Consider the following 115343-nt stretch of genomic DNA (forward strand, 5'->3'; position numbering starts at 1 on the left):
CGACGAAGCCGTTGCCGGTCGCCGGGGTGAAGCCGGTGACCCAGCTGCCGTCCGCCTTCCGGTTGGCGATGTAGCCGCCCGTCGGGTCGGCGGCGATGTTGAAGTTGTTCTGCCACCACTGGGAGCGGGTGGCGAACTCGGCGGCCGTGTTCTTCTCCCCTGCCGCCGCGGCCAGTTGGGAGATGGCGAAGTCGGCGCCGGACATCTCCAGGGTCTCGGCGGCACCACCCCAGGCGTTGGACACGGACGGCATGTAGTGCTGTTCCAGGTACTTGTCGAGGGAGGGGCGCTGGCCCACCGAGAGGACCGGCTTGCCCGCCGACGAGAGGTCCTGCTCGGTCGGTACGGTCGCCGCCTTGACCAGCGAGTCGAGGGCGCCGTCCAGGTCGAAGTCCGTGCCGCCGAAGGCCCGGATGCCGGCGAGCGCGGCCGGTGAAGGGTCACCGTTCATGACGTGGGTGCCGCTCGCTCCGTGCAGCCAGCGGTCCCAGATCCCGCCGTTCTGCCGGGCGAGTTCGAGCAGCGACTGCGCGATGTCGGAGCCGGTGTCCGGGCTGAGGAGGGTCAGCAGCTGGACCTGGGAGCGGTAGACGTCCCAGCCGGAGAAGGTGCCGTACTGGGCCTTGTGGCCCTTGCTCACGGCATGGACCTTCTCGTCGCTGCCTCTGTATCTGCGGTCGGCGTCGCTGATGACGTTCGGGTGCAGGAGGGCGTGGTAGAGCGCGGTGTAGAAGGTGGTGCGGTCGGCGTCGGTGCCGCCGCCGACCTTGATCGCGTCGAGCTCGTCGCGCCAGGCCCGGTGGGCGGCGTCCTGGACGTCCGCGAAGGTCCGGGTCGGCGGGTTCTCGGCCGCGAGGTTGGCCTTGGCGCCCGCCTGACTGACGTACGAGATGCCGACCTTGACGTTCACGGGGCCGGCGCCGGGCTCGAACTCCACATAGCCGCCCGCGCCCTTGCCCGCGACCGGACGCCCGCCGGTGGCGAATCCGCCGGTGCCGCCGCTCGCCTCGGTGGACCCCTGGTTCAGCTTGTCGTCCTGCCAGGTGCCGGTTGCCTTGAAGTCGCGGTCGAAGCTGGCGGTGAAGTAGAGGGTGTAGTAGGCGCGTTGACCCTCCGGGTCGAGGTATCCGCAGAAGTTCCCGGAGGTCACGGAGCCGGAGACGGTGCGGGTCGCCGGGTCGATGCGCACGTCCGAAGTCGTCGACCCCACCTCGGAGTTGGCGGTACGGATCAGCAGCGAGGCGGGCTTGTCGGCGGGGTAGGTGAAGCGGCCCGAGCCCGTGCGGGTGGTCGCCGTGAGGTCGGCGGTGACGCCGGAGGCGAGGCCCACCTTGTAGTGGCCGGGCTCCGCGCTCTCGTCGGCGTGCGCGAAGTCGGCGGCGTACACCGCGTCCTTGGTGTCGCTCGCGGGCGAGGAGGTGACCTCACCCGCGTACGGGAAGAAGGGAATGTCGCCACTGCCGCCCGCGCAGCCCGTGCCGGACATGTGGGTGAGGCTGAAGCCGCGGATGCGGGTGGCGTCGTACTGGTAACCGCCGGGCGCGGCCGTGCTGGTGGCGCTTCCCCGGGTGTTCTCGGGGCTCCAGGAGAGCATGCCGAACGGCGCGACGGCGCCGGGGAAGACATTGCCGCCGTTCTTCGTGCCGATGAGCGGGTCGACGTACGCGGTGGGGTCCCGGACGAGGTCCGGTGGTGCGGCGGTCGCGGCGAGAGCCGGGGTGGCACCGCTGGCCGTCAGGGCGATGGCGAGCAGGACGGATGACGGACGGAAACGCATGACGCGGCCCCTCCTCCTTCGGACGGGTCGCGCACCACAGGTCGCACAAGCCGCAGGGACAGTAACGTGCGCCACGGGTACCACGGAAGACCGCGTACGGGGCCGCAGACTCGCCCGGCGGGCACCCCGATGGCCCAGCACGCGGGCTGCCGGGAACCAACTGGCTTGACATCGTTGTCCGTTGAGGCGATAGAGTCATGCACAGACCATTCGACAACGTTGTCGCCCACCATGGTCGTCACAAGCCACGCACCAACCCGGGCCGGATTTCCCCCGACCGGCCCGGGCTCGCGGACCGGGTGAGTTCGTACCACCCACCCGGTCCGCCCTGAGCCGATCAACCGACCCGACAGGGAAGTGCGGTTGACGGATCGTCACCTGCGCCCTGGACGACGTATCCGAACGTCGCGCTCTCGCCCGGATCGAGTTCCCCGTTCCAGTTGGCGTTGTGCACCATCACCGCCTGGCCCTCGTATGTCGCGTTGCCGTTCCAGAGGCTGGCGACCGACTGCCCGCTCGGGAGGGTCCAGTCGACCATCCAGCCGAGCATCGGGACGTCGCCGGTGTTGGTGACGGTCACCTCGGCCTGGTAGCCGCCGGACCAGCTGTTCGTCGTACGACGGGTGGCCGCGCACGCGCCGGGCGGGGGCTCGGTCGGGTTGCCCGGGTCGTGGATGCCCGTCACCTCGCCGTTGCCGCCGTCGAAGACGATGTCGGAGCAGGAGTAGAAGGTCTCCGCGCTGTCCGAGCGCTGCCAGACCACGTAGACGATGTGGCGGCCCGACTTGCCCGCCGGAAGTGTCCCGGACCAGGAGTAGTTGGCCTCGACCGTGCCCGGACTGCCGTTGAGCGGCGGGTGGTCGACCGTGAGGAAGGGCGAGTCCTCCATGTCGTCCCAAGTCAGCGTCCGCGTCGGGTCGAAGCCGTCCTTGGTGATGTAGACGTAGAACCAACCCGGGTGCGCGGCCCACGCGTTGTACGAGAAGTCGACCGTCGCGCCCGAGGTCAGATGCGTGAGCGGCCAGTCGTCGCGCGGCTGGTTGAAGCCCGTGAAGTTGGTGTTGCCGCCGCTGCACAGCTCGCCGTCCGGGACGAAGCCGCGGGTGCGGCCTGCGCCGTCCGAGCGGAGCACGGAGAACCAGTTGTAGAACGGCGTGGTGCCGCTCACCTGCTGTGCCGCCTTGCAGGCCGGGTTAACGGGTTTGATCTCGCCGGTGTCGGTCAGCCCGTCCTGCCAGCACAGGAAGGTGCGGCTGGCCGGCTTCATGGGGGTGCCGTGGGCTTCGGCCTCGCCGCCCGCCGTGACGACCAGGCCGAGGGCCGGGACGGTGGCGAGGAGGGCGAGCAGGACCAGGAGGAGTGCTCTGTGGCGGGTGGACAGCGGTAATCGCGTCACGCGTGCGGGCATGAGCATGACAAGAGCCCCTTTGCTCAGTGTCGTATCGGGGTCCGGATGAGGTGGGAGCGACTCCGCGGCGGGTTCCGGTCCACCGAGTGGGAGCGCTCCCACCCCATTCGGAAGTTAGCGCGCACGGGAACCTCTGTAAACGCCTCGCACACAAGGGCCGCACCCCCACACAGGCGGGCGCGGCCGTCACCGCACCTCCGCTACGGGCGGCCGCGCGCCGACGACTCCCGAGCGGTGACCTGAGCGGCGTCCGAAGGGAACGAAGCGACACGGTCGAGCCCCGGGGACGGGAGTTGGGCGACCGGATCCGATCCGGCCGACACCAGCGCCGGACGGCCCGCGGGCGGCAGCACGATCGCGAACTCCGTGTGCCCCGGCTCGCTCCGGACCTCGATCAGGCCTCCGTGTGCCGCCGTGATGGCCTCGACGATGGCGAGCCCGAGCCCGGAGCCGCCGTCGGCCGGTCCGCTGCGGGCGCGGGAGACGTCGCCCCGGGTGAAGCGCTCGAAGACGTTGGGGAGCAGATGCGGCGGGATGCCGGGGCCGTCGTCGCGTACGCGGATGGTGCAGCACGCCTCGGTGGCCTCCACCGAGGCGATGACGGTGGTGCCGGCAGGTGTGTGCACACGGGCGTTGGCCAGCAGGTTGGCCAACACCTGGTGCAGGCGCGCCTCGTCCCCGAGGACCAGGGCCGGGGAGTCCAGGAGCAGCGCCAGCTGCCAGTGGTGGCTGTCCCCGGCCGCCCGCGCGTCCCAGACCGCCTCCGCGACGAGAGCGGCGAGGTCCACCTCGGCGGACTCCAGGGGCCGCCCCTCGTCGAGCCGGGCGAGCAGCAGCAGGTCCTCGACGAGGCCGGTCATCCGCGCCGACTCGGCGGAGACCCGGCGCCAGGCCAGGGTGGGTTCGATCCACTCGGTGCCGCGGTTCATCAGTTCCGCGTATCCGGCGATCGACGCGAGCGGCGTACGGAGTTCATGGCTGGCGTCGGCCAGGAAGCGGCGCATGCGTTCCTCGCTGCGCTGGCGTTCGCTGAGCGAGGACTCGACGTGGTCGATCATGCGGTTGAGGGCGGCGCCGACCTGGCCGGCCTCGCTGCCGGGGTCGGTGTCGCGTTCGGGTACCCGGATCAGGCCGATGACCTCACCGTGTCCGAGCGGCGAGCGGGAGACCTCCACCGCGGTGGCGGCGACCCGTCCCAGGGGGCGCAGCTGGCGCCGGATGACGACGGCGCAGACGCAGCCCGCGACGGCGAGACCCGCGACGGCCACGACGGCCTCGACCATCACCAGACCGCTGATCATGTCCTGTACGTCCTCCATCGGGAGGCCGGTGAGCACGGGATTCCCGTCGGCCTGGAGGGCGGTGACCCGGTAGGTGCCGAGGCCCGGGACGGTCCGGGTGTGCAGCGAGCCGTCGGCCGTGATGCCGTCGAGGGCGTCGCGCTGGGCGTCGGTGAGGGCCCGCTGGGTGCCGTCGCTGGTCACCACCTCGGCGGCGACGACGTTCCCTGCACTGTCGAGCCGGGCGCCGACCGTACCGACGGACTGCCCCTGCTCCCCGAGGAAGGCGAGGCCGTCGCCGACGTCCGGTCCGACCTGGACCCCGCCCTGGCTGCGCTCGGCGGCGTCGGTGACCCGCTGGTCGAGGTGGTCGAGCAGGCTGTCGCGCTGGGCGAAGACCGTGGTGAGCGCCATGGCCACGTACACGGCGACGAGCGTGGCGCCGATGAACACCAGCAGCCGCGTGCGCAGGGACCTCCCACGCAGGCGGGCCCAGAGCGAGCGGCGCCGCGACCGGGAGCTCATCTCCCGTCCTCCGGCGGCCTGATGGCGTACCCGACCCCGCGCACGGTGTGGATCATGGGCGCCCGGCCCTTGTCGAGCTTCCGGCGCAGGCTCGAGATGTACACCTCGATCAGGTTTCCGCCGCCGTCGAAGGAGCTGCTCCACACGTGGTCGAGGATCTGGGCCTTGCTCAGCACCTGGCGCGGGTGGCTCAGCAACAGGCTGAGCAGGTCGAACTCCTTGGCGGTGAGCTGGACCGGCGTACCGTCGCGGTGCACCTCACGGGTGTCCTCGCTCAGCATCAGGTCGCCGAGGACACGCGCTGACCCTTCGGACCGGTCCTCCTCGGCACCGGAGCGCCTCAGCAGTCCGCGCAGCCGCAGTACGACCTCCTCCAGCGAGAAGGGCTTCGTCACATAGTCGTCGGCGCCCGCCTCAAGGCCGTCGAGGCGGTGCTCAAGGGCGTCCCGCGCGGTCAGCATGAGCACGGGCAGTTTCGGCCGCTCGTACCGCAGCCGCCGCAGGACCTGGAGTCCGTCCAGGTCGGGCAGCATCCCGTCGAGGACGACGGCATGCGGGGCGCAGCCGCGCGCGACGCGCAGCGCGCTCTCCCCGTCGGCCGCCGGATAGGGCCGCCAGCCCGCCTCCGTGACGGCCACGGAGAGCAGTTCCGTGAGGCTGGGTTCGTCGTCGACGATCAGCACGCGCACACGGTCGCTTCGGGTGCCAGACATGTGACGATCCTGTCCCGGTTCACTGGGGGAACCCTGTGTTCCGGCTGAGATGCGCCCATGTCCCGAAGGCGCGGTCTGGGCGGAATGGCGAAGGACCGCACCCCCGTTTCCGGGGATGCGGCCCTCAACTGCCTTACCTGGCCGCTTACTTGCGGATCAGGCTGCTTACTTGCGGATCAGGCTGCGCAGCACGTACTGCAGGATGCCGCCGTTGCGGTAGTAGTCGGCCTCGCCGGGGGTGTCGATGCGGACGACCGCGTCGAACTCCACACCGGTGTCGGTGGTGACCTTGACCGTACGGGGGGTGGTGCCGTCGTTCAGCTCGGTGATGCCGGCGAAGGAGAAGGCCTCCTCGCCGGTCAGGCCGAGGGACTCGGCGGACTGGCCCGCCGGGTACTGCAGCGGGATGACGCCCATGCCGATGAGGTTCGAGCGGTGGATGCGCTCGTAGGACTCGGCGATGACGGCCTTGACGCCGAGCAGCGCGGTGCCCTTGGCTGCCCAGTCGCGGGACGAGCCGGAGCCGTACTCCTTGCCGGCCAGGATGACCAGCGGGGTGCCCTGCGCGATGTAGTTGCGCGAGGCGTCGTAGATGAAGGAGACCGGAGCACCCTCGACGGTGAAGTCGCGGGTGTAGCCGCCCTCGGTGCCCGGCGCGACCTGGTTGCGCAGGCGGATGTTGGCGAAGGTGCCGCGGATCATGACCTCGTGGTTGCCACGGCGCGAGCCGTAGGAGTTGAAGTCACGCCGCTCGATGCCGTGCTCGGTGAGGTACTTGCCCGCCGGGGTGTCGGCCTTGATCGCGCCGGCCGGGGAGATGTGGTCGGTGGTGACCGAGTCGCCCAGCTTGGCGAGCACGCGGGCACCGGTGATGTCGGTGACCGGGGACGGCTCGTGCGCCATGCCCTCGAAGTACGGGGGCTTGCGCACGTAGGTGGACTGCGGGTCCCACTCGAAGGTGTTGCCGGTCGGGATCGGCAGCGCCTGCCACTGGGCGTCGCCCGCGAAGACGTCGGCGTAGGACTTGTTGAACATGTCCTCGCCGATGGCGTTCGCCACGACGTCGTTGACCTCGGCCTCGGTGGGCCAGATGTCTTCCAGGTAGACCGGCTTGCCGTCCTGGTCCGTGCCGAGGGCGTCCTTGGTGATGTCCACCTTCATGGAGCCCGCGAGCGCGTACGCGACGACCAGCGGCGGGGAGGCCAGGTAGTTCATCTTGACGTCGGGGTTGATCCGGCCCTCGAAGTTGCGGTTGCCGGAGAGCACCGAAGTCACGGCCAGGTCGTGCTCGTTGACCGCCTTGGAGACCTCCTCGGGCAGCGGGCCCGAGTTGCCGATGCAGGTGGTGCAGCCGTAGCCGACGAGGTTGAAGCCGACCTTGTCGAGGTAGGGGGTGAGCCCCGCCTTGTCGAAGTAGTCGGTGACGACCTTGGAACCCGGGGCGAGGGTGGTCTTGACCCACGGCTTGCGGGTCAGGCCCTTCTCCACGGCCTTCTTCGCGACGAGCGCGGCGGCGACCATGACGTACGGGTTCGAGGTGTTGGTGCAGGAGGTGATCGCGGCGACGGTGACGGCGCCGTGGTCGATCTCGTAGGTCGAACCGTCGGGGGCCGTGACCGTGGTCGGGCGGGTCGGTACGCCGTTGGCGCTGGCCGGGGCGTCGGAGGCCGGGAAGGACTCCTTGCCCGCCTCGTCGTCGTCCTCGACGTAGTTGCGCACGTCCTGCGCGAACTGCTGCGAGGCGTTGGCGAGGACGATCCGGTCCTGCGGGCGCTTGGGTCCGGCGATCGACGGGACGACCGTGGAGAGGTCCAGCTCCAGCTTCTCGGAGAAGTCGGGCTCGGCGGCCGGGTCGAGCCAGAGGCCCTGCTCCTTGGCGTACGCCTCGACGAGCGCGACCTGCTGGGCGTCGCGGCCGGTCAGGCGCAGGTACTTCAGGGTCTCGTCGTCGATCGGGAAGATCGCGGCGGTGGAGCCGAACTCCGGCGACATGTTGCCGATGGTGGCGCGGTTCGCGAGGGAGGTGGCGGCGACACCCTCTCCGTAGAACTCGACGAACTTGCCGACGACGCCGTGCTTGCGCAGCATCTCGGTGATCGTGAGCACCAGGTCGGTGGCGGTGGTGCCGGCCGGGAGCTCACCGGTGAGCTTGAAGCCGACGACGCGCGGGATGAGCATCGAGACGGGCTGACCGAGCATCGCGGCCTCGGCCTCGATACCGCCGACGCCCCAGCCGAGCACGCCCAGGCCGTTGACCATCGTGGTGTGCGAGTCGGTGCCGACCAGCGTGTCGGGGTACGCCTGGCCGCCTCGGACCATGACCGTGCGCGCCAGGTGCTCGATGTTGACCTGGTGCACGATGCCGGTGCCCGGCGGGACGACCTTGAACTCGTCGAAGGCGGTCTGGCCCCAGCGCAGGAACTGGTAGCGCTCCTTGTTGCGGCCGTACTCCAGCTCAACGTTCTGCGCGAAGGCTTCGTTCGTGCCGAACTTGTCGGCGATCACGGAGTGGTCGATGACCAGCTCGGCCGGCGCGAGGGGGTTGATCTTCGCCGGGTCACCGCCGAGCTCCTTGACGGCCTCACGCATGGTGGCGAGGTCCACGACGCAGGGCACGCCGGTGAAGTCCTGCATGATCACGCGGGCGGGCGTGAACTGGATCTCCTGGCTGGGCTGCGCCTGGGAGTCCCAGTTGCCGATGGACCGGATGTGGTCGGCGGTGATGTTCGCGCCGTCCTCGGTGCGGAGGAGGTTCTCCAGCAGCACCTTCAGGCTGTACGGAAGGCGAGCCGAGCCTTCCACCTTGTCCAGCCGGAAGATCTCGTACGACTCGTCGCCCACCTGCAGCGTGCTGCGGGCGTCGAAGCTGTTCGCCGACACGACAGTCTCCTTCATGCATATATGTGCGCTTGCTACCGCATCCTGCCGCCACGGCTTCTCGACGATCCGCTAAGGTAAGGCTAAGTTAGGTATGCCTTACTGGAGTGGCGGCTTTCGGTGCGCCTCGGCAGATATCTCGATGTCGAGATAACTCTAGTACATGGGCGCGGGCTGGTCATGCCCGGCCTCCTTCGGGGTACCCGGTGTCGGCCGGGAACCACCCGGCGTAATCGCCACAAGAGGGGGCACCCATGCCACTCACGTTCCGCAAGAGTTTCCGCATCTTTCCCGGGGTACGGCTGAACATCAACCGCCGCTCAATGTCCATCACCACCGGAGAGGGCCGCGGGCCCCGGCACACCCGCAGCACCACAGGGCGCCGGACCACCTCGCAGAACCTGCCGGGTCCCTTCGGATGGCGGCGCACCAAGCAGAGCCGGCGGGACAGCTGACCCCGAACTCCCCCGCCCCCGGCCCGTGATGAGGGCGACACTCGGATGGGCGCGCTCCGTTTCGCTTTATCTCACAGGAGATATACGGTCGCGCCATGGCAGACGACTACCTCGTACGCATCGGCAAGCTCATCCGTGACGCCCGGCAGCACCGGGGCTGGACACAGTCGCAACTCGCGGAGGCTCTCGGCACCAGCCAGAGTGCCGTCAATCGCATCGAACGCGGCAACCAAAACATCAGCCTTGAGATGATCGCCCGAATCGGTGAAGCCCTGGACAGTGAGATCGTCTCTCTGGGCTATGCGGGTCCGATGCATCTGCGGGTGGTCGGCGGGCGTCGTCTGTCAGGTTCGATCGACGTCAAGACCAGCAAGAACGCGTGCGTGGCGCTGCTGTGCGCGACGCTGCTCAACAAGGGGCGCACGGTGCTGCGCCGGGTCGCCCGTATCGAAGAGGTGTACCGCCTTCTGGAGGTACTCGGTTCGATCGGCGTCCGCACCCGGTGGATCAACGACGGGGTCGACCTGGAGATCGTGCCCCCGGCCGAGCTGGACATGGAGTCGATCGACGCCGAGGCCGCCGTCCGCACGCGGTCCATCATCATGTTCCTCGGGCCGCTGCTGCACCGCATGGACAGCTTCAAGCTGCCGTACGCGGGTGGTTGCGACCTGGGGACGCGGACGATCGAGCCGCACATGATCGCGCTGCGCCGCTTCGGGCTCGACATCGCGGCGACCGAGGGGATCTACCACGCGCAGGTGGACCGCTCGGTCTCCCCCGGCCGCCCGATCGTGCTGACCGAGCGCGGCGACACGGTGACCGAGAACGCGCTGCTCGCCGCCGCCCGCCACGACGGCGTGACCGTCATCCGCAACGCCTCCTCCAACTACATGGTCCAGGACCTGTGCTTCTTCCTGGAGGCCCTGGGCGTACGGGTCGAGGGCATCGGCACCACGACGCTCACCGTGCACGGCGTGCCGAACATCGACGTCGACGTGGACTACTCGCCCTCCGAGGACCCGGTCGAGGCGATGAGCCTGCTGGCCGCCGCGGTGGTCACCGAGTCCGAGCTGACGGTGTGCCGGGTACCGATCGAGTTCCTGGAGATCGAGCTCGCGGTGCTTGAGGAGATGGGCCTCGACCACGACCGTACGGCCGAGTACTTCGCGGACAACGGCCGTACGCGCCTGATCGACCTCACCGTCCGGCCCTCCAAGCTGGAGGCGCCGATCGACAAGATCCACCCGATGCCGTTCCCGGGCCTGAACATCGACAACGTCCCGTTCTTCGCGGCCATCGCGGCCTCCGCGCAGGGCAAGACGCTGATCCACGACTGGGTCTACGACAACCGCGCGATCTACCTCACGGACCTGAACCGCCTCGGCGGCCGGCTCCAACTCCTCGACCCGCACCGGGTCCTGGTCGAGGGCCCGACCCGCTGGCGCGCCGCCGAGATGATGTGCCCGCCCGCACTGCGCCCCGCCGTGGTCGTCCTCCTCGCCATGATGGCGGCCGACGGCACCTCCGTCCTGCGGAACGTGTACGTCATCAACCGCGGCTACGAGGACCTCGCCGAGCGGCTCAACTCGATCGGGGCGCAGATCGAGACGTTCCGGGACATCTGAGCAGTGTGATCGGGCGGCACCCTCCGCGGAGTCGGTGGAGGGTGCCGGGGTGTCCCACGTGGAAGGGCTGGACCGTGCTCAGCTCTCGGTGAGGGTGATGTCCTGCTGCTGCCTCGCGTGGAAGTTCGGCAGCGGCAGGCCGCCCGGGCCGGGGCTCAGTTCCATCAGGGTGGCCTCGACGTGGGCGGCGCCCGGGGTGAGGGTGCCGGGCGTGCGCTTCTCCGAGTTGGTCCAGGGGTGCACCGCGCCGTCGCAGACCGCCGAGGTGCCGCCGATGCCCTGGCGCACCCGGGGGTCGCCCTGCGACACCGAGGAGGACACGAACACGGGGCCGGAACTGCTCAGACAGCGGTAGGTGCCGGAGAGGGTGACGGTTCCGTCGGCCGCGACCCGACCGGTGGGGTCGACGGTCACCTGGTCGTACGGTCCGGACTGCGCGACGGCGGACGGGGCGGCGAGCAGGAGCAGCGCGGCGGCGGTGGCCGCGCCGAGGACCTGGCGCACGGACATGGGGATACCTCCTGGAACGGGGGCCTGAAAAAAGGGCGCTCCACAGGTACCGGTCCACGGCCCCGAAGGCGGCGTCCGGCACCCCGAGGGCCCTGATCATCACTCCTTTGGTGGCGAATCCGCACCGTCCGTCTTGGGGACGTCCAAGTGTTGTCCGCGTGTTGTCACGCTTCACGACCCGCTGTTCCGATGAGTTCGCCGCGCGAGCATGGTCTATGTATGCGAGGACGGCGCAACGCCGTCGGAACTCATCGCATACGACGTGGAGGTGCGCCATGTGTTCACACCAGTCTTCGTTCCCGTCCGCGGACAGCAACGCCCCGCACATCGTGGCGGCCCACCCCGAGCAGGGCTGGAACCTCCTGTGCAACGGCGCGATCGTCTTCGACGACACCGGCGAACTGCACCCCGACGGCAGCGTGGTCGCTCCCCGCCGGGTGTTCGTCGAGCAGCTGGCCGTCGCGGCCTGAGTCCGTTCTCCGTCGGCCGGGTCCGGCGCCGGCGCGGTGAGCCCGTCGAGCTCGACCGGATCCACCTGCGGCGATCCCAAGTGATCTTCGCGGACTAGAGTGATCAACGTGTCAGAGCAGCACGCACCACGGTCCCTCATCGTCACGTTCTACGGCGCGTACGGCCGTTTCATGCCCGGCCCGGTGCCGGTGTCCGAGTTGATCCGGCTCCTCGCCGCGGTCGGCGTGGACGCACCCTCCGTACGGTCGTCGGTATCGCGGCTCAAACGCCGCGGCCTGCTGGAACCGGTACGTACGGCAGCCGGCGCGGCCGGGTACGCGCTGTCGCCCGACGCGCGGCAGCTGCTCGACGACGGCGACCGGCGGGTGTACGCGACGGAGCCTCCCAAGGACGACGGCTGGGTACTCGCCGTCTTCTCCGTTCCCGAGTCCGAGCGGCAGAAGCGACATGTGCTGCGCTCGCGGCTCGCAGGTCTGGGTTTCGGGACGGCGGCCCCCGGGGTGTGGCTCGCCCCGGCCCGGCTCCACGAAGAGGCGCGGCACACGCTGGAGCGGCTGCGGCTCGACCCGTACGTGGAGCTCTTCCGCGGGGAGCATCTGGGCTTCGCCGCGACGGCGGACGCGGTGGCGCGCTGGTGGGACCTCGCCTCGATCGCCAAGCAGCACGAGGTGTTCCTCGACGAGCACGCGCACGTGCTGCACGCCTGGGAGCGGCGCGCGGACACCCCGCCGGAGGCGGCGTACCACGACTATCTGCTCGCCCTGGACTCCTGGCGCCATCTCCCGTACACGGACCCGGGACTGCCCGCCGCGCTGCTTCCGCAGGACTGGCCCGGCGCGCGTTCGGCCGCCGTCTTCCGGGCACTGCACGAGCGGCTGCGGGACGCCGGGGCGGCTTTCGCCGACGTACCCGGGCGGGTCTAGGCGCCGGCTCCCGCATGCCGGAAAACGAACATAGGCACCAACTCGGTACGCAGGGGCGGCTGTGGTGTGTGATCTCAGTTACAACATCAGTCACTAAGACAACCCTCAGCCTCTTCCTTACCTCTTCTCATCTTCCTTACCTAGCGTCGTGAGCCGCACGACGCCAGGACAGGAAGAGGACTGCACGTATGACCAACACGGCAAGGGCTCAGGGAGCCACCGTCTGGCTCACGGGCCTGCCGAGCGCGGGCAAGACGACCATCGCCGGCATTCTGGGCAACCGCCTGAAGGCCGAGGGGCACCGCGTGGAGGTCCTCGACGGTGACGAGGTCCGCCGTTTCCTCTCCGCGGGTCTCGGCTTCTCCCGCGAGGACCGCAACACGAACGTCCAGCGCATCGGCCTGGTCGCCGAGGTGCTCGCGCGCAACGGCGTGGTCGCCGTGGTCCCCGTCATCGCGCCCTACGCCGACAGCCGTGAGGCCGTCCGCAAGCGGCACGAGGCAAGCGGGACGCCGTACGTCGAGGTGCATGTCGCCACCCCGGTCGAGGTGTGCAGCGAGCGCGATGTGAAGGGGCTGTACGCCCAGCAGGCTGCGGGCCGGATCAGCGGGCTGACCGGCGTCGACGACCCCTACGAGCCACCGGTCGACCCGGCTCTCACGCTGGAGACGCACCTGCAGACCGCGGAGGAGTCCGCGGCCTCCGTGCACGCGGTGCTCGCGGCGAGGGGGATCCTGTGACCTCGGCAACCGCTGAGCGGTCCTTCACGCTCTCGCATCTGGACGCTCTGGAGTCCGAGGCGGTGCACATCTTCCGCGAGGTGGCGGGCGAGTTCGAACGGCCGGTGATCCTCTTCTCCGGCGGCAAGGACTCCATCGTCATGCTGCACCTCGCCCTCAAAGCCTTCGCACCCGCCGCGATCCCCTTCACGCTGCTGCACGTCGACACCGGGCACAACTTCCCCGAAGTCCTTGAGTACCGCGACCGTGTGGTCGCCGAACACGGACTGCGCCTCCATGTGGCCTCCGTCCAGGACTACATCGACCGCGGTGTGCTGCGCGAACGCCCCGACGGGACCCGCAACCCCCTGCAGACCGTGCCGTTGACGGAGAAGATCCAGTCCGAACGCTTCGACGCCGTCTTCGGCGGCGGACGCCGCGACGAGGAGAAGGCCCGCGCCAAGGAACGCGTCTTCTCCCTGCGCGACGAGTTCTCCCAGTGGGACCCCCGCCGCCAGCGCCCCGAACTCTGGCAGCTCTACAACGGCCGCCACGCACCCGGCGAACACGTCCGCGTCTTCCCCCTCTCCAACTGGACCGAACTCGACGTCTGGCAGTACATCGCCCGCGAGCACATCGAACTGCCGGGCATCTACTTCGCCCACCGCCGTGAGGTGTTCCAGCGGGCCGGGATGTGGCTGACGCCCGGTGACTGGGGCGGCCCTCGCGAGAGCGAGACCGTCGAGAAGCGCCTGGTGCGCTACCGGACCGTCGGTGACATGTCCTGCACCGGCGCTGTCGACTCCGACGCCACCACGCTGGAAGCCGTCATCACCGAGATCGCCGCCTCCCGCCTCACCGAACGCGGCGCCACCCGCGCCGACGACAAGATGTCCGAGGCCGCGATGGAAGACCGCAAGCGCGAGGGGTACTTCTAACCATGACCAGCACCACCACCGCCATGGTTGGCGCACCCACCACCATCGACACGCTGCGCTTCGCGACGGCCGGTTCCGTCGACGACGGCAAGTCCACCCTCGTCGGACGCCTGCTCCACGACTCCAAGTCGGTCCTCACCGACCAGCTGGAAGCCGTCGAACGCGTCTCGCAGAGCCGCGGCCAGGACGCCCCCGACCTCGCCCTCCTCACCGACGGCCTGCGCGCCGAACGCGAGCAGGGCATCACCATCGACGTCGCCTACCGCTACTTCGCAACCGCGCGCCGCCGGTTCATCCTCGCCGACACCCCCGGGCACGTGCAGTACACGCGGAACATGGTCACCGGTGCCTCCACGGCCGAGCTGGCGATCATCCTCATCGACGCGCGCCATGGTGTGGTCGAGCAGACCCGCCGGCACGCCGCCGTCGCCGCCCTCCTGCGCGTCCCAAACGTGGTCCTCGCCGTCAACAAGATGGATCTCGTCGGGTACGAGGAGAAGGACTTCGACCGCATCGTCGAGGACTTCGCGGGCCACGCCGCCGAGTTGGGCCTCCCCGGCTTCACGCCGATCCCGGTCTCCGCGCTCTGCGGCGACAACGTGGTAGAGCGTTCGGCGCACATGGACTGGTACGAGGGTCCGGCGCTCCTGGAGTTCCTGGAGACGGTGCCGGTCGGCTCCGACCTCCCGTCCGCTCCGGCGCGCTTCCCGGTGCAGTACGTGATCAGGCACGACGAAGTCCGCCACTACGCGGGCCAGCTGGTGTCCGGCGCCCTGCGTGTCGGCGACCGCGTGACGGTCCACCCGTCCGGCGAGAACTCCGAGATCGTCGGTATCGACGTACTCGGCAGGGACGCGGACATCGCGTACGCGCCCCAGTCACTGACCCTGCGCCTGGCCGACCAGCGCGACATCTCGCGCGGCGACATGATCACGGCGGGGGCGGACGTGCCCACGCTCACCCAGGACGTCCGGGCGGCCGTCTGCCATCTGGCCGACCGGGCGCTGCGCGTCGGTGACCGCGTCCTCGTCAGGCACACGACACGGACCGTGAAGGCGATCGTCAAGGATCTGGGCGACGCGTCCGAGCTGACCGCGAACGACCTCGGCCGGATCACCCTGCGCACCGCCGAGCCGCTCGCGCTCGACGACTACGCCGAGGTCCGCCGCACCGGCGCGTTCCTCCTGATCGACCCGGCGGACGGCTCGACCCTGACGGCGGGAATGGCCGACCTCTCCGCGTAGAACCCGGTCGGACGCCCCCGAGCTCCCAGCCCTCGGATACGAGGGGGGCTCGGGGGCTTTCGTGCGTTCGCCCCCGTACAGAGCCCGGGGACCCCCGTCACTGAGTCACGGATCGTCTATAGCCCCGTAACGGTGGGAGCACGCGCGGGAGACGGACCGTTCACCTGGGTACACAGCCCGTGCCGGGCCAAAAGTCCCGGAATACGCCCGCCGAGCGCCTCTGTCCCGTCGAGTCGTACCATTTGTAAAGTTGAAAGCAGGACAGCCTGCTCCATGAACGGACCCTCCTTGCCCGACACTCCCGCCCCTGCCTCCTGGCGCATCGCGCTGCCGCACACCGCCGCGGCCGTGCCCGTCGCCCGCGCGCTGGTCCGTACGGCGCTGGCCGAACTGGAGCACGCGGCCGACAGCGACACCGCCGAACTGCTCACCGCGGAGCTGGTCGCCAACGCCGTGGAGCACACCGCGGGGGACGGCCCCATAGAGCTGGTCGTAGAGCTGCTGCCGACCGGCTGCCAGGTCGAAGTACACGATCCGGACCCGGCGCCGCCGGGCGATCTCACGGTCCCCGACCCGGCCTGCGAGCCCGACCCCTGGCAGGAGCACGGGCGCGGCCTCCTCCTGATCCGCACCCTCAGTTCGTCCTGCGGCCACCGCCCCACGGGCTCCGGCAAGGCGGTCTGGTTCAGACTGCCCGTGGTACCGCGGCAGCGACGACGGGTGTAACCCCCGGCCTCCGACCGGCCGGTCAGGCCAGCGTCGCGACCAGGATCGCCTTGATCGTGTGCAGCCGGTTCTCCGCCTCGTCGAAGACGACCGAGTGCGCCGACTCGAAGACCTCGTCGGTGACCTCCAGCGACTCCAGGCCGTGCCTCTCGTAGATCTCCCGGCCGACCTTCGTGCCCAGGTCGTGGAAGGCGGGGAGGCAGTGCAGGAACTTCACGTCCGGGTTGCCGGTGGCGCGCAGGACGTCCATCGTCACGGCGTACGGGGACAGCGCGCCGATCCGCTCGTCCCACACGTCCTTCGGCTCCCCCATGGAGACCCAGACGTCGGTGGCGACGAAGTCGGCACCCAGGACACCCTCGGCGACACTCTCGGTGAGCGTGACGCGGCCGCCGCTGCTCTCGGCGAGCTTGCGGGCCCGGGCGACGATGTCGTCGGCGGGCCAGTACGCCTGCGGGGCGACGATACGGACGTCCATGCCGAGCAGCGCGCCGGTGATCAGATACGAGTTGCCCATGTTGAAACGGGCGTCGCCGAGATAGGCGAAGGTGATCCCACCGAGCGGCTTGTCACTGTGCTCCGTCATCGTGAGCACGTCGGCGAGCATCTGGGTGGGGTGCCAGTCGTCGGTCAGACCGTTGTAGACGGGCACACCGGCGTACGCGGCCAGCTCCTCGACGGCGGCCTGACTGTCCCCCCGGTACTCGATCGCGTCGAACATCCGGCCGAGCACCCGCGCGGTGTCCTTCACCGACTCCTTGTGACCTATCTGCGAACCGGACGGGTCGAGATACGTCGTCGAGGCGCCCTGGTCCGCCGCGGCGACCTCGAACGCGCAGCGCGTACGCGTCGAGGTCTTCTCGAAGATCAGCGCGATGTTCCTGCCCCGCAGGTGCTGGGGCTCGGTCCCTGCCTTCTTGGCCGCCTTCAGCTCGGCGGCCAGCTCGAGCAGACCGCGGAACTCGTCCTCGGTGAAGTCCAGTTCCTTGAGGAAGTGGCGGCCGGCGAGGGCGGTCGGGACTGTCGCCATGGGGGCGCTCCAACGGTTACGGGACACGGACCCTTGGAATTCTATACGACTCTCAGCATTTCTATACAGCCATGCGTTCGACCGGACAGCTCATGCAGCGGGGCCCGCCCCTCCCCCGCCCCAGCTCACTGCCCGGAATCTCGATCACCTCGATGCCCTGCTTGCGCAGATGGGTGTTGGTGGTGGCGTTCCGCTCGTACGCGACCACCACGCCCGGTTCGACCGCGAGGACGTTGCAGCCGTCGTCCCACTGCTCGCGCTCGGCCGCGTGCACGTCCTGTGTGGCGGTCAGGACACGGATCTCGTTCAGGCCGAGGGCCGCGGCGATCGCGCGGTGCATGTGCTCCGGGGGGTGGTCGGTGACCTTCAGTTCCTTGTCCCCCACGCCCGGTTCGATGGTGTACGAGCGGAGCATGCCGAGCCCCGCGTACTGCGTGAAGGTGTCGCCGTCGACCATGGTCATCACGGTGTCGAGGTGCATGAAGGCCCGCCGCTTGGGCATGTCGAGCGCCACGATGGTGCGCGCGGACCCGGCGGCGAACAGCTTGTGCGCGAGCATCTCGACGGCCTGCGGAGTCGTCCGCTCGCTCATGCCGATGAGCACGGCGCCGTTGCCGATGACGAGCACGTCGCCGCCCTCGATCGTGGAGGGGTAGTCCGCCTGCCCCCGCGACCAGAGATTGAAGGTCTCGTCACGGAAGAGCGGGTGGTGCCGGTAGATCGCCTCGAAGTGCACGGTCTCGCGCTGCCGCGCCGGCCAGCGCATGGCGTTGATGGAGACCCCGTCGTAGATCCAGGCGGAGGTGTCCCGGGTGAAGAGGTGGTTGGGCAGCGGGCCGAGCAGGAAGTCGTCGAGGTCCATGACATGGAAGCGCACCGAGGTCGGCTCCATGTGGGCGTCCAGGTACTCGCGCTTGGTCATACCGCCGACCAGTGCGGCCGCCAGCTCGGGCGCGGGCAGGTTTTCGAAGGAGCCCCGGAGGTGGTCGGTGGCGAGCGGACCGTACTCCTTCTCGTCGAAGACCCGGTCCAGGACGAGCGATCTGGCCGCCGGGATCTCCAGGGCCTCCGCGAGCAGATCACCGAAGAGGTGGACGGTGACCCCGCGGTCGCGCAGCACGTCCGCGAACCCGTCGTGCTCCGCGCGCGCCCGGCGCACCCACAGCACGTCGTCGAAGAGCAGAGCGTCCTTGTTGCTGGGTGTGAGCCTTTTGAGCTCTAGATCCGGCCGGTGCAGGATGACGCGGCGCAGCCGCCCGGCCTCGGAGTCGACATGGAATCCCATGCCTCCATCCTGACCATCCGGACGCGTGTTCACCCGCCGATCGGGCCGACCCGCTCCGTTTGATTTCGTCCTCTTGACGATAACCACCCTTCTCCATTATCGTCGCAGTGACGACAATGACGGACGAGGGTCGCCGAGGTGCCACTGGGCAGCTCAGCGACGAGGGGGTACTCATGGCCGACATCACCCGGCGTCTCGCCTGGCGCCATCTGCGGGGAGCGCCGACCGCCCATGTCCGGCACCATCGGTCGGGCAAGCTGCTGCACGACGGTCCCGGACTCAGCTTCTGGTACCGCTCCCTGACCGCCGCACTCTCCGAAGTCCCGGTCGACGACCGCGAGTTGGCGATGACCTTCCATGCCCGTACGTCCGACTTCCAGGACGTCGCGGTGCAGGCGACCGTCACCTACCGCATCGACGATCCGGCGCTCGCCGCCGCCCGCCTGGACTTCTCCATCGACCCCGACACGGGCTCCTGGCGCGGCGCGCCCCTCGAACAGCTGGGCTCGCTGCTGACCGAGACGGCCCAGCAGCACGCGCTGGACGTCCTGGCCCGTACGTCGCTGGCCGCCGCCCTGATGGACGGTGTCGCGGCGGTACGGGAACGGATCGCGGGCGGGCTCGCCGCGGAACCCCGGCTGCCCGCGACGGGGATCGAGATCGTGGCCGTACGGGTCGTCGCGCTGCGTCCCGAGCCCGAGGTGGAGCGGGCGCTGCGCACTCCCGCCCGTGAGCAGATCCAGCAGGACGCGGACAAGGCGACGTACGAACGCCGTGCCGTCGCGGTCGAGCGGGAGCGCGCCATCGCCGAGAACGAACTCGCCAGCCAGATCGAACTGGCCCGGCGCGAGGAGCAGTTGGTCGACCAGCGCGGCACCAACGCGCGGCGTGAGGCGGAGGAGCACGCGGCGGCGGACGCGGTGCGCGCCACGGCGGAGGCGGCGCGCACGGTGCGCCTCGCGGACGCGGAGGGCACCCGTGTGGTGCGGCTCGCCAAGGCCGAGGCGGAGGCCGCGCGCGAGGTCGGCGAGGCGCGGGCCGCGGCCCAGGCCGCCTGGCTGCAGGTCCACGGAGACGTGGACGTGGCAACGCTGCACGCCCTGACGGGCACCCGGCTCGCGGAGAACCTGCCCCGCATCGACAGCGTCACGGTGTCGCCGGACGTCCTGACGGGGCTGCTCGCCAAGCTGAGCAACGGGGCCTCCGGGGAACCGGCGTGAGTCTCGCGCCGCGGGTCGTACTCGTCCATCGCACCACGGAGTACGAGGAGTTGGTGGCCCGGCACGGAACGCACGGCCAGGCCGCCTTCTTCCTCTCCTCCCGCGGACGGGACATCGAGGAGGTGGCGGAGCGGTTCCGTCGGACGCGGCGGGCGCTGGCCGACATCGCCTCCGCCATACCTCTGACATGGCGTCAGGCTCGGGTCGAGCGCGCCGACTTGGACCGTTTCCTCTTCGCCCCCGAGGACGTCGTGGTCGTCGTCGGGCAGGACGGGCTGGTCGCCAACGTCGCCAAGTACCTGGCGGGGCAGCCCGTTGTCGGGATCGACACCGATCCCGGGCGCAATCCCGGGGTGCTCGTGCGGCATCGGGCCGACGACGCCGGCGCGTTGATCGCCTCGGCGGTGGCCCGAAGCGGGGTGGCCGACGAACTCACCATGGTCGAGGCCGTCGCGGACGACACGCAGCGGTTGCTGGCGCTGAACGAGATCTATCTCGGAGCCGCGGGACACCAGACCGTCCGGTACCGGCTGGGGCTCGACGACGACAGGGGTGTCGTCGAGCCCCAAGCCTCCTCCGGGGTGCTCGTGGGGACCGGGACCGGGGCGAGTGGGTGGCTGCGGTCGGTGTGGCAGGAGCGGGGTGGGGGGATGGTGCTGCCCCGGCCCACGGAGCCGCACCTGCTGTGGTTCGTGCGCGAGGCATGGCCGTCGCCCGCCACGGGGACGTCATTAGTCGCCGGGCATCTCGCCGTGGACGCCCGGCTGCGGCTCACCGTCGAGTCGGATCGGCTCATCGCCTTCGGGGACGGGATGGAGGGGGATGCGGTGGAGCTGGTGTGGGGGCAGACGGTGCGGGTGGGGGTGGCGGGGGTGCGATTGCGGTTGGTGGGGTAGTTTTTTCGCCCCCTCCGCCCCTACCCGTCCCGATCCTGGGGGCTGCGCCCCCAGACCCCCCTTTCGCGCTTCGCGCTCGTCCTCAAACGCCGGACAGGCTGAAGACTCCCCCGTCCGGCGTTCGAAGTGGCCTCACAGCCTCGGGTCCACCGGCTCCGACTCCAGCGCCAGCACCCCGAACACCGCCTCGTGCACCCGCCACAGCGGCTCGCCCTCCGCGAGCCGGTCCAGGGCCTCGAGCCCCAGCGCGTACTCACGGATCGCAAGCGACCGCTTGTGGTTCAGGAAGCGGCCGCGCAGCCGGGCGAGGTTCTCCGGACGGGTGTACTCGGGCCCGTAGATGATCCGCAGATACTCCCGCCCCCGGCACTTGATGCCGGGCTGCACCAACCGCCCGGACCCGGAACGCACCACCGCACCGACCGGCTTGACGACCATGCCCTCGCCGCCGCGCCCGGTCATCTCCAGCCACCAGTCGACGCCGGCCTGTACGGACTCCGCGTCCCCGGTGTCCACGAACAACCGCCGAGTCGTCTGCAGCAGCCCGCTCCCGTCGTGCTCGACGAGCCGGTCGATCAGACCGAGCTGCTCGTCGTGCGGGAGGGCGGCCAGACTGCGCCCCTGGACGGCGAGGATCTGGAAGGGGGCGAGCCGCACACCCTCCAGTCCGTCCGTGGTCCAGCAGTACCGCCGGTAGGCATCGGTGAACGCCGCCGCGTCGGCGGCCCGTTCGCGCTGCTTGACCAGCAGGTCCCGCAGGTCGACACCCCGCTCCACGGCACCTTCGAGCGCGGCGAGCACGCCAGGGAACACGGCCCCGGCCGCGGCGCCCACCGCCGCGTACTGCGTCCGCAGCAGCCCGGAAGCCTTCAGCGACCACGGCATCAACTCGGCGTCGAGCAGCACCCAGTCGGTCTCGAGCTCCGCCCACAGCCCCGCGGCGCTCACGGCGGCCCGCACCCGTCCGAGGATCTCCTCCGTCACCTCGGCGGAGTCGAAGAAGGGACGGCCGGTACGCGTGTACAGCGCACCCGTGGGCCCCTCCACTCCGAACCGCTCGCGCGCGGCCTCCGCGTCCCGGCACACCAGCGCCACCGCCCGCGAACCCATGTGCTTCTCCTCGCACACGACCCGCGCAACCCCGTCGTCCTTGTACTGGGCGAAGGCCTCGGCCGGGTGCTCCAAGTAGCCCTCGATGTGCGAGGTCGCCGTCGGCGCCATCGTCGGCGGCAGGTACGGCAGCAGCCGCGGGTCCACGGCGAAGCGGCTCATGACCTCCAGGGCCGCGGCCGCGTTCTCCTCACGGACGGACACCCGGCCCGCGTGCCGTGTCTCGACGACCCGCCGGCCCTGCACGTCAGTGAGGGCGAGCGGCCGCCCCTCGTGCCCGCCGGGCGCCTCCGAGGCGAGCGGCTTCGCCGGCTCGTACCAGACCCGCTCGGCCGGTACGTCGACGAGCTCGCGCTCCGGCCAGCGCAGCGCGGTGAGCTTGCCGCCGAAGACGGCACCGGTGTCGAGGCAGATGGTGTTGTTCAGCCAGGTGGCGGTGGGGACAGGGGTGTGGCCGTACACCACGGCCGCCCTCCCCCGGTAGTCCTCCGCCCACGGGTAGCGCACCGGCAGCCCGAACTCGTCGGTCTCGCCGGTCGTGTCCCCGTACAGCGCGTGCGAGCGCACCCGGCCCGACGTACGGCCGTGGTACTTCTCGGGCAGACCCGCGTGGCAGACGACGAGGCGTCCGCCGTCCAGGACGTAGTGACTGACGAGCCCGTCGACGAACTCCCGTACACCCGCGATGAATTCGTCGCTCTCCCCCTCCAACTGCTCGATGGTCTCGGCGAGTCCGTGCGTGTGCTGGACCTGGCGCCCCTTGAGGTGGCGGCCGAGCTTGTTCTCGTGGTTTCCGGGCACGCACAGGGCGTTGCCGGATCCGACCATGGACATCACTCGGCGCAGTACGCCGGGGGTGTCCGGGCCGCGGTCGACGAGGTCGCCGACGAAGACGGCCGTACGGCCCTCCGCGTGCACCCCGTCGACATAGCCGAGCTTGCCGAGCAGCGTCTCCAACTCCGAGGCGCAGCCGTGGATGTCGCCGATGATGTCGAAGGGTCCGGTGAGGTGGGTCAGGTCGTTGTAGCGCTTCTCGGTGCGGATCTCGGCGCTCTCGGCCTCCTCGACACCCCGTAGGACGTGCACCTTCCTGAACCCCTCGCGCTCCAAGTGCCGCAGGGAACGGCGGAGTTCGCGGGTGTGGCGCTGGATGACGCGGCGCGGCATGTCGGCGCGGTCGACGCGTGCGGCGTTGCGCTCGGCGCAGACCTCCTCGGGCACGTCGAGCACGATGGCGATGGGCAGCACGTCGTACTGCCTGGCGAGTTCGATGAGCTGCTTGCGGCTCTCCGACTGCACGTTCGTCGCGTCGACGACCGTACGGCGGCCCGCCGCGAGGCGCTTGCCTGCGATGTAGTGGAGCACGTCGAAGGCGTCGCCGCTGGCGCTCTGGTCGTTCTCGTCGTCGGCGACGAGGCCGCGGCAGAAGTCGCTGGAGATGATCTCGGTCGGCTTGAAGTGCCTGCGGGCGAAGGTGGACTTGCCCGAGCCGGACGCGCCGATCAGCACCACGAGGGAGAGGTCGGTGACGGGCAGGGTGCGCCCCTTGGTGTCGGTCATGCTGCCTTCTCCTCCTTCGCGCTCATGGTGAACGTGGCCATCTGGGTGGGCGGCCCCACCTCCGGGTCGTCCGGGCCGACGGGTGTGAACTCCACGCCGTATCCGTGCCGCCCGGCGACGCGCTCCGCCCACGCCCGGAACTCCTCCCGCGTCCACTCGAAGCGGTGGTCGCCGTGCCGGGAGTGGCCGGCCGGGAGGGTCTCCCAACGGACGTTGTACTCGACGTTCGGCGTGGTCACGAGCACGGTCTTGGGGCGTGCGGAGCCGAACACCGCGTACTCCAGGGCGGGCAGCCGGGGCAGGTCGAGGTGCTCGATGACCTCGCTGAGCACGGCGGCGTCGTACCCCTTGAGCCTGTTGTCGGTGTACGCGAGCGAGCCCTGCATGAGCTTGACCCGCTCGGCCTGTCGCTCTCCCATGCGGTCCAGCTTGAGCCGCCGCGAGGCGACGGTGAGCGCGCGCATCGACACGTCGACACCGACGATCTCGGTGAACCGTGTGTCCTTGAGCAGCGCCTGCACCAACTGGCCCTGTCCGCAGCCGAGATCGAGCACCCGCGCCGCACCGGAGGCGTGCAGTGCGGCGAGGATCGCGTCCCGCCGCTGGACGGCGAGGGACACGGACTTCTCCTCCGGTTCCGCAGCGTCTTCCGAGTCGGCCTCCGTCTCCTCGGCCACCGCGTTGTCGATCTCCTCGACCGCGCTGTCGTCGGCCTCGGCGAGCCGTACGAGCTCCAGCCGCTCCATCGCCTCACGCGTCAGCGACCAACGGCGCGACAGATACCGGCTGGTGATCAGCTTCTGCTCCGGGTGGTCCGGCAGCCAGCCGTCGCCCGCCCGCAGCAGCTTGTCGACCTCGTCGGACGAGACCCAGTAGTGCTTGGCGTCGTCGAGCACCGGGAGGAGGACGTAGAGGTGACGCAGGGCTTCGGACAGGGTCAGCCGCTCCGACTCCAGTACGAGGCGCACGTACCGCGAGTCGCCCCACCCCGGGAACTCCGCGTCCAGCGCCACGGCTTCGACCGTCACCGTCCATCCCAGCGGCTCGAACAGCGCGCGTACCAGGTCCGCGCCGCCTCGGGCGGGCAGCGCGGGCACCTCGACGCGGAGCGGGAGGGGCCGCGCGGGCAGCTCGGGCCGGGCGTTGCACTGGCCCTTCATGGCGCTGGAGAACACCGCGCTCAACGCCACGGCGAGCAGCGAGGAGGCCGCGTACGGGCGGTCGTTGACGTACTGGGCGAGCGCGGCGTCGGGTGCGCCGCCGCGGCCCTTGCCCTTGCCGCGCCGGACCAGCGCGACCGCGTCGACCTCGAGGAGCAGCGCGGCCGTGCACCGCTCGGCGGACGCCTCGGGGTAGAGGACATGCGCCGTGCCGTAGGAGGTCGAGAACGTCTGCGCGTTGTCGGGATGCTTGTGCAGCAGGTAGCCGAGGTCGGTCGCGGGGCGCTCTGGGGTGCCGGTGGCACTGATCGTCAGGAACACGGTGGGTTGCCTCTAAACGTCTTCTGAGCTGCGGAAACTTTCAGGCGGACATCAGGTCGCGCATCGCGCGCACAAATGTCGGCCGTATCTCACGCACATACGTCGGCCGCGATGAACCGCGGTGATGGGTGAGCGCGCCTCGGTGATCACGGCTCCCGGCCCTTCCTCGACCTCGTAGCGATGCGTACGCCGCGCCGCGGTCAGCCCCGCATGCGCAACGCCCCTTCTTCGGCGCGCCTGCACAACGTACAGCGAACGTCCCGGGCGCACTCAGGCATTTTCCGCCGACCGCTCCGGCCGCTCCGACAGCTCCGACCGCCCTCAGTCGCGGCTGTCGTGGCCGTCATGGCCCTCGTGGCCGTCGTGGCCGTCGCTGGGTGCCCCGCCCATCATCCTCAGCATGTCCGTCCCGCCGGTCCGGAAGAAGCGCGCGATCAGTGTGGCCGCCAGTAGGAGGAAGGCGATGTTGAGCCAGGTCGTGTAGTTCCAGGTGATGCCCTCCATGGGGATCGTGGCGTCGGCCTGGTCGGGGACGAGGCCGAGGCCGCCGAAGACGAGTTCCACGATGTAGCCGGCGACGACCATCGCCACGTAGAACGTGCCGAGGAGGAAGAGCGTCATCCTCGCTCCGTAGTACTTCCGGTAGATGTTGAGGATCGGCAGGATCAGCAGGTCGGCGAAGATGAACGCGACCACGCCGCCGAAGCTGATGCCGCCCTGCCACAGCACGACGGCCAGCGGCACGTTGCCGATCGAGCAGACGAACGAGGCGATGGCGACGAGCGGGCCGATCAGCGGGCCCCAGAGCTTGGACGCCAGCGGGTGGCCCTCGAAGAAGAACGCGCTCCAGAAGGAGTCCGGCACCCATGCGGCGATCGCTCCCGCGATGAGCAGGCCGATGACGAGATCGCGCAGGATCGCGGCCCACTCCATGACGAAGACATGGGCGGTGGAGGTGAAGCCCTCTCCGGAGAACAGCCGCCGGCGGAACGAGCCCTCCTTCCGTACGGACATGTCCATCGCGGCGTGGCCCTCCATCGAACCCGCGAGGCCCCGTTCGGCCTGTTCGCCCGCCTCACGCAGCAGCTTGTCGCGCAGGAAGAGGCGGAAGAGCACCGCGAGGACCACGATCATGATCGGTCCCCCGATGAACTCCGCCGCGGTGAACTGCCAGCCCATCAGCAGGGCCAGGATCACGCCGAGTTCGACGACCAGGTTGGTCGAGGCGATCTCGAAGGCCATCGCGGCGGTGAAGTTCGCGCCCTTGCGGAACAGGGAACGCGCCAGCGCGACGGCGGCGTACGAGCACGACGACGAGGCCGCGCCGAGGCCTGCCGCCAGCGCGAGGGTCCGGGGCCGGTCGTCACCGAGCAGGCGGACGATCGTGGCCTTGCGCACCACCGCCTGGACGACGGCGGACAGGCCGAAGCCGAGGATCAGGGCCCAGGTGATCTCCCAGGTCATGGACCCGGTGATGGACAGGGCATGCAGTACGGCCTGCAGTGCGGCATCCACGGGCTTGCCTTCCGGTGGAGGAGTGGGGGGCAGGGGTGGGCCTTCGCCGGGGCGAAGGCCCACCCCCAGTGGGTCAGAGCCGGTCGAGGATCTCGTTCATCCTCTCGATCTCGGCGGTCTGGGCCGTGACGACGGCCGTGGCGAGCTTCTTCGCGTCGGCGTTCTCGCCGTTCTTCTGCTCGTCCTTGGCCATGGTGATCGCACCCTGGTGGTGGCTGATCATGAGCTGGGCGAACTCCTTGTCGAAGTCCTTGCCCTTGGCTGCCTGGAGGTCGGTCATGTCCTGGTCGGACATCATCCCGGGCATCGCGGAGGATTCGCCCGAACCGTGATCCATGCCGGCCATGTCACCCGTCGACGACGAGGCCGAAGGCAGCGGCTTGCCCCAGGACTTCAGCCAGCCCTCCATCGTGTTGATCTCGGGGTCCTGGGCCTTCTCGATCGCGGCGGCCAGGTCCTTGATCTCCTGGTCGTCGGCGCGGCCGTCGGCGAGCTCGGCCATCTCGACGGCCTGCTGGTGGTGCGGGATCATCTGCTGCGCGAACATCACGTCCGCGTCATTGAAAGCGCTGTCCGGGGTGGCCGACGCCGAAGCACTGGCGGAGCCGTGGTTCATCCCGGGCATCGACGAGTCGTTGGACGTGGAACCGTCCGAGCCGCAGGCCGCCAGGGCCAGGGCGAGAACGGCGACGGTGCCGGCGGCCGCGAGAGTGCGGCGGCGGGCAGCGGAAGACGAAGAAGCGGACATCACAGGGTTCTTTCCGGGTGGACGCGCCACACCGGTGGCGCGCGAAAGGGGCAGGTTCTCCTTGCCGGTCCGGCTCGGGGCCGGATCCGGTGGATGCCTGTCACGTCCGCGCGACGCACACCTGAAGCAGGAAACCTCTGCCGCCGGCCGGCGGTCCCCGCCGTGCCGGCCCCCACATCGCCGACGGACACCCGGCGAGCCCCCACACGACCAGGCCCACCAGGCCCAGCCCGGCGAGCAGCCCGCTCGCGGGCAGCGGCAACCGGTCACGGGCGGGAGTGGACACGCACAGCTCGCCGCTCATCGCGGCCATGGCGGTCGTGAGGGAGACGGCGGGGACGCCGGCCTGCTCACCCTGCGCGGCCGTGTGGCCCGAATGCGCGGGCATGCTCACGGGCGCCGGCATGACGCCCTCGCCGTGACAGCCGCCACCGGCGTTCACCGGCGCCCCGTGCATGAGGAACAGCCCGAAGAGGACAGCACACAGCGCGAGCAGCCGGGGAACTCCCGGCCCACACGTCAGCCTGCGGTCCACTCTGCCTCGCGCTCCCTCAGTCGGTCGTGCGCGTTCTACGGTGCGGGCACGACGATACCCCCACCGGGTGTCTCGGCTCTTGCGCGTCCGGTTACGCGAGCTGCGACTGAACCTGCGCCGCGATCAGGTCGAGGTGGTCCAGATCGTCGAGGTCGAGGATCTGGAGGTAGATCCGCTGGGAGCCGATCGCGGCGTACTGGCCGATCTTCTCGACGACCTCGTCCGGGGAACCTGCCAGGCCGTTGGCCTTCAGGTCGTCGACATCGCGGCCGATCGCGGCGGCGCGGCGGGCCACCTCGGCGTCGTCCTTGCCGACGCAGGCCACGAGCGCGTTGGAGTACGTGATGTCTGCTGCCTTGCGGCCGGCCTGCTCCGCCGCGGCACGCACCCGGCCGAACTGGCGCTCGCTGTCCTCGATCGAGGCGAACGGGATGTTGAACTCGTCGGCGTACTGCGCGGCGAGCCGGGGGGTGCGGGTCGCGCCGTGGCCGCCGATGAGGACGGGCACCTTCGCCTGGGCGGGCTTGGGCAGAGCGGGCGAGTCGGTGAGGTCGTAGTAGGTGCCGTGGTGGCTGAAGGTCTTGCCGACCTCGGTCGCCCACAGCCCGGTGACGATCGCCAGCTGCTCCTCAAGTCGCGCGAACTTCTCCTTCGGGAACGGGATGCCGTACGCCTTGTGCTCCTCCTCGAACCAGCCCGCGCCCAGGCCCAGTTCGACGCGGCCGCCGGACATCTGGTCGACCTGTGCGACCTGGATCGCGAGGACGCCGGGCAGGCGGAAGGTGCCGGCGGTCATCAGCGTGCCGAGCCGGATGCGCTTGGTCTCGCGGGCGAGCCCGGCGAGGGTGATCCAGGCATCGGTCGGGCCCGGGAGGCCGTCGGCCGAGCCCATGCTGAGGTAGTGGTCGGAACGGAAGAAGGCGTCGAAGCCGAGGTCTTCGGTGGCCTTGGCGACAGCGAGAAGGGTGTCGTAGGTGGCGCCCTGCTGGGGCTCGGTGAAGATTCGAAGATCCATGCCTCCATCCTGCACGGTCGTGTGCCGGTCAACCCCACCGGTCCCGCCGGTCACTCCCGTCCCCGGTCGGGTGAAAATCCGTCAACCCCGCGTGTGCTGCGGGTTCGCGCCAGTGACCCCGCTCGGCGGTGATCGTTGGCTCGGGCGGAGCCGGACCGCCCGGCGCCCGTCGCCGGCGGTCGCCGGGGCGTCACCCGCATCGGTCCCGCTCAGGGGCCAAGGGCCGAGGAGGCCGTCATGTCCCAAGACGCAGTTCCGCAGCAGGTGGTATCTGCACAGCCGAAGGGGCTGCTTCAGCAGATGGAAGAGCTCATGGCGTCGCTCAACGCGGACCTGTCCCAGTTGGACGCGGACCTCTCGGGCACCCGGCCCGCCCTCACGGACGAGCCCGACCACGCCTGAAGCCTGCTGCTGCCCGCGGCGGCGGGGGCACGGCCTCTCTTGTTAGAACCCGAGACGCGTCACCCCGCCGCCGAGTCCCGCTCACGCTCCAGGACCATCCGGTCCCGCACCGCCAGCCGTCTCAGCATCTCCAGCACCCGGTCCCGGGACTCGTCCGCCGCGTCGATGGCCTCCATGCACTGCCAGTAGGTCCCGTGGTCGTCCGCCGCGCAGGCTATGCCGACGAGGGCTATGCCGACCTCGCCGAGGAGACCGCCGAGGCAGAGGAGCGCCTCGCGGGCGTCGCCCAACTCGGTGAGCTGGGCGGCCCGTAAGGCGCCGACGTCGAGGACGGGAGCCCCGAGGACACCGCAGCCCCGTCCCGCAAGCTCGGTCAGACCGAGGGCCTCGCCCCGGAGTTCAGGGGGGCCGGAGACGGCGAAACGGCTGCCGATCGCCTGAGCCAGGGAGTGCGCCTGCCACGCCTCCTCCATCACCTCCGGGGACTCTCCCGTCTCCGCCAGCGCACGCCTGCTCGCCACAATGAGACGCACCGCATCCATGCGCTGCCCCCGTCTGTCCCGACGCGCTCAACACACGTCCGCCCGAACTCCGCCGTCCACTACCCAGAGTGAGGGAGCCCGGGACGAAAAGCCAGAGGAAGCCTGAAATCGGTGGACACGGAGTTGAGTGTGGACAACTCGACAACTCCGGAGAGTGACAGACTGCCGAATCCGCCCGCTGTCACGACTCCTCCGGCGCCGGAAACCTCCGCTCGTTCCGGTCGATCTTCGCGTCGAGCGCGGCGAGCGGGTCGATGCCGAGCACCTCGCAGAGCTGGAGCAGATAGGCCAGGACGTCCGCGACCTCGTCGGTGACACGGTGGGCGGTGTCCGCGTCGTCCATCACCCGGGCCGACTGCTCCGGCGTCAACCACTGGAAGATCTCGACCAGTTCGGACGCCTCCACGCTCAGCGCGGCGACGAGGTTCTTGGGGGTGTGGTAGGGCCCCCAGTTCCGCGCGGCCGCGAACTCGGCAAGGCGGCGCTGCAGCTTCGCTACGTCCAGTTCGGTCACGGCTCACGTCCAGTCTCTGTCACGGCTCACGCCCCAGCCCTGCCGCCCCACTCACGGCTCACGTCCAGTCTCCGTCAAGGCCAAGGTCAAAGATCCACCACCCTCACACCCGGCACCCCGCAGGCCCAGGAAGCGTCACTCACGGCGCCGACCAGCCGGATGTGCCCGCGTTCGCACATCCGCGCCGCCAGCCGCACCAGCTCCCCCGTCTGCCGGGCGTCCAGACAGCGGTCGAGACCGTCGGTCAGAACGGTCAGCGTCTGGAGCGCGGCGGGCACCTCTCCCGCCTGGTCGACCGCCAGCACGCCCGGTCCGGTGAGCAGCACCAGGGCCAGCGCCAGATACCTCAACTCGCCGTCCCCGAGCAGCCCCAGTTCCGTACGAACGCCGTCGCCGCGGTCGAGGAACCCTCGGATCGTGCCGTCGCGCAGGGTCTCGCCCAGGACGTCCATGACCGGGCCGGCGCATCCGGCCCCGACCGCGCCGACCAGGAGCGCATGCCGCCGGGCGCACTCCGCCCGCGTACGCCACAGCACTTCGGCGATGTTGTCGCAGCCCCGCAGCAGCAGGCCGGAGCCGACCGGGACAGGGGCGCGCATCCGGCGGGGGCTCGGGTCGCAGGCGTAGACGGACCGCAGGGCGAGCACCATCTGCTCGGCGGCGGCGAGGACTTGGCGCTCCCCGTCGGTCCTGCCCGCGACGCGCAGCGGCAGGAGCGCGGTGCCGAGGCGGTCGTCGGGGAGGGGGCCGCGGGTCACCGCGGACGTGCCTCCGGTGTGCCAGGCGGCCTGGACGACGGGGCGCCCCGGATCCCGTAACGCCGTCTCCAGCAGGGTCACGCCGCCCGCTGTCAACCGCTCGCCCACGATGCGCAGTTCGGGCTCGGCCTGTACGGCGACGTCAAGGCGTACGGGGCCTTCGGGACCGTCGACCGTGCAGCCGATGCGGAAGCCGCGGCGCCGCTGGGCGTCGGGCCGGGCCCGTTCGGGCACGCAGGTGACCGGGTCCGGGAACACCTCTTCCAGCTCGGCGCCGCTGCCCAGCCGTGCCAGTGCCTCGTACGCCCGCAGGGCACTGGTCTTGCCGCTGCCGCTCGGCCCCGCGATGAGGGTGAGCGGTCCCAGCGGGAACCGGACGCGCCGGTGCGTGGCGAAAGCGGCGAGCCGCAGTTCGGTGACGCCCGGGCGGTCGGGGCGCGCCTCCGCCGCCGCGGGGGCCTCCAGGGATGACATGGTCATATCCGGACGTTAGGCCTCCGCCGACAGGCGAACCGTTCCGCCTAGGTGACCTTCCTACGATCGAGGGACGGACGGGCGACGGACCGCAGGATTTCAGCGGGCGACGGACCGCAGGGTTTCAGCGGTCGGTGGACCACTGGGTGTCAGCGGCCGACGCCCCCGCATCACCCTCCAGGAGCCCCCGCCCCCTCCATCAGCCCGCTCACCTCGGTCCCCGGCGGTGTCAGCAGGAACACGTTCCGGTCGACGCGGTGCATGCCGCTCGCCCGCCCGAAGACCACGCCTGTACTGAAGTCAAGGACCCGCTTGGCGACGTCGGTCTCCGCGGCGGTCAGGTCGAGGAGGACGGGTATTCCCGCCATCAGTGTCTCGGCGACCTCGCGGGCGTCCGCGAACACGTTGATCCGCAGGACCACGAAGCGGCGGCGCGCCTCCGTTGGGGCCTCGGGTATCGACCGGTGGTCGACCGCCGAGGGCCAGGCGTCCCGGCCTCGCAACGGAACGACCTGGGCGAGCCCCTCCCACTGTTCGTCGGTGGCGTCGTGACTGTTCACCGCTCCACCCCGTCCTGGCTCGCACTGGTTGTCTGCACCGGGCAATTCTTACGCATGGTCACCCGTTCGGCCCAACAGCGACACGGTCCGCGACACGTTCGCAGGCGCCGACGCGGTGACGATGCGGACATAATTAGCCAAAACCAGCACCCCTCAGCAATCGAGGCCTTCTCCCATGAGTCTGAGCATCCGCAACCAACTCCCCGGCACTGTCGCCTCCGTCACCCCGGGTGAGGTGATGGCGACGGTGAAGATCCGTCTCGACGGCGGTCAGGACCTCACCGCGGCCGTCACCCTGGAGGCCGTCGAGGACCTGGGCCTGACCACGGGCTCCGCGGTCCGCGCACTGATCAAGTCGACGGAGGTGTCCCTGGCCACCGGCCCGGTGAACGGGGTCAGCATCCGCAACCAGCTCCCCGGCACGGTCACCGACGTCGCCACCGGCGGCGCCATGGCCCGCGTCAAGGTCGACGTGGCGGGCGCCGAGCTCACCTCCGCGATCACCAAGGACGCGGTCACCGAACTCGGCCTGGCCACCGGCTCCCCGGTCGTCGCACTCATCAAGGCCACCGAGGTGTCACTCTCCAACGCCTGACGGGCAGCCGCCCCTCTTACCCGCCTCACACCGGACTCTTCACCTCCGCCCGTACGCCGCTCACCTGCGCGAATTAACGTCCCGAGCCGTGTACTTGGCAGATACGAGACCGTCGCCGACCAGCGGACAGGACCTCACGGGGACAGCGCCGGACGAGGCGCCCGCTCAGTGGCATCGGGTCCTGACGCTGCTCGCCGACATCAGCCTCTTCATCGGTACGCGTGCGGTGTGGACGCAGGCCGCGAGTCACCACCTGGTCGTGGCCGCGGTCGTCTCGCTCTGCTACGCCTCGATCCTCGCGACCGGCGTACTGGCCCTGGTCGTACGCCGGCGCCGCACGCTCGCCCGTCTCGACGGTTGCGTCCTCGTGACCGCCGTGACGCTCGCACTGTGCGCGTACGCCATGAACCACGGCGGCAGCGACGAGGCGGTGCTGACCACTCGGGCCGCCCATGAGTTCCTCGCCGGTCACCAGGTCTACGGGCGGCCCTGGCCCTGGCTGTTCGGTCACGGCGTCGCGCTCACCCCGACGATGACGGGCGGCTACGACTACACGTACGGCTATCCGCCGCTGCCCCTCATGCTCACCGCACCGCTGCTGTGGATCGGTCACGGTGCCGCCGCGGCGACGCTGGTCAGCACCCTAGCCCTGATCTTGGGCGCGATCGTGATGTGGCGGCTGCTGCCGGTGCCGTGGCGTTCCGCGGCCACGCTGGTCTGCCTGGGCTTCGGTCTGCTGCCGGTGTACGGCAGGCTCGGCTATCCGGCGATCGTCGCGCTCGCCCTACTGGTCCCGGTGGTGGTCGGCTGGCCCCGGATGGGCGGCGGCGGCCGGGGCGACTTGGTGCGGGCGGCGTGCCTGGGCGCGGCCTGCGCGGCGCAGCAACTGCCCTGGTTCCTGGCGCCGTTCCTGCTGGCCGGGATCTACGCACTGCGCCGCGGCGAACTGGGACCGCGCGCCGCCGCGGCCGCCGTGGGCCGGATCGTGGGCGTGGCCGCCACGACCTGGCTGCTGATCAACGCGTACTTCATCGTGAGCGAGCCGCGCGCCTGGCTCTCGGGCATCGCGCTGCCCCTGACCCAGAAGGCGGACCTGCACGGCCAGGGTCTGGTCGGCATCTCGCTCTACCTCACCGACGGCAGCGGCCGCCTGGCCTGGTACTCCCACGCCAGCCTGCTGCTGGCCGCCGCCCTGCTGGCGCTGTTCGTCCTCTTCGTACGGCGGCTGGGTCCTGCGGCGACGGTCCTGCCCTGGTGCGCGTTCTTTCTGGCGACCCGCTCGCAGGACGGCTACTACCTGCTGATGACCCCGTTGTGGCTGGCGGCGGCCGTCACCGCGCCCCCGCAGTCCTTCACCACCGCGTGGCAGCCCCGCCCGGCCTTCCTGCGCGGTCCGCACCGGCGCGGGGCCCGTATGGCCACGGCCCTGCTCCTGCTGACCCCGTCTCTGGCGGCGGTGACCCTGGCGGCGACGGGCTCACCACCTCTGCGTATGCAGGTCCTCGGAGCCCGCCGGACCACCGGCGCCCTCGCCGGACTCACCGTCCGCGCCGCCAACCTCGGCGACTCGGCGCTGCGCCCCCACTTCACCCTCACCACGGGCCAGGGCATGGGCCGTTACTGGTTCATCGCCTCCGGCCTGACCACAATCCCCGCCCACAGCTCCGCGCGGTACGAACTCCTGCCGCCCAGCGGCAGGTTCGCCCTCCCCCGCGCCGGCGTACGCATCCGCATACGGGCCTTCTCAGCCTCGCCAATGACCTTGTCGAGCGCGGATGTGCACCTGCCGGCCGTCGAGAAGAGCTGACGGGTGCCGTCATCGCGGCCGGTGCCAGCGGATCCAGGCGGCCTGGCCGCCGTCGACGAGGAGGTCGGTGCCGGTGATGTACGGCGCCCCGGGACCGACGAGGAAGGCCACCACCTCGGCGATCTCTCCGGGCGTTCCGGTGCGGCCCGCGCCGCACGCGTCGAGCATCTTCAGCATGTGCTCGCCGGACGGCGACTCGGCCTCGGCCTTCGCCATCGCGGTGGAGATCACACCCGGGCTGACGCTGTTCACGCGGGCGCCGCGGAGGTTCCAGGCGAGTGCGGCGGCCTGTACCCGCAGGTGGTTGGCGCGCTTGGACACGATGTACGCGGACTGCGCGTCGTCTCCGATGGCGGTGACGACGTCGAGTCCCAGGAGTTCCTCCGTGGGAGTCGTCGCGAGGGCGGCCTCGTCCGCGCCGCTCAGGGACGCGTAGTGACCGGCCATGCTGGAGACGCACACCATTGAATCCTCCCCCAGCTGAAGCAGGGGGATTCCTGGCTCACGCTGCCTGTGGGTCAGCAACCCAACAGGTCTTCCACGATCAACACCAGCCGGGTTGAAACCAGCCCGGTTTGATACGGCAAAACTCGGAGGTGCATGTGCTGTCTTGGCTCTCGATCAGCACGGCGTACGCGCTTGGTTCTCGCAACGCACGGCGCACAGCTTACCCGATCAGGTGGACGGTGTTTCGCCCTGGGGACGAAACACCGCTTCCTGCCCTGCTCCGCAGGAGTCCGATTCCTCGCCGGTCTGAAGGCTGAGGCATCCTCGGAGGAACCCGGTGACCACGACCATGTCACGACGGGACTCATGCGGTCGGTCATCCACGGCCAACCTCCTTGTTTTCAGCTCCTGTTGAGGTCTTCACGGCTTCCCGCCACGGGGCGCTCGCCGCGATCGCCTGCCGCCAGGGGCGGATCGCCTTGGGCGGCATACCGACCGCGAGGGCTCCGGTCAGCCGGTCGCCGGCGCGATAGGCGACCACAAAACGGCGCTCGTCCAAGTCCCCTTCCACCACGGCGACTTCGTCATGGCTGCGGAGGTAGCCGAACGCCTGGATCTTCATGTCGTACTGGTCGGACCAGAAGTACGGCACGGGAGCGAAGGGCTTGCGGGCCTCGGGGTTGAGCAGGTTCCGTGCGGCGGCCATGCCCTGCTCGGCGGCGTTCGTACGGTGCTCGATGCGCATCGAGGTGCCGAACAGCGGGTTGTACCAGCGGGCCACGTCACCGGCCGCGTACACGTTCCGCGCGGCCTCGCAGTACTCGTCGCACACCAGACCGTCACCCAGGGTCAGCCCGCTGCCCTCCAGCCACTCGGTGTTCGGCAGCGAGCCGACGGCCACCAACACCTCGTCGGCCTCGATCAGTTCACCGTCCGCGAGCCGTACCCCTTCGTCGGTCACCTCGCTCACCGTGACCCCGGTCCGCAGATCCACACCGCTCACCAGATGGGCCTCCGACAGCACCCGCCCGACCGCTTCGCCGACCGCGTGGGCCAGCGGCACCGGCGCCGGTTCGAGGAGGGTGACCACGGCGCCGAGGCCCCGGGCCACGGCGGCTGCCTCCGCCCCGAGGAATCCGGCGCCGACGACGACCAACCGCTTTCCGGGGCCCAGCCGTTCCCGCAGGGCCAGGGCGTCGCCCAGGGTGCGCAGTACGTGCGCGCCCTCACCCGGGAGCCGGCGGGGCCGTACCCCCGTTGCCACGATCAGACCGTCGTACGGCACCGGTGGGCCGTCGGCCAGCAGCACCGTGCGTCCGGCGAGGTCGAGGCCGGTCGCGGTGGCGCCGAGGCGCAGGTCCAGGTCCAGGGCGCCCAGGTCGCCCGGCGTGCGCAGGGCCAGCCGTTCGGGCTCCCACTGCGTGGCCAGGATCTGCTTGGACAGCGGCGGCCGGTCGTACGGGACGTGCGGTTCGTCGCCGACGAGGGTGATCGTGCCGTCGTACCCCTCGCGGCGCAGTGTCTCGGCCGCCGCGAGCCCGGCGGCCGAGGCACCGACGACGAGGATCCGCCCGATGTCTCGGCTCACTTCTCGACCAGCCGGATCGCCGCCGCCGGGCAGATCGCCACGGCTTCCTGTACTCCGTCGAGGAGTTCGGCGCCGGGCTCCTCGACCAGCAGGATCGCGACGCCGTCGTCGTCACGCTGGTCGAAGACCTCCGGAGACGCGACGACGCACTGCCCCGATGCCACGCACTTCGGCTCGTCCAGTTCTACACGCATGGGTTTCTTCCTCGGCTGTTCTGTGGGGGGGGAGAGGTTCACCAGGTGACGGGCAGGCAGCGGACGCCATACGTGGTCCCGCTGTTGTCGAACTCCAGCTGCTCGATCGGGGCCGCCAGGCGCAGCGTGGGAACGCGGCGGTAGAGCGTGCTGTAGACGACCTGGAGTTCCAGGCGGGCGAGGGACTGGCCGAGGCACTGGTGGGGGCCGTAGCCGAACGCGTTGTGGTGGCGCGCGGGCCGGGAGAGGTCCAGCCGGTCGGCGTCGGGGAAGACTTCCCTGTCCCAGTTGGCGGCGGTGATCTCGACGAGGATGCCGTCCCCGGCGCGGATGGTCCGGCCGTCGATCTCGATGTCCTCCTTGGCGACCCGCCGGAGCCCGGAGTGGACGATGGTCAGGTAGCGCAGGAGTTCCTCGACCGCGTTCGCTACGACCTTCGGGTCCTCGGTGTCGCGCAGCACGGCGAGCTGCTCGGGGTTCTCCAGCAGGGCGAGGGTGCCGAGGCTGATCATCGTGGCGGTGGTCTCGTGCCCGGCGATGAGCATCGCGACGCCCATGTGGACGGCCTCGCTGCGCGTCATCTCGCCGGCGTTGACCCGGCCGGCGAGTTCGGACAGCGTGTCGTCGCCCGGGTCGGTGAGCTTCTCGCCGAGCAGCTTGTCCAGGTAGTCGCTCATGGCGCGGCTCGCCGCCTGGGACTCGGCCGGCGGCGCGGCCCGGTCGAGGGCGAGGCTGCTGTTGCGCTGGAAGAACTCGTGGTCGGCGTAGGGCACTCCGAGCAGTTCGGAGATGACCAGGGACGGCACGGGGAGGGCAAGGGCCGTGAGCAGGTCCGCCGGGTTGGGGCCCGCGAGCATGTCGTCGATGAGATCGTCGACGATCTTCTGGATCGGCTCCCGCAGCTTCTCGATCCGCTTGATGAGGAACGGTCCTGTGACCATGCGGCGCAGCCGGGTGTGCTCGGGGGCGTCGGTGTTGACGATCATCCTGGGGGTGAACGGCGCGATCTGCGCCCGGTACTCGCTCACATGCGGAAAGCTGCCGAAGTGGTCGTCGTTGCTGACGCGGGGATCGGCGAGCAGGGCCCGCTGCTGGGCGTGGCCGGTGATGAGCCAGGGCTCGCTGCCGTCCCAGATCTTCACCTGGGTGACCGGCGTCTCCTCGCGCAGCGCCTCGAGGGCGGGCGGCGGGGCGAAGGGGCAGCCGGTCGCCCTGGGCATCGGGTACTCGGCGATCCGGGCCGCGTCGTCCGCGGGATCTGTCAGTGTCTCGGCCAATGTCACTCCTCGGTGGGGGCTCCGTCGGAACAGCGAACGGAGAACGGAGAGCGGGGACTTGGGGTCGCGAGGCCGATTGGGGGGCCTCGGTGATCACATGCAAGCGGAACGGACTGACAGCTGCCGGTCAGATACCTGACAGCGGACTGACGTGACGTAGGTCACGTACTCGGAGAGGAAGCTCGATCGCCCGGCCGCCCCTCGCCGTCTTCAACTCTTCGGCGATTACCGGTAGATGCAGGAGTGACCGATCGCCCGGCTCTACGCCGATTCCCTGGGGACTGTGATGTCGGACTTCGCGAACAGGACGGGTGCCGCGTTCGTCGCGGGCGGCACGGGTGGCATCGGCGCGGCGATCGTGCGGACGCTGGCCGAGCGGGGCAGCGACGTGGCGTTCACCTATCGTGCGAACCAGGCGGCGGCCGACGGTCTCGCCGGCGAGGTGAAGGCGTACGGGCGCCAAGTGCTGGCGCTGCGGCTCGACTTGAGCGACGAGTCGGCCACGGCGGAGGCGGTGTCCGAGGCCGCGTCGGCGGGCGGCGGCATCCACACCGTCGTGTACGCGGCGGGCCCGCCCGTGCCGATGGTGCACCTGAGCAGAGTGTCGCCGAGTCAGTACCGCGCCCAACTCGACGCGGACGCGGGGGCGTTCTTCAACCTGGTTCATGCCGCGCTGCCGGGACTGCGGGAGAGCCGGGGCAGCATCGTCGCCGTCACCACGGTGGCCACGCGCCGTTTCCCGGTCCGGGACGGGCTCTCCTCGGGCACGAAGGGCGCGGTCGAGGCGGTCGCACGGGCGCTGGCCGCCGAGGAGGGCCGGTACGGGGTACGTGTGAACTGTGTCGGCCCCGGCATGCTGACCGACGGCAACGCCGCACGTCTGATCAGTTCCGGCGAACTCGACGACAAGGCGCTGGAGATCACCCGGCGCAACATCCCACTGCGCCGGTTCGGCGCCGCGACGGACATCGCCGAGGCGGTCGCGTTCCTGGCGTCCGACCGTGCCGGTTTCATCACCGGGCAGGCGCTGGGGGTGGATGGCGGGTACAGCGTCTAGCCCGCTTGTCGGCCGTTCATAATCGCGTCGGCCGGCCCAGCCAGTAGCCGAACCCCCGACGCGTGTGGATCAGGGCCGGCTGCTCCTGGTTCACCTTGCGCCGGAGGCGGGAGAGGAGCTGCTCGATCGCGTTGTCGGCACGGACCTCGCCCCAGACGTGCCGGCCGATCTGCCCCTTCGAGATCACCTGTTCCGCGTTGACCAGCAGATAGCGCAGCAGCCGGTACTCGGCGGGCGTGAGGTCGAGGGCCCGGCGCCCGCGCCATGCCTGGCAGGTGCTGTCGTCCAGGACGAGATCGCCGTAGTACGGCGTACTGCCCCGCCACGCGGGGGTTCTGCCGCGCAGCAGCACCTGCGCCCTGGCCAGCACTTCGGCTATCCGGAACGGCTGGGTGACGTAGTCGCTGGCGCCCGGGCCGAGCCCGGGGAGAAGTCGGCTCAGGTACTCGCAGGCGACCAGGAAGAGGACCGGCGGACGGTCGGCGGCGGGGGTGAGCCGGTGTCCGCGGGACAGGCCCTCCATGTCCGGCAGCGTCACGTCGAGGACCATCAGGTCGAACCGGTGCTCCATGAGCCGCGCGTGCGCCTCGGTCCCGCAGCCCGCCGTGTCGATCTGATAGCCCGCCAACTCAAGGGTGGTCGAGAGCAGTTCGACGGCGGCGGGGTCGTCCACCGCGACCAGTACGTGCTGCCCGTTTCCACGCATCGGCGACGGTTTCTCGCTGACGCTCCCGTCCACGGAAAGACCATTGAGCATCGACATCACAGAACCCATTCGCGTAGGGATCGGGCCTCGGACCGGGACGGCACGGATTCCTCCGTGGATCTCCGGACGGAGCACGCCTGCGCGGACTCCGGAAAGCACTACATCCGTAAGCAGTAAGCCAGTTGAGCAGTGGGCCGGCCGAGCGGTACGCCCGTACAGCAGACGTGCGTGCCGTCAGGCCCGTGCCGCGTGGGCGCGCTCGTACGAGACGTCCACGTCCTCCGCCGAGTGGAAGTCGTCGACCATCCGGTGGAACAGACCGGCGAGCTGCCGCAGTTCCTCCGGGGACCAGTCCTTCAGGGCGACCTCCATACCCCGGCAGCTCGCCTCGCGGATGCGGTCGATCGCCTCCTGGCCGAGCGGGGTGATCTGAATCCGCTGGGCACGCCGGTCGTCCGGGTCCGGGACGCGGGTCAGGTAGCCCGTCCTCTCCAGCTGCTGCACCTGCCGGGTGACGTGGGACGCCTCCACGGCGAGCCGGCCCGCCAGCTCGCCGAGACGCAGCGGCTCCGAATCGGCGACCTGGCGCAGGAGCGCCACGGCCGCTCGGTCCAGCGTCACTCCGGCCAGGGCCATCAGGCGGTCGTGCTGCCGGACCCGGCCGGTCAGGTAGGAGATGCGATTGAGGGCACTCTCGATCGCCGCGATGTCGGTCGAGACCGAGTCGTCTGCTGGCGGTGTGGTGGGCATGGACACACTTTACCATCTACTTGCCTGACTCAAGTAAATTAGCGACTAGCTTGCTTGACTCAAGTAAGTCACACATGCTTGCCTGACTCAAGTACTGCGTTCTCAGTAGTCCAGATTGTCGGCAGGCGCACGACGACGGGACACCCCTCTCCCGGCGAGCCTGCGAAGTCGAGCACTGCGCGTATCAGGCGAACACCGCGCAGGGACCACCTGAGACGGAAGACAGGACACCGAGATGGGAACGTACACACGACTGGGGCTGGCCGGCGCAGGTGTCACCTGCGGCCTGCTGCTCCTCGCACTCAGCGTCGGGCACAACGGCGACGACGACCCGGCCGCCTCCACACAGCCGAGGAACGCGACCGCCGCGCCGCCGAAGGGCCCGTACGTCGCCCTCGGCGACTCCTACACCTCCGGCCCGGGAATCCCGGCCCGGACGGGCACGCCCGCCGGCTGCGACCGCTCCGACCGCAACTACCCGGCGCTGGTCGCCCAGAAGCTGGAGATCAAGGCGGCCGACTTCCGGGACGTGAGCTGCAGCGGCGCCACCCTCGCCGACCTGTCCGCGCCGCAGACCACCGGCGACGGGGTCAACCCCGCCCAGTTGTCGGCGTTGTCGGCCTCGACCCGGCTGGTCACCATCGGCATCGGCGGGAACGACATCGAGTTCGGCTCGCTGGTCGAGAGTTGCGTCAAGCAGGGCGCCCTCTACGTCGCGACCGGCAGCGGCAAGTACACCGGCGACGACGCGCCCTGCCGCGGCCGGTACGTCTCCGACTCCGGCGACACCGACGAGGTGCGGCAGCGGATCCAGGCGGCGGGGAAACGCCTGGCCGACACGCTGCGCGAGGTCGAGCACCGCGCCCCGCAGGCCCAGGTGTACGTCGTCGGATACCCGGCGATCCTGCCGGCCAAGGGCGCCGGCTGCGACGACGACATGACCCTCGCGCCCGACGACGCCACCTACCTCGACGACAAGGAGCGCCAGCTCAACAGCGTGCTGCGGGAGCAGGCGGCGTCCGCCGGTGCCGGGTACGTCGACACGTACACCCCCTCCGCCGGCCGTGACGCCTGTTCGGCGCGGGAGACCCGCTGGGTCGAGCCCCTCATTCCGGCGAACGCCGCCGCCCCCGTGCACCCCAACGAGCGCGGGGAGCACGGCATGGCCGACGCCGTCCTGCGCACGCTCAAGGCTTCGCGATGAGCCCGGGGCACACCGCGAACTCCGGCCGTCCGTACCGGCGTACGGCGAATCCAACGAGTAGATCGAGCACATCGAGTACATCGACCAAGAGGAGCAGGACATGAGCAGCACAGGTCTTGAAGGGCGCGGCGTCGTCGTCACCGGAGCGGGGTCCGGAATCGGGCGGGCCGCCGCCCTTGAGTTCGCCGGGCAGGGCGCGAAGGTCCTGGTCGCCGATCTGAACAAGGACTCCGCCGAGCAGGTCGTCAAGGAGATCGAGGAGGCTGGCGGCGTCGCCCGCGCGGTCGTCGGCGATCTCAGCGACCCGCTGGTGGTGGACGAGGTCGTCGCGGTGGCCGTGGACGCCTTCGGCGGCGTGGACGTGCTGGTGAACAACGCGGGCGTCATGGACAACATGTCGGCCCTCGCCGACACCACCGACGCCGAGTGGGAGCGCGTCATCCGGGTCAACCTGACGGCGCCGTTCCTGCTCAGCCGGGCCGTGCTGCCGCACATGCTGGCGGCGGGCCGCGGCTCGATCGTGTTCACCGCGTCCGAGGCGAGCCTGCGGGGCAGCGCGGCCGGTGCCGCGTACACCGCCTCCAAGCACGGCATCGTCGGCCTGACGAAGTCCCTCGCCGTGATGTACCGGGGCCAGGGAATCCGTACCAACGCCATCGCCCCCGGTCCCACCGCGACCAGCATCCAGGTCGATGCCGAGCGGACGGCCCACGGGCCCGGTGTCATCGGCCCCTACATCGGCCTCTCCGGCAAGGTGGCCGACCCCAAGGAGCAGGCCGCCGCCATCGTCTTCCTCGCCTCCGACGCGGCCAGCAACGTCAACGGCGTGATCCTGCCGGTCGACTTCGGCTGGGCCGCGGTCTGAGCGGCCGAAGCCGAGGCACCGAACGAGTCCGGCAGTCAGCCATCACCCGAGAGAATGCGAGCAACTCCATGACCACCATGAAGTCCGTCCGGACCGGCGCGGTCGGCAAGGTCGAGGTCGTCGACGTCGAACGTCCGACGCCCGGCCCCAAGGACGCGCTGCTGCGGATCCGCGCCTGCGGCATCTGCGGTACCGATGTGACCTTCCTGCACATGGGCGGGATGCCGTTCGGGCCGGGCGGTTCGATGATCTCGGTGCCGCTGGGGCACGAACCGGCCGGTGAGATCGTCGAGGTCGGGGCCGAGGTCAGCGGTCTGAAGGCGGGCGACCGGGTCGTCGTCAACCCGCAGGGCGCGCCCTCCGGGATCATCGGCTGCGGCGGCAGGCTCGGCGGCATGAGCGAGTACCTGCTGATCGAGGACGCCGTCGTCGGCAAGAGTGTGGCCGTCTTCCCCGACCACGTGCCCTTCGATGTCGCCGCGCTCAATGAGCCGATGGCCGTTGCCCGGCACTGCGTCAACCGCTCCGAGGCCAAGCCCGCCGACAAGGTCGTCGTCTTCGGCGCCGGGCCCATCGGCCTCGGCGCCACCATCTGGCTCAAGCTGCGCGGCGTCGAGCACGTGGTCGTCGCCGACGTCATCCCCGAGCGCCTGGAGACCGCGCTCGCCATCGGCGCGGACGCCGTCATCAACTCGGCCACCGAGGACGTCACCGCCCGCCTGACCGAACTGCACGGGCAGGCCGCCAACGCCCTCGGCCAGCCCCGCGCCGGCACCGACATCTACATCGACGCCGCCGGGGCCCCCGCCGTCTTCAACGCCACCATCGCCTCCGCCAAGTGGGGCGCGAAGCTGGTCATGGTCGCCGTACAGAAGAAGTCCGACGCCATCGACCTCGGCGGCATGCTGCGCAGCGAACTGACGCTCATCGCCTCCCAGGGCTACCCCACCGAGATCTTCGAAGTGACCGCGGAGATCGCCGAGCACCATGAGCGCTTCGCCAGGCTCATCAGCCACCGCGTTCCGTTCTCCGAGGTCGAGCACGCCTTCGAGCTGACGATGACGCCCGGCGCCGCCGAGAAGGTCGTCGTCACCTTCGACGACCAGGCGTAGCCACCGTGCATGCCGTGGCCCCCGGGCTGTCGTGCTCGGGGACCACGCGCCAGGGCCGACGTACTGCGTTCTCAGTAGTCCGGATTGTCGGCAGGCGCACGACGACGGGACACCCCTCTCCCCGCGAGTCTGGGGATGTATCCGAGATCAGATGTGGAGACCTCTGCCCGTGGCTACTTTTCTCTATCGACTGGGCCGACTGGCCTTCCGGCGGCGCTGGTTCGCCGCCCTCCTGTGGGTGGCGGTGCTCGGCGGCGTCGGCTTCGGCGCGGCCACGGCGCCCGCCGCCCCCGACGCGAGCAACTCGATGCCGGGCATCGAGTCCCAGAAGGCGTTCGACCTGATGGAACAGCGCTTCCCCGGCTCCACGGCCGACGGGGCGAACGCCCGGATCGTGTTCGTCGCACCCGACGGGCAGAAGGTCACCTCGTCCGAGAACCGTGCGGTCATCGAGAAGTTCGTGGCCGAGGCGTCCGACGGTTCGCAGGTCGCCAGTGCGGTGAGTCCCTTCCAGGCGAAGGCGGTGAGCGAGGACGCCTCGACCGCGTACTCCACCGTCACCTACACGGCGAAGGCCGACGACCTCACCGACGCCGCCAAGAACACCCTGAAGGCCGCCATCAAGGAGGCCCAGGGTTCGGATCTGACCGTCGAGGTGGGCGGAACGGCGCTGGCGACCCAGCCTTCGGCGGGCGGAATGGCCGAGGTGATCGGTATCTCCATCGCGGCCGTCGTCCTGCTGGTCACGTTCGGTTCGCTGACCGCCGCCGGGCTCCCGCTGCTGACCGCGATCATCGGGGTCGGCGTCAGCATGGCCGCGATCATGACCCTGGCCAGTACGTTCGGCCTGTCCTCGACGACCGGCACGCTGGCCTCGATGCTGGGCCTCGCGTGCGGCATCGACTACGCCGTGTTCATCGTCTCCCGCTATCGCGAGGAGCGCGCCAAGGGCCATGCGCCCGAGGAGGCGGCCGGTCTTGCCACCGGAACCGCCGGGTCCGCGGTCGTCTTCGCCGGGCTCACCGTCGTCATCGCGCTGGCAGGGCTCGCGGTCGTCGGCGTGCCGATGCTCACCAAGATGGGTCTGGCCGCCGCGGGAGCGGTCGCCGTGGGCGTCCTCATAGCGCTGACGCTGGTCCCGGCCCTGCTCGGTTTCTGGCCGAACGCCGTGCTGTCGCGCTCCGCCCGCAAGCGCGGCCGGGTCAAGGAGGCCGGCGAGAAGAACGGGGGCACCCGCTGGGCACGGTTCGTGCTGCGCCGCCCGCTGCCGGTACTCCTCCTCTCGGTCGTGGGCCTCGGCGCCCTCGCGATCCCGGTACTCGACCTCCAGCTGGGCACGAGCGGGGACGAGGCCAAGCCCACCTCCACCACCGAGCGCCGCGCCTACGACGACCTCGCCCAGGGCTTCGGCCCCGGCTTCAACGGACCGCTGACCATCGTCGTGGACGCCAAGGGCGCCGCCGACCCGAAGGCCGCGGTCCAGGTGATCGAGGAGAAGATCGGTGACACGGAGGGAGTCGTCTCCGTGTCGGCCGCGCGGTTCAACCCCGCGGGTGACACGGCCGTCTTCTCCGCGGTCCCGGCCGACGCGCCCACCAGCGAGAAGACCAAGGACCTCGTCCAGACCATCCGCGACGACCGTCCCGCGACCGAGTCCTCGACCGGCGCCGAGTTCGAGGTCACCGGCACCACCGCGCTGAACATCGACGTCGCGCAGAAGATGCAGGACGCGCTGATCCCGTACCTGATCGTCGTGGTCGGCCTGGCGATCGTGCTCCTGATGGTGGTCTTCCGCTCGATCCTCGTACCGGTCAAGGCGGCCTTCGGCTTCCTCCTGTCGGTCCTCGCGGCCCTCGGTTCCGTCGTCGCGGTCTTCCAGTGGGGCTGGGGCGCGGAGCTCCTGGGCGTCGAGTCGACCGGGCCGATCATGAGCATGATGCCGATCTTCCTGGTGGGCATCGTCTTCGGTCTCGCGATGGACTACGAGGTGTTCCTCGTCGCCCGGATGCGGGAGGCGTACGTCCATGGGGACGGGCCCGGTCAGGCGGTGGTCACCGGGTTCCGGTACAGCGCCCGGGTCGTGGTGGCCGCCGCGCTGATCATGATCGCGGTGTTCTCCGGGTTCATCGGCGCCGGCGAATCCATGATCAAGATGATCGGCTTCGGTCTGGCCATCGCCGTCCTCTTCGACGCGTTCGTGGTCCGCATGGTGTTCGTGCCCGCGGTCCTCGCGCTGCTCGGCAGGGCGGCGTGGTGGATGCCTCGTTGGCTGGACCGGCTGCTGCCGAAGGTCGACGTGGAGGGTGAGGCGCTCGGCGGGCAGTCCGTCACCGCTGCCCCTGCCCAGGACGACGCGGCCGACCTGGAGAAGGCCCGGGTCTGAGGACACCGCGCCGAGGGCCGTCCGTGGCGACACGGGCGGTCCTCGGCGGCGGTTCGTCCGCGCCGACGCTCACGATGGACCCAGCCCCACCCCGACCGGAGAACCGATGATCAACAACTTGCAGCGGTACGCGAAAGACCATCCACGCTTCGTCGACCTGATGGTCATCGTGCAGGTGCTGCTCATCGCCGTCCTCGGTAGCGCGACGAGCCTCCGGGAACCCTCGGGCGTCGAGGTCCCCTGGTGGCCCGGCGCACTCCTGGGAGTCATCGGTTCCGGGGCCCTCTGGTGGCGCCGCAGCCACCCCCGCACCGTCGTGGCGGTGACCGCGGTCACCGTCAACACCGGCAGCGCGGTGGGCTATCTGCTCACACCCCTGCTGCTCGCACCGCTCATGGTCGCGCTGTACGCGCTGGCCATGTACACCAACCGCAGGACGGGACGCATCGCCCTCCTCGCCGTCGTCGTCCTTCTCGTCGGCACGGCCGTGTTCGGCGACCACTACGACCACCCGTGGCCCCTCGAGACGATCGGGCCCGTCTTCTGGGTGCTGTCGCCGCTGGCCTGGGGCACCGCGACCCGGCTGCGCCACGCCTACGTCGAGGCCGTGCAGGCCCGCGCCGAACACGCCGAGCGCACCCGCGAGGAGGAGGCGCGGCACCGAGTCGCCGAGGAGCGCGTACGCATCGCCCGCGAGCTGCACGACGTCGTCGCCCATCACATGGCGCTGGCCAACGCCCTGGCCGGCACCGCCGCGCACCTCGCCCGCACCCACCCCGACCGGGTCCCGCGAATGCTCGACGACCTCGCCGACACCACGTCCTCGGCACTGCGTGAACTCAAGTCCACCGTCGGCCTGTTGCGCCAGGCGAACGAGCCCGACGCGCCCCTGGAGCCCTCCCCCGGGCTCGGCCGGCTCTCCGACCTGACCACCGCGTTCGCCGCCGCCGGGCTCACCGTCAGTGTCACCACGGAAGGTGAGGAGCGGCCGCTCTCACCGGGCGTGGACCTGACCGCGTACCGGATCGTGCAGGAGGCGCTGACGAATGTCGCGAAGCACGCCGCCGCCAAAACGGCGCGGGTTCGCTTCGCGTACTCCCCCGATCGGCTGACCGTCACTGTCAGCGACGACGGGGACGCCCCGGGGCCCGCCGTTCCGGGGCCGAGCGGCGGTTTCGGTCTCATCGGGATGCGGGAGCGTGCCCAGTCCGTCGGGGGGCGCCTCGAGGCCGGCCGCCGGCCGGGCGGTGGCTTCACCGTGACGACGGAATTGCCGATCCGTGTGTAGGCGCTCCGCAGGAGGTGTGGTGCTTCGTCTGCGGGCTCGCTGTGGCTGGTCGCGCAGTTCCCCGCGCCCCTTTGGGGCGCCTCCCCTCCCCCTCGTATCCAAGCCAAGATCCGGAAGAAGAAAATGACCATCCGCGTTCTCCTCGCCGACGACCAGGCCCTTCTGCGGGCCACCTTTCGGATCCTGATCGACTCCTGTGACGACCTGGAGGTGGTCGCGGAGGCCACTGATGGGAAGGAAGCGGTCGAGCTCGCCCGTGTGCACCATCCCGACATCGTGTTGATGGACATCCGGATGCCCGGCACGGACGGCCTTGCCGCCACCGCCGCGATCTGCGCCGACCCGGACCTGTCGGCCACCCGCGTACTGATCCTCACCACGTTCGAGATCGACGAGTACGTCGCCCAGGCGCTGCGCGCAGGTGCCAGCGGCTTCCTCGGCAAGGACGTCCGCGCCGACGAACTCCTGGACGCCATCCGCACCGTGGCCGCCGGAGACACTCTCCTGTCCCCGCTGGCCACCCGTGCCCTCATCACCCGCTTCCTCACCACCCCGGCACCCGGCACCCCGCTGGCGCTCCCCGGTGCCCTCGACGCCCTCACCGCCCGTGAGCGCGAGGTGATGGCGCTGGCCGCGGAGGGTCACTCCAACACCGAGATCGCCGAGCGGCTCTTCGTCAGCCCTTTGACCGTACGCACCCATGTCCACCGTGCGATGACGAAGCTCAACGCCCGTGACCGCGCCCAACTGGTCGTGATCGCCTACCAGTCCGGCCTGGTACGCCCCACGCCGCCGCAGGGCTGATCGCAGGACAGGAGGTGGTCGTCACGCAGTGCCGGCGGCGAGATGCGGTTCCCGGTCGTCCAGGAACTCGACCAGGGCCAACGCCAGCAGCGCGCCCAGTGCGATCCAGACGGTGACGGCGGGCGTCGGGCGGTTCCAGGCGAGCAGCGTGGCGGCGGCGACCGCGACCACCGTCCAGTTCAGCCAGGGTTTGACGCGGTGCACCCACTCTCCGGTCGGCCCCGCGGCGAACCCCGTGGCGTCGCGGACGGCGCCGATGCCGCCCGTCCACGCGGCCAGGACCCGGGAGGCCGCCCGGCCCTTACCGGTCAGCCAGGCGCTCAGCGCGACGATCACGCCGAGGGTGATCACCATCCGTACCGTCGTCCGCAGGAAGCGCACCAAGGTGTCGAAGACGGCCCCCGCGGCGGGCTGGGAGACCCCGGCCGGGAGGCCGTCGAGGTAGAGGGCCCGGAACACCCAGAGCGCCAGTCCGAGGAGTGCCGCGCCGACCGCCACGGCGAGGGCGGCCACGACCAGGGCACGGCGTCTGCGTACGGCGGTGAGCACACCCGCGGCCGTGAGCAGCAGTGTCAGCACGGGCAGCCAGAATCCGACGAGTTGCAGCAGCCTGAAGCCCTTCTGGGCCTTGCCGATGGACTCGGAGGTCATGACCGTGAACTCGGTGTGCACCTCGGGGATCTTCGAGGCCACGGCGAGTCCGTTGTCGACGAGCGCCTGCTTGACCTTTTCGATGACGGGGGCGAGGTCGATGATCACGGCGTCGTCGGTGAGTTTCACCGCTCCGCCGCCGCTTCCGGTCAGCGCCTTCTCGACGGCCGCGTGAACTCTCCTGTTGAGCTGGGTCCACAGGGTGGCGAACGCGTCGCTGCTCACGAACTTCAGCGCCGTGCTGTGCACGAAACCGCTGATCCCGGTGGTGACCGGGCCGCTCAGCGCGTCCAGGGCCTTGCCGGCCAGCGGGCGGTCGGCGGGCTCGACGGAGGAGAGGATCGTCGCTACGTCGAGTCTCTCCATGACCGCGTCGGTCACCCGGTTGGCGACGGCGGCCTGGAGGTCGGGGTCCGAGGCGAGGGGCTCCATGGTCTTCACGTACTGGTCGGTGTCCCCCACCGTGTCGCTCGCCCAGGACGCGACGGCGCTCAGCGGGGTGAGCACGGCGGCGAGGACGATCAGCAGCACGGCAAGGATCGCCCGTACGCGATGCCTGTGAACCTTGGGGCCGCGCTTCTCCAACTCCGCGACTCTGGCGCGTAGTTCGGTCAGCTCCTCCTGCGCTCCCGTGCTCGTCATGCGGCCGGACCGGTCTTCTCCGCCATGGAAGGCTCCTCGCTAGAGATCACGTCCAGCCTCGGTCGTGGCGGCGGGTGCAACCTTCCGGGCGGGGCCGTTCGGGTGATCGTGGCTGCCGGTCACCCCGCCGGGGCCTCTCTGCTGTACTGGACCAATGCCATGCGCCGATCTCGACGAACTCGACCGCAGTACAGAGGCCGGGCCGTGAGCGGCGGCGAGCGGCAGGTCCCCGGCGCCTGCCCGCTGGACTGTCCGGACGGCTGCGCCTGGACCGTGACCGTTCGGGACGGGCGGGCGACCGGGCTGCGCGGAAACCGCGAACACCCGTACACGCGGGGCGCGTTGTGCGTGAAGGTCAACCAGTACCTGGAGCACACCCGCGCCCCCGGCCGCCTGATGTTCCCGCTGCGGCGGGTGGGCGCGAAGGGCGAGGACAGGTTCGAGCGGATCAGCTGGGACGAGGCACTGGCGGAGATCGCCGCCCGTCTGCGCGAGACGATCGACACCCACGGCGGCGAGGCGATCTGGCCCTACCAGGGCACCGGCACCCTCGGTTACCTGCAAGGTCTCCAGGGCAGGGCGGGCAGCCGCCTCTGGAACGTCCTGGGCGCCTCCCGCCACCGGATGACCATCTGCGCGAGCGCCGGGTCCGCGGGACTGAGGTACACCCAGGGCACCAGCGAGGGCATGGACCCCGAAGACCTGCGCCACTCCCGCCTGATCCTCCTCTGGGGCACCAACACCCTGACGACCGGCCACCACTTGTGGCGGCTGATCCAGGAGGCGCGCACGAAGGGTGCGTACGTCGTCGCCATCGACCCGGTCCGTACCCGCACCGCGGAACAGGCCGACGAGCACCTGCCGATCCGCCCCGGCGGCGACGCGGCGCTCGCCCTCGCGCTTCTGAACGTGGTCCTGTCCGAGGGCGCGGAGGACCGCGCCTACCTGGCCCGGCACACCCACGGCTGGGAGCAATTCCGGTCCCGCATCGAGGAGTTCACCCCGGAGCGGGCCGCCCTCGACACCGGACTGACCCCCGAGCGGATCACCGCCCTGGGACGGCGCCTCGCCCACACCCGGCCCACCGCGATCCGCACCTCCATGGGCATGCAGCGCCACGCGGGCGGCGGCACCGCGCTGCGTACCCTCGCGTGCATACCGGGCGTGACCGGCGACTGGCAGTACCCCGGTGGCGGCCTGCACTACGCCACCGACGGCGCCCACGGCGGCAACCTCGCCGCCCTCACCCGCGACGACCTGCTCCCCCACCCCGTACGCGGCCTGTCCATGACCCGCCTCGCCGAGGGCCTGCTGAAGACCGACGACCCGCCCGTCAAGGTCCTGTTCGTCTACGGCGCCAACCCGGCCGTCAGCTCACCGGACCAGACCCGCATCCGCCAGGGACTCGCCCGCGAGGACCTGTTCACGGTCGTCCTCGACCACTTCCGCACCGACACCGCCGACTGGGCGGACATCGTGCTCCCCGCCACCATGCAGACCGAACACCTCGACATCCACGACGCCTACGGCCACCACTACCTGGCCTGGAACGAACCCGCCGTCGCGCCGCCCGGCGAATGCGCCTCCACCACCGAGACGTTCCGCCGCCTGTCCCGCGCGCTCGGGTTGACCGAACCTGCCCTGTACGACTCGGACGAGGACCTGGCCCGCCAGTTCCTCGACTCGGACCACCCCTCCCTGGACGGCATCACGGTGGAGAGTCTGCGGGAACGCGGCTGGGCCCGGCTGATCACCGACCGGCTGCCGTTCTCCGACGGCTTCCCCACACCGAGCGGCAGGCTCGAATTCGTCTCGGGGACGGCCGCGGCCGACGGCCACGACGCGCTGCCCGGCCATGTGCCCGCGGCGGAACCGGCCTCCGCCCGCCACCCCCTGGTGCTCATCTCGGCCGCCCAGCACTTCACCATCAACACCGTCTTCGGCAACAAGCCGGAGCTGCGCCGCCGCGCGGGCCCGCCCACGGTCGTCCTCCATCCCGACGACGCCGCCCCACGCGGCCTGAAGCCCGGCGACCGTGCCCGCGTCATCAACGACCGCGGATCCTTCACCGCCCTCATCGCCGTCGAGGACCGGGTCACCCCGGGAGTCGCCCTCACCGAGAAGGGCCACTGGCCCAAACTCCAGGAGGACACCGGGACGGGCGTGAACGCCACCGTCGCCGAACGGGACACGGACCTCGGCGGGGGCGCCGTCTTCCATGACAACCGGGTTGAGATCGTGCCGCTCTGATCCCTCGCCGATTCCCTCGATTTCCCTCGATCCGATTCACAGTCCGATGTGAGCGGCTATCGGCAGGTGGTCGCTCCCCGTCTCCGGCAGCGACCAGACTTCGGTGACTGTCGCCGAGCGGGCCATGATCTGGTCGATGCGAGCCATGGGCAGCGACGCCGGCCAGCTGAACGCGAATCCTGAGCCCGCCGCGTTCAACTGTGAACTGACCGGTGCCAGACCGCGGTCGTCCACAGTGCTGTTGAGGTCCCCGAGCAGAATCACCTTGTCCAGCCGCTCGGCCGCGATCGCGTCACCGAGGAGAACAGCGCTTTCGTCCCGCAGCGCGGAACTGAATCCGTTCCTGGGACCGAGGCGCACGGACGGCAGATGAGCCACATAGACAGCGACATCCCCCTGTGCAGTCCTGGCGGTCGCCCTCAGCCCGCGGTTCCAGCCCTCGCCGATCCCCTCCGGCCTGATGTCCACCAACCGCACGTCGGAGAGCGGGTACTTCGACCAGAGCCCGACCGTGCCCTTGGTCGCATGGTGGGGATAGTCCGACGCCATGACCGCCGCGAAGGCCGGCAACGCGGAAGGCGTCAACTCCTCCAGGGCGATGAGGTCGGCCCGGGTCTCGACCAAGGTCCTCGCGGTGCCCGCCGGGTCTGGATTGACGTCGCTGACATTGTGCTGGAGCGCGGTGATCCGGCCCGCCGAGTCCGCCAGGTCGTGGCCGGGAAGTAGCAGATCGCCGAAAAGGCTCATCCAGGCGGCGACGGGCAGCAGCAACGCGATCAGCCCGACGAACGAGCGGCGCAGCAATGCCGCGACCAGCAGTCCCGGGACGGCCAGTCCGAGCCAAGGAAGAAACGTCTCAAGAAGGCTGCCCAGGTGCCCAAGCGTGTTGGGCAGAACGGAATGAAGGACCAGCAGGAGAGCGAGCAACAGGGAAAGCAGCGCCAGGACGCGCCCTTGTCTCCAGTCCGGCCACTCGCACGACGTCACACGACCACATCGTAGGCGCGCAGCAAGCGCTTGAGTCCCTGAGCACCCACACCACCGAAATGAGCACATACAGCCGCGACGCCACTACACGGAGCGATCTTCCTTGGCCGAATCCCGCCCCGAGCCCCTCTGGTCGCGCGCGCCTTCCGTAATCGGTCCCGGCATTACTGGACCTGGTGCGCCGAAGCACAGAGACTCCAGGGACAATTCGTCTGTCGCAGTCGCCTCACCAAGGGGTTCACGAATGATCACGCTCACGAAAGAAGACGGCCCGGCGGATCTGGATGGGGTGACCCATCTGACCATCGGAGCGTCCTGGGACCCGACCGTTGGAAGCAGCGGCGGCATCATAGGGAAGATCCGCCAGAAGGTCGGTACCGACCTCGACCTGATCGCCATCGCGATGCAGGGTTCGGAGCCGGTGCGGCTGGCCGGTCTCGACTCCCTGGATCCGCTGGGCAACGGCTCGCTGCTGCACAGCGGGGACAACCAGACCGGGCAGGGGGACGGCGACGACGAGACGGTGACCGTCAACTTCGCCAAGGTGCCGGGCAACATCACGTCCATCGTGTTCGTCGCCGCCGCGTACAAGAAGGGCAGCAACTTCCAGAAGGCGCGGAACATCAGCTTCAAGGTGTACGACGCGACGGGCGGCAGCTCCCAGCAGGTCGCCGACATCTGGCCGAGCCTGCTCAGCTCGGACAACGGCTGCGCCGTGGCCAAGGCCATGCGGGACGGCGCGAGCTGGAAGCTCCAGGTGATCAACGAGACCGGGAAGATCAAGCAGGGCGACGAGAAGGCCCTGATGCGCTTCGCCGTGAGCAAGTAGCGCGGTCCGGGTCGGCGCCGACACCGGCGCCGACCCGACCTGCGGCATACCGTGCGGCGATCAGGGCCCCTACTCGGCTCCCTGTTCGGCAGGTTGAGCCAGTCCCGCCGTCCACTTCTCCTCGATCCGGCCGAACTTCCACACCAGCAGGGCGACCGCCCAGGTGGCGAAGAACAGGCCGACGACGACGTAGCCGATGTCGCACACGAGGATCCCGTCCTCCTCACAGACCCTCGATCACAGCTGTGTGGAGGGCGTAACCCCCAATGATCGAACGGTGTGACAACCGCGTAACGGGCACTTCGTAGCGTCGAGGGAGAAAGCATCCGATCGCCTGAAGGGCCGCCCGTGACCACGACCCCCACGCAGGTACGGACGGTCTGCTCGTACTGCGGTGTGGGCTGCGGGATGGTGCTCGACATCGGGATGGGCCCCGACGGGCGGCGTACGGTCCTCAAGGCGTCCGGCGACAAGGCGCACCCCGCCAACTTCGGCCGCCTGTGCACCAAGGGCGCGACCACGGCCGACATGCTCGCCGCCCCGGGCCGGCTGACCACCGCGCTGACGCGCCCCGAACGCGGGGCGCAGGCCGAGCCCGCCCCCGTGGAGGCCGCGATCGCCGAGACGGCACGAAGGCTGCGGGCGGTGATCGACGAGCACGGGCCCGACGCCTTCGCCTTCTACGTCTCCGGGCAGATGAGCCTGGAGGCCCAGTACCTGGCGAACAAGCTGGCCAAGGGCTTCGTCCGCACCAACCAGATCGAGTCGAACTCGCGGCTGTGCATGGCCAGCGCGGGCACCGGCTACAAGCTGTCGCTCGGCGCGGACGGCCCGCCCGGCTCCTACCAGGACTTCGACCGCGCGGACGTCTTCTTCGTCATCGGCTCCAACATGGCCGACTGCCACCCCATCCTCTTCCTGCGCATGATGGAGCGGGTCAAGGCGGGCGCGAAGCTGATCGTCGTGGACCCGCGCCGTACCGCCACCGCCGCGAAGGCCGATCTGTTCCTGCAGATCAAGCCGGGCACGGACCTCGCGCTGCTGAACGGCCTGTTGCACCTCCTGCACGAGAACGGCGACACCGACCCCGACTTCATCGCCGCCCACACCGAGGGCTGGGAGGCGATACCGGAGTTCCTCGCCGACTACCCGCCCGCCACGGTCGCCGAGCTCACGGGCCTCGCCGAGGCCGACATCCAGGAGGCGGCCCGGCTCATTGGCTCGGCCGGTGAGTGGATGAGCCTCTGGACCATGGGCCTCAACCAGTCCACACACGGCACCTGGAACACCAACGCCCTGGTCAACCTGCATCTGGCGACGGGCGCGATCTGCCGCCCCGGTTCCGGTCCGTTCTCGCTGACCGGCCAGCCCAACGCCATGGGCGGCCGGGAGATGGGTTACATGGGTCCAGGGCTGCCCGGCCAGCGGTCGGTGCTGGTGGACGAGGAGCGCGCCTTCGTCGAGGAGCTGTGGGACCTGCCCCCTGGCACGGTCCGCAAGGACGGGGTCGGCCAGGGCACCGTCGAGATGTTCCAGAAGATGGCGGACGGGGACATCAAGGCCTGCTGGATCATCTGCACCAACCCCGTCGCCTCCGTGGCCAACCGCAAGACCGTCATCGAGGCCCTGGAGAGGGCCGAGTTCGTCGTCGCCCAGGACGTCTTCGCCGAGACGGAGACGAACGCGTACGCGGATGTCGTACTGCCCGGAGCGCTGTGGACCGAGACCGAGGGCGTCCTCATCAACAGCGAGCGCAACCTCACCCTCGCGCAGCCCGCCGTGGAGCCGCCCGGGGAGGCGATGGCCGACTGGCGGATCATCGCCGCCGTCGCACGCGCGATGGGATACGAGGAGGGCTTCTCGTACGACAGCGCGGAAGAGGTCTTCGAGGAGATCAAGGGCGCCTGGAATCCGAAGACCGGATACGACCTGCGGGGCGTGACCTACGAACGGTTGCGGTCCACCCCCGTGCAGTGGCCGGCGGCGAGCACCGACGGGCCCGACCGCAATCCGATCCGCTACATGGATGGGGACGGCAGCGGCTTCGGCGGTCCGGTCTTCCCGACGGCGAGCGGCCGGGCGGTGTTCCACGCCCGCCCGCACATCCCGGCCGCCGAGATGCCCGACGACGACTATCCGTACGTCCTGAACACCGGGCGGCTGCAGCACCAGTGGCACACCCTCACCAAGACGGGCAAGGTCGCCAAACTCAACAGGCTCAACCCCGGGCCGTTCGTGGAACTGCATCCCGGCGACGCCGCCGCACTCGGCATCGCCGACGGCGACTCGGTGGAGGTCGCCTCGCGACGCGGACGGGCGGTGCTGCCCGCCGTGGTGACCGACCGGGTTCGGCCCGGCTGCTGCTTCGCGCCCTTCCACTGGAACGACCTGTTCGGCGAGTACCTGAGCGTCAACGCCGTCACCAGTGACGCCGTCGACCCGCTCTCCTTCCAGCCGGAGTTCAAGGTCTGCGCGGTGTCGCTGACGAAGGTGGCGGCTCCGGTGTCCGTCGTAACTCCCGCGTCCGTGGTGGTTCCGCAACCGGCCGCTCCCACCGCCGGTCCCGCCGGCGCCTTCGGGCTGGAGCCCGCCCCGCCGCCCGTGCTGGCCGAGCACGAGCGCCAGTACCTGATCGGATTCCTCGCCGGGATCGACTCAGGCGCTCCCGGTGTGCCGGTGCTGCCGCCGGGCGCGCCGTTCAGCCCCGAGCACGCGCTGTGGGTGAACGGCGTGCTGGCCGGCATGTACTCCAGGGCCGTGCCCACAACGCCCGCCGCACCGGCGGCACTTGCCGCCCCCGTCCGGGAGGTCGTCGTCCTGTGGGCCTCGCAGACCGGCAACGCGGAGGAGTTCGCGGCGGCCGCCGCCGACCGGCTCACCACCACCGGTCACAAGGCCACCCTCCTCGACATGGACGACGCCCACCCGGGGAACCTGCCCACCGGAGCCGACGTCCTGTTGATCACCAGCACCTTCGGCGACGGCGACGCCCCCGACAACGGCTCCGGATTCTGGGACGCCCTGGCCGCGCCCGACTCACCCCGTCTGGACGGCGTGCGGTACGCGGTCCTCGCCTTCGGCGACTCCTCGTACGACGACTTCTGCGGCCACGGCCGCCGCGTGGACCAGCGCCTCGACGAGCTGGGCGCGGTGCGTCTCACCCCGCGGACGGACTGTGAACCCGACTACGAACTCTCGGCCACGGCCTGGCTCGACGAGGTCCTCACCGCCCTGAACGGCGCCCCGGAAACGACCTCGGCCCCCGCGCCCGCACCCGCACCCCGGCCGAAGAAGCCGGCCCCCGTCACCGCCGGCCTCACCGGCAACCAGCTGCTCAGCCTGCCCGGCGCGGGCAAGGAAGTCCGCCGCTTCACCTTCGACACCCGCGACAGCGAGACTCCGCTCCGCTACGAGACCGGGGACGCCCTCGGCGTACGCCCCGTCAACTCCCCCGACATCGTCACCGAATGGCTGGCCGGCACCGGCGTCAACCCAGCGGCCACGGTGGACCTGAACGGCACCGGGGAGGTCCCTCTCCATGAGGCCCTGCTCCGGCATCTCGACATCACCCGCATCACGCCCGACCTGCTGCGCTTCGTCGCCGAACGCACCCACGACCGCGTGCTGAAGAAGCTGCTGCGCCCCGACAACAAGGACGAACTGGCCAAGTGGTCCTGGGGCCGCCAGGCCGTCGACGTCATCGCCGAACACCCCGTCCGTGCCTCGGCCCAGGAGTGGGCCGAGGTGCTGAGGCCGCTCCAGCCCCGCCTGTACTCCATCTCCTCCAGCCCCCTCACCGACCCCCACCTGGTCTCGCTGACGGTCTCCGTCGTCCGGTACGAGAACCCGGACGGACGACCGCGCCAGGGCGTCTGCTCCCCCTTCCTCGCCGACGCCGCCCCCGGCATCCGCGTGCCGGTCTTCGTCCAGCCCTCGCCGAAGTTCCGGCCGCCCGCCAACCCCGCCACCCCCATGGTGATGGTGGGTCCCGGCACCGGGATCGCCCCCTTCATCGGCTTCCTCCACGAGCGCCGCGCCCTCGGTCACCGCGCGCCCAACTGGCTGTTCTTCGGCGAACAGCACCGGGCCAGCGACTTCTACTACGAGGACGAACTGACCGCCCTTCTCGCCGACGGCACCCTCAGCCGGCTGGACACCGCCTTCTCCCGCGACCAGCGCGCCAAGGTCTACGTCCAGGACCGCATGCGTGAACACGGCCCCCAGTTGTGGTCATGGCTCCAGGACGGCGCGCACTTCTACGTGTGCGGTGACGCCTCCCGCATGGCCAAGGACGTCGACCAGGCCCTGCGCAACATCGCCACCGTCCACGGCGGCCTGGACGAGGACGGGGCCGCCGCGTACGTCAAGCAGCTCGCCGCCGAGAAACGGTACGTCCGCGACGTGTACTGACCCCGGCCCGCCGGGCCGCCGTGACGCCGCCGGGCCGTGCGCAGTACGGTCGAACGCACGACGGAGAGTGGCGGAGGAACTCCTTGAGCACGAACGCGGGCGAGACCGGACGCCTCGAGGACGCGGTGCTCACGCGTGCCGCGCAGGCGGGTGATGTGGCTGCACTGGGTCTGCTCCTTGAACGACACCGGGCAGGTATGCGCGCGGTCGCGGTGAGCATTCTGGGACCGGGACCCGACGTCGACGACGTGGTCCAGGACGCGGCCGTGACCGCGCTCCGGCGCGTGGGCGACGTCCGCGACCCGGCGGCCGTGGGCCCATGGCTGCGGATGATCGTGCGCAACGCCGGCCGTTCCCTGCTGCGAGGCTCCGTCGCCTTCCAGCCGCTCGACGATCTGCACGTGCCCTCCACGGACGCCGGTCCGGAACGGTGGCTGGAGCACCACACGATGCGGGACTGGATCTGGGAGGCCATCGAAGAGCTTTCCCCCGCGCTGCGACTGCCCCTGGTACTGCGTCACTTCAGCACCCACGTCACTTCCTACGAGCAGATAGCCGACGTCTGCGGGGTCCCGGTCGGCACGGTCCGCAGCCGGCTCAGCCAGGGACGGTCCAAGCTGGCGACCGCCCTCGCGTCCACGGCGGACGCCCCGCACGGCGACACCGCGCGGCGCACCCGCGCCAGCCGTGTCGAAGCGCACGAGACACTGGCCGCCGCCGAGAGCGGACACTTCGGCGCGCTGCTCACCGAGCGCTGGTCCCCCGAGGTCGCCCTGCTCAGGGGGAACGACCCGGTGGGCGACAGGAATCGGTTGGTGCACGGAATGGAGTGCGACCTCGAAGCCGGCGTACGGCAGCGTCTCGCCCATGCCGTGGCCGGGCGGTCGCTCGTCATCTGGGAGATGGACATCCTCAATCCCGCCGACAACCCCGAGCACTGTCCGCCCGAGGTCGCCTGGCTCATGACCCTGGACGACACCGGCCGCGTACACCGGCTGCGCCTGTTCCACGCCAGGCCGTCGCGGGCCACCAACCCGCTCCTTCCCGTGTGACGGCCATCACACAACTCGGATCGAACTTCGCTCTGCCTCCGGCGTCCTGTCGGTGTCGTTGACACCTGCCGGATACGGAGACACCCACATGACGACCTCTTTGACCGACCCGATCGACCCCACCGACCTGACTGATATGGCTGGTCCAGCCGATCCGCTGGCCGTCGGAACGCACACCGTCGAAGTCGACGGAGTCGTGCAGCGCTATCACGTCCACGGCACGGGCCCGGTGTGCGTCGCGCATTCCGGCGGGCCCGGCATTTTCTGGGAGTACCTGCGGATGCCCGCGCTGGAGCGGCATCTGACGGTCGTCTACCCGGAGCCGATCGGCACCGGAGCCTCCGACCGCCTGCCCTCCCACCCGCACGGCTACACCCGGCCCCGCTACAGCCGGTTCCTCGGTGCGCTGATCGAGCACCTCGGCGTCCCCGAGGTGCACCTGCTGGGCCATTCGCACGGCGGCTTCGTCGTCCAGTACCACGCCCTGCACTTCCCCGAGCGCGTCGCCGGGGTGATCCTCTACGAGAGCGCGCCGGTGACCGGCCCCGAACACGGCGCCGAGGCCATGCGCCTGGTGCAGTCGTTCGCCGAGCTCCACTTCGACCACCCCGAACTCCCCGAGGTCCTGGCGGCGTTCCAGGCCATCCCCACCATCTCCGACGACGCGCAGATGACGGCCGTCGCCAGGGGGATCATCCCCTCGTACTTCGCCGACTACTGGGGCCGCGAGGAGGAGTTCGCTCCCCTGCGCGCCTCCGTGACGGCCACGCACATCTCCGGCCTGGACGAGGACCTCTCCCCGAATGTCATCGACGACCGTGCGGACCTCGGCTCACTCACCGTGCCGACCCTTGTCGTCGTCGGCCGCCACGACGTCATCTGCGGGGTGCGGTGGGCCGAGGAACTGCACGAGCTGATCCCCGGATCGGAGCTGCTCATCCTGGAGAACAGCGGGCACTTCGGCCACATCGAGGAACCGGCCGCCTTCTCTCAAGCGGTGACGCGTTTCGTGACGGCCACGGCACGCGGCACACAGTGACCCTCGATTCCTGGAAAGAGAACTGAAAGAGAAACGGATTCATGACTACCGACGTTCAGCCGTCCGTCACCGAGCAGTCCGAGGCGGAAGCACTCTTCCGATTCCAGACAGGTGCTCCCGAGACCGTCCGCACCGCACTGGGAATGAGCGCCGCGCGGATAGGCGGCGGAGTGGTGCTGTCAATGCGCAACGACATCACCCACTTCTGGAGCAAGGCCCTCGGCTTCGGTGTCACCGCACCGATCACCGCCGAGTTGATCAGTGAAGTCTGCGGCTTCTACCGGGCTGCGCAAACTCCGCAGGCCGTCTTCCAGATCGCACCCGCCTTCCTGCCCGAGGAGTGGCAGGAGACATGCGAACGGGAAGGCATCGTCCCGGATTCGTCCTGGGCGAAGCTCGTCTGCCCGACCGACGAGGCTGTCGCCCGTGCCGACGCTCTCGACATCACCCCGGACAGAATCCGCGTCGCCCCCGTGGAGGCGGAGCAGGCCGCCGAGTGGGGAACGGTCATGATGCGGGCGTTCGGTATGCCGGTCGAGCAGTACGCGGAGATGAGCGCCGCGTCCGCGACCCGGCCCGGTTGGCATCCCTTCGCCGCCTGGCTGGACGGGGAACTCGTCGGAACCGGAACCCTGTTCGTCCGCGGTGACACGGCGCAGCTGTTCGCCGGCGCCGTGCTTCCCCACGCGCGGGGGCGCGGTGGCCAGACCGCTCTGCTGGCCGCCCGGGCCCGAGTGGCACAGAAGCTGGGGTGCCGTCTGCTCATCGCCGAGACGGGCGCCGAGACCCCGGGGACCCACAACTCGTCCCTGCACAACATGCTCCGCCTCGGCTTCCAAGTGGCCTACGAACGCCGCAACTGGCGCTGGCGGCTCACGCCCGACGAACGCTGAGACAGCCTGACCGGCCGTCTGGAAGACGGCCGGTCAGTCGAGTTCAGGTGCGTCGCGCCTGAACTCAGGTAATTCGCATCGCTGATCTCAGGTGATTCGCATCGCTGATCTCAGGAAGTTCGCGTCGCGAATTCCGACTCACGCGTTGGCGCGGCCGCATGTGGGGCGCTTTCGCTGATTCCGAAGCGCCGGTGGAACTTCCGGAGAGGTCCCGGCGCGTACCAGGCCGTGCGGCCGAGCAGTCGCATCGCGGCAGGCAGCAACACTCCACGTACGGCGATGGCGTCGATGAGGATCGCCAGACCGCTTCCGAGGCCGAACATCTGCATGAAGCTGACCTTCGCCGTGGCGAACGCGAAGAATCCGACCGCGAGGAGACAGGCCGCGGCGCTGACGATTCTTCCGGTGTGTCCGAGGCCGTGGACGACGGCGGCCTCGGTGCTCTCACCGGCGTCGTGGAGTTCCTTGATCCTGCTGGTGACGAACACCTCGTAGTCCATGGACAGACCGAAGGCGATGCAGAAGAGCAATACCGTCATGGAGGTGTCCATCGGCTGGGCGGTGAATCCCAGCACGGAGCTGAGATGGCCGTCCTGGAATATCCACGTCATCGCGCCGATCGCCGCGGCCAGGCTGATCATGTTCAGGGCCAGCGCACGGATCGGCTGGACGATGCTTCCGGTGAAGAGGAAAAGGAGGATGAAGGTGGTGACGGCGACCAGTCCTGCGGCAATGGGCAGGCGGCTCGCGATCGATTCCTTGGTGTCGAGCAGTTCTGCGTCTCCGCCTCCCACCAGGACCTCCTTGGCGCCGGCGGGCGCGTCGACGTCCCGGACCACGCGGACGAGGGACTGGGCGCTGTCCGACTTGGGCGGAGCGGTGCCGATGACGGTGACCCGCTGTGCGTCGGGGCGGTTCAGGGCCTCGCTCGTCGGGCCAGGGGCCCCCGAGCTTCCCTGTTCGTAGGTGCCTGTCGCCGCCTCGACCCGAACGACCCCGTTGAGGAGCGACAGCTTCTCCGCGTAGGCGTCCAGGGCCTCGTCACCCACGGCCCCGTCGACCACCACTTGGATGGCCGCTTCGTCGTCTCCCTCGAAGTCCGCTTGCAGTGCCGTGGACACCTGTCGGCTCGCGGCGTCTTCGGGAAGGACCCGTTCGTCGGGGGTACCGAATGTGACGCCCAGGAGCGGGGCCGCGGCGAGCAGCAGCACCGCGAGGACCGGCACGCTGATCAGCACCGGCCGGCGCATCACGGTCCCGGCCAGCCGGCCCCAGAACGGTGCCCGCCTGCGATGACGGTCGGCCTTGGGCCAGGGGAGCCTGCCGCTGTTGATGCGATGCCCCAGCAGCATGAGCAGAGCGGGCATCACGAAGAGGGTGCCGACAGCGGCGATGACGACCACGCCCACGCCGGCATAGGCGAACGAGCGGAGGAAGTACTGCGGGAAGACGAGAAGCGCGGTGAGCGCGACCGCGACCGTGCCCGCCGAGAACACGACCGTACGTCCGGCGGTGTGCACCGTCGTCCGGACCGCGTCGGCCACGCTCGTCCCGAGGGCGAGCTGTTCCCGGAAGCGGCTGATCATCAACAGCGCGTAGTCGATGCCGAGTCCGAGCCCGAGGGCGGTGGTCAGGTTGATCGAGAAGACCGACACGTCGGTGACGCTGCCGAGGAGAGCGAGTTCCGCGAAGGTCCCGGCGACCGCCACCGTGCCGATGGCGAGCGGCAGCAAGGCCGCGACCACTCCCCCGAACACGATGAGCAGGAGCAGGAGCGTCACGGGAACGGCGATGACCTCCGCGAGAAGGAGGTCCTGCAGTACCTGCTCCGACAGTTCGGCGCCCACCGCGGTACCGCCACCGGCCCGGACGGTGAGTCCCTCGTACTGGCCCGCGTACGCGTCGATGATGTCCTGCGCGTGCTCTTCCCGCGTCGATTCATCGCCCTTCACATGCGCGAGGACCATGGCCGAGAGGCCGTCCCGGGCGAGCAGTGAGTCGCTGTGCGTGTCGAAGTAGGAGACGACGTTGCTGAGTTCGGTCTCCTTGCGCAGCTCGGCCACCAACTGTGCGCCGTCCTGCTCCACTTCCGGGTCGGTGACGCGCTGTGCGCGACAACTGACCAGCAGCACGAGGTTCGCTTCCCCGCCGAATTTCTCGTCGATGACCCGACTCGCCCGTGTCGACTGCGAGTCCGGGTCGTCGAAGCCGCCTCCCACGAGTTTCCCGAAAGCGCCCACGCCCACAAAGCTCATCGCAGCGACGAGCACGGAGGCCACGACGAGCACGATTCCGGGCCGCCGGACCGTCAATTCCGCAACGCGGTCAAACATGTCATTCCTTTCACTGAGGGGGATCCTGATGCGAGGCCGTTCGGCTGCGCGCAGACAAGACGGAGGACCGGCCTACTAGTTCGGTTCGGGAAACGTGAGCTGGGTCACAGCGTGAGAGGGGCTTTCGGGTCGGCCCATACGATGAGGCGTGTCTTCCTGGAGCCAAGTTCTGACCCTGTCCTCGGCGAGCGCCTGGGACGAGGTCTTCACCGACCTCCACGGCGCGAGCCGCATCAAAGTCCCGGACCGCCACGCTCCTTGGAGCGGACGCCTGGAGTGGCAGCGGTCGAAGTCCTACGGTCTCGCCCTCTGCTCCGGCGGCGAGGAAGTGGTCCACAGGGACGCCCGGCACATCCGGTCCGATCCCCGGGGCACGTACGAACTGCTCGTACCGCTCGCCGGGACGGCCTGGGTGGAGCAGGGGTCGTCGTCCGGCGAGATCGGGCCCGGCAGCATGGCGCTGTGCGACATCGACCGCCCGTTGACGTTCGCCCACGGTGCCGAACTCCGGGGGATCTCCTTCTTCATGGCCGGCCAGAACGTCGCAGGGCGCAGCCCGATCGCAGCCGGGGGGCCGCACATACTCAGCGGCGCCGGCGGACTGGGCCGAGTCGTCCGGCAGTTGACCACCACACTGCACGAGGAGCGCGAGCAACTCTCCGAGACGACCTTCGACATCGCCTGCGACCGGCTCCTTGACCTGGTGTGTCTGGCCGCGGAGGGCGGCAACGACTCGGCGCCCACGGGGCAGCGGGCGACGGTCGAGGCCTCGATCCGACGCTATGTACGCCGGCACGCCTGCGACAGAGACCTGGACGTCGTCGGCATCGCGCGGGCGCTCGGCTGGTCCGCGCGCTATGTCCAGCAGGTGCTGCAGGCGGCCAACACCACCTCACGCGACCTCATCCGCCGCGAACGGCTGAACGTCGCCCGCACCCGTCTGGTCAGCGCCAGCTGGTCCACGTACTCGATCGCGGAGATCGCCCATTCCTGCGGCTTCGGCAGTCACGCCTCGTTCGCCACCGCGTTCCGGGAGGAGTTCGGCACGACGCCTCGCGAGGCCAGACGCAGCGCCCGCGGCGGCTAGCCGTTTGCCGGGCTGAAGTACCGGCGTGGATTGTCGACCAGCATGGTGGTGAGCTGCTCCTCGGTGACGCCGGCTCGGCGCAGCGCCGGGAGTACCTCGTCGTGCAGGTGGGTGTGGTGCCAGTTGGGCGCGATCTGCTCGCGTACGCCGGGCGGGAACCAGTCGATGTGACAGGACGCGTCGTGCGACAGCACCATCCGTTCGGCGAACCCTTCGCGCGCGAGACTCGCGACGGTCGCCACCCGCTCGTCGGCGGGCAGGAGGATGTCGAGGCCGAAGCGGTCCATTCCGACGTAACTGCCGTTGTCGATGAGCCGGTGCAGATAGTCCAGGTCGGCGGTGTCCCCGCTGTGGCCGATGACGACCGCCCCGAGGTTCACGCCCTCGCTGCGCAGTACGTCCTGCGCGATGAGCCCCGTACGGGCGCTCGCGCTGGTGTGCACCGTGATCGGAGCGCCCGTCCGCAAGTGCGCCTGAGCCACCGCTCGCATCACCCGCTCCACACCCGGGGTGAGTTCGCCCTCGATCGCGCACTTCAGGAACGCGGCCCTGATGCCGGTGTCCGCGATGCCCTCGGTGAGTTCGCGGACGAACAACTCGGTCATGCCCTCGGGGCCGCCGAGCATGGTGCCCGGCCCGTGGTAGCGGAAGAAGTCGGGGATGTCGGCCAGCGTGTAGAGGCCGGTTGCCGCGACGATGTTGAGGTCGACCTGTTCGTTGACCACGGCGACTCGCGCGACGTTGCGTCCGAGCCCGATGACGGTGGGGTCGACGATGGTCGTGACGCCGGTCGCGGCCAGGGACTTGAGCCGGGTCACGGCGTCGCTGACGCGCTCCTGCTCGTCCCAGGTCTCCGGAAGGCTCTGCCGGAGTTCCTCGCTGAGCACGAAGACGTGCTCGTGCATCAGTACGGCGCCGAGGTCACTCACCGGCACGGGACCGCGGACGGTCTGCACCTGCGGGGTCGCGGTCATCCGGCAACTCCGGCTGCGGCCTGCTTGATCAGGTCGGCCACGGCCCCCGGCTGGGAGACGTAGATCGCATGGCTGCCGTCGGTCCCGGTGACCGTGCTGCCCGCCCGCTGTGCCATGGCCCGTTGCGCGGCGGGCGGGATCATCTGATCGTCGGTCGCCACCAGGTACCAACTCGGCTTGTGCTGCCAGGCCGGCTCGGTGACGGTGCCGCCGAGCGCGTCGAGGCCCCAGGGCACCTGGGCGTCGGCCATGAACTCCGCCTCGGCCGGGGACAGATCGGCCGCGAAGGAGGCGTGGAACTTCTCCCGGTCGAGGAACAGCACACCGTTGACCGGCGGGAGGATCGGCGGGACGGGCGCCCCCGGCTCGGGATCGGCGATCAGCGTGCTGACGGACTCGCCCTTGTCGGGCGCGAACGCCGCGATGTACACCAGCGCCGCGACGCCGTCGTGGTTGCCGGCCTCGGTGATGACGACTCCACCGTACGAGTGCCCCACCAGAATCGTCGGCCCGTCCTGCTCGTCCAGGATCTGCCCGGTCGCCGCGACGTCTCCCTCGAGGGAGTGCGTCGGGTTCTGCACGACGCTGACCCGGAAGCCGTCGTCCGTCAGCAGGCGGTGCACCCCCTGCCATCCGGAGCCGTCCACGAATCCCCCGTGGACGAGCACCACGTTTCTCACCGGTTGCCTACTCATTGATGGTCCCCACTTCGATGACACCGCGAGCGGCTGGCTCGCTGGTTCGACTCGAAGACGACCTTTCCAGGCCCGTGCCGGGCCGTCTTTCGCGTCGGCGCGCAGTCCTTTCGCGTGGACGCGATGCGTGTCGGCGGGGGGCGAGTGGTCCGGGCTGCCGAACAGTCTTCTCCGACCGCGGAAGGGGCCCGGCTGTGCCGGGCCCCCTTCTTCTGACAGCGGGACAGGATGTGGACCTTCGGCCTCAGGGGCGGAGTGCCCGCATCACGCCGGGTCGAGCGCCCCCGCCTGCCGCGGTCCTGTCGCCTGGCCGTTGATGCGCGGATCGACGGGGCGGCCGACGAAAACCGGGGCGTCCGACTGGTAGAAGATGTCGATGTCGGCCTCCTCGCCGCCGACGATCAGCGTGTCCCAGGCGCCGCTCTCCTGAAGGGACCGCAGGGTCGACGGAGCGAGGGTGGACAGGTGGCTGCGCAGTTCCTCGTCGCTGGGCAGTCCGGGGAGGCGGGGGGCGAGGCGCTCGCGGATCGCGCGCATCCTCTCCAGCAAGAGGTCGAGATCGGACCGCTCGCCGTCGGGTTGGGCGACGGCCCGTTCCCCTTCCATGCTGTCGGCGATGATGTCCTTGATGGCTCGGGTCACGCCTCGTTCGTCGGTGGTGACCATGGCGTTCCAGGCCCGGCTCTTGTGCCGGTACTGGAGCATGGACATCGCCGCCTCGTGCCGGATGAAGTCGGCGTCGCGCAGCGGACGGCCCTGCCAGACCCGGCTGAGGGAGCGGGAGAGCGAAACAGCCGAGGCAAGACCGCTGTTGAGGCCGCGCCCGGGCCAGAAGTGGATGGCGTTGGCCGCGTCGCCCAGCAGGAAGCCGTAGGTTCCGGGGCTGGTGGAGGTAGGGCGGTTGAGCTGGGCCGTGAACCGGGGGCGCTGCACCATGTCCAGCCGGAACGAGGTGATGGCGCTGAGATCGTCCTCGGGGACGGCGAACATCTTCAGGCCCTCCTGGATCCGCTTCCACAGCGGCGAACTACGCAGCAGGGCGGGCAGGAACAGGGTCCCATGGGTCGGGCAGACGAACTCGTTGTCCTCCTGACGGCTCATCAGACAGGGCCGGGCCGCCACGCACTCCTCGAAGACCTGCCGGACCGGGTCGATGCCGATCACTGCGCCGGCCTCCTCGCGGGTCAGCCTCATGTTGAGGAACCCCTCGCCACGCAGCGAGTTGAGCAGGAACCGGTTCTGCGCCACGGTCAGCAGGACGCTCATGGGGTCCGAGAGCTGGGACTTGACCCGCAGTCCAAGGACCAGGTCCTGAAGGTGCTCCCCGTCGAGGGAGTAGATCGAGGAGTCGGCCGCGCCGAAACGGTCCGCGAAGTGCTCCCGGGTGCGCGACCCGCCCCCCTCGGCGATCACCAGGACGTGTTCCTGGGAGAGCCGGCGCTGCTGCTCCGACGCATCGAATCGCTTCGGCACCAGGCGGATCGCGGACTTGGCGTTGGCCAGTTCCAGCAGCTTGTCCTCGATGTAGGCGATCCGGATGTTGCGGGGCGGGCGGCCCTCCACCGAGTCCGGCCCCAGGGGCCACATCTCGGAGAATCCGCCCGCGTCGAACAGCGCCGACTGCATCTCGTCGGTGAGCGCGAGGTACTGACGGCTCTGCGCGGTGACGACCTGCATGCGCCGGTTGTTGCCGTGGGTCTCGTCCTTCCAGACCACGGTGGAGCCGTTCCTGATCCACCGGCCGTCGTAGACGGTGATGGACGCCTTCCCCGGCAGGGCGTTCTCCAGCAACAGGGCGAAGGCGAGGCCGACCGGGCCTCCTCCGGACACCGTGACCCGCAACTCGCCCGGATTCGCAGAGGCGTTGGCGCGAGGCAGGTCGAGCTGGGAGAGGTCCAGGACCGTCTCCACGGCCTCCTGCGTCTCGAACAGGAAGGTCTCGTCGCCGATGCGTATGGAGTCGCCGGGCACGAGCACGTGACGGGTGACGGGCTGGTCGTTTACAAAGGTGCCGTTCTTGCTGCGGTCGTAGAGGACGAACGCGCCGTCCTCCGCCACGATCTCGGTGTGCAGACGGGAGGCGCTGACACTGACGATGACCACGTCGTTGTCGCTCTTGCGTCCGAATCGCAGTGGAGCGCTACCCAGAACCGCGCTCTGACCGGCGAAGGGACCCGTGCGTCCCACAATGACCGACGACACAGAAACTCCTTGCGAACGTCTCGGGTGCGGCAGAGGAACCGCGCCCTGCGGTTGATCCGCTACGAGAGTGGGAGCCGTACGTCACTCCCACCGAACTCCGGTCCAGTGGGGCTCACTTGACCGGTGATGTCCGAGTCGGCCAACTTCGGTCCGACTCGTGCTTGTTGCAGTATGGCCGATGCGCGGGGACGACTAGGCCGCTCCGCGTCGGCCTTGACGCCCGGTTGACCAGCCGCCGTTCGTCTAGGAGCAAGTCACCGAGAACGGCACCGAGTTGGACACCGCCTCGAACGGTGAGCGGATCTCCACGGCCATCTCGCTGCTGAGGGTTCCGGACTGTGCGTACGTCGACAGCCGCACCGTCTCCTTATGGGTGCGGGGGCCGCCGTCCGGGAACGACAGCGTCCGCCACTGCCGGTCGATCACGGACCCGTTCGTCGAGACCCACCGGTACGAGAACTGGAAGGGCAGCTCGGACACCGTGAAGGTCGCGGTGAACCAGGGAGCCTGCGAGTCCGCCGGGGGGCAGTCGCCGGCGTACGTGGTCGCGCCCCCGGTCGCGGTGACCGAGACGGGCTGCTCGGCAGTGTCGTCCGACCCGCTGCTCGCCGCCCCGGAGGAAGAGGCCTGCGCCTGCCCCGTGGGCGAGCTGCTGCCCTTGCTGCCCTCATCGTCGCCGCCGCCGAGCACATAGCCCAGGCCGCCCACGAGCAGCGCGAGCACGACCGCTCCCGCCGCGTACCCGATGAGCCGTCTCCCCTTCGTGGGGCCGCGACCGGTCGCTTCGGCGTCCCCGGGCTCGAGCACCACCGGCGAGGCGAGCATCGCGGAAGCGGCCGTGGGCACGGGCCCTGACACCGGGCCTGCCGTCTCGGCGGTGACCGCGGGCGCTGCACTGGGAAGCGGGGGTTGTGCCTGGGCGGTGGGGGCGTCGGGTGGTGCCGCGTCCGTGGGTACGACGACCGTGGCGGTGGGGGTGTCAGCCGTGGGTGCCGCCGTGTCCCCGGCGTCCGTGCCGCCTTCCGGGACAGGCGAGGACGCCGAGACGGTCGGTGCCCCGGCCGTGGCCGTGGGCACGGTCTCCCCGAGAGGGGACTCGGCGGTGGGCAGCTCCTCGGCGGCCGCTGTGGGCAGTGGGGCGGACGGCGTGGTGGACGGCGTGGCCGTGTCGGCGCCCGAGGCGCCGTCAGCACCAGCCAGGCGCAGCTCCTGCTCGGCCTGTTCGGCCGACATCCGTTCGTCGGGGTCCTTGCGCATCAGGCCTTCGATGACGGACGCGAGGGGTCCTGCCCGATGCGGCGGGGGCAACTCGTCGTCGACGATGGCACGCAGAGTGCTCAGCGCGGTGGTCCGACGGAAGGGCGAACGGCCCTGGACGGCCGCGTAGAGCAACGCTCCGAGAGACCACAGGTCCGACGCGGGGCCGGGGTTCCGGCCCAGTGCCCGCTCCGGCGCCAGGTACTCGGGAGAGCCGACGAGCTCACCGGTCATCGTCAGCGCGGAATCCCCCTCCACGGTGGCGATGCCGAAGTCGGTGAGCACCACCCTGCCGTCGTCTGCGAGCAGGACGTTGGCGGGTTTCACGTCGCGGTGCAGCACTCCGGCGCCATGCGCCGCGCGCAGCGCGGCCAGCACCTCGGCGCCTATGCGCGCGGTCTCCCTCGGCGTGAGGGCACCCTGGGAGCCGATCGCGTCGGCCAGCGACCGGCCGCGGACGAACTCCATGACGATCCAGGGTCGTCCGTCGTCGGTGGCGACGTCGTGGACGGTCACCACACCGCGAGCACTGATGCGCGCCGCCGCCCAGGCCTCCCGCTCCAGGCGGGTGTACATCCGCTCGACCTGCGCCACGGTCTGTCCGACGGGAGCGCGTACCTCCTTGACGGCGACCTCGCGGTGCAGCACCTCGTCGCGGGCGCGCCACACGGTGCCCATGCCGCCCTCGCCGAGAACGGACAGCAAGCGGTAGCGACCGGCGACCAGCCGTTCGGCACCCGCGTCCGGCGACGCGGTGTTCTGTTGTGGCATGAGGGCCCTGCTCCTTGTCCCTTGCGAACGGCCGAGGAGTGGCGACGCCCCCGTCGGATCCGTGGTCTGCCGGGGCGGTTGCCTTCGATTCGGCCACGGCCGGACGACCCGCCGGACACAGCCCTTGGACAGTATGATCAAACACCTGAAGTTCGTGAAGTGCGGACCTGGACAAGCGCCCGTACTACCGCTCGCTGTAGGGAAGTTGTGACGTCGCGGCGGTCATACCGTCGACTTCTCTGCGAGCCCCTGGCCTCCGCTCGGCCGCGCGGGCCGCGTGATCCCGCTTGACCGAACAGGGTGACCCGTTGACCAAACAGGGTGACCCGCTTGACCGGAAGCGGACCTGGGTGATTGAACGGGGGCCGTCAGGGTGCCGTACACAATTACAGGCGCACCGCCCTCACGTGTTCGGGGCCGATCCGCCGCACCAGCACAGTGTTTCGCACGGAAGGACCGCCGGGTGTCATCCCACAGCAGCTCTCGACAGCTACCGAAAACGAGCGAGCCGACGGATGAGACGCAGGCGCCTCCGGATGAGGCACTGACGCCGGAAGAGGGGCTGACGCCCGAGCAGGGGCTGACGCCGGAGGCCGCCGGTGAGACCCCTGCGGACAACGCACCGGAGACCGCCGCCCAAACCACCGACGAGCCCACGCCGGAGGCGGCCCCGGGTCTCGATCGACGAGGATGGCGCATCTGGCGTGGGTGGCGTGACAGGTACCCCGCCGCCGCGAAGGCGGTGTCGTGGACCGTCAACGCCCTCGCCGCCGCACTCGTGCTGTTCACCCTGCTCATGTCGAACAACGCCGCCGGCGTGACGCCCATCGCCTTCGTACGCATCCCGGTCGAGGCGATCTTCGGCGCCGCTGTGCTGATCGTCCTGCCGCGCAGGCCGCGCGTCGTCGTGGCGTCGCTGCTGGGGCTGGTCGTCGGAGTGCAGCTGATCCTGAACGTCCTCGACATGGGGTTCAAGGAATATCTCGGGCGGGACTTCAACCTGGTCCTCGACTGGACCCTGTTCGACGACGCGCACACCTATCTCAAGGACACGATCGGCGCGAAGGGCACGCTCGGCCTCGTCGTCGCGATCATTGTCCTCGTCCTTGTCGTGCTCGTCGTCACGGTGCTGGCGGTCGTCCGGCTGGGCAACGTCATGGCCCGGCACACCACCACCGCGACCCGCACGACCCTGGTGTTCGCCACCGTCTGGGTCACGTGCGCGGCCCTCGGCGTGCAGTTCACCGCCGACATGCCGGTCGCCGCCGAGCGCTCGGCCCACCTCGCCCATATCCGGGTGAAGGCGGTGCAGTCGACCCTGCGGGACGAGGCGGAGTTCGCCAAGGTGGCCAAGAAGGACGTCTTCGCCAACACCCCGCCGGACCAGCTCCTTACCGACCTGCGCGGCAAGGACATGATGATCACCTTCATCGAGAGCTACGGCCGCAGCGCGATCGAGGACCCGCTCATCTCGCCGGGGGTGACCGCGACCCTCACAACAGAGAACGAGAAGCTGGAGAAGGCGGGGTTCGCGGCGGAGAGCGGCTGGCTCACCTCGGCGACGTACGGCGGAAGCAGCTGGCTGGGTCACTCCACCTTCCTGTCGGGCCTGTGGATCAACAACCAGCAGCGCTACCGCACGGTCACCAACGGCGATCACATGACCCTCACCAGCGCCTTCCAGAAGACGGGCGCCTGGCGCACGGTCGGCATCATGCCGGGCGTCCAGAAGACCTGGCCGGAGGCGAAGTTCTTCGGCCTCGACAACGTCTACGACTCCAAACACCTCGGTTACGAGGGGCCCAAGTTCAGCTGGTCGCCCATGCCCGACCAGTTCGCCCTGGCCTCGTTCGAACGCCTGGAGCACGGCAAGAAGCAGGACAAGCCCCTGATGTCGGAGATCATCCTGACCTCCAGCCACCAGCCCTGGGGGCCCATCCCCAAGACGGTCCCCCAGGACCAGCTCGGCGACGGCTCGATCTTCGACGCCATCGAGAAGGAGGGCACCGACCCGTCGGAGCTTCTCACCAACTCCACCAGGTCGAAGGAGGAGTACGGCAAGTCCATCCAGTACTCGGTGACCAGCCTCATCGACTACCTGGTGAAGTACGGCAACGACAACACCGTGCTCATCTTCCTCGGCGACCACCAGCCCATCGCCCGGGTCAGCGGCAACAACGCCAGCCGTGACGTGCCGGTCTCCATCGTCGCCAAGGATCCGAAGGTCCTCGACAAGATCGCCGACTGGGGCTGGACGGACGGGCTGCAGCCCGGAAAGAGCACCCCGGTCTGGAAGATGAGCGACTTCCGCGACCGGTTCCTGACGGCGTACGGTTCCACGCCGACCCCGTGATGACGAATCGGACGCCAAGCCCGAGACCGCGCTGCCCCCGAGAAGCCATCTGACGCTCAACACATCCGAGTTGATGGAATACCCGAATACTCACGGCCGTTTCGAGCGTCGGTCGGCGCGTCAACTTCGGGCATTGCGCGACGTCCACGCCGGGGTATAATCCCATATGAACGTAAACCGTGGCGCGTTGGAATCCCTCAAGGCCGATCCGGCTGCTTCTTCTATCCGCCGGTCGCTCGAGTTCTATTACGGAAATGCCGGCCAAGACGCGGCGATGGACGCTTTCTACGGCCAGTTCGTGAAGCCCGGCGACCTCGTTTTCGACATTGGCGCCCACGTCGGTGATCGCATCGGCAGTTTTCGTCGTCTGGGTGCACGCGTGACGGCAGTTGAGCCGCAACCACTGTGCATCCGGGCCATCCGAGAAATCTATGCCGGTGACGAAGACGTGGTGTTGGTCGAAGCCGTGTGCGGTGCGCACGGAGGAGCCACGAAGTTCTATGTCAACTCAGCGAATCCCACCGTCTCCACAGCATCGGCGGAATTCGTGAAAGCCGCTGATGGAGCGAGCGGCTGGCAGGACCAGGTATGGGACGCGGAGATGGACGTGTCGGTCGTCACGCTCGACGATCTCATTCGAACCTACGGTACGCCCGCGTTCGTCAAGGTCGATGTCGAAGGCTTCGAAGCCGCAGTGCTGGACGGCCTCAACCACGCGTTGCCCGCACTGTCATTCGAGTTCACGACGATCGAACGTTCAGTGGCGCAGCGCTGCCTCGACCGCGTGACCGGACTGGGGTTCGAGCTCTTCAATCTGTCCATGGGAGAGAGCATGAACCTGGAGTTCGACGACTGGGTTTCGTCGGAGACGATGGCCGCTCATATTCTGGCGCTTCCGCATGAGGCCAACGCCGGCGACATCTACTGCCTGTCACTGCCGAGCGCAAGTCAGTTGTAACGAATTAGTTGTAACTGAATTCCCTCACGCGCTTCAGCGCCGACTGCCGCCACAGATACCCGACATCGATGCCGAACGACCAGACCAGCGTACCGATCGAGACCGCGACGCAGGCCTGGGCCATTGGCGTGGGAAGGAGACCTGCACTGGCGACAACCAGTACAACTCCTTGTGATGCGGCCACAACTTTTCGGGACATCCGGAAGGGCAGCGGGGCATCCAGCCACGGCATCACCCGTGATGCCAGTACGAAGGCGTAGCGGAAAAGCCCGATCGTAACGGCCCACCAACCGAGAGATGTCCCGAGGTAGATACTCAGGACAATCGCCAGGACGGAGTCCGCCTCCATGTCGAACCGTGCACCGAATCTCGACGCGGTTCCTGTGCGGCGGGCCACCTGACCGTCTCCGGCATCGAGAATCAAGGACACCGCAGCCAATCCGATCAGTACTGCCCGATGCTCGTCTCCAACAACGGCGTCGGCTACAAGAGCGGCCACACCACCGGTCAGGATCAACCGGCAAAAGGTGACGCTGTCAGCGGGCCCCCATTGGCGAACGTCAGGATGTTGCAGGGCGCGGGAGAGCAGGACCCACGTGGCAACGGAATATCCCAGTCCGATGAGCCAACCGGCTGCACCGAGCCCCACCGACGCCGCCAGCGAAAACAGAACCGCCGCCTGGGCCAGGACGCCCAGAGCCGGCGGGTAGATCCGGAGATCTACTGCTCGCTGTCCGAGATCCGTCACTATTCCTCCTGAAGACCACCCGTCAACACGGCCCGGTATTGGCGCCGTGCCCTGATCAATACGTCCGCCGACGGCACAGAGTTCAGCTGACGCACAGGCATTTGACTGTTTTCTGTCCCGGAAGCCCGTCACCGACGGGGGGCAGGCCCATCGGAGGCGAGTACTGCCCCGGCCCGCCCCTGCCACCGCGGGGTGAGAGAGCAGAGAGTAGGCCCACCAGGGCCAACAAAAGCGGTACGACGGCGAGTCGGCCCCTCGGCCGAGGTACACGGATCCGGCAGGCAGCGGTACGTCCCCGCCATGCCGAGCAGCAACGAGAAGGGGCGCTTCCCACCTTGCTCCGAGCAAGGTGGGAAGCGCCCCTTCCGCCGTGGCAACCAGTCACAACCTGCGTCAGACGTCGCCAGTAACGCGCACGGCGCACATTACGTGCACCACCTAAAACAGCAGGTCACGAGCTCTTTGCGGCAGGCTCCAGAATCGCCACGCACTCCACGTGGTGCGTCATCGGAAACAGGTCGAACGCCCGCAGCGTCCGCACCTTGTACCCGCCGTCGCGGAAGTACCCCAGGTCGCGGGCGAGCGCCGCAGGGTCGCAGGCGACGTACGCGATGCGGCGGGCGCCGAGAGAGGACAGGTGCTCGACGGTCTTCTTGCCGGCGCCCGCGCGGGGCGGGTCGAGGACGATCAGGTCGACCTCGGTGATTCCGGTGCGCGGGAGGACCGCCTCGACCTTGCCCTGTTCGATCCGGACGCGGTCGAAGGCGGCGAGGTTGTGGCGGGCGTCCTCGACCGCGCGCTTGCCGGACTCGATGCCGAGGACCGCGCCCTTGTCGCCGAGGCGGTCGGCGAGGGCGCCGGCGAAGAGGCCGACGCCGCAGTACAGGTCGAGCGCCATCTCGCCCTTGCGCGGCGTCAGGCCCTGCATGACGGCCTTCATCAGGGTGTCCGCGGCCTGCGGGTGGACCTGCCAGAAGCCGCCGCTGCCGACGCGGTAGGTGCGGCCGTCGGCGCGCTCGCGGACGAAGGCGCGCCCGTGGACGCGGTGGATACCGCCGTCGTGCTCCTCGACGCGCATGACGGAGACGGGCTTGTCGAGCTCGACGAGGGGCAGGCGGGCGCCGGGCCTGGGCTCCAGGATCACCATGCGGTCCTGGGACCCCGTGGCGGCGATCGCCTCGACGGACTCCATGCCGGACCAGTCGCGCTCCTCGATGCCCAGCTCGCTGACGCCCGGCGCCGCGATCATGCAGTGCTCGATCGGCTCGACCTCGTGCGAGCGGTGGCGGCGCAGCCCGGCGTTGCCGTCCGCGTCGACGGCGTACTGCAGGCGCGTGCGCCAGGCGGGGACCTGGCCGGCCGGCAGCTTGTCGCCCTCCGCGGGCATCACCGTGCCGTCCCAGCCCGCCTCCTCCGGCGTGAGGCCCGCGAGCCGCTGCAACTGCTCGGTGATGACCTCGCCCTTCAGCCGTCGCTGAGCGCCCGGCTTGGCGTGCTGCCAGTCGCAGCCGCCGCAGCGGCCGGGACCGGCGTACGGACAGGGCGCCTCGACGCGGTCCTTGGACGGTTCGAGCACGGTGACGGCGTCGGCGCGCAGGAACCGCGCACCTTCCTCGCCCTCTGTCACGCGCGCGAGGACCCGCTCGCCGGGCAGGGCGTGCCGCACGAAGAGGACCTGGCCCTCGGCCGTACGGGCGATGCAGTGCCCGCCGTGGGCGACAGGGCCGATCTCGACCTCGTACTCCTCCCCCACCAGCGATTTCTTCGGTTCTGCCTGCATGGCGGGGTGACTCCAAATGCGAATGGGTGCGGAAACGGTGCGGGAAGGGGGAACGGCCGGACAACAGCCCACCAGTCTACGTGGACACTGCCCGGCCGCTCACCACAAGGCGAAGGGACATCAGCCCTTCGTCGGCTCCGACGGCTCCTTCGGACGCTCGTGGGCGGGACCACGCCGCACCGCCCCTGGCGCGCTCCAGTCCTGCCGCTTGCGGGCCCGCTTCCGCGCGACCTCGGACGACTCCAGCTGGTAGGGCACCGACGTCACCATCACGCCCGGCGTGAACAGCAGCCGGCCCTTCAGCCGGAGGGCGCTCTGGTTGTGCAGCAGGTGCTCGTACCAGTGGCCGACCACGTACTCGGGGATGATCACGGAGACCACGTCGCGCGGCGAATCACGGCGCAACCCCTTCACGTACTCGATGACGGGACGCGTGATCTCGCGGTACGGCGAGTCGAGGACCTTCAGCGGTACGTCGATGCCGCGCCGCTCCCACTCCTCGCGCAGGGCCTTCGTCTCGGCCGGGTCGACGTTGACGCTGAGCGCCTCCAGACTGTCGGAGCGCATCAGCTTGGCGTAGGCGAGGGCCCGCAGTGTGGGGCGGTGGATCTTGGAGATCAGGACGACGGAGCGGACACGGGAGGGGCGGACGCTGTCGTCGGAGGGCCCCTCGGGCGCGATCAGTTCCTCGGCGACCCGGTCGTAGTGCTTACGGATCGCGCTCATCGTCGCGTAGAAGATCACCATGCCGAGCAGGGCGACCCAGGCACCGTGCGTGAACTTCGTGACGAGTACGACGACCAGCACAAGGCCGGTGAAGAAGGCTCCGAAGGTGTTGATCGCGCGGGAGCGGATCATGTGGCGGCGCTTGGCCTGGTCCTTCTCGGTGCGCAGGTGACGGTTCCAGTGCCGGACCATGCCGGTCTGGCTGAGCGTGAAGGAGACGAAGACACCGACGATGTACAGCTGGATGAGCTTGGTCGAGTCCGCCCCGTAGGCCCAGACGAGCACGGCGGCCGCGAGCGCGAGCAGCACGATGCCGTTGGAGAAGGCGAGGCGGTCGCCGCGGGTGTGCAGCTGGCGCGGGAGGTAACGGTCCTGCGCGAGGATCGAGCCCAGCAGCGGGAAGCCGTTGTACGCGGTGTTGGCGGCGAGGAAGAGGACCAGCGCGGTGGCGGCGGCCAGCACGACGAACGGGAAGCTGCCCTTGCCGAAGACTGCCTCGGCGACCTGCGAGATCACCGGGTTCTGTACATAGTCGGCGCCGACCGCCACGCCGTTGTGGATCAGGTCGACGGCCGGGTTCTCGGCCATCCGCACCTTGGTCGCCATGGCCAGGGCGATGATGCCGCAGAACATGGTGACGGCGAGCAGGCCCATCGCCGCGAGGGTGGTCGCGGCGTTCTTGGACTTGGGCTTGCGGAAGGCCGGGACGCCGTTGGAGATCGCCTCCACGCCGGTGAGTGCGGCACAGCCGGAGGAGAAGGCGCGCAGCAGCAGGAAGACGAGGGCGAAGCCGGCGAGTCCCTGGTGCTCGGCCTGGATGTGGAAGTCGGCGGTCGGCGCCTTCATGGTGTCGTCCAGCACGAGCCCACGGAACGAGCCCCACGCGATCATGATGAAGACGCCCGCCACGAAGACGTACGTCGGAATCGCGAAGAGCTTTCCGGACTCCTTCACTCCGCGCAGGTTCATGAGCGTGAGCAGCACGATGACGGCGACCGCGCAGAGCACCTTGTGCTCGATCACGAACGGGATCGCCGAGCCAAGGTTCTCGATGCCGGACGCGATCGACACGGCAACGGTGAGGACGTAGTCGACGAGCAGCGCGCTGGCGACCGTGAGGCCCGCCCGGGGGCCGAGGTTGGTGTTGGCCACCTCGTAGTCGCCACCGCCGCTCGGGTACGCGTGCACGTTCTGTCGGTACGAGGCGACGACGGTGAACATCAGCACGACGACCGCGACCGCGATCCAGGGGCTGAAGTGGTAGGCCGACACGCCCGCGATGGAGAGGACCAGGAGCACTTCTCCGGGTGCGTACGCCACGGAGGAGAGCGGGTCGGATGCGAAGACGGGGAGTGCGATGCGCTTCGGCAGGAGTGTTTCTCCGAGCCGGTCACTGCGCAGTGCGCGCCCGATCAGGATCCGTTTGGGCACGTCGGTCAGTTTGGACACGCAGAGGATCGTAAGCGTTCGAACGGGGGCCCGCCCACCTGCCGTCCGACATCTGGCGTCCGAGTGAAAACGGGCACATGCCGCGCTGCGGATTCCGCACCCGCGGAGATCCGCATGCCTATATGAAAAACGTCCATATTTGCCCGCTTATGGAGGTTCCATGCACGCCACCGCGGAGCTCATCGGCGCGGCCGCCGGACTCATCGGCCTCGGAATCCTCACTCTGGTGAGCGTCCGCAGCATCAACCGCCGCTGATCGCGGCCGATCGCCACTGATCGCGGAAATCCAGCGGGCGAACGTGCACGGGGGTGCCCCCGACTGACCGCGCGTGTGTAGCTTGGGCGGCGGTCTGAGACCCTGTTTAGCCTGAGCCGTAACCATTCACATTCGGAAGGACGGTCGTGCACATCGTCATCATGGGCTGCGGAAGAGTGGGTTCCGCTCTTGCCCAGACCCTGGAGCAACAGGGGCACACGGTCGCCGTGATCGACCAGGACCCCACCGCCTTCCGACGACTGGGCTCCGGGTTCGGCGGCCGTCGTGTCACCGGAGTCGGCTTCGACCAGGACACCCTGCGCGAGGCGGGCATCGAGGAGGCCGGGGCGTTCGCCGCGGTCTCCAGCGGTGACAACTCGAACATCATCGCGGCCCGGGTGGCCCGCGAGATGTTCGGCATCGAGAACGTCGCGGCGCGCATCTACGACCCGCGCCGCGCCGAGGTCTACCAGCGCCTCGGCATCCCGACCGTCGCCACCGTCCGCTGGACGGCCGACCAGATGCTCCGCCGACTGCTGCCCTCGGGCGCCGAGCCGCTGTGGCGCGACCCCACCGGCGGCGTACAGCTCGCCGAGGTGCACACCTCCACCTCCTGGGTCGGCCACAAGATCAGCCGGCTCCAGGACGAGACCGGCGTGCGCGTGGGGTTCCTCACCCGGCTGGGCGAGGCGGTCCTGCCCACCTCGCAGACCGTGCTGCAAGAAGGCGACCTGGTGCACGTGATGATGCGCACGTCCGACGTGGACAAGGTCGAGGCGTCCTTCGCCAAGGGCCCTGAAGAGGAGACCGGTCACTGATGAGAGTCGCCATTGCCGGTGCCGGCGCCGTGGGCCGCTCGATCGCGGGCGAGCTCCTGGAGAACGGTCACGAGATCCTGCTGATCGACAAGGCGCCGACCGCCATCTCGGTCGAGCGCGTCCCGCAGGCGGAGTGGCTGCTCGCCGACGCCTGCGAGATCACCTCCCTGGACGAGGCCGCGCTCCAGCGCTGCAACGTGGTCATCGCGGCCACCGGCGACGACAAGGTCAACCTCGTCGTCTCCCTGCTCGCGAAGACCGAGTACGGGGTTCCGCGGGTCGTCGCCCGCGTCAACAACCCCAAGAACGAGTGGCTGTTCAACGAGTCCTGGGGCGTCGACGTCGCCGTCTCCACGCCCCGCCTGATGTCGGCCCTGGTCGAGGAGGCCGTCAGCGTCGGCGACCTCGTCCGACTGCTCCGCTTCAGCCACGGCGACGCCAACCTCGTCGAGCTGACTCTGCCGCCGGAGTCCGCCCTGGCCGGCACCCAGGTCGGCGATGTCGAGTGGCCCGAGGACACGTCCCTGGTCACCATCATCCGCGGCACCCGCGTCCTGACCCCCTCCCGGGAGGACTCCCTGGAGGCCGGTGACGAGCTCCTGTTCGTGGCCGCGCAGGCCCGCGAGGAGCAGCTGGAGGACCTGCTGTCGGTGCGCCGCGAGGACGCATCGAGCTAGCCGCTTCCCGTACGACGATGGGGGCGCCCGGAGAATTCTCCGGGCGCCCCCATCGTCGTACGGGCTGAAGTGCTTCGTACCGGGCTGAAGTGCTTACGCCTCGCGGCGGTGGCTGGTCGGAGTGGTCTCGCCACGCTCCTGCGCGAGTGCGGCCTTCCGCTCCTTCTCCGCCTTCTCCTCGGCTTCCATTTCCGCGAACACGTCGATCGGCGGCGGCGCCTTCGCGAGGAAGACCCACGTGAGCCAGACGGCGAGCAGGAAGGGCGGGATCTTCAGGGCGATCAGGACCCAGCCGAACTGGGTGGTGTCGGCCCACCAGTAGAGCGGGAAGAGCACCGCGCACTTGGCGAGCAGGATCAGGCCCCAGGCCCAGCTGGCCTTGGTGTACGCCTTCTTGCGGCCGGGGTTGCGGGTGCGCCAGGAGAGGTTCTCCTTGAAGACCGGGCCGAGCATCAGGCCGATCAGGGGCACGCCCGCGAGGGTGGTGATGATGTAGGCGAGGGCCAGGCTGAGCGTGTAGAGCATGCCCGGCAGGTAGAAGTCCTTGGCGTTGCCCGTCATCATCGCGAAGACCACACCGAAGGCGACGCCGAAGACGCCGCTGAAGGCGTGCTTGACGGTGTCCTTCATGACCAGGCGGACCACCACGAGCAGCACGGACGTGGCAAGGGCGGCGATGGCCGCCGAATGCAGGTCCTTGTTGATCGTGAAGATGGTGACGAAGAGGAGGCCGGGCACGACGGTCTCGACCATGCCCCGCACACCGCCGAACGCCTCGAAGAGCGCGGCCTCCGTCACCGCCCTCGAATCCTGCTGGGCGTCTTCGGTCGGCTTGTCGAGCGACGTCACCGGCTACTCCCGTCCGAGCGGTCTGAGTTCGTACTTCGGGTTGAACAGCACCCTACGGCCCCGGCTCATGGAGACGCGGCCCGATGCGATGAGCTTGCGCCCCGGCTCGATACCCACGATGGAGCGCCGGCCGAGCCACACCACGTCCAGGGCCGCCGAGCCGTCGAACAGCTCGGCCTCCAGGGCCGGGACTCCCGCGCGCGGCCGCAGAGTGACCGTGCGCAAGGTACCAGTAACCGTCACGATCTGTCGGTCGTGGCAGTCACCGATGCGCGTACAGCCCGCGGTCTCGGCGTCCTCGCGCAGCTCCTCGGACTCCAGGTCCTCCTGGGACGAGGAGAGCCTGTCCAGCATGCGCCGGAACCGGCCCGCCGGCTTTTCGGAACGAGGAACAGCACTCATACCGAAAGCGTACCGGGGCCCGCTCACAGCGTCGTACCCGCGAGGGTCCGCGTTCGAACATACCCGCGATGATCAGCGTTCGAACCGGTATCCCATCCCCGGCTCCGTAATGAAGTGCCGCGGATGTGAGGGGTCCACCTCCAGCTTGCGGCGCAGTTGCGCCATGTAGACCCGCAGATAGTTCGTCTCCGTGCCGTACGACGGCCCCCACACCTCCTGGAGCAGCTGCTTCTGGCTGACCAGACGGCCCGTGTTGCGCACCAGGACCTCCAGGAGGTGCCATTCCGTGGGGGTCAGCCGCACATCGCGTCCGTCGCGGTTGACCTTCTTGGCGGCCAGGTCGACGGTGAAGTCGTCGGTCTCGACGATCACGTCGTCCTCGCCGGCCCCGGTGGGCTCCGCGCGGCGGACGGCGGCGCGCAGCCTGGCGAGCAGCTCGTCCATGCCGAAGGGCTTGGTGACGTAGTCGTCGGCGCCCGCGTCCAGGGCCTCGACCTTCTCGTCGGAGGAGTGCCGGGCGGAGAGCACCAGGATCGGCACCCGGGTCCAGCCGCGCAGTCCCCTGATCACCTCGACGCCGTCCATGTCGGGCAGGCCGAGGTCGAGCACGACGACGTCGGGGTGGCGGGCGGCGGCGAGCTGGAGCGCGGTGGCGCCGTCGGGGGCCGCGTCGACCTCGTACTTGCGTGCCTTCAGGTTGATGACGAGGGCTCGGGTGATCTGGGGTTCGTCATCGACCACGAGGACCCGGGTCATGAGGCCTGCCTTTCTGCTGCTGGTGCTGCGGTGGTCAGGTCGGGGCGGCTGTCCACCGCCCGGAGCGTGAGCACCATGGTGAGTCCGCCGCCGGGGGTGTCCTCGGCGTTCAGTGTGCCTCCCATGGCTTCGGCGAACCCGCGGGCGACCGCGAGGCCGAGGCCTACACCGGTGCCGCGCGGAGCGTCACCGTAGCGCTGGAAGGGCGCGAAGATCCTGTCCTTGGCCTCGTCGGGGACACCGGGACCGCGGTCCACCACCCGCATCTCCACCCGGTCGGCCATGGCGCTCGCCGAGACCAGGACCAGTTCGTCGGCGGGGCTGTACTTGACGGCGTTCTCCACCAGGTTGGCGACGGCCCGCTCCAGCAGCCCCGCGTCGACCGCGACCATCGGCAGGCTCTCCGGGATCTCCAGCTCGACGCTGTCCTCGGGTACGCCGCCGAGCGCCATCGGGACCACCTCGTCGAGGTCGATCTCCCGGATGAGCGGAGTGACGGTGCCGGTCTGGAGCCGGGACATGTCCAGCAGGTTGCCCACCAGATGGTCCAGCCGGTCGGCGCCGTCCTCGATGCCTTCGAGAAGTTCCGCCTGATCCTCCTCGGACCAGGCCACGTCGTCCGAGCGCAAGGACGAGACCGCCGCCTTGATCCCGGCCAGCGGGGTCCGGAGGTCGTGGCTGACAGCGGCCAGCAGCGCCGTACGGATCCGGTTGCCCTCCGCCAGCTCCTTGGCCTGGTCGGCCTCGTGCTGGAGCCGCTGCCGGTCCAGGACGACCGCGGCCTGCGCGGCGAAGGCGGCCAGAACCCGGCGGTCGGAGGCAGGCAGGACGCGCCCGGACAGCGCGAGCGCCATGTGGTCGCCGACCGGCATGTCCACGTCCGCGTCCTCGGGCCGCTCCACCAGCGGACGTGGGCCCACGCTCCCCGCGCACGTCCACGGATCGACGTCGCTCTCCCGCTCGAGCAGCGCCACCGACTCCATCCCGAACGTCTCCCGGACCCGCTCCAGCAAGGCCTCCAGGCTGGTCTCGCCGCGCAGCACACTGCCCGCGAGGAAGGAGAGGATCTCGGACTCGGCGCGCAGCCGTGCCGCCTGGTGGGTGCGGCGGGCCGCGAGGTCCACCACGGAGGCGACGGAGACGGCGACGCCGACGAAGATCGCGATGGCGACGATGTTCTTGGGATCGGCGATCGTCAGCCGGTGCAGCGGCGGCGTGTAGTAGTAGTTCAGCAGCAGGGAGCCGAAGGCCGCCGAGGCGAGCGCCGGGTACAGGCCGCCGAGCAGGGCCGCCGCCACCGTCACCGTCAGGAACAGCAGCATGTCGTTGGCGAGGCCGAGATCCACCGTGTTCAGGAGCAGCGCGAGGACCACCGGGCCCCCGACGCCGACGATCCAGCCCCAGATGATCCGCGACCGGCCGAGCCGCGCACCCCGCGCGACCGGCAGCCCCCGCCCCTTGGCGACCTCGTCATGCGTGACGATGTGCACGTCCAGGTCGGAGCCCGACTCCCGGGCCACCGTGGCACCGACGCCCGGCCCGAACATGTACTGCCAGGCCTTGCGGCGCGAGGAGCCGAGCACGATCTGTGTGGCGTTGACACCCCGCGCGAAGTCCAGCAGCGACGCCGGTATGTCGTCCCCGACCACATGGTGGAAGGTGCCGCCCAGGTCCTCGACCAGGGTGCGCTGGACGGCCAGTTCCTTGGGCGAGGCGGAGGTCAGACCGTCGCTGCGGGCGATGTAGACGGCCATCACCTCACCGCCCGCGCCCTTCTCCGCGAGCCGTGCGGCGCGGCGGATCAGGGTCCGGCCCTCCGGACCGCCGGTCAGCCCCACCACGATCCGTTCCCGCGAACCCCAGATCTTCGAGACCCGGTGATCGGTGCGGTACTCGGTCAGGTACTCGTCCACCCGGTCCGCCACCCACAGCAGCGCCAGCTCACGCAGCGCGGTCAGGTTGCCGGGGCGGAAGTAGTTCGACAGCGCCGCGTCGACCTTGTCGGACTTGTAGATGTTGCCGTGCGCCATGCGTCTCCGCAGCGCCTGTGGCGACATGTCGACCAGCTCGATCTGATCCGCCCGCCGGACCACCTCGTCCGGAACGGTCTCCCGCTGCCGTACGCCCGTGATCGACTCCACCACGTCACCCAGCGACTCCAGGTGCTGGATGTTGACGGTCGAGACGACATCGATCCCCGCGGCCAGCAGTTCCTCGACGTCCTGCCAGCGCTTGGCGTTCCGCGAACCGGGGACATTGGTGTGCGCAAGTTCGTCCACCAGGGCGACGGCCGGGGCTCGCTCCAGTACGGCGTCCACGTCCATCTCGGTGAAGAGGGAGCCCCGGTACGCCAGCTCCCTGCGAGGGAGCTGCTCGAGACCGTGCAGCATCACCTCGGTGCGCGCACGGTTGTGGTGCTCGACGAACGCGACGACGCAGTCGGTGCCCCGCTCCACGCGCCGGTGCGCCTCGGAGAGCATCGCGTAGGTCTTGCCGACGCCCGGTGCCGCGCCGAGGTAGATCCGAAGCTTGCCGCGTCCCATGGCCCCTATTGTCTTCCTGTCACCGCTGTGTACGCAGCGTCGACCCTACGGCCAATAATCCCGGCAAAAGGGGCAGGGGGTCTGCCGGGGAGTGACTTTGACGCAACCCTGATGCGGGCCTGGAAGACGTCGGCCGGGTGCCTGGTGACGTCACCAGGCACCCGGCCGCGGAGTGCGTCAGCTGAGGTTGTCCCCGTGGGTCAGCGTCTCCCAGGCGACGAACAGGTTATTGGTGCCGGACGGACGGTTCTGCATGGTCAGGTTCTGGGTGTTGGTCATGCCGTAGCCGAGGCGGTTGTGCATGGCGTTGTAGCCGACCTCGGTGATCGGCCCGAGCCCGAGGGTGAGGGACCCGCCGCACAGCGAGCTGGGCACCGCCTCGCCCAGCTGGTACTTGGACTGGAAGCCGAGCGCCTGGCGCAGCCGCTCACCCACATCGGTGCCGTACAGGTCGATGCCCTGGATCCGGCTGGTCTCCGCGACGTGCGAGATGGCGGAGATGCCGTACCCGGTGTGCACGAAGTCGCGGCAGGTCTCCTGGGTGAGGCCAGTGGTGAAGGTGGACTGCCCCTGCCAGTACGCGACGATCTTGGCCGTGGTGTTGAGGTTCTGGCTCGGCACGGTCTTCGGCACGGCACCGTCGGAGGAGAGGTAGACGTACGCGGCCGTACGCGTACGGAACTTCGCCATCGCGGAGTCCCACACCCCCTTGTCCTCCAGGAAGACGGAGATGCCGATGGCGGCCTCCATCATCGACAGCTCCCAGTTCCCGTTGGAGTTGGAGCCGTTGATGATCTCGGGCAGGTAGACGTTGCGCAGCATGGTCCCGAAGCGCGCGGAGTTGGCCCAGGTGCCGGTGTACGTGTACTTGATGATCTCGGCGGCCTTCGGCCACGAGGAGCCGGCCCAGCCGGTCTGCAGGGGCGCGTTGCTGTTGGTGTGGTCGGTGATCGTGGCCGACCAGGCGTCCATCAGCTGGATGGACTTCTGCGCATAGCGGACATCGCGGGTGATGTACCAGGCGAGGGCCGTCGTGTACGCGGCTATCGCGTCCTCACGCTCGTCCGTGCAGCCGTAGTTGGGGTTGGAGTACGAGCCGCACTCGACGACCGAGCGAGGGGCGGGAGTGCGTGTCAGCGAGGCGTACTTGCTCGCCAGCATCTGGTCGTACGCACCCTTCCAGGGCTGGGCGCCGGCCAGGACCTGGGTGCGGGTGAAGTCCAACTGCCCTCGGGAGACGCCGACTCCGGGGTGCACGAAGGTGGCGGGCGCGGCCTCGGCCTTCTGCTGGGCGCCGGGCAGGGAGAGGAACGCGGCGACCAGGGCCGCGGTCGTGGCAACGGCGACGAGGAAGGCCGGGCGCCGTCTGCGGGGGCGGGCTGCGGGGGTTTCGGGCATGTGACGGGATCCGTTCTCGTATGTGAACGACACACTGGGGACTGAACACACGCGTTGGCCGGGACCATAGGTCCAGACCAAACTTCCGTCAAGGCCTGAAGAAAGACCCGCACCTCAACTGCCCTTCGTGGAGCAGAGCTTGGGCACGCGACAGGGCAGCTTGGGCATACGAAAGGGCCGCACCCCCGGTGAAGGGGATGCGGCCCGACTCTCGTGCCGAGAACCGTCAGCGAACCTCGGTGATCTCCGGCCCACGCTGCAACTGCCCCATGCCGCCGGAGAAGCGGGAACCCGCCTGCTCCTCCTGCTGGACACCCTCGGCGACCATCTGCGCGTCGTCCGGCAGCTTCAGGACGATCGGGTCGCGGGGAGCCATCGGGCCCTCACCGCGGACGACGACCGTGTCCCGGAAGATCTGCTCAAGCAGACCCGCGGCCTGCGGCTGCACCGCACCCTGCCCGGAGATCACTCCGCGCAGGAACCAGCGGGGACCGTCCACACCGACGAACCGTACGACCTGGAAACCGCCCGTGCCGTCCGGCAGCTGCACCGGAACCTGCGCGCGCAGCTCCCAGCCCAGCGGGCCCTCGACCTCGTCGATGACACCGCCCTGCTGGGTGATGCCGGAAGCGATCTCCTCGCGCACCTCGCCCCAGATGCCCTCACGCTTGGGAGCGGCGAAGGCCTGCAGCTGGATGGCGCTGTCCTTCAGGACGACGGTGGCGGCGACGATCGCGTCGCCCGCGACCTCGACCCGCAGCTCCATGCCGTCGACTCCGGGCACCAGAATGCCGCCCAGGTCCACACGGCCCTCGGCGGGGTCGCGCACCTCCGAGTCGTCCCAGGGACCGTCGGGCCGCGGCTCCGGCTCGAGCCTCACCCGCTCCCGTTCCGTCCCGTCCGCCTCAGTGTCGACATCGTCGACGACCTGCTCGGCCTCGCCCGCCGCGTCCTCGGCGGCACTGCCCTTCTTGCGACGTCCGAACACGTCACTGTCCTTCCCGGTCGGATACGACCGAAGCGTATCGATTCCCACCCGCCCCGCCGCCCACGGCGGCATGACCGCCGGTAGACCCGAAGCCCCCTGCGGCCCGCACCGAGTCGGGAAGCTCCGCGACCTCCTGGAAGCGGACCTTCTCGACCTGCTGGACGACCAGTTGGGCAATCCGGTCGAAGCGCTCGAACCGCACGGACTCGCGCGGGTCGAGATTCACCACGATCACCTTGATCTCCCCACGGTACCCGGCATCCACCGTCCCCGGGGCATTCACGAGGGCGACACCGCAGCGGGCGGCCAGCCCGGAACGGGGGTGCACGAAGGCCGCGTACCCCTCGGGCAGCGCGACAGACACCCCTGTGGGCAGAACGGCCCTCTCGCCCGGCTTCAGTTCACGACTCTCGGTGGTGCGCAGATCCGCTCCCGCGTCACCGGGGTGCGCGTACTCGGGAAGCGGAACTTCCGGGTCGATGCGCCTGATCAGCACATCCACGGGATTACGGGTCACGGGTTCACCTCGAAGGCGCGGGCGCGCCGGATCTGGTCCGGGTCGTTCATGGCCGCCCGGATCTCCTCCTGGCGGCCGTTGTCGATGAAGTGGTCGACCTTCACCTCGATGAAGAGGGCCTCGGCCCGGACGGCGACGGGCCCCTCGGGGCCGCCGATCCGCCCGGTGGCGGTCGAGTAGATCTTGCGTCCCGCCACAGCCGTGACCTCGGCCTCCAGATACAGCACGGTGTCGACGGGTACCGGCCGTACGAAGTCCGTCTCCAGCCGTCCCGTCACCGCGATGGTCCGCAGCAGCCAGTTCAGCGAGCCGAGCGACTCGTCGAGCGCGGTGGCGAGCACCCCGCCGTGCGCGAGACCGGGCGCACCCTGGTGGGCGGCCCGCACGGTGAACTCGGCCGTGATCCGGACCCCCTCCCCCGCGCGGGCTTCGAGGTGCAGCCCGTGGGCCTGTCCCTCGCCACACCCGAAACACTCTCCGTAGTGCGCGCCGAGGAGTTCCCCGGGCGGGGGCGCGTCGGGGTGCCGCACCGGCGCGACGGCGTCGGCGGGAGGCTTCAGAACTGAGGATGTACCACTCACAGCCGCAGACCTTACCCGCGCGTCAGAGCAACACCCGCACCGTGCCAAGCTTGGCCGCATGCAGCTCTCCGCCTCGCCGTACGAAGAACGCCTCCACGCGCCCCGCACCTGGTGGCTGGTCTGCTTCCTGGTGGGGGTCTCGATGGCCCTGATCTTCCTGCCGTTCGGTGCGCTGCCGCTGCTCGGCGGCCTGGTCGGCGGCACCGCGGTCGCGGCGGTCGTGACGAGCTCGTACGGCTCGATCCGCATCCGCGTCGTGGGCGACTCCCTGATCGCGGGCGACGCGAAGATCCCGGTCGCGGCCCTCGGCGACGCCGAGATCCTGGACCCGGAGGAGGCGCGCGCCTGGCGCACGTTCAAGGCCGACACTCGCGCCTTCATGCTCCTGCGCGCCTACATCCCCACAGCCCTCCGCGTCGAGGTCACCGACCCGGAAGACCCGACGCCCTACCTGTATCTGTCGACCCGGGAGCCGGAGCGCCTGGCAGCGGCCCTAGTGGCCGCACGGACGAAGGCGTAGGGACAGGCGCCCTCCGGACAGGCGGGGCGCTCTCGGGACGGGCGGGACGAGCTCAGTTCCCGAGCTCCTTGGGGATCTCCCCCATCCGCAGGGGGTCGGCGGGCCGCTCCAGCGGCGGCAGTTCGGGAAGCGCGTCCCACGGCACCTGGGACTTACGCAGGTCCTTGCGGATGTGCTCCGCGAGGCGCTTGGTGTCGCGGCGGTTCATCACCGCTCCGACCGCCGCGCCGACCATGAACGGCATCAGATTGGGCAGGTCCCGGACCACGCGCTTCATGATCTGCTGGCGCAGCTGGCGCTTCATCGGGCCGCCCAACGCCGCGCTGAGAGTCGCCGCTTTCGTCACGTCGATCCCGCGCTCGGTGGACCAGGAGTTCAGATACCCGGTGCTGCGCTGCGTCAGATTCCCCGGCGGCCGTACGCCGTAGACCTCGTGCAGTTCGGCGATCAGCTTCAGCTCGATCGCGGCGACGCCGGTGATCTCGGCGGCGATCTCCGTCGGCATCGCGGGCGGCACCGGAAGCATCGCGGCCGCGCCGATGCCGGCGCCCACCGCGGACGTCGCGTTGGCCGCGCCCGCGACAAGCTTGTCCGCGAGCTCCTCGGCGGTCAGCCCGGGGAACTGCCGACGGAGGGCCGCGAGATCCCGTACGGGGATACGCGGAGCCATCTCGATAATGCGGTCGGCAAGGTAGGACAGTCCTGCCCTGGCCCTGCTGCCGCCCTTGCGGACGCCTTCCCTGACTCCGTCACGGACGGCGGCCGCACGGCTCTTCGCCGTGGGCGCCGGGGTGCCCACGGGCACCAGGTCGTCGGCGGGCCCAAAAGCCCCTGACGACGTTGTCGCGGGCGCCGGCTCGAGCGAGGCTGATCCTGGTCCGGAAGAGCCCCGCTCGTCGTCACGCACGCCTTCAGAGCCGTCTGACGGCCCTTCGTCCGCTCCCCGTCCGGAGGAGCGGCGCTTCCAAGGAGGGGTCGAGCCAGTCACGGCCGACCCTGCCTCAGTCGCAGTCGCGGCAGATCGGCTGGCCGTTCTTCTCTCGGGCCAGCTGGCTGCGGTGGTGCACCAGGAAGCAGCTCATGCAAGTGAACTCGTCCTGCTGCTTGGGCAGGACCCGGACGGCCAGCTCTTCGTTCGAGAGGTCCGCGCCGGGCAGCTCCAGGCCTTCTGCGGCCTCGAACTCATCTACGTCGACAGACGACGTCGACTTGTCGTTCCGGCGAGCCTTCAGTTCTTCAAGGCTGTCCGAATCGACGTCGTCGTCGGTCTTGCGTGGGGTGTCGTAATCCGTTGCCATGTCGCTCTCCCCCTCTGGGTGTCTGCGGTGTCTCCAGCGCACGTAACGCGTGAGAGGCCGGACTTGTGCCCGACCCGAGGCGGAGATTTTGCCTCACATCAAGGTCTGTTACTCAATCGACACCCAACCGGACTCCTCAAGAGTGATCGGCTTGGATGGCGATGCGGACCGTACACGGTCCTAAGGCCGCACTTCAAAGGCGTTCCACCGTGTACTTCCCGTGATCTGGACCCCCGAAAACCCGGATTTTCCCGGCTTTCCGACGGCCTTCTTGATCACGGAGAGTAGATGGCCGGAAAATCGCCCTTGTGATCGATCACACACGAGACTCCTGGACCTATGCCCAGGAAATTCCGCGCAAAGCGAACATCCTCGCGTGTCGGCGACATGGTCTCAGATGGGAAGGGTGACTCGCATCACGAGCCCACCTCCTTCGCGCGGCTGAGCGACGATGAGACCCCCGTGCGCGCGGGCCACCGACCGGGCGATCGACAGGCCGAGGCCCACGCCCTTGTCGCTGCCCGTGCGCTCCGTACGCAGCCGCCGGAAGGGCTCGAAAAGATTGTCGATCTCGTACGCGGGAACCACCGGCCCCGTGTTCGACACCACCAGGACCGCCTGCCCGTGCTGGACCTCCGTGGTGACCTCGACCCAGCCGTCCTCCGGCACGTTGTACCGGACGGCGTTCTGGACGAGGTTCAGGGCGATCCGCTCAAGGAGGACGCCGTTGCCCTGGACGACCGCCGGGGCACGCTCCCCGCGCATCTCCACGCCCTTGGCGTCCGCCTCGGCGTGCACCTGGTCGACGGCCTGCGAGGCGACCTCCGCAAGGTCCACAGGCTTGCGCTCGACGATCTGGTTGTCGCTGCGGGCGAGCAGCAGCAGGCCCTCGACGAGCTGCTCGCTGCGCTCGTTGGTGGCCAGCAGGGTCTTGCCAAGCTGCTGCAGCTCCATCGGCGCCCCGGGGTCGGAGAGGTGCACTTCGAGGAGCGTGCGGTTGATCGCGAGCGGGGTGCGCAGTTCGTGCGAGGCGTTCCCGACGAAGCGCTGCTGAGCGGTGAAGGCCCGCTGCAGCCGCTCCAGCATGTCGTCGAAGGTGTCCGCCAGCTCCTTCAACTCGTCGTCCGGGCCGTCCAGTTCGATCCGCCGGGAGAGGTCCGAGCCGGCCACCGCGCGCGCGGTGCGGGTGATCCGGCCGAGCGGCGAGAGCACCCGGCCCGCCATCGCGTAACCGAAGGCGAAGGCGATGATGGCCAGGCCGAGCAGGGCGAGCAGCGAACGGCTGAGCAGGTCGTCCAGGGCATGCTGGCGCTGCTCGTTGACGCAGGCGTTCATCGCGCTGTTGAGCTCGGTCGCCGAAGGCTGGGCCGGGAAGTTGCAGGTCTGGCTGCTCACTCCGCCGGAGACGATCCTGAAGGGCAGATCACTGCCCACGTTCAGGGCCTGCGCGGCGAGCAGATAGATGATCGACAGCAGCATGATGCCGGCGATCAGGAACATGCCGCCGTACAGCAGCGTCAGCCGTATCCGGATGGTCGGCCTCAGCCAGGGGAAGGGAGGCTCGACTCTTCTGGGGTCCCACGTGGGCTTCGGAGGCGCCGTGGGAGGCGCGGGGGTCGTGGCCACAGTGGATCAGATCCGGTAGCCGGAGCCGGGCACGGTGACGATCACGGGGGGCTCGCCGAGCTTGCGGCGCAGGGTCATGACCGTGACCCGTACGACGTTGGTGAAGGGGTCCGTGTTCTCGTCCCAGGCCTTCTCCAGGAGCTGTTCCGCGGAGACGACGGCGCCCTCGCTGCGCAGCAGCACCTCCAGGACCGCGAACTCCTTGGGCGCGAGCTGGACTTCCTTGCCGTCGCGGAAGACCTCGCGGCGGTTGGGGTCGAGCTTGATCCCGGCGCGCTCGAGGACGGGCGGCAGGGGCAGGCTCGTACGGCGGCCGAGGGCACGCACGCGGGCCGTCAGCTCGCTGAACGCGAAGGGCTTGGGGAGGTAGTCGTCGGCGCCGATCTCCAGGCCCTCGACGCGGTCGCTGACGTCGCCGGACGCGGTGAGCATCAGCACGCGCGTGGGCATGCCGAGCTCGACGACCTTGCGGCAGACGTCGTCGCCGTGCACGAGCGGGAGGTCACGGTCGAGGACGACCACGTCGTAGTCGTTGACCCCGATGCGCTCCAGGGCGGCCGCGCCGTCGTACACGACGTCGACGGCCATGGCCTCCCGGCGCAGTCCGGTGGCCACCGCATCGGCGAGCAGCTGCTCGTCCTCGACGACGAGTACACGCACGTCGCTTGTCCTTCCTCTGTCCACCCGCGTAGCGCCGTTTCAGCGCATGCGGGCAGGGTCTGTCGTGGGTAAGGCCTCCATCCTGCCCTTTTCGGCCATAAGTCGGCTGTAAGACGGGTGAGAGCGTGTGGGAATGCCAGATTTTCTCGTGCGGTTGAGGTTTCCACGGAAGAGAGCGGGGGGAGGACGGCTTTACACCCCGCGATCACGCTCTGCTTGTGGCAAGCCACCTTGTGGTACGTCAATCCGCTTTCCGCAGAGTGGGCGTGGGTGTCCGGCACCGTCGCCGCCCAGCCGGGCAGCGCTGGGCACCCCTTGGAGACGTGATCGCCCCTTCCGAACGGCACACCCCCGTGCCATCGACCCACGACCCAGGACGAGGGGGCGCAGCATGGACGCTTTCACCGCAGGACTTCTGCAGCGCATAAGGGCTACCGAGTCCGACCTGACGCGGGCTCGCGAAACAGGCGACGACTTCCTCGCGGAGGTCGAGCAGGCCGAGCTCGACGACCTGCACCGCCTCGCCGCCGAGCACGGTGTCGAGGTCGGCGCGACGCGCGTCTGATCAGTTCTTCTCTAAAACTTCATCCGTACGAGAGCGGGCCCCGGCATCGATCCAGTGCCGGGGCCCCGCTCTGTTCGCCGCCTGTTTGTAAGCGTGGCCGGCCGCGCTGTTGTACGCGCCGTCAGTCGTGCCAGGCGCCGAACTCCTCCAGGAGCCGCTGGAGGGGCTCGAAGACGCCCGGGGAGGCCGCGACCGCCAGATCGCCTCCGGGGCGCTCTCCAGGGCGTCCACCGGTCAGGGCGCCCGCCTCACGGGCGATCAGGTCGCCCGCCGCGAGGTCCCAGGGGTGGAGCCCGCGCTCGTAGTAGCCGTCGAGGCGGCCCGCCGCGACGTCGCACAGGTCGACCGCCGCCGAGCCGGAGCGCCTGATGTCACGGAGCAGCGGGATCAGCCGCTGGGCGACGTCGGCCTGGTGGGTCTTGACCTCGGTCACGTAGTTGAAGCCGGTGGAGACCAGGGCCTGGTCCAGGGATGGCGACGGGCGGCAGGTCAGCCGGCGTTCGCCGACCCAGGCTCCGGTGGCCCGGGCGCCACGGCCGCGTACCGCGTGGTAGGTCTCGCCGCGCATCGGCGCCGCGACGACTCCGACGACGGTCTCGCCGTTCTGTTCGGCGGCGATGGACACCGCCCACGTAGGCAGCCCGTACAGGTAGTTGACCGTGCCGTCGAGCGGGTCGACGACCCAGCGGATGCCGCTGGTGCCCTCCGTGGCGGCGCCCTCCTCGCCGAGGAAGCCGTCGGCGGGGCGGTGCTGGGTGATCAGGTCGGTGATCAGCTTCTCGGCGGCGATGTCCATCTCGGTGACGACGTCGATCGGGCTGGACTTGGTCGCGGCGACCGTGAGGTCCGCCGGACGTCCGTCCCGGAGCAGCTCACCGGCGCTGCGGGCGGCCTGGTGGGCGAGCTGGAGCAGTTCGGTGTGCAGGGGCTCGATCACGGGGCTCCTCAGGCGTACGGACTGTCGGCGCCCGCGGCGGCGGGCTTGGGGGCGCGGGCGGGGCAGCAGCCCACGGGGCACAGGTCGTGACTCGCGCCGAGCGCACCCAGGGCGCAGGGTGTCACCTGGCGCCCGCTCTCGGACGCGGCGCGCTCCAGAACGAGTTCACGGATCGCCGCGGCGAACCGCGGATCGGCGCCCACGGTGGCCGAACGGCGCACCGGCAGCCCCAGCTCCGCCGCCTTGGCCGTGGCCTCGGTGTCGAGGTCGTACAGGACCTCCATGTGGTCCGAGACGAACCCGATGGGGGCCATCACGACGGCCGGGACACCGGCGCCGTGCAGCTCTTCCAGGTGGTCGCAGATGTCGGGCTCCAGCCACGGGATGTGGGGCGCTCCCGAGCGCGACTGGTAGACGAGCTGCCAGGGGTGCTCGATCCCCGTCTCCTCGCGCACGATGTCGACGATCAGCCGCGCCACGTCCAGATGCTGCCTGACGTACGCGCCCCCGTCACCGTGGTCCTCCACGGGCCCGGAGGCATCGGCGGCCGCGTCCGGGATGGAGTGCGTCGTGAAGGCGAGGTGCGCGCCCTCCCGTACGTCCTGGTCCAGTTCGGCCAGGGACTTCAGGACGCCCTCGGCCATGGGCCGGACGAAGCCGGGGTGGTTGAAGTAGTGCCGCAGCTTGTCGACCTTCGGCAGGTCCAGACCCTCGGCCTCCAGGGTGGCCAGCGCCTCGGCGAGGTTCTCGCGGTACTGGCGGCAGCCCGAGTACGAGGCGTACGCGCTGGTGGCGAGGACCAGGATGCGGCGCCTGCCGTCGGCGGCCATCTCGCGCAGGGTGTCGGTCAGGTACGGCGCCCAGTTGCGGTTGCCCCAGTAGACGGGCAGGTCCAGGCCGTGGTCGGCGAAGTCCTTGCGGAGGGCGTCGAGCAGGGCGCGGTTCTGGTCGTTGATGGGGCTGACCCCGCCGAACAGGAAGTAGTGCTGCCCCACCTCCTTGAGCCGTTCCTTGGGGATGCCGCGCCCCCGCGTCACGTTCTCCAGGAACGGGACCACGTCGTCCGGGCCTTCCGGGCCGCCGAACGAGAGCAGGAGAAGGGCGTCGTAGGGGGTGGCATCGAGCGCGTCTGGCATGTCTTCGATCCTGCCATCCGTCGCTGACAGACGGACAACGGCCACATGACAAGCGGTCCGCGGGAGTGCGTTAGGGTCACCTCACCCGTAAGCTGTATCGGCCAGATTCACGCCTTACCGGTGTTCAGGCCGCCCGTAGTGACCGGGGGGCCGAGCCGAGCCGACCGGAGTTCCCCGTGCCCAGCCCGTACCGCGCCCTGTTCGCCGCCCCCGGCACCAAGGGATTCTCCGCCGCGGGCTTCCTCGGCCGGATGCCCCTGTCGATGATGGGCATCGGCGTGGTCACGATGATCTCCCAGCTCACCGGGCGGTACGGCCTCGCGGGCGCCCTGTCGGCGACGATGGCTCTGGCCGCCGCGGTGATGGGCCCGCAGGTCTCCCGGCTGGTGGACCGGCACGGGCAGCGGCGAATACTGCGCCCTGTGACGCTGTTCGCCCTGGCCGCGGCCGCCGGGCTGCTGCTCGCGGCGAAGTTCGGGTGGCCGGACTGGGTGCTGTTCGTCTGCTCGGCCGGCATCGGCTGCGTACCGAGCATCGGCGCGATGATCAGGGCGCGCTGGGCGGCCCTCTACCGGGACACCCCGCAGCTGCACACCGCGTACTCCTTCGAGTCCGTGATGGACGAGATCTGCTTCATCTTCGGACCGATCATCTCCATCGGGCTGTCCACGGTGTGGTTCCCGGAGGCGGGGCCGCTGCTCGCCGCCTGCTTCCTCGCCGTCGGCGTCTTCTGGCTGACGGCCCAGCGCGCCACCGAACCCGTGCCTCATCCGCGCGAGCACCACAAGGGCGGTTCGGCGATGGCCTCGGCCGGACTCCAGGTCCTGGTGGCCACGTTCGTGGCGACCGGAGCGATCTTCGGTGCCGTCGACGTGGTCACGGTGGCCTTCGCCGAGGAGCAGGGCCACAAGGGTGCGGCGAGCATCGTGCTTGCGCTGTACGCGGCGGGCTCCTGTGTGGCGGGAGCCGTGTTCGGGCTGCTGCACTTCAAGGGGTCGCCCGAACCTCGGTGGCTGCTGGGCATATGCGCGATGGCCGTGAGTATGATCCCCCTCCTACTGGTCGGAAACTTGCCGTTTCTGGCTGTGGCGCTGTTCGTTGCGGGCCTGTCCATCGCTCCCACGATGATCACCACGATGTCCCTCATCGAGCAGCACGTACCACGCGCGAAACTGACCGAGGGCATGACCTGGATCAGCACCGGGCTCGCGGTCGGGGTCGCGCTCGGTTCCTCCGTGGCCGGCTGGGTGATCGACGCCGCCGGTGCGAAGGCCGGGTACGGGGTTCCGGCGGTGTCCGGAGCCGTCGCGGTCGCGGTCGGTTTCCTCGGGTATCGCCGGCTGAGCAGGCCGGTTCCGCATCGGGGAGGGACCCATGAGCAGCACAGCGAACGGGAAGAGCGGAACGTGGCGTAACTGGGCGGGCACGGTCACCGCCCGGCCGGCACGAGAGGTCACCCCCGCTTCCGTGGAGGAACTCTCCGCGGCCGTGCGCAGGGCCGCCGAGGACGGTCTGAAGGTGAAGGCCGTCGGCACCGGGCACTCCTTCACGGCAGTCGCCGCGACCGACGGCGTATTGATCCGCCCTCAACTGTTGACGGGGATACGCAGGATCGATCGCGAGACGGGCACCGTCACCGTCGAGGCGGGCACCCCGCTCAAGCGTCTCAACCTGGCTCTCGCCCGCGAGGGGCTGTCGCTCACGAACATGGGCGACATCATGGAGCAGACGGTTTCCGGGGCGGTCAGCACCGGGACGCACGGCACCGGGCGCGATTCCGCCTCGATCGCCGCCCAGATCAAGGGCCTTGAGCTGGTCACCGCCGACGGCTCGGTCCTGGTCTGCTCCGAGAAGGAGAACCCCGAGGTCTTCGCAGCCGCCCGGGTCGGAATCGGCGCCCTGGGGATCATCACCGCGATCACCCTCTCCGTAGAGCCCATATTTCTGCTCACGGCCCGCGAGGAAGCGATGACCTTCGACAAGGTCACCGCCGACTTCGATGAACTGTTCACAGAGAACGAGCACTTCGAGTTCTACTGGTTCCCGCACACCGGCAACTGCAACACCAAGCGCAACAACCGCAGCGCGGGCCCCGAGAAGCCGGTGCCACAGCTCAACGGCTGGATCGAGGACGAGCTCCTCTCCAACGGCGTCTTCCACGCGGCCAATCTGCTCGGCCGCGCCGTGCCCGCCACCGTCCCGACGATCGCGAAGATCTCCAGCCGCGCGCTGTCCGCGCGGACCTACACCGACATTCCCTGCAAGGTCTTCACTTCTCCGCGCCGGGTGCGCTTCGTGGAGATGGAGTACGCCGTTCCGCGCGAGGCCCTCGTCGAGACGCTGCGTGAGCTGAAGACGATGGTCGACCGCTCGTCCCTGCGGGTCAGTTTCCCCGTCGAGGTGCGCACGGCCCCCGCGGACGACATCACGCTCTCGACGGCGTCCGGGCGGGAGAGCGCGTACATCGCCGTCCATATGTTCAAGGGCACCCCCTATCAGGCGTACTTCACCGCCGCCGAGCGGATCCTCACCGCGCACGAGGGGCGGCCGCACTGGGGCAAGGTGCACACGCGTGACGCGGAGTACTTCTCCGGGGTCTATCCGCGCTTCGGCGAGTTCACTGAGCTGAGGGATCGGCTCGACCCGGATCGGCGCTTTGGGAACGACTACTTGCGTCGGGTCCTGGGCTCGTAGCCGTCGCGCTGGGTGTGGGGGTCGGGTTGCCGTCCCCGGTCTGCGGGGTGGCGCTGGAACTCGGCGTCGGCGTGGGCGTCGTAGCTCCGCCGTCGTCCTGGGTGGCACCGGCGCCGCTGCCGCCCGACGGCCCCACGGAGGAGGACCCTGCCGAGGGCGTCGTACCGGAAGTGCTGGATGTACTGGATGTGCCGGGCTCCGACGTGGAGTTGGAGCCGCTCCCGCCGAAGGCGTCGCCGACTGTCGTGCTCCGGCCGTCGCCGCTGAAGCTCCGGCCCGACACGAGTTCGTATGTCGTGATGCCCGCCATGGTGACGCCGAAGACCAGCGCCGCCGCGACCACCGGCCGCCTCCAGCTCCTGACCCGCGCGCGGTAGACGGTCCCCTCGGTGAACTCCCCCGCGGCCGGAGCCTGCTGGGCCTTCGGCTTGGCCTGCACCGTCACGTCGCGTATCTGCTCGCCGGTGCGCTTGAAGAAGTGCTGGAAGACCGTGCCGCCGCAGGTGGCGACCACGCTGACCAGGCCTGCGCCCAGCATCGTCCCGTAGACCCCGAAGTAGGAGGCGAGTTTCGCGGCCACCACCGCGGCCACCGCACTGCCCGCCACTTGCGGGACGCTCAGATCCAATCGTTTCTTCCCGGCCCCCTCACCGATCCCCGACTCCGCACCTACATCCGGCTTTTCACGCATTCCCGGACCTTGCCTGCCTTTCCCGAACTTGATCGACTTGCCTCACTTGATCGACCGACTGCACGAGAAAGGGACGTACGGGCGAAACAATTAGTTCCGTTTGCGACGATTACGTGAAGTGCGCCACTTTTCATGGTCACGAAAACACCGCATCCGCCGGCCAACTACCACCCCCTGCTCGAAGTTGGGCGGCGTGCCGATCCACGCAAGTGGCCCGAATGGAGTACTCTTGCGAGCCCTGGGACCGGACTCCCGCCAGGGTGTCCGGGGCCTTGCAGGACCGCCGGGAGGGGGCTCGTTGCACAGGGTGATGGAGTTCGTCACTTAGCGTTGCGAATAGGTAACCGTGCCATAACGGCGATCCCGGGCCTGTGCCCGACACGCCGGGCAACTCGGCAAGGTTGTGGCAGGCTGCACCCGGGCAGGCCACACTCGACTAGCGGAAGCAGCGACGCACGTGACGTCGGCAGGCACCACCCGGGAGGTCCCCATGCCGGAACTGCGTGTCGTGGCCGTCTCTAACGACGGCACACGGCTGGTGCTGAAGGCTGCGGACAGCACGGAGTACACGCTTCCGATTGATGAGCGTCTGCGCGCCGCTGTACGCGGCGACCGTCCCCGCCTCGGCCAGATCGAAATCGAGGTGGAGAGTCATCTCCGCCCCCGAGACATTCAGGCGCGTATACGTGCCGGCGCCTCCGCCGAGGAGGTCGCCTCGCTCGCCGGGATCCCCGTCGACCGGGTGCGGCGCTTCGAGGGGCCTGTCCTCGCCGAGCGTGCCTTCATGGCCGAGCGCGCAAGGAAGACCCCTGTCCGCCGTCCAGGCGAGAACGCGGGACCCCAGCTCGGTGAGGCCGTGCAGGAGCGGCTGACGCTGCGCGGCGCCGAGAAGGAGACCGCCCAATGGGACTCCTGGCGTCGTGACGACGGCACCTGGGAAGTACTGCTGGTCTACCGGGTCGCGGGTGAGCCGCACTCGGCGAGCTGGACGTACGACCCGCCGCGGCGGCTCGTCCAGGCCGTCGACGACGAGGCGCGCTCGCTGATCGGCGAGTCCGACGACCTCTCGGCGGCCGCCGAACCGAGCTTCCCGTTCGTGCCGCGGATCGCCCGGCTGCCCCGGGACCGCCCGCTGGACCGCGCCCTGGACCGGCAGATGGAGCGGCCGAGCCTGCCCGCGCCGTCCGCGGAGCCGGTCGAGGAGTCCGAGCGCGACTCGCTCACCAGCCTCCTGGAGGCGGTGCCGAGCTTCCGCGGCGACATGGTGGTGCCCGAGCGTCCCTCCACCACGGAGCGGCCCGACACGGAGGAACCCGCCCCCGAGCCCGAGACCGAGGAGCCCCCGGCTCCCGCGGCCTCGGCCGGTGCCGGATCCGCCTACGCGGACGTGCTCATGCCTCGCTCGGTCGGCGCCCACCGCGACCGTCTCGTCGGCGCGACCGACCGCCAGGCCGAGGCCGACGGCGTCCGCCCGGGCCGCCGCGCGGCGGTCCCGAGCTGGGACGAGATCGTGTTCGGTACACGGCGGAAGAAGCAGGACTGATCAGTCGTACGACGATGGGGCCCGCGCCGGTTCGGTGCGGGCCCCATCGCTGCTGCCGAGGGTCGGGAACGGCCGCCGCTACTGAGGGTCCGGACCGACCGCGACCGGGCGGCTCCCGTCGTTGGACCACTCCGACCAGGAACCCGCGTACAGCGCGGCCGGGATACCCGCGACGGCGAGCGCCAGCACCTCGTGCGCGCCGGAGACGCCCGAACCGCAGTAGACGCCGACCTCGGAGGTGCCGGTCGCGCCAAGGGACTTGAAGCGGTCGGCGAGTTCCGCGGCGGGCAGGAACCGTCCGTCGTCCGTGACGTTCTGCGTGGTCGGCGCGGAGACCGCGCCGGGGATGTGCCCGCCCACGGGGTCGATCGGTTCGACCTCGCCGCGGTACCGCTCGCCCGCCCGGGCGTCGAGCAGCAGTCCGGTACGGGCCAGCGCCGCCGCCCCGTCAGCGTCGAGCAGCGGCCGGGCGCCGGGCACCGGTACGAAGGATCCGGCAGCGGGGGCGGGCAGCTCCGACGACACCGGACCGCTCCAGGCGGTGAACCCGCCGTCAAGCACACGCACGGACGGGTGACCCGTATAGCCCAGCAGCCACCACGCGCGCGCGGCGCCCCAGCCGAGCCCGCCGTCGTACACAACGACATCGCGGTCCGCCGAGACACCGGCGGCACGCATCGCCGCGCCGAAGACTTCGGGATCGGGCAGCGGATGACGGCCCCCGGCCCCCGCCGGACCTGCAAGTTCAGAATCCAAATCGACAAAAACGGCGCCAGGAATGTGCGCCTTCTCGTACTCGGAGCGCAGACTCGGACCACCCAGCTGCCAGCGGACGTCGAGGACGACCGGGGGGTTCGGTCCGGCCAGGTCGCTCGCCAGCTCGGGTGCGGAGATGATGGCGTTCATGGCCACCATCCTTGCGCACGGGGTGGCCGCGTCGTCCATGTCGGGCTACTGTGCTCCGCCGGGCGGGTCCGATCACCAGGCGTATGGGATCGGGCACATGCTGTACAGCCGATGGACACCACGCGGCAATCGTGCGGAAACGGACGGGAAACGGCTCATCGGGCATCCTCCGGCCGTAGGCCGCTGAACGACGGCGCGGCCGGGACGCACGGTGCGACCGGTGGTGCGAACATCGGCACGGGGCTTATGAGCACGCGATCGCGGTACGCGTGCGGTAGGCGGAAGGTGACCCGGCCACCGCGAGGGGCCGAGAAGAGAGTGACGATGACCGAGGCACGGGGGTCGGCCGGCCTGAACGGCACAACGCACGCTCGGCACGCGCCCGGCACACCCTGCTGGGTGAGCCTGATGGTGCACGGGATGGCCACGACCCAGGACTTCTACGGAGCGCTGTTCGGCTGGCAGTTCCAGCCGGGCCCGCACCAGCTCGGCCCCTACGTGCGGGCCCTGCTCGACGATCAAGAGGTGGCGGGGATCGGGCAGCTGCCGCCCGACCGGCATCTGCCCATCGCCTGGACGCCGTATCTCGCCTCGGACGACGTCGACCTGACCGCCGAGACGGTGCGGCTCAGCGGCGGCACCGTGGGGGTCGGCCCGCTGGACGCGGGCGAGGCCGGCCGCATGGCGATCGCCTCGGACCCGACGGGCGCCGTCTTCGGGATCTGGCAGGCGGCCGCCCACCTGGGCACGGGGATCACCGGCGTGCCCGGTACCCCCGCGTGGAACGAGCTCGTGACCCGCGACACCGAGAGCGTCGTCAAGTTCTACCAGGGGGTCTTCGGCTACGAGCTGGAGCCGGTCGTCTCGGCCGACTTCGACTACGTGACCCTGCACATCAACAGCAGTCCGGTGGCCGGCATCCACGGCGTCGGCCACGGCCTGCCCCGCGACCGGGGCCCGCACTGGATGACGTACTTCGAGGCCGCGGACGTGGACGACATGGTCGCCCGTGTCACGGACCTCGGCGGGCATCTCCTCAAACCGGCCCACGACTCGCACTACGGGCGGGTGGCGACGGTGGCGGACCCGGAGGGCGCGATGTTCTCCCTGATCCACACCGTCCATTGACGTGATCAACACCGTCCATTGAACGGACGCCGGACTTCACTCTCCTGATGCGTTCAGGGCGTGAGCATCCGGTCCTGCTCCACCGGGGGTGTGCCGTCGTACCAGGGCAGAGGCTTGCCGAAGCGGACCAGTTCGCCGTAGAGGGCGGGATCGGCGTGGTCGGCGAAGATCAGGTCGAGCACGGCTCGGGCGGCCCGGGCCGGCGACTGGGCGTGGCTGTAGTCGCTGAACCAGGGGCGTGAGGTGGCAGTGTCGACCATGCCGGGGCACACCGCCGCGATCAACGTGCCGGTGGCGAGGTCGTGTTCGCGGCGTTCGGCGGCGAGCGCGCGGACGGCGGCGACCTGAGCCACCTTCGAGGGCACGTTCAGCCACATCGGCCAGCCCGCCTCCGCGGCGGTCCTGTTGTGGATGGCGCGGCGCCACGACTCGACGGCGTATTCGACCTGGTCGAGGCTCGCGCCGTCGAACAAGTGGTGCAGCCGCGGGTCGAGATGGCCGAGCGTGCCCAGGCTGCTGGCCACGACGAGCAGCCGTCCGCCCGGGCGCAGGGCGGGACCGAAGGAGCGCAGGATCGCGTGAGTGGCGGTGTTGGAGACGTCGATGAACTCGTCGGCCCGCTCGGCCTGCGACTCCTCGGGCAGCACGCGCGCGATCGCGTTGGAGATGACGACGTCGACCCCTCCGTGGCGGGCCCGGAGGTCCTCGGCGAGGCGGGCGATGGCTTCGGTGTCGGTGACGTCCAGGACGCGGCCCTCGACGCGGGCGCGGGTACCGGGCAGCTGGGTGACCTCGCGGGCGGCGTCCGTCACGCGCTGGTGGCTGCGGCCGGTCAGCAGGACCAGGTCGTCCGGGCTCATACGGGCCGCCAGTCCTTCGACGAGGGCCCGGCCGAGTCCTTGGTTGGCGCCCGTGACGAGGGCGATGCGTGAAGCGTTCATGCGTCCCACGCTAGGAACGCCGTATCCATGAGTCCAACGAGAGTTCGGCACGGCTAGCATGCGTGAACGTCATGGACTTCACGGATGTGTCACTGACCGCGCTGCGCGTCTTCCGCGCCGTGGCCGAACAGGGAACCTTCACCGCGGCCGCCGCGTCGCTGGGCTACACGCAGTCGGCGGTGTCCCGGCAGATCGCCGCGATCGAGCGGGCCGCGGGCGCGGAGCTGGTGGAGCGGCGGCGCGACGGAGTACGGCTCACCGCGGCCGGCCGCGTCGTCATGCGCCGCGCGACGGTCGTACTGGACGAGATCGACGCGACCGCCAGGGAGCTGTCCGGCCTGCCCGGCCAGGCCGGGACGGTCCGCCTGGGTTGGTTCCCGAGCGCCGGCGCCGTCCTGCTGCCCCGGGCCCTGGCCGCGCTGCACCACTCAGACCCGGACCTTCACGTGGTCGGCCGGGAGGGCAGCACCCCGGCGCTGGTGCGCGCCCTGCGCGCCGGCAGCCTCGACCTGGCCCTGCTCGCTTCGGCGCCGCCGTTCCGGCCGCCGGACGCCGAGTCGCCCCCGCTCGTCCTGCACACGCTCACCGAACGTGCGCTGTGTCTGGCGGTGCCCGCCACCCATCCCCTTGCCCGCGGCGACTTCGTCGACGTGGCCGACCTGCGCGGGCAGCGCTGGATCGCGGGCTCCTCCTCGGGAGAGGACCGGCTGATGGGCGTGTGGCCCGGCCTGGACGAGCGGCCCGAGATCGCCCACACCGCCCGCGACTGGCTCGCCAAGCTCCAACTCGTCGCCGCCGGCTGCGGACTGACCACCGTGCCCGCCGTCCTCGCTGCCGCCGCGCCACCGGGTGTCCGCGTCCTCCCCGTCCGCGGCGGGCCCCAGGAACAGCGGCGCCTGCTCCTGGCCCGGCTCCCCCACCCGCCGACCGATCCGGTCACCCGGGTGGCAGCCGCCCTCCGCGCGGCGGCCCTCGACGCCGCTGTCGTCAGGCCGATGTGACCGGCAGGACGTCGGGAGACAGCACGCTCGCGTGGGCCGAGGCGCTGGTCATACGGCGACGGTGGTGACGGCGGCACAGGACCTCGTAACCGATCTCCCCCACCGGGCGGTTGACGTCGCCGACGACCACCTGGGCGCCCTCCACCACCATCTCCCCGCCGACCGTACGGGCATTGTGCGTGGCCCGGGCGCCGCACCAGCACAGGGCCTCCACCTGGAGGGCCTCTATCCGGTCGGCCAGCTCGATCAGCCGCTGCGAGCCGGGGAAGAGCTTGGTGCGGAAGTCGGTGGTGATACCGAAGGCGAAGACATCGAGCCCCAGGTCGTCGACGACCCGCGCCAGCTGGTCGATCTGGTCCGGCGCGAGGAACTGCGCCTCGTCGACGATCACGTAGTCGACCCTGCCGCCCTTGGACAGCTGATCGACCAGATACCCGTACAGGTCCATGCTCTCGGTGGCCTCGACCGCCTCCGTGACCAGGCCGAGGCGCGAGGACAGCTTTCCCTCGCCCGCCCGGTCGTCCCGCGTGAAAATCACACCCTGAAGCCCGCGGGCCGAGCGGTTGTGCCCGATCTGCAGTGCCAGAGTGCTCTTCCCACAATCCATGGTTCCGGAGAAGAACACCAGCTCAGGCATGGGAAGTTGGGCACCTTTCGGCAACGGGGAGAGGGGGAGGTGTCAGGAACGTACTTGCAGGAGCGGAACGTGCTGCTCCACCGGTGTCATCGAGCCGTGGTTGCCGACCATCGCCGACTCCTTCGGCTCCCGCTCGGACGCGGTGATCAGGACGTCGTCGCGAGCCGCCGCGACCACGTCGCCGATACGGGCGTACACGCGCTCGTCGATCTGCGGGCCGAACCAGCCCGCCGCGATCGCCTCGTCCCGCGAGGCCACCCAGAACTGCTCGCCGAGCACCTCGCGCCAGCAGGTCAGGACGTCCGACTCGGCGCCGGGTACGGCATAGACGTGCCGGGCGCGGCCCTCGCCGCCGAGGAGGGCGACTCCGGCGCGCAGCTCCCAGTCCTCGTCGAAGTCGATGCGGTGCTGCTCGTCGAAGGGGATGTCGATCATGCCGTGGTCGGCGGTGACGTACAGGGCCGTGCGCGGCGGCAGTTGCTCCGCGAGGCGCTGGACCAGGCGGTCGACGTACATCAGCTGGCCGCGCCAGGGGTCGGAGTCGACGCCGAAGCGGTGGCCCTTGCCGTCCACCTCGGCGTAGTACGTGTAGACCAAGGAGCGGTCGCCCGCGGCGAGTTGTGCGGCCGCGACGTCCATGCGCTCCTCGCCGGTCAGCCGGCCGTGGAACGTTCCGCCACTGAGCGCGATCTTCGTCAGGGGGGTGTTCTGGAAGGCGGGCGAGGAGACCTGGGCGGTGTGCACGCCCGCCGCGTCGGCCAGCTGGAAGACAGTGGGGTACGGCTGCCACTTGCGCGGGTCCGTCCACGGATTCCAGCGCAGCTGGTTCATCAGCTCGCCGGTCCTCGGGTTGCGCGCGGTGTAGCCGGGCAGGCCGTGCGCGCCGGGCGGCAGACCGGTGCCGACCGAGGCGAGCGAAGTCGCGGTGGTGGCCGGGTAGCCCGCGGTGATCGGGCGGCCGGTGCCTCCTCGCGAGGACGCCAGGAGCGACGTCATGAAGGGGGCCTCGTCGGGGTGCGCCTTCAGCTGCTCCCAGCCGAGGCCGTCGATCAAGAAGACGCAGTTCCGGTCGGCCTCGGTCAGCTCGGGTATGGCGGCGGTCATGCCGGGCACGGACATGCCCGCGGCGAGCGTGGGGAGCAGATCGGCGAGCGAGCCGGCGCCGTACTCGGGGACGGGCGCGGTGTCGAGGGCAAGGGGTTCCGGGTGGTCCCAGGCGGGCAGGACCATCAGCGCGCGATGTCCGCGGTCGCCTCGGAGAGGGCCTGCGCGAAGGCGAGGGCCTGGCGCACCGTCTCCGGGCCGTCCCCGGCCTCGCTGACTCGCAGGCTCAGGTCGTCCGCCGTCGAGTTGCCCGTGTAGCCGTGGTCCGCCTCGCAGTTGGGGTCACCGCAGGCGGCGGGCTCCAGGTCGATCCGGGAGACCGCGCCCCAGCCGATGGTGAGGACGACCTCGCGGGGCAGCGTGCCCGGCGCGTACGACTCGGGGTTGGCGACGACCCGGCTGACGACGACCGACGAGATCCGGCCGAGCTTCACGGACTCCGTCGACGTGGTGGCGTACGGCGTCGGGGAGGTGGTGTCCTCGGCCTGCTCGTCGGTGTGGCTCACGATGAAACGGTTGCCCGTGAGGACGAGCACCGTGACGTGCCGACGCACCTCGTTCGCGTCGAACGTCGTCTCCTGATGAACCAGGTACGACCGGATGGTGTCGCCGCCGATCGCGGCCTCCACCGCCTCGGCCACGAGGGCCGGGTAGTAGCCGCTGCGCTCGATCGCCGCTCGCAGCCCCTGGGTCGTCGTACTGGTCTTGGCCATGATGTCCATCTTACGGGCGCCCACTGACTGCGAGGCACCGCTCGGGAGGTCCGCCTGACGGAGATCAGTAGGCGGGGAGCGTCCGCGGGCCGAGGTCGTCGCGGACGGGGGCTCGGTGCAGCCGCACGGTGGCGCCGAGCGCGCTCAGGCCGTGCGTGGCGACGACCACGGGCTCCAGGGCGACCGCGACGACCTCCGGATGATCGTCGACCAGCCGCGAGAGGCGCAGCATCAGCTCTTCGAGGGCCGCCGTGTCGACCGGGTCGGAGCCGCGCCAGCCGAAGAGGAGTGGCGCCGTCCGGATCGACCTGACCAGCGAGCCCGCATCCCGGTCGGTGACCGGAATCAGCCGGTGCGCGGTGTCCCCGAGCAGCTCCGAGGCGGCCCCGGCCAGCCCGAACGAGAGGACCGCTCCGGCCGCCGGGTCGATGACGGCCCGTACGACCGTGTCGACCCCGCGTGGCGCCATGGCCTGCACGACCGGCCGCAGCTCGGCCGGCTTCCCGAACAGCTCGGTCAACTCCGTGTACGCCCGCCGCAGTTGCTGCTCGTCCGCCAGATCGAGCCGTACGCCGCCCAGGTCGGCCCGGTGCCGCAGGTGCGGGGCGGTGGTCTTCAGGGCCACCGGGTAGCCGAGCTCGCGGGCGGCCCGCGCCGCGTCGTCCGGTGTCGGGGCGGGCAGGGCATTGTGTACGTCGATGCCGTACCGCCCGAGCAGTTCCCGGGTCTCCTCCGTGCCGAGGGTCAGCCCCTCCCCGCCCTCTTCCTGCGCAAGGAGGGAGTCGATCTGCCCGGCGGCACCCTTCTCATCGATGTCCTCGTACTCCGGCACCCGCCCGGGCTCGGCGGCATCCCGCCGCCACTGGCCGTACCTCACGGCTTCGGCGAGGGCCCGGACCGCACGTTCGGCGGCGGGGTAGGCGGGGATGAGGCGGGAGTCGGGTGGGGGCGGTTCGGCGGTGGGCGGCTGCGTGGCTTCTGCGTCTGGCGGGCGGTCCGCTCGGACAGTGGGTGGCTTCGTGGCTTCCGTGGCGAGCGGTCGGTCCGCTCCCGCGGCGGGCGCGTGCGCGGTCTGCGGGCGCTGCGCTTCCGCAGCGTGCGAGCGGCTCGCTCCGGCGGCGGGCAACCGCTCCGCTCCCGCGGTGGGCAGGCGTTCCGCAGGGCGGAACGGGTGGGCACCGCCCTCCGCTCCGGGTGCCGTGGCAGCGGCAGGTGGTGCGGTGCTGGCAGCCGCCGACAACGCTTCGGCGAGACCACCGAGCTCGACGTGCACGACAAGCACCGGCTTGGCCGGAGCCGAAGCGGACGCCGCGAGGAGGGCTTCGGCCAGGGCCGCGTCCCGCGCGCCGGTCTCCCCTACCGCCGGGATGGCGGTCACCACGACGGCATCGCACCCGTCATCGGCAAGGGCTTCGGACAGCGCACCCCGGAAGTCCTCCGCCGACGCCCCCGTCGTCAGATCCAACGGCGGCAACGGCCGAAGCCCTTCGGCGAGACACGCGTCGTAGGTGAGCAGTCCCAGCGACTCCGAGTTCCCGAGGATCCCCACCCGGGGCCCGTGAGGAAGCGGCTGGCGTGCCAGCAGAAGCCCCGCATCGACGAGCTCGGTGATCGTGTCCACCCGGATCACCCCGGCCTGCCGCAGCAACGCGGACACGGTGGTGTGCGGCAACCGCGTGGCCCGTACCGCATGCCCCTGCGGGGCGGCAGAGTGCCGGGTACCCTGCACCACGACCAGCGGCTTCACCGCGGCGGTCCGCCGGGCGAGCCGGGTGAACTTGCGCGGGTTGCCGATGGATTCGAGGTACATCAGGGCGACGTCGGTGTCCGGATCGTCGTACCAGTACTGGAGTACGTCGTTGCCGGACACGTCCGCCCGGTTCCCGGAGGAGACGAAGGTCGACACACCGGTGGTGCCGGTGACGCCGCCGCCGCGCCGGTGCAGCCGGGAGAGCAGGGCGATCCCGATCGCACCCGACTGGGCGAACAGGCCTATCCGTCCGGGCCGCGGCATCTCCGGCGCGAGCGAGGCGTTGAGCCGCACGTCGGGGGATGTGTTGATGACCCCGAAGGCATTGGGGCCGATGATGCGCATGCCGTACGTACGGGCCTGGCGGACGAGTTCGCGCTGGCGTTCCCGCCCTTCGGCGCCGCTCTCGGCGTACCCCGCCGACACGACCACGAGCCCCTGCACGCCGTGCTCACCGCACTCCGCGACGACCTCGGGGACGTACCGCGCGGGCACGGCAACGACCGCGAGGTCGACGGGCTCGCCGATGTCACCGATGGAGCGGTACGCGGGGACTCCGTCGAGCTCGCTCTCCTGGACCGCTCTGTTCACGGCGTACAGCCGCCCCGTGAAGCCGGCGTCGCGGAGGTTCGTGAGGACGCTGCGGCCCACGCCACCGGGCGTGCGGCCGGCGCCGATGACGGCGACCGAGCCGGGGGCGAGCAGCCGGTGCACGGACCGGGCCTCGGCGCGCTGCTCCCGCGCGCGCTGCACGGCGAGCGACTTGTCGGTGGGTTCGAGGTCGAACTCCAGGCGTACGACGCCGTCCTCGAAGTGCCGCTTCTGCTGGTACCCGGCGTCCGTGAACACCTTGATCATCTTATTGTTGGCCGGCAGTACCTCGGCGGCGAACCGGCGGATGTCCCGCTCGCGGGCCACGGCCGCGATGTGTTCGAGGAGGGCGGAGGCGACGCCGCGCCCCTGGTGGGCGTCCTGGACGAGGAAGGCGACCTCGGCCTCGTCGGCGGGCGCGGAGGCGGGCAGGCCGTCGGCGTTGATGCGGTCGTAGCGTACGGTGGCGATGAACTCGCCGCCCACCGTGGCCGCGAGTCCCACCCGGTCCACAAAGTCGTGGTGCGTGAAGCGGTGGACGTCCTTCGCGGACAGGCGCGGATACGGCGCGAAGAAGCGGTAGTACTTCGACTCGTCGGAGACCTGCTGGTAGAAGCTGACCAGGCGCTCGGCGTCATCGACGGTGATGGGCCTGATGCGTGCCGTACCGCCGTCGCGCAGCACCACGTCCGCCTCCCAGTGGGAGGGGTACTCGTGCCGGTCCGACGAGTTCTGCATGGCCCCCACAGTACGGCTCGCGTACGACAACGGCGCGAGGCAGTCTTGGGGGACCGAAGTCGGATCCAGGCCGGGATCCGACGACGGGGTTCGGGACGGCCCCAGACGGCAACAGACGGTTTGTCACCGAATGGGCCCGCTCCGGACACGCTTCACGATATGGGACACTGGTCTAGACAACCTGAGACATCTGAAGGGCAGCATCACATGGCTGAGCGCCGCGTCAACGTCGGCTGGGCCGAGGGCCTCCACGCCCGCCCCGCCTCCATCTTCGTCCGGGCGGCCACGGCCTCCGGCGTCCCCGTGACGATCGCCAAGGCTGACGGCAACCCCGTCAACGCGGCCTCCATGCTCGCGGTCCTCGGCCTGGGTGCCCAGGGCGGCGAGGAGATCGTCCTCGCGTCCGAGGCCGAGGGCGCGGACGTCGCCCTCGACCGTCTGGCGAAGCTGGTCGCCGAGGGGCTCGAGGAGCTTCCCGAGACCGTCTGAGACACCTCTTTGCGCCTTAACCGGCGCCGCTCTCGCGGTGGTGGTTGCGCGCCGTTGGGGTTTCTCAATTGATGGTTGGGGTGTTCGACGCTCCAAAAAATGCCACGCAGGGCCCGTCCGAATTATCGGGCGGGCCCTTCGCAATTCCATTGTGCGGGCAGCATAAATAATCTCCCGCGAATTACCCCTCTTTGTATACGGCGCTCTTGTTAATGCCGCAGGCCCGTCATGTTTACGGGATGTTGCGAAGTCCTCACACGGTCCGGGCGATCTCCCGCGCCGGGAAAGCGAAGCCGGTGCGCGGCCGTCGCACGTTCGGTGTGCAGGGCCGTGATCGCCCGGGCCCGCTCACTGTCGCCGCGCGCCACGGCGTCCACGATCCCGCCGTGCTCCGCCCAGGATTCCGCGGGGTTGGCCGGTGCCTCGACCGCGTACATCCAGGCGATCTTGTGCCGCAGCTGGGCGAGCGTGGAGGTCAGCGCGGTGCTTCCGGAGGCCTGCGCGAGGGTCTCGTGGAACCAGCCGCCCAGCGAGCGCAGATCCTCGCTGTTACCCCTCCTGGCCCGCTCCTGACCCAGCCTGACCAGGCCTCGGAGCACCTTGAGGTGAGCTTCGGTGCGGCGCTGTGCGGCCCGCGCGGCGCCCAGCGGCTCAAGGAGCATGCGCATCTCGAGCAGGTCCCCGGCCTCCTGCTCGGTCGGCTCCGCGACGCACGCGCCCGCGTGCCGCCGGGTGACGACGAAGCCCTCGGCCTCCAGGGTGCGCAGAGCCTCACGCACGGGGACGCGCGAGACGCCGTAGCGGCGCGCGAGCAGTTCCTCGGTGAGCCGGCTGCCGCGCTCGTAGACACCCGCGACGATGTCGTCGCGGATCGCTGTGCATACCGAGTGCGCAGGAACACGCATACCGGACCTCCGCTTTAATCCCCGTGAAACGCCGTCGATTGACGCTTGTTCAGTGACTCTATTGCAGAGACTCGGAATTTCCGATGGCGGACCGGAATCCATGGATATTTTTTGGACAGGAAGCGGTTCGAAACCACAAGGCCCCGGCTCGTGCGAGCCGGGGCCTTGTACAGGTACGTAAGCGAGTGATCAGTCGTTCATGCCGGGCGGCGTCAAACGTTCACACCGTGCGAGCGGAGGTACGCGACGGGGTCGATGTCCGAGCCATACTCGGCGGTCGTCCGGGCCTCGAAGTGGAGGTGCGGCCCGGTGGTGTTGCCGGTGGACCCGGAGAGGCCTATCTGCCGGCCCGGGGTGACCGTCTGGCCCACGGAGACGCCGATGGACGACAGGTGGCCGTACTGCGTGTACGTGCCGTCGTTCATCTTGATGACGATGTTGTTGCCGTAGGCGCCGCCCCAGCCGGCCTCGACGACGGTGCCAGAGCCGACCGCGTGGACCGAGGTGCCGGACGCGGCATGGAAGTCGATGCCGGTGTGGCTGCCGGAGGACCAGAGGCTGCCGCCGGTCTTGTAGCCGGTGGAGACGTACGAGCCGGTGACCGGCGAGACGAAGGTGTTGAGGCGCTTGCGCTCGGCCTCGCGGGCGGCGCGCTCCTTGGCCTCGCGCTCCTCCTTGGCCTTCTCCTCGGCCTTCTTCTTCGCGGCCGCGTCGGCCTTCTTCTTCGCCGCTGCCTCGTCGGCGGCGTGCTGCTGGGCCGCGGCCTGTGCGTCGATCTGGTCGGCGATCGAGTCACCGATCTCGATGGCCTGGGTCAGACCGGTCTGCTCGACGGAGTTGTCCGCGGCGAGCGCCGGGGAGGCCAGGGAGCCGAGGACGCCGGTGGTGAGCGCCGCGACGCCGATGGCGTTCTTGGTCGTGCGCTGCACGCGGCTCGGGCGACGGTGCTTGCCTGTGCCACAGGTGAACGCCATGTAGGGGCTGATCCTTTCCTTCCTTCTCGCCTACCGGGTTAGCTGACGGGTTCGGAGCAGGAAGGTCTCCTACGGACCACCTCCGGAGAGGGCGTCCGATTCACCCCAGGGACTACGTGTGGGTCCCCGGCTCCCCTGGCTCGCGCCGTACGGGGACTAAGCGATGGCTGTCCGGTGCCGCGGGCGCGGCGCACTGCCTGACGAACAGCCGGACCGACGCTAAACGGGACATCTTTCAATCGACAAACGGATCACGGCTTTTGTAGCGCATGCCACAGGGCAGACAGGCAACCTCTCTATCAATACGGACAAATGGGGGCCCAGGAGACTCCGTGGTCTCCTGGGCCCCCATGGGAGCGTGCTGTCCCGCCCTGCCCTACTCGGCTCTACTCCGCCGGAACGACGCTCACTTCACCGATTCCGAGCGCCTTGACGGGCTCCTCGATCGTCGCGGCGTCGCCCACCAGGACGGTCACCAGGCGGTCCACCGGGAAGGCGCTCACGGCGGCCGCGGTGGCCTCCACGGTGCCGGTGGCGGCGAGCTGCTGATACAGCGTCGCCTGGTAGTCGTCGGGCAGGTGCTGCTCGACCTGGTCGGCCAGCGTGCCCGCGACGGCCGCCGCCGTCTCGAACTTGAGGGGCGCCACACCCACCAGGTTCTGTACGGCGATGTCGCGCTCGGCGTCCGTCAGGCCCTCCGCGGCGAGGGTGCGCAGCACCTTCCAGAGGTCGTCGAGTGCCGGGCCGGTGTTCGGGGTGTCCACGGAGCCGCTGATGGCGAGCATCGCGATACCGGTGCCGTCCGGGGCCGAGCGCAGCACCTGGCCGAACGCCCGCACACCGTAGGTGTAGCCCTTCTCCTCGCGCAGGACACGGTCCAGGCGCGAGGTGAGGGTGCCGCCGAGGCAGTACGTACCGAGCACCTGGGCGGGCCAGACGCGGTCGTGCCGGTCGGCGCCGACACGGCCGATGAGCAGCTGCGTCTGGACGGCGCCGGGACGGTCCACGATGACGACACGGCCGGTGTCGTCGGCGGTCACCGGCGGCACGGGGCGCGGCTCGGCGGACGAGCCGGTCCAGGCGCCGAGCGTGTCGGCGAGCAGCGCGTCGACGTCGACCCCGGTGAGGTCGCCGACGATCACGGTGGTGGCCGTGGCGGGGCGTACGTGCTTCTCGTAGAAGGCGCGTACGGCTCCCGAGTCGATCGCCTCGACCGTCTCCTCGGTGCCCTGGCGCGGACGGGACATGCGCGAGGTGGCCGGGAACAGCTCCTTGGAGAGCTCCTTCGCCGCGCGGCGGGCCGGGTTGGCGGTCTCGTGCGGGATCTCGTCCAGCCGGTTGCGCACCAGCCGCTCGACCTCGCTGTCCGCGAACGCCGGTGCCCTCAGGGCGTCGGCGAGCAGATCGAGCGCCTTCGGGAGGCGCGAGACGGGGACTTCGAGCGACAGGCGTACGCCGGGGTGGTCGGCGTACGAGTCGAGCGTGGCCCCGCAGCGCTCCAGCTCGGCCGCGAACTCCTCGGCGGAGAGCTTGTCGGTGCCCTCGGAGAAGGCCCTCGCCATGATCGTGGCGATGCCGTCGAGGCCCGCGGGCTCGGCCTCCAGCGGCGCGGCGAGCAGCACCTCCACGGCGACGACCTGCTGGCCGGGGCGGTGGCAGCGCAGCACGGTCAGGCCGTTGCCGAGGGTGCCCCGCTCGGGTGCGGGGAACGCCCACGGCCTGGCCTCGCCGGCCTGCGGCTGGGGGTGGAACTCCATGGTGGCGAGCTCGGTCACTTCGCCGCCTCCTCGTCGGTGTCTTCGGCGTCTTCAGCGGCGATCGGTTCGTAGACGAGCACCGCGCGGTTGTCGGGGCGCAGGCGGGACTTGGCGACCTCCTGGACCTCCTCGGCGGTGATGTCGAGGACGCGCTGTACGGCGGTCAGGGCGAGCTGCGGGTCGCCGAACAGGACGGCGTACCGGCACAGTTCGTCGGCGCGGCCCGCGACCGTGCCGAGCCTGTCCAGCCACTCGCGCTCCAACTGGGCCTGGGCGCGCTCCATCTCCTCGGCCGTGGGGCCCTCCTCGGCGAACCGGGCGAGCTCCTCGTCCACGGCGGCCTCGATGACGGGGACCTCGACATCGCCGGAGGTCTTCACGTCGAGCCATCCCAGGGAGGGCGCTCCGGCGAGCCGCAGCAGGCCGAACCCGGCCGCGACGGCGGTGCGGTCGCGGCGTACGAGCCGGTTGTAGAGCCGGGAGGACTCGCCGCCACCGAGGACGGTCAGCGCCAGGTCGGCGGCGTCACCCGCGCGCGTGCCGTCCTCCGGGAGCCGGTAGGCGGCCATCAGCGCGCGCGAGGGGACCTCTTCCTCGACGACCTCGCGCAGCTCCTCGCCCATGGTGTCGGGCAGGGCGCCGTCGCGCGGGGCGGGCTTGCCGTCGTGCCCGGCGATGGAGCCGAAGTACTTCTCGATCCAGGCGAGCGTCTGCTCGGGGTCGATGTCCCCGACGACCGAGAGCACCGCGTTGTTGGGCGCGTAGTAGGTGCGGAAGAACGCGCGGGCGTCCTCCAGGGTGGCCGCGTCCAGGTCGGCCATCGACCCGATCGGGGTGTGGTGGTACGGGTGGCCCTCCGGGTACGCGAGGGCGGTCAGCTTCTCGAACGCGGTCCCGTAGGGCACGTTGTCGTAGCGCTGCCGCCGCTCGTTCTTGACGACGTCCCGCTGGTTCTCCATGGACTCGTCGTCGAGCGCGGCGAGCAGCGAGCCCATCCGGTCCGCCTCCAGCCAGAGGGCGAGCTCCAGCTGGTGGGTGGGCATGGTCTCGAAGTAGTTGGTGCGCTCGAAGCTGGTGGTGCCGTTCAGCGAACCACCGGCTCCCTGCACCAGCTCGAAGTGGCCGTTGCCCTTCACCTGTCCCGAGCCCTGGAACATCAGGTGCTCGAAGAGGTGGGCGAGTCCTGTACGCCCCTTGACCTCGTGGCGCGAGCCGACGTCGTACCAGAGGCACACCGCGGCGACCGGGGTCAGGTGGTCCTCGGAGAGCACCACGCGCAGGCCGTTGGCCAGGCGGTGCTCGGTCGCTGTCAGCCCGCCGGAGCCTGCCTCAGCTGTGGCCGTGTGACCCATGGGCATGTACGTCCCTTCGATCGCGGAAAACTACGGATTTCCTGTCGGTCCTGCCACTGTATGCAAGCGCGCGGACAGGTGGCGAAGTTCCCGCACCTCGTACGCCCAGAGCGAGAATCGCGAACGGCGAACGACCCCGTGAAGGACCCTCCGAACCCCTCAACGGACGGGTCGTGGTCCGCGTTGTCAGTGGGGCGGTCCACAATGGTGCGCGTCAGAACCCGTTCATGCCCCGGCAGAGACTGTGAAGGAGTCGCAGCAGCGATGGCCCGCCGCAGCACGAAGACCCCGCCGCCCGACGACTCGTACGAGGAGAAGATCCTCGACATCGACGTCGTGGATGAGATGCAGGGCTCCTTCCTCGAGTACGCGTACTCGGTCATCTACTCGCGAGCCCTGCCGGACGCCCGCGACGGCCTCAAGCCCGTGCACCGTCGCATCGTCTACCAGATGAACGAGATGGGCCTGCGCCCCGACCGCGGCTATGTGAAGTGCGCCCGCGTCGTCGGCGAGGTCATGGGTAAGCTCCACCCGCACGGTGACGCGTCGATCTACGACGCGTTGGTGCGCCTGGCCCAGCCCTTCTCGATGCGCCTGCCGCTGGTCGACGGCCACGGCAACTTCGGCTCGCTCGGCAACGACGACCCGCCGGCCGCCATGCGTTACACCGAGTGCCGGATGGCCGACGCCACGTCACTCATGACCGAGTCCATCGAAGAGGACACGGTCGACTTCTCGCCGAACTACGACGGCCAGGAACAGGAGCCGGGCGTCCTCCCGGCGGCGTACCCGAACCTGTTGGTCAACGGCGCGTCCGGCATCGCAGTCGGCATGGCCACGAACATGCCGCCGCACAACCTCGGCGAGGTCATCGCGGCCGCCCGCCACCTGATCCGCTACCCG

The 115343-nt window shown here is 69.9% G+C and carries 99 protein-coding genes, 1 pseudogene and 1 riboswitch (2 of these 101 running past the window's edge); of the genes and pseudogenes, 40 read left to right on the forward strand and 60 right to left on the reverse strand.

All coding sequences use genetic code 11. The annotated features are described in order from the left end of the window. The 5 genes from OG246_RS40010 to acnA all read right to left on the reverse strand — a co-directional run. A protein-coding gene (locus OG246_RS40010) for a GH92 family glycosyl hydrolase (RefSeq protein ID WP_266474150.1) crosses the window boundary here: on the reverse strand, positions 1-1777 show its 5' portion. Its footprint begins 1499 nt before the window's first position; 1777 of the gene's 3276 nt are visible here — the first part of the coding sequence; the start codon lies at positions 1775-1777; the stop codon falls past the left edge of the window. Between the two features lie 337 nt (positions 1778-2114). Next, positions 2115-3191, reverse strand: a complete 1077-nt coding sequence (locus OG246_RS40015) for a lytic polysaccharide monooxygenase (protein ID WP_266474151.1) — start codon at positions 3189-3191, stop codon at positions 2115-2117. A gap of 194 nt (positions 3192-3385) precedes the next feature. After that, positions 3386-4990, reverse strand: a complete 1605-nt coding sequence (locus tag OG246_RS40020; protein WP_266474153.1) for a cell wall metabolism sensor histidine kinase WalK — start codon at positions 4988-4990, stop codon at positions 3386-3388. Further along, entirely contained in the window at positions 4987-5703 is a 717-nt protein-coding gene (locus OG246_RS40025; protein WP_266474155.1) for a response regulator transcription factor, read from the reverse strand. The genes OG246_RS40020 and OG246_RS40025 overlap by 4 nt, the downstream gene beginning before the upstream one ends. A gap of 165 nt (positions 5704-5868) precedes the next feature. Further along, positions 5869-8583, reverse strand: coding sequence for an aconitate hydratase AcnA (gene acnA, locus OG246_RS40030; protein ID WP_323178370.1), 2715 nt, complete (start codon positions 8581-8583; stop codon positions 5869-5871). A gap of 251 nt (positions 8584-8834) precedes the next feature. On the opposite strand from acnA, the gene OG246_RS40035 reads away from it, so the two are divergent. Next, the gene (locus tag OG246_RS40035; RefSeq protein WP_266474159.1) at positions 8835-9035 is read left to right on the forward strand and encodes a DUF4236 domain-containing protein; all 201 of its coding nucleotides are present in this window, start codon (positions 8835-8837) and stop codon (positions 9033-9035) included. Between the two features lie 95 nt (positions 9036-9130). After that, positions 9131-10660, forward strand: coding sequence for a UDP-N-acetylglucosamine 1-carboxyvinyltransferase (locus OG246_RS40040; RefSeq protein WP_266474161.1), 1530 nt, complete (start codon positions 9131-9133; stop codon positions 10658-10660). Between the two features lie 78 nt (positions 10661-10738). On the opposite strand, the gene OG246_RS40045 is transcribed toward OG246_RS40040, so the two are convergent. Beyond that, the gene (locus OG246_RS40045) at positions 10739-11170 is read right to left on the reverse strand and encodes a DUF6299 family protein (RefSeq protein ID WP_266474163.1); all 432 of its coding nucleotides are present in this window, start codon (positions 11168-11170) and stop codon (positions 10739-10741) included. Between the two features lie 275 nt (positions 11171-11445). On the opposite strand from OG246_RS40045, the gene OG246_RS40050 reads away from it, so the two are divergent. From OG246_RS40050 to OG246_RS40075, 6 genes are all read left to right on the forward strand, one after another. After that, positions 11446-11640 carry a DUF5999 family protein gene (locus OG246_RS40050; protein ID WP_266474166.1) on the forward strand — a complete coding sequence of 65 codons (195 nt, stop codon included), beginning with the start codon at positions 11446-11448 and terminating at the stop codon, positions 11638-11640. A gap of 99 nt (positions 11641-11739) precedes the next feature. Further along, positions 11740-12564 (forward strand): PaaX family transcriptional regulator C-terminal domain-containing protein, encoded by an 825-nt coding sequence (locus OG246_RS40055; RefSeq protein WP_266474168.1) that lies wholly within the window; start codon positions 11740-11742, stop codon positions 12562-12564. Between the two features lie 188 nt (positions 12565-12752). Next, entirely contained in the window at positions 12753-13304 is a 552-nt protein-coding gene (gene cysC, locus OG246_RS40060; protein ID WP_266474169.1) for an adenylyl-sulfate kinase, read from the forward strand. Further along, a complete protein-coding gene (gene cysD, locus OG246_RS40065) occupies positions 13301-14221 on the forward strand; it encodes a sulfate adenylyltransferase subunit CysD (protein WP_266474170.1) in 921 nt (306 codons plus the stop codon). Before cysC ends, cysD begins: the two co-directional genes overlap by 4 nt. Before the next feature lie 2 nt (positions 14222-14223). Then, positions 14224-15465: a sulfate adenylyltransferase subunit 1 gene (locus tag OG246_RS40070; RefSeq protein WP_266474171.1), complete on the forward strand. Its 1242-nt coding sequence runs from the start codon at positions 14224-14226 to the stop codon at positions 15463-15465. Between the two features lie 273 nt (positions 15466-15738). Beyond that, complete coding sequence (locus tag OG246_RS40075; protein WP_266474172.1) at positions 15739-16191, forward strand: ATP-binding protein; 453 nt, start codon at positions 15739-15741, stop codon at positions 16189-16191. A 22-nt stretch (positions 16192-16213) separates the two neighbouring features. Here the strand turns inward: OG246_RS40075 and argF are convergent, their stop codons facing one another. Beyond that, positions 16214-17221 carry an ornithine carbamoyltransferase gene (argF, locus tag OG246_RS40080; RefSeq protein ID WP_266474174.1) on the reverse strand — a complete coding sequence of 336 codons (1008 nt, stop codon included), beginning with the start codon at positions 17219-17221 and terminating at the stop codon, positions 16214-16216. Between the two features lie 61 nt (positions 17222-17282). Beyond that, complete coding sequence (locus tag OG246_RS40085; RefSeq protein WP_266474175.1) at positions 17283-18506, reverse strand: arginine deiminase; 1224 nt, start codon at positions 18504-18506, stop codon at positions 17283-17285. A gap of 173 nt (positions 18507-18679) precedes the next feature. Between OG246_RS40085 and OG246_RS40090 the strand changes: the two genes are divergently transcribed. Then, entirely contained in the window at positions 18680-19726 is a 1047-nt protein-coding gene (locus OG246_RS40090) for an SPFH domain-containing protein (protein WP_266474176.1), read from the forward strand. Next, positions 19723-20622, forward strand: coding sequence for a hypothetical protein (locus OG246_RS40095; RefSeq protein ID WP_266474177.1), 900 nt, complete (start codon positions 19723-19725; stop codon positions 20620-20622). The genes OG246_RS40090 and OG246_RS40095 overlap by 4 nt, the downstream gene beginning before the upstream one ends. Before the next feature lie 132 nt (positions 20623-20754). Here OG246_RS40095 and OG246_RS40100 read toward each other — a convergent pair whose 3' ends face one another. The 6 genes from OG246_RS40100 to OG246_RS40125 form a co-directional block, all read right to left on the reverse strand. Continuing rightward, entirely contained in the window at positions 20755-23292 is a 2538-nt protein-coding gene (locus tag OG246_RS40100) for a polynucleotide kinase-phosphatase (RefSeq protein WP_266474178.1), read from the reverse strand. After that, positions 23289-24773, reverse strand: coding sequence for a 3' terminal RNA ribose 2'-O-methyltransferase Hen1 (locus OG246_RS40105; RefSeq protein ID WP_266474179.1), 1485 nt, complete (start codon positions 24771-24773; stop codon positions 23289-23291). Before OG246_RS40105 ends, OG246_RS40100 begins: the two co-directional genes overlap by 4 nt. Positions 24774-25094: 321 nt before the next feature. After that, positions 25095-26276 carry a permease gene (locus tag OG246_RS40110; protein WP_266475040.1) on the reverse strand — a complete coding sequence of 394 codons (1182 nt, stop codon included), beginning with the start codon at positions 26274-26276 and terminating at the stop codon, positions 25095-25097. Positions 26277-26361: 85 nt separating this feature from the next. Then, on the reverse strand, positions 26362-27036 hold the full coding sequence (locus OG246_RS40115) for a DUF305 domain-containing protein (RefSeq protein WP_266474181.1): 675 nt from the start codon (positions 27034-27036) through the stop codon (positions 26362-26364). Between the two features lie 100 nt (positions 27037-27136). Then, entirely contained in the window at positions 27137-27571 is a 435-nt protein-coding gene (locus tag OG246_RS40120) for a hypothetical protein (RefSeq protein WP_266474182.1), read from the reverse strand. 91 nt (positions 27572-27662) lie between these two features. After that, the gene (locus OG246_RS40125; RefSeq protein WP_266474183.1) at positions 27663-28586 is read right to left on the reverse strand and encodes an LLM class F420-dependent oxidoreductase; all 924 of its coding nucleotides are present in this window, start codon (positions 28584-28586) and stop codon (positions 27663-27665) included. Positions 28587-28823: 237 nt separating this feature from the next. On the opposite strand from OG246_RS40125, the gene OG246_RS40130 reads away from it, so the two are divergent. Further along, positions 28824-28988 carry a hypothetical protein gene (locus OG246_RS40130; RefSeq protein ID WP_266474185.1) on the forward strand — a complete coding sequence of 55 codons (165 nt, stop codon included), beginning with the start codon at positions 28824-28826 and terminating at the stop codon, positions 28986-28988. Positions 28989-29047: 59 nt separating this feature from the next. Here OG246_RS40130 and OG246_RS40135 read toward each other — a convergent pair whose 3' ends face one another. The 4 genes from OG246_RS40135 to OG246_RS40150 all read right to left on the reverse strand — a co-directional run bounded on the left by OG246_RS40135 (position 29048) and on the right by OG246_RS40150 (position 31836). Continuing rightward, a complete protein-coding gene (locus tag OG246_RS40135) occupies positions 29048-29530 on the reverse strand; it encodes a DUF6099 family protein (protein ID WP_266474186.1) in 483 nt (160 codons plus the stop codon). A gap of 181 nt (positions 29531-29711) precedes the next feature. Next, on the reverse strand, positions 29712-30044 hold the full coding sequence (locus OG246_RS40140) for a nucleotide pyrophosphohydrolase (protein ID WP_266474187.1): 333 nt from the start codon (positions 30042-30044) through the stop codon (positions 29712-29714). A gap of 86 nt (positions 30045-30130) precedes the next feature. After that, positions 30131-31282 carry an ATP-binding protein gene (locus OG246_RS40145; RefSeq protein ID WP_266474188.1) on the reverse strand — a complete coding sequence of 384 codons (1152 nt, stop codon included), beginning with the start codon at positions 31280-31282 and terminating at the stop codon, positions 30131-30133. A 164-nt stretch (positions 31283-31446) separates the two neighbouring features. Further along, entirely contained in the window at positions 31447-31836 is a 390-nt protein-coding gene (locus tag OG246_RS40150) for a cell division protein SepF (RefSeq protein ID WP_266474191.1), read from the reverse strand. Positions 31837-32011: 175 nt separating this feature from the next. On the opposite strand from OG246_RS40150, the gene OG246_RS40155 reads away from it, so the two are divergent. Beyond that, positions 32012-32431 (forward strand): molybdopterin-binding protein, encoded by a 420-nt coding sequence (locus OG246_RS40155; protein WP_266474193.1) that lies wholly within the window; start codon positions 32012-32014, stop codon positions 32429-32431. A 94-nt stretch (positions 32432-32525) separates the two neighbouring features. Next, complete coding sequence (locus tag OG246_RS40160; RefSeq protein ID WP_266474195.1) at positions 32526-34238, forward strand: hypothetical protein; 1713 nt, start codon at positions 32526-32528, stop codon at positions 34236-34238. Between the two features lie 9 nt (positions 34239-34247). Here the strand turns inward: OG246_RS40160 and OG246_RS40165 are convergent, their stop codons facing one another. The 4 genes from OG246_RS40165 to OG246_RS40180 all read right to left on the reverse strand — a co-directional run bounded on the left by OG246_RS40165 (position 34248) and on the right by OG246_RS40180 (position 37744). After that, on the reverse strand, positions 34248-34685 hold the full coding sequence (locus tag OG246_RS40165; RefSeq protein ID WP_266474196.1) for an SDR family oxidoreductase: 438 nt from the start codon (positions 34683-34685) through the stop codon (positions 34248-34250). Between the two features lie 376 nt (positions 34686-35061). Beyond that, the gene (locus OG246_RS40170; protein WP_266475041.1) at positions 35062-36261 is read right to left on the reverse strand and encodes an NAD(P)/FAD-dependent oxidoreductase; all 1200 of its coding nucleotides are present in this window, start codon (positions 36259-36261) and stop codon (positions 35062-35064) included. An 8-nt stretch (positions 36262-36269) separates the two neighbouring features. Beyond that, complete coding sequence (locus OG246_RS40175; protein WP_266474197.1) at positions 36270-36467, reverse strand: ferredoxin; 198 nt, start codon at positions 36465-36467, stop codon at positions 36270-36272. Positions 36468-36505: 38 nt separating this feature from the next. Then, a complete protein-coding gene (locus OG246_RS40180) occupies positions 36506-37744 on the reverse strand; it encodes a cytochrome P450 (protein WP_266474198.1) in 1239 nt (412 codons plus the stop codon). A 286-nt stretch (positions 37745-38030) separates the two neighbouring features. Here OG246_RS40180 and OG246_RS40185 point away from each other — a divergent pair, with 286 nt between their 5' ends. After that, complete coding sequence (locus OG246_RS40185) at positions 38031-38801, forward strand: SDR family NAD(P)-dependent oxidoreductase (RefSeq protein WP_266474199.1); 771 nt, start codon at positions 38031-38033, stop codon at positions 38799-38801. 16 nt (positions 38802-38817) lie between these two features. Here the strand turns inward: OG246_RS40185 and OG246_RS40190 are convergent, their stop codons facing one another. Further along, positions 38818-39507, reverse strand: coding sequence for a response regulator transcription factor (locus OG246_RS40190; protein ID WP_266474200.1), 690 nt, complete (start codon positions 39505-39507; stop codon positions 38818-38820). A 234-nt stretch (positions 39508-39741) separates the two neighbouring features. Continuing rightward, complete coding sequence (locus OG246_RS40195; RefSeq protein ID WP_266474201.1) at positions 39742-40257, reverse strand: MarR family winged helix-turn-helix transcriptional regulator; 516 nt, start codon at positions 40255-40257, stop codon at positions 39742-39744. A gap of 235 nt (positions 40258-40492) precedes the next feature. Between OG246_RS40195 and OG246_RS40200 the strand changes: the two genes are divergently transcribed. From OG246_RS40200 to OG246_RS40225, 6 genes are all read left to right on the forward strand, one after another. After that, positions 40493-41461, forward strand: a complete 969-nt coding sequence (locus OG246_RS40200; RefSeq protein ID WP_266474203.1) for an SGNH/GDSL hydrolase family protein — start codon at positions 40493-40495, stop codon at positions 41459-41461. Positions 41462-41561: 100 nt separating this feature from the next. After that, complete coding sequence (locus OG246_RS40205) at positions 41562-42326, forward strand: SDR family NAD(P)-dependent oxidoreductase (protein WP_266474205.1); 765 nt, start codon at positions 41562-41564, stop codon at positions 42324-42326. A 68-nt stretch (positions 42327-42394) separates the two neighbouring features. Further along, entirely contained in the window at positions 42395-43438 is a 1044-nt protein-coding gene (locus OG246_RS40210; protein WP_266474206.1) for a zinc-binding dehydrogenase, read from the forward strand. 169 nt (positions 43439-43607) lie between these two features. Further along, positions 43608-45821 carry an MMPL family transporter gene (locus OG246_RS40215; RefSeq protein ID WP_266474207.1) on the forward strand — a complete coding sequence of 738 codons (2214 nt, stop codon included), beginning with the start codon at positions 43608-43610 and terminating at the stop codon, positions 45819-45821. Positions 45822-45927: 106 nt separating this feature from the next. Then, positions 45928-47109 (forward strand): sensor histidine kinase, encoded by a 1182-nt coding sequence (locus OG246_RS40220; RefSeq protein WP_266474208.1) that lies wholly within the window; start codon positions 45928-45930, stop codon positions 47107-47109. A gap of 123 nt (positions 47110-47232) precedes the next feature. Next, on the forward strand, positions 47233-47913 hold the full coding sequence (locus OG246_RS40225) for a response regulator transcription factor (RefSeq protein ID WP_266474209.1): 681 nt from the start codon (positions 47233-47235) through the stop codon (positions 47911-47913). Between the two features lie 21 nt (positions 47914-47934). Here the strand turns inward: OG246_RS40225 and OG246_RS40230 are convergent, their stop codons facing one another. Further along, positions 47935-49206 carry a hypothetical protein gene (locus OG246_RS40230; protein ID WP_266474211.1) on the reverse strand — a complete coding sequence of 424 codons (1272 nt, stop codon included), beginning with the start codon at positions 49204-49206 and terminating at the stop codon, positions 47935-47937. Between the two features lie 204 nt (positions 49207-49410). Here OG246_RS40230 and OG246_RS40235 point away from each other — a divergent pair, with 204 nt between their 5' ends. After that, positions 49411-51456 (forward strand): molybdopterin-dependent oxidoreductase, encoded by a 2046-nt coding sequence (locus OG246_RS40235; protein ID WP_266474212.1) that lies wholly within the window; start codon positions 49411-49413, stop codon positions 51454-51456. A 36-nt stretch (positions 51457-51492) separates the two neighbouring features. Here the strand turns inward: OG246_RS40235 and OG246_RS40240 are convergent, their stop codons facing one another. After that, positions 51493-52443, reverse strand: a complete 951-nt coding sequence (locus tag OG246_RS40240; RefSeq protein WP_266474213.1) for an endonuclease/exonuclease/phosphatase family protein — start codon at positions 52441-52443, stop codon at positions 51493-51495. Between the two features lie 244 nt (positions 52444-52687). Here OG246_RS40240 and OG246_RS40245 point away from each other — a divergent pair, with 244 nt between their 5' ends. Further along, positions 52688-53272 (forward strand): TerD family protein, encoded by a 585-nt coding sequence (locus OG246_RS40245; protein WP_266474214.1) that lies wholly within the window; start codon positions 52688-52690, stop codon positions 53270-53272. A 69-nt stretch (positions 53273-53341) separates the two neighbouring features. Here OG246_RS40245 and OG246_RS40250 read toward each other — a convergent pair. Further along, positions 53342-53470 (reverse strand): annotated as a pseudogene (locus tag OG246_RS40250) (HoxN/HupN/NixA family nickel/cobalt transporter); the annotation flags it as partial. Positions 53471-53620: 150 nt separating this feature from the next. Here OG246_RS40250 and OG246_RS40255 point away from each other — a divergent pair. From OG246_RS40255 to OG246_RS40270, 4 genes are all read left to right on the forward strand, one after another. Further along, positions 53621-57682 carry a bifunctional nitrate reductase/sulfite reductase flavoprotein subunit alpha gene (locus OG246_RS40255; RefSeq protein WP_266474215.1) on the forward strand — a complete coding sequence of 1354 codons (4062 nt, stop codon included), beginning with the start codon at positions 53621-53623 and terminating at the stop codon, positions 57680-57682. A gap of 83 nt (positions 57683-57765) precedes the next feature. Beyond that, positions 57766-58734: an RNA polymerase sigma factor gene (locus OG246_RS40260; protein WP_266474216.1), complete on the forward strand. Its 969-nt coding sequence runs from the start codon at positions 57766-57768 to the stop codon at positions 58732-58734. A gap of 136 nt (positions 58735-58870) precedes the next feature. Beyond that, a complete protein-coding gene (locus OG246_RS40265; protein WP_266475044.1) occupies positions 58871-59773 on the forward strand; it encodes an alpha/beta fold hydrolase in 903 nt (300 codons plus the stop codon). A gap of 41 nt (positions 59774-59814) precedes the next feature. After that, positions 59815-60666, forward strand: coding sequence for a GNAT family N-acetyltransferase (locus OG246_RS40270; RefSeq protein ID WP_266474218.1), 852 nt, complete (start codon positions 59815-59817; stop codon positions 60664-60666). Between the two features lie 110 nt (positions 60667-60776). On the opposite strand, the gene OG246_RS40275 is transcribed toward OG246_RS40270, so the two are convergent. Continuing rightward, a complete protein-coding gene (locus OG246_RS40275; RefSeq protein ID WP_266474219.1) occupies positions 60777-62999 on the reverse strand; it encodes an MMPL family transporter in 2223 nt (740 codons plus the stop codon). Between the two features lie 148 nt (positions 63000-63147). Between OG246_RS40275 and OG246_RS40280 the strand changes: the two genes are divergently transcribed. Next, a complete protein-coding gene (locus OG246_RS40280; protein WP_266474220.1) occupies positions 63148-64086 on the forward strand; it encodes an AraC family transcriptional regulator in 939 nt (312 codons plus the stop codon). On the opposite strand, the gene OG246_RS40285 is transcribed toward OG246_RS40280, so the two are convergent. The 4 genes from OG246_RS40285 to OG246_RS40300 all read right to left on the reverse strand — a co-directional run bounded on the left by OG246_RS40285 (position 64083) and on the right by OG246_RS40300 (position 69985). Further along, on the reverse strand, positions 64083-65060 hold the full coding sequence (locus OG246_RS40285) for a phosphotriesterase (RefSeq protein ID WP_266474222.1): 978 nt from the start codon (positions 65058-65060) through the stop codon (positions 64083-64085). The genes OG246_RS40280 and OG246_RS40285 overlap by 4 nt on opposite strands. Continuing rightward, positions 65057-65755, reverse strand: coding sequence for an alpha/beta hydrolase (locus OG246_RS40290; RefSeq protein ID WP_266474224.1), 699 nt, complete (start codon positions 65753-65755; stop codon positions 65057-65059). The genes OG246_RS40285 and OG246_RS40290 overlap by 4 nt, the downstream gene beginning before the upstream one ends. Positions 65756-66019: 264 nt before the next feature. Then, complete coding sequence (locus OG246_RS40295; protein ID WP_266474225.1) at positions 66020-67957, reverse strand: FHA domain-containing protein; 1938 nt, start codon at positions 67955-67957, stop codon at positions 66020-66022. A gap of 243 nt (positions 67958-68200) precedes the next feature. Then, on the reverse strand, positions 68201-69985 hold the full coding sequence (locus tag OG246_RS40300; RefSeq protein WP_266474226.1) for a serine/threonine protein kinase: 1785 nt from the start codon (positions 69983-69985) through the stop codon (positions 68201-68203). 463 nt (positions 69986-70448) lie between these two features. Here OG246_RS40300 and OG246_RS40305 point away from each other — a divergent pair, with 463 nt between their 5' ends. Both OG246_RS40305 and OG246_RS40310 read left to right on the forward strand, forming a co-directional pair. After that, a complete protein-coding gene (locus OG246_RS40305; RefSeq protein WP_266474227.1) occupies positions 70449-72338 on the forward strand; it encodes a sulfatase in 1890 nt (629 codons plus the stop codon). Positions 72339-72525: 187 nt separating this feature from the next. Continuing rightward, positions 72526-73296, forward strand: a complete 771-nt coding sequence (locus tag OG246_RS40310) for an FkbM family methyltransferase (RefSeq protein WP_266474228.1) — start codon at positions 72526-72528, stop codon at positions 73294-73296. Between the two features lie 4 nt (positions 73297-73300). On the opposite strand, the gene OG246_RS40315 is transcribed toward OG246_RS40310, so the two are convergent. The 3 genes from OG246_RS40315 to OG246_RS40325 all read right to left on the reverse strand — a co-directional run bounded on the left by OG246_RS40315 (position 73301) and on the right by OG246_RS40325 (position 77999). Further along, a complete protein-coding gene (locus OG246_RS40315; protein ID WP_266474229.1) occupies positions 73301-74044 on the reverse strand; it encodes a CDP-alcohol phosphatidyltransferase family protein in 744 nt (247 codons plus the stop codon). Between the two features lie 451 nt (positions 74045-74495). Next, positions 74496-75824 (reverse strand): class I SAM-dependent RNA methyltransferase, encoded by a 1329-nt coding sequence (locus tag OG246_RS40320; protein ID WP_266474230.1) that lies wholly within the window; start codon positions 75822-75824, stop codon positions 74496-74498. A gap of 120 nt (positions 75825-75944) precedes the next feature. After that, entirely contained in the window at positions 75945-77999 is a 2055-nt protein-coding gene (locus OG246_RS40325) for an APC family permease (protein WP_266474231.1), read from the reverse strand. Positions 78000-78401: 402 nt separating this feature from the next. On the opposite strand from OG246_RS40325, the gene OG246_RS40330 reads away from it, so the two are divergent. Together OG246_RS40330 and OG246_RS40335 are read left to right on the forward strand one after the other, a co-directional pair. After that, the gene (locus tag OG246_RS40330) at positions 78402-79073 is read left to right on the forward strand and encodes a TrkA family potassium uptake protein (protein ID WP_266474232.1); all 672 of its coding nucleotides are present in this window, start codon (positions 78402-78404) and stop codon (positions 79071-79073) included. Then, a complete protein-coding gene (locus OG246_RS40335; RefSeq protein WP_266474233.1) occupies positions 79073-79750 on the forward strand; it encodes a TrkA family potassium uptake protein in 678 nt (225 codons plus the stop codon). Before OG246_RS40330 ends, OG246_RS40335 begins: the two co-directional genes overlap by 1 nt. Positions 79751-79843: 93 nt before the next feature. On the opposite strand, the gene OG246_RS40340 is transcribed toward OG246_RS40335, so the two are convergent. From OG246_RS40340 to OG246_RS40375, 8 genes are all read right to left on the reverse strand, one after another. Beyond that, a complete protein-coding gene (locus OG246_RS40340; RefSeq protein WP_266474234.1) occupies positions 79844-80599 on the reverse strand; it encodes a DUF3159 domain-containing protein in 756 nt (251 codons plus the stop codon). A 3-nt stretch (positions 80600-80602) separates the two neighbouring features. Then, positions 80603-81001, reverse strand: a complete 399-nt coding sequence (locus tag OG246_RS40345; protein WP_266474235.1) for an OB-fold nucleic acid binding domain-containing protein — start codon at positions 80999-81001, stop codon at positions 80603-80605. Positions 81002-81073: 72 nt separating this feature from the next. Beyond that, positions 81074-81757 carry a response regulator gene (locus OG246_RS40350; protein WP_266474236.1) on the reverse strand — a complete coding sequence of 228 codons (684 nt, stop codon included), beginning with the start codon at positions 81755-81757 and terminating at the stop codon, positions 81074-81076. Next, the gene (locus OG246_RS40355; RefSeq protein WP_266474237.1) at positions 81754-84300 is read right to left on the reverse strand and encodes a sensor histidine kinase KdpD; all 2547 of its coding nucleotides are present in this window, start codon (positions 84298-84300) and stop codon (positions 81754-81756) included. Before OG246_RS40355 ends, OG246_RS40350 begins: the two co-directional genes overlap by 4 nt. A gap of 177 nt (positions 84301-84477) precedes the next feature. Next, a complete protein-coding gene (locus tag OG246_RS40360) occupies positions 84478-85698 on the reverse strand; it encodes an alginate lyase family protein (protein WP_266474238.1) in 1221 nt (406 codons plus the stop codon). Positions 85699-85924: 226 nt separating this feature from the next. Then, complete coding sequence (locus tag OG246_RS40365) at positions 85925-86686, reverse strand: DUF3710 domain-containing protein (RefSeq protein ID WP_266474239.1); 762 nt, start codon at positions 86684-86686, stop codon at positions 85925-85927. Position 86687: 1 nt separating this feature from the next. Continuing rightward, positions 86688-87203: a dUTP diphosphatase gene (gene dut / locus OG246_RS40370; protein WP_266474240.1), complete on the reverse strand. Its 516-nt coding sequence runs from the start codon at positions 87201-87203 to the stop codon at positions 86688-86690. Further along, positions 87200-87784 (reverse strand): PaaI family thioesterase, encoded by a 585-nt coding sequence (locus tag OG246_RS40375; RefSeq protein ID WP_266474241.1) that lies wholly within the window; start codon positions 87782-87784, stop codon positions 87200-87202. The genes dut and OG246_RS40375 overlap by 4 nt, the downstream gene beginning before the upstream one ends. Before the next feature lie 58 nt (positions 87785-87842). On the opposite strand from OG246_RS40375, the gene OG246_RS40380 reads away from it, so the two are divergent. Next, complete coding sequence (locus tag OG246_RS40380) at positions 87843-88304, forward strand: DUF3093 domain-containing protein (RefSeq protein WP_266474242.1); 462 nt, start codon at positions 87843-87845, stop codon at positions 88302-88304. A gap of 52 nt (positions 88305-88356) precedes the next feature. Here OG246_RS40380 and OG246_RS40385 read toward each other — a convergent pair whose 3' ends face one another. The 4 genes from OG246_RS40385 to OG246_RS40400 form a co-directional block, all read right to left on the reverse strand. Further along, complete coding sequence (locus tag OG246_RS40385; RefSeq protein WP_266474243.1) at positions 88357-89292, reverse strand: hypothetical protein; 936 nt, start codon at positions 89290-89292, stop codon at positions 88357-88359. Positions 89293-89305: 13 nt separating this feature from the next. Next, positions 89306-89602: a DUF4193 domain-containing protein gene (locus OG246_RS40390; protein ID WP_003997302.1), complete on the reverse strand. Its 297-nt coding sequence runs from the start codon at positions 89600-89602 to the stop codon at positions 89306-89308. Between the two features lie 393 nt (positions 89603-89995). Continuing rightward, entirely contained in the window at positions 89996-91228 is a 1233-nt protein-coding gene (locus OG246_RS40395) for a HAMP domain-containing sensor histidine kinase (protein WP_266474244.1), read from the reverse strand. A 6-nt stretch (positions 91229-91234) separates the two neighbouring features. Further along, on the reverse strand, positions 91235-91888 hold the full coding sequence (locus tag OG246_RS40400) for a response regulator transcription factor (RefSeq protein ID WP_266474245.1): 654 nt from the start codon (positions 91886-91888) through the stop codon (positions 91235-91237). 391 nt (positions 91889-92279) lie between these two features. Here OG246_RS40400 and OG246_RS40405 point away from each other — a divergent pair, with 391 nt between their 5' ends. Then, a complete protein-coding gene (locus OG246_RS40405; RefSeq protein WP_167459062.1) occupies positions 92280-92453 on the forward strand; it encodes a hypothetical protein in 174 nt (57 codons plus the stop codon). 121 nt (positions 92454-92574) lie between these two features. Here OG246_RS40405 and OG246_RS40410 read toward each other — a convergent pair whose 3' ends face one another. After that, positions 92575-93390 (reverse strand): inositol monophosphatase family protein, encoded by an 816-nt coding sequence (locus OG246_RS40410; RefSeq protein WP_266474248.1) that lies wholly within the window; start codon positions 93388-93390, stop codon positions 92575-92577. An 8-nt stretch (positions 93391-93398) separates the two neighbouring features. Then, positions 93399-94526: a ferrochelatase gene (locus OG246_RS40415; RefSeq protein ID WP_266474249.1), complete on the reverse strand. Its 1128-nt coding sequence runs from the start codon at positions 94524-94526 to the stop codon at positions 93399-93401. Positions 94527-94702: 176 nt separating this feature from the next. Here OG246_RS40415 and OG246_RS40420 point away from each other — a divergent pair, with 176 nt between their 5' ends. Together OG246_RS40420 and OG246_RS40425 are read left to right on the forward strand one after the other, a co-directional pair. Continuing rightward, the gene (locus tag OG246_RS40420) at positions 94703-95941 is read left to right on the forward strand and encodes an MFS transporter (RefSeq protein ID WP_266474250.1); all 1239 of its coding nucleotides are present in this window, start codon (positions 94703-94705) and stop codon (positions 95939-95941) included. Then, positions 95901-97220 carry a D-arabinono-1,4-lactone oxidase gene (locus OG246_RS40425; protein ID WP_266474252.1) on the forward strand — a complete coding sequence of 440 codons (1320 nt, stop codon included), beginning with the start codon at positions 95901-95903 and terminating at the stop codon, positions 97218-97220. Before OG246_RS40420 ends, OG246_RS40425 begins: the two co-directional genes overlap by 41 nt. Here the strand turns inward: OG246_RS40425 and OG246_RS40430 are convergent. Continuing rightward, a complete protein-coding gene (locus OG246_RS40430; protein ID WP_266474254.1) occupies positions 97144-97911 on the reverse strand; it encodes a hypothetical protein in 768 nt (255 codons plus the stop codon). The two genes, OG246_RS40425 and OG246_RS40430, sit on opposite strands and share 77 nt — an antisense overlap. 457 nt (positions 97912-98368) lie before the next feature. Between OG246_RS40430 and sepH the strand changes: the two genes are divergently transcribed. Further along, positions 98369-99454 (forward strand): septation protein SepH, encoded by a 1086-nt coding sequence (sepH, locus tag OG246_RS40435; RefSeq protein ID WP_266474255.1) that lies wholly within the window; start codon positions 98369-98371, stop codon positions 99452-99454. Positions 99455-99532: 78 nt separating this feature from the next. Here sepH and OG246_RS40440 read toward each other — a convergent pair whose 3' ends face one another. Then, on the reverse strand, positions 99533-100360 hold the full coding sequence (locus OG246_RS40440) for a sulfurtransferase (RefSeq protein ID WP_266474256.1): 828 nt from the start codon (positions 100358-100360) through the stop codon (positions 99533-99535). A gap of 324 nt (positions 100361-100684) precedes the next feature. Here OG246_RS40440 and OG246_RS40445 point away from each other — a divergent pair, with 324 nt between their 5' ends. Continuing rightward, positions 100685-101488, forward strand: coding sequence for a VOC family protein (locus OG246_RS40445; protein ID WP_266474257.1), 804 nt, complete (start codon positions 100685-100687; stop codon positions 101486-101488). Between the two features lie 53 nt (positions 101489-101541). On the opposite strand, the gene OG246_RS40450 is transcribed toward OG246_RS40445, so the two are convergent. Next, positions 101542-102429, reverse strand: a complete 888-nt coding sequence (locus tag OG246_RS40450; protein ID WP_266474258.1) for an SDR family NAD(P)-dependent oxidoreductase — start codon at positions 102427-102429, stop codon at positions 101542-101544. Positions 102430-102500: 71 nt separating this feature from the next. Here OG246_RS40450 and OG246_RS40455 point away from each other — a divergent pair, with 71 nt between their 5' ends. After that, complete coding sequence (locus OG246_RS40455) at positions 102501-103430, forward strand: LysR family transcriptional regulator (protein WP_266474260.1); 930 nt, start codon at positions 102501-102503, stop codon at positions 103428-103430. Here OG246_RS40455 and OG246_RS40460 read toward each other — a convergent pair. From OG246_RS40460 to OG246_RS40475, 4 genes are all read right to left on the reverse strand, one after another. Next, positions 103417-104067: a thymidine kinase gene (locus OG246_RS40460; RefSeq protein WP_266474261.1), complete on the reverse strand. Its 651-nt coding sequence runs from the start codon at positions 104065-104067 to the stop codon at positions 103417-103419. The two genes, OG246_RS40455 and OG246_RS40460, sit on opposite strands and share 14 nt — an antisense overlap. A gap of 42 nt (positions 104068-104109) precedes the next feature. After that, on the reverse strand, positions 104110-105297 hold the full coding sequence (locus tag OG246_RS40465) for an alkaline phosphatase family protein (RefSeq protein ID WP_266474262.1): 1188 nt from the start codon (positions 105295-105297) through the stop codon (positions 104110-104112). Next, positions 105297-105884, reverse strand: a complete 588-nt coding sequence (locus OG246_RS40470; protein ID WP_266474263.1) for a DUF5998 family protein — start codon at positions 105882-105884, stop codon at positions 105297-105299. The genes OG246_RS40465 and OG246_RS40470 overlap by 1 nt, the downstream gene beginning before the upstream one ends. Positions 105885-105948: 64 nt before the next feature. After that, entirely contained in the window at positions 105949-108963 is a 3015-nt protein-coding gene (locus OG246_RS40475) for a bifunctional GNAT family N-acetyltransferase/acetate--CoA ligase family protein (RefSeq protein WP_266474264.1), read from the reverse strand. Between the two features lie 207 nt (positions 108964-109170). Here OG246_RS40475 and OG246_RS40480 point away from each other — a divergent pair, with 207 nt between their 5' ends. Next, entirely contained in the window at positions 109171-109452 is a 282-nt protein-coding gene (locus tag OG246_RS40480; RefSeq protein ID WP_266474265.1) for an HPr family phosphocarrier protein, read from the forward strand. Positions 109453-109661: 209 nt separating this feature from the next. On the opposite strand, the gene OG246_RS40485 is transcribed toward OG246_RS40480, so the two are convergent. The 4 genes from OG246_RS40485 to OG246_RS40500 form a co-directional block, all read right to left on the reverse strand. Continuing rightward, positions 109662-110357, reverse strand: a complete 696-nt coding sequence (locus OG246_RS40485; protein WP_266474267.1) for a GntR family transcriptional regulator — start codon at positions 110355-110357, stop codon at positions 109662-109664. A 212-nt stretch (positions 110358-110569) separates the two neighbouring features. Beyond that, the gene (locus OG246_RS40490) at positions 110570-111331 is read right to left on the reverse strand and encodes a M23 family metallopeptidase (protein WP_266474268.1); all 762 of its coding nucleotides are present in this window, start codon (positions 111329-111331) and stop codon (positions 110570-110572) included. Between the two features lie 12 nt (positions 111332-111343). Then, positions 111344-111504, reverse strand: a riboswitch (cyclic di-AMP (ydaO/yuaA leader). Between the two features lie 213 nt (positions 111505-111717). Beyond that, entirely contained in the window at positions 111718-113106 is a 1389-nt protein-coding gene (locus OG246_RS40495; protein ID WP_266474270.1) for a pitrilysin family protein, read from the reverse strand. Continuing rightward, positions 113103-114446 (reverse strand): pitrilysin family protein, encoded by a 1344-nt coding sequence (locus OG246_RS40500; protein ID WP_266474276.1) that lies wholly within the window; start codon positions 114444-114446, stop codon positions 113103-113105. The genes OG246_RS40495 and OG246_RS40500 overlap by 4 nt, the downstream gene beginning before the upstream one ends. Before the next feature lie 258 nt (positions 114447-114704). Between OG246_RS40500 and OG246_RS40505 the strand changes: the two genes are divergently transcribed. Then, positions 114705-115343, forward strand: the beginning of a protein-coding gene (locus OG246_RS40505; protein ID WP_266474277.1) for a DNA topoisomerase (ATP-hydrolyzing) subunit A. Its footprint extends 1821 nt past the window's final position; only the first 639 of its 2460 coding nucleotides appear in the window; the start codon lies at positions 114705-114707; the stop codon falls past the right edge of the window.

This window comes from Streptomyces sp. NBC_00620, assembly GCF_026341825.1.
Lineage (GTDB): Bacteria > Actinomycetota > Actinomycetes > Streptomycetales > Streptomycetaceae > Streptomyces.

What these genes read in the sequence shown, in the direction of transcription:
- OG246_RS40015 (WP_266474151.1), bottom strand. Translation starts at nt 3,191, where the DNA reads ATGCTCATGCCCGCACGCGTGACGCGATTACCGCTGTCCACCCGCCAC.
- OG246_RS40020 (WP_266474153.1), bottom strand. Translation starts at nt 4,990, where the DNA reads ATGAGCTCCCGGTCGCGGCGCCGCTCGCTCTGGGCCCGCCTGCGTGGG.
- OG246_RS40025 (WP_266474155.1), bottom strand. Translation starts at nt 5,703, where the DNA reads ATGTCTGGCACCCGAAGCGACCGTGTGCGCGTGCTGATCGTCGACGAC.
- OG246_RS40035 (WP_266474159.1), top strand. Translation starts at nt 8,835, where the DNA reads ATGCCACTCACGTTCCGCAAGAGTTTCCGCATCTTTCCCGGGGTACGG.
- OG246_RS40040 (WP_266474161.1), top strand. Translation starts at nt 9,131, where the DNA reads ATGGCAGACGACTACCTCGTACGCATCGGCAAGCTCATCCGTGACGCC.
- OG246_RS40045 (WP_266474163.1), bottom strand. Translation starts at nt 11,170, where the DNA reads ATGTCCGTGCGCCAGGTCCTCGGCGCGGCCACCGCCGCCGCGCTGCTC.
- OG246_RS40050 (WP_266474166.1), top strand. Translation starts at nt 11,446, where the DNA reads ATGTGTTCACACCAGTCTTCGTTCCCGTCCGCGGACAGCAACGCCCCG.
- cysC (WP_266474169.1), top strand. Translation starts at nt 12,753, where the DNA reads ATGACCAACACGGCAAGGGCTCAGGGAGCCACCGTCTGGCTCACGGGC.
- OG246_RS40070 (WP_266474171.1), top strand. Translation starts at nt 14,224, where the DNA reads ATGACCAGCACCACCACCGCCATGGTTGGCGCACCCACCACCATCGAC.
- OG246_RS40075 (WP_266474172.1), top strand. Translation starts at nt 15,739, where the DNA reads ATGAACGGACCCTCCTTGCCCGACACTCCCGCCCCTGCCTCCTGGCGC.
- argF (WP_266474174.1), bottom strand. Translation starts at nt 17,221, where the DNA reads ATGGCGACAGTCCCGACCGCCCTCGCCGGCCGCCACTTCCTCAAGGAA.
- OG246_RS40085 (WP_266474175.1), bottom strand. Translation starts at nt 18,506, where the DNA reads ATGGGATTCCATGTCGACTCCGAGGCCGGGCGGCTGCGCCGCGTCATC.
- OG246_RS40090 (WP_266474176.1), top strand. Translation starts at nt 18,680, where the DNA reads ATGGCCGACATCACCCGGCGTCTCGCCTGGCGCCATCTGCGGGGAGCG.
- OG246_RS40100 (WP_266474178.1), bottom strand. Translation starts at nt 23,292, where the DNA reads ATGACCGACACCAAGGGGCGCACCCTGCCCGTCACCGACCTCTCCCTC.
- OG246_RS40115 (WP_266474181.1), bottom strand. Translation starts at nt 27,036, where the DNA reads ATGTCCGCTTCTTCGTCTTCCGCTGCCCGCCGCCGCACTCTCGCGGCC.
- OG246_RS40125 (WP_266474183.1), bottom strand. Translation starts at nt 28,586, where the DNA reads ATGGATCTTCGAATCTTCACCGAGCCCCAGCAGGGCGCCACCTACGAC.
- OG246_RS40130 (WP_266474185.1), top strand. Translation starts at nt 28,824, where the DNA reads ATGTCCCAAGACGCAGTTCCGCAGCAGGTGGTATCTGCACAGCCGAAG.
- OG246_RS40135 (WP_266474186.1), bottom strand. Translation starts at nt 29,530, where the DNA reads ATGGATGCGGTGCGTCTCATTGTGGCGAGCAGGCGTGCGCTGGCGGAG.
- OG246_RS40145 (WP_266474188.1), bottom strand. Translation starts at nt 31,282, where the DNA reads ATGACCATGTCATCCCTGGAGGCCCCCGCGGCGGCGGAGGCGCGCCCC.
- OG246_RS40155 (WP_266474193.1), top strand. Translation starts at nt 32,012, where the DNA reads ATGAGTCTGAGCATCCGCAACCAACTCCCCGGCACTGTCGCCTCCGTC.
- OG246_RS40165 (WP_266474196.1), bottom strand. Translation starts at nt 34,685, where the DNA reads ATGGCCGGTCACTACGCGTCCCTGAGCGGCGCGGACGAGGCCGCCCTC.
- OG246_RS40175 (WP_266474197.1), bottom strand. Translation starts at nt 36,467, where the DNA reads ATGCGTGTAGAACTGGACGAGCCGAAGTGCGTGGCATCGGGGCAGTGC.
- OG246_RS40185 (WP_266474199.1), top strand. Translation starts at nt 38,031, where the DNA reads ATGTCGGACTTCGCGAACAGGACGGGTGCCGCGTTCGTCGCGGGCGGC.
- OG246_RS40190 (WP_266474200.1), bottom strand. Translation starts at nt 39,507, where the DNA reads ATGCGTGGAAACGGGCAGCACGTACTGGTCGCGGTGGACGACCCCGCC.
- OG246_RS40195 (WP_266474201.1), bottom strand. Translation starts at nt 40,257, where the DNA reads ATGCCCACCACACCGCCAGCAGACGACTCGGTCTCGACCGACATCGCG.
- OG246_RS40200 (WP_266474203.1), top strand. Translation starts at nt 40,493, where the DNA reads ATGGGAACGTACACACGACTGGGGCTGGCCGGCGCAGGTGTCACCTGC.
- OG246_RS40205 (WP_266474205.1), top strand. Translation starts at nt 41,562, where the DNA reads ATGAGCAGCACAGGTCTTGAAGGGCGCGGCGTCGTCGTCACCGGAGCG.
- OG246_RS40210 (WP_266474206.1), top strand. Translation starts at nt 42,395, where the DNA reads ATGACCACCATGAAGTCCGTCCGGACCGGCGCGGTCGGCAAGGTCGAG.
- OG246_RS40220 (WP_266474208.1), top strand. Translation starts at nt 45,928, where the DNA reads ATGATCAACAACTTGCAGCGGTACGCGAAAGACCATCCACGCTTCGTC.
- OG246_RS40225 (WP_266474209.1), top strand. Translation starts at nt 47,233, where the DNA reads ATGACCATCCGCGTTCTCCTCGCCGACGACCAGGCCCTTCTGCGGGCC.
- OG246_RS40230 (WP_266474211.1), bottom strand. Translation starts at nt 49,206, where the DNA reads ATGACGAGCACGGGAGCGCAGGAGGAGCTGACCGAACTACGCGCCAGA.
- OG246_RS40245 (WP_266474214.1), top strand. Translation starts at nt 52,688, where the DNA reads ATGATCACGCTCACGAAAGAAGACGGCCCGGCGGATCTGGATGGGGTG.
- OG246_RS40265 (WP_266475044.1), top strand. Translation starts at nt 58,871, where the DNA reads ATGGCTGGTCCAGCCGATCCGCTGGCCGTCGGAACGCACACCGTCGAA.
- OG246_RS40270 (WP_266474218.1), top strand. Translation starts at nt 59,815, where the DNA reads ATGACTACCGACGTTCAGCCGTCCGTCACCGAGCAGTCCGAGGCGGAA.
- OG246_RS40275 (WP_266474219.1), bottom strand. Translation starts at nt 62,999, where the DNA reads ATGTTTGACCGCGTTGCGGAATTGACGGTCCGGCGGCCCGGAATCGTG.
- OG246_RS40285 (WP_266474222.1), bottom strand. Translation starts at nt 65,060, where the DNA reads ATGACCGCGACCCCGCAGGTGCAGACCGTCCGCGGTCCCGTGCCGGTG.
- OG246_RS40290 (WP_266474224.1), bottom strand. Translation starts at nt 65,755, where the DNA reads ATGAGTAGGCAACCGGTGAGAAACGTGGTGCTCGTCCACGGGGGATTC.
- OG246_RS40300 (WP_266474226.1), bottom strand. Translation starts at nt 69,985, where the DNA reads ATGCCACAACAGAACACCGCGTCGCCGGACGCGGGTGCCGAACGGCTG.
- OG246_RS40320 (WP_266474230.1), bottom strand. Translation starts at nt 75,824, where the DNA reads ATGCAGGCAGAACCGAAGAAATCGCTGGTGGGGGAGGAGTACGAGGTC.
- OG246_RS40335 (WP_266474233.1), top strand. Translation starts at nt 79,073, where the DNA reads ATGAGAGTCGCCATTGCCGGTGCCGGCGCCGTGGGCCGCTCGATCGCG.
- OG246_RS40345 (WP_266474235.1), bottom strand. Translation starts at nt 81,001, where the DNA reads ATGAGTGCTGTTCCTCGTTCCGAAAAGCCGGCGGGCCGGTTCCGGCGC.
- OG246_RS40350 (WP_266474236.1), bottom strand. Translation starts at nt 81,757, where the DNA reads ATGACCCGGGTCCTCGTGGTCGATGACGAACCCCAGATCACCCGAGCC.
- OG246_RS40355 (WP_266474237.1), bottom strand. Translation starts at nt 84,300, where the DNA reads ATGGGACGCGGCAAGCTTCGGATCTACCTCGGCGCGGCACCGGGCGTC.
- OG246_RS40360 (WP_266474238.1), bottom strand. Translation starts at nt 85,698, where the DNA reads ATGCCCGAAACCCCCGCAGCCCGCCCCCGCAGACGGCGCCCGGCCTTC.
- OG246_RS40380 (WP_266474242.1), top strand. Translation starts at nt 87,843, where the DNA reads ATGCAGCTCTCCGCCTCGCCGTACGAAGAACGCCTCCACGCGCCCCGC.
- OG246_RS40390 (WP_003997302.1), bottom strand. Translation starts at nt 89,602, where the DNA reads ATGGCAACGGATTACGACACCCCACGCAAGACCGACGACGACGTCGAT.
- OG246_RS40405 (WP_167459062.1), top strand. Translation starts at nt 92,280, where the DNA reads ATGGACGCTTTCACCGCAGGACTTCTGCAGCGCATAAGGGCTACCGAG.
- OG246_RS40415 (WP_266474249.1), bottom strand. Translation starts at nt 94,526, where the DNA reads ATGCCAGACGCGCTCGATGCCACCCCCTACGACGCCCTTCTCCTGCTC.
- OG246_RS40425 (WP_266474252.1), top strand. Translation starts at nt 95,901, where the DNA reads ATGAGCAGCACAGCGAACGGGAAGAGCGGAACGTGGCGTAACTGGGCG.
- OG246_RS40430 (WP_266474254.1), bottom strand. Translation starts at nt 97,911, where the DNA reads ATGCGTGAAAAGCCGGATGTAGGTGCGGAGTCGGGGATCGGTGAGGGG.
- OG246_RS40440 (WP_266474256.1), bottom strand. Translation starts at nt 100,360, where the DNA reads ATGAACGCCATCATCTCCGCACCCGAGCTGGCGAGCGACCTGGCCGGA.
- OG246_RS40445 (WP_266474257.1), top strand. Translation starts at nt 100,685, where the DNA reads ATGACCGAGGCACGGGGGTCGGCCGGCCTGAACGGCACAACGCACGCT.
- OG246_RS40450 (WP_266474258.1), bottom strand. Translation starts at nt 102,429, where the DNA reads ATGAACGCTTCACGCATCGCCCTCGTCACGGGCGCCAACCAAGGACTC.
- OG246_RS40455 (WP_266474260.1), top strand. Translation starts at nt 102,501, where the DNA reads ATGGACTTCACGGATGTGTCACTGACCGCGCTGCGCGTCTTCCGCGCC.
- OG246_RS40460 (WP_266474261.1), bottom strand. Translation starts at nt 104,067, where the DNA reads ATGCCTGAGCTGGTGTTCTTCTCCGGAACCATGGATTGTGGGAAGAGC.
- OG246_RS40465 (WP_266474262.1), bottom strand. Translation starts at nt 105,297, where the DNA reads ATGGTCCTGCCCGCCTGGGACCACCCGGAACCCCTTGCCCTCGACACC.
- OG246_RS40470 (WP_266474263.1), bottom strand. Translation starts at nt 105,884, where the DNA reads ATGGCCAAGACCAGTACGACGACCCAGGGGCTGCGAGCGGCGATCGAG.
- OG246_RS40475 (WP_266474264.1), bottom strand. Translation starts at nt 108,963, where the DNA reads ATGCAGAACTCGTCGGACCGGCACGAGTACCCCTCCCACTGGGAGGCG.
- OG246_RS40480 (WP_266474265.1), top strand. Translation starts at nt 109,171, where the DNA reads ATGGCTGAGCGCCGCGTCAACGTCGGCTGGGCCGAGGGCCTCCACGCC.
- OG246_RS40485 (WP_266474267.1), bottom strand. Translation starts at nt 110,357, where the DNA reads ATGCGTGTTCCTGCGCACTCGGTATGCACAGCGATCCGCGACGACATC.
- OG246_RS40490 (WP_266474268.1), bottom strand. Translation starts at nt 111,331, where the DNA reads ATGGCGTTCACCTGTGGCACAGGCAAGCACCGTCGCCCGAGCCGCGTG.
- OG246_RS40500 (WP_266474276.1), bottom strand. Translation starts at nt 114,446, where the DNA reads ATGCCCATGGGTCACACGGCCACAGCTGAGGCAGGCTCCGGCGGGCTG.